Origin of the sequence: Erythrobacter sp. SD-21 (genome assembly GCF_000181515.1) — a bacterium.
Classification (GTDB): Bacteria; Pseudomonadota; Alphaproteobacteria; order Sphingomonadales; family Sphingomonadaceae; genus Qipengyuania.
Map to the genome: position 1 here is coordinate 55,862 of NZ_ABCG01000008.1, position 92,391 is coordinate 148,252.

94 protein-coding genes (1 of these 94 running past the window's edge) are annotated in these 92,391 nt (G+C 62.1%); 36 read left to right on the top strand and 58 right to left on the bottom strand.

Annotated elements, in window-relative coordinates:
- From ED21_RS12460 to ED21_RS12470, 4 genes are all read right to left on the bottom strand, one after another.
- A protein-coding gene (locus ED21_RS12460) for a cytochrome c oxidase assembly protein (RefSeq protein ID WP_233995755.1) crosses the window boundary here: on the bottom strand, positions 1-627 show its 5' portion. The gene continues 129 nt to the left of window position 1, outside the view; the window shows 627 of its 756 coding nt (coding positions 1-627); its start codon is at positions 625-627; its stop codon lies beyond the left edge, outside the window.
- A 285-nt stretch (positions 628-912) separates the two neighbouring features.
- Positions 913-996 (bottom strand): DUF3008 family protein, encoded by an 84-nt coding sequence (locus ED21_RS16010; protein WP_369766014.1) that lies wholly within the window; start codon positions 994-996, stop codon positions 913-915.
- Positions 989-1,099: a DUF3008 family protein gene (locus ED21_RS16015; protein ID WP_369765983.1), complete on the bottom strand. Its 111-nt coding sequence runs from the start codon at positions 1,097-1,099 to the stop codon at positions 989-991. The genes ED21_RS16010 and ED21_RS16015 overlap by 8 nt, the downstream gene beginning before the upstream one ends.
- A gap of 17 nt (positions 1,100-1,116) precedes the next feature.
- The gene (locus tag ED21_RS12470) at positions 1,117-1,986 is read right to left on the bottom strand and encodes an SDR family oxidoreductase (protein ID WP_006834275.1); all 870 of its coding nucleotides are present in this window, start codon (positions 1,984-1,986) and stop codon (positions 1,117-1,119) included.
- A 228-nt stretch (positions 1,987-2,214) separates the two neighbouring features.
- On the opposite strand from ED21_RS12470, the gene ED21_RS12475 reads away from it, so the two are divergent.
- Complete coding sequence (locus ED21_RS12475) at positions 2,215-2,475, top strand: hypothetical protein (protein ID WP_006834276.1); 261 nt, start codon at positions 2,215-2,217, stop codon at positions 2,473-2,475.
- A 217-nt stretch (positions 2,476-2,692) separates the two neighbouring features.
- Here ED21_RS12475 and ED21_RS12480 read toward each other — a convergent pair whose 3' ends face one another.
- Positions 2,693-3,478 carry an N-formylglutamate amidohydrolase gene (locus tag ED21_RS12480; protein ID WP_198005860.1) on the bottom strand — a complete coding sequence of 262 codons (786 nt, stop codon included), beginning with the start codon at positions 3,476-3,478 and terminating at the stop codon, positions 2,693-2,695.
- Between the two features lie 34 nt (positions 3,479-3,512).
- Here ED21_RS12480 and ED21_RS12485 point away from each other — a divergent pair, with 34 nt between their 5' ends.
- The 4 genes from ED21_RS12485 (at position 3,513) to ED21_RS12500 (ending at position 8,884) form a co-directional block, all read left to right on the top strand.
- Positions 3,513-4,430 (top strand): transglutaminase family protein, encoded by a 918-nt coding sequence (locus ED21_RS12485; RefSeq protein ID WP_006834279.1) that lies wholly within the window; start codon positions 3,513-3,515, stop codon positions 4,428-4,430.
- On the top strand, positions 4,424-5,296 hold the full coding sequence (locus tag ED21_RS12490) for a transglutaminase family protein (protein ID WP_006834280.1): 873 nt from the start codon (positions 4,424-4,426) through the stop codon (positions 5,294-5,296). Before ED21_RS12485 ends, ED21_RS12490 begins: the two co-directional genes overlap by 7 nt.
- A gap of 267 nt (positions 5,297-5,563) precedes the next feature.
- Complete coding sequence (locus ED21_RS12495; protein ID WP_050784775.1) at positions 5,564-6,691, top strand: glycosyltransferase family 4 protein; 1,128 nt, start codon at positions 5,564-5,566, stop codon at positions 6,689-6,691.
- Between the two features lie 6 nt (positions 6,692-6,697).
- Positions 6,698-8,884, top strand: coding sequence for an amylo-alpha-1,6-glucosidase (locus ED21_RS12500; protein ID WP_156787468.1), 2,187 nt, complete (start codon positions 6,698-6,700; stop codon positions 8,882-8,884).
- A 113-nt stretch (positions 8,885-8,997) separates the two neighbouring features.
- On the opposite strand, the gene ED21_RS12505 is transcribed toward ED21_RS12500, so the two are convergent.
- The 11 genes from ED21_RS12505 to ED21_RS14850 all read right to left on the bottom strand — a co-directional run bounded on the left by ED21_RS12505 (position 8,998) and on the right by ED21_RS14850 (position 19,863).
- Positions 8,998-9,573: a class I SAM-dependent methyltransferase gene (locus tag ED21_RS12505; RefSeq protein ID WP_006834283.1), complete on the bottom strand. Its 576-nt coding sequence runs from the start codon at positions 9,571-9,573 to the stop codon at positions 8,998-9,000.
- The gene (locus ED21_RS15230; RefSeq protein ID WP_083800458.1) at positions 9,566-10,288 is read right to left on the bottom strand and encodes a PIG-L deacetylase family protein; all 723 of its coding nucleotides are present in this window, start codon (positions 10,286-10,288) and stop codon (positions 9,566-9,568) included. The genes ED21_RS12505 and ED21_RS15230 overlap by 8 nt, the downstream gene beginning before the upstream one ends.
- Complete coding sequence (locus ED21_RS12510) at positions 10,285-11,391, bottom strand: acyl-CoA dehydrogenase family protein (protein WP_006834284.1); 1,107 nt, start codon at positions 11,389-11,391, stop codon at positions 10,285-10,287. Before ED21_RS12510 ends, ED21_RS15230 begins: the two co-directional genes overlap by 4 nt.
- Positions 11,384-12,439, bottom strand: a complete 1,056-nt coding sequence (locus ED21_RS12515) for a glycosyltransferase family 2 protein (protein WP_006834285.1) — start codon at positions 12,437-12,439, stop codon at positions 11,384-11,386. The genes ED21_RS12510 and ED21_RS12515 overlap by 8 nt, the downstream gene beginning before the upstream one ends.
- Positions 12,440-12,467: 28 nt before the next feature.
- Positions 12,468-12,968 carry a ferritin-like domain-containing protein gene (locus ED21_RS12520; RefSeq protein WP_034922688.1) on the bottom strand — a complete coding sequence of 167 codons (501 nt, stop codon included), beginning with the start codon at positions 12,966-12,968 and terminating at the stop codon, positions 12,468-12,470.
- A 139-nt stretch (positions 12,969-13,107) separates the two neighbouring features.
- Entirely contained in the window at positions 13,108-14,358 is a 1,251-nt protein-coding gene (locus ED21_RS12525; RefSeq protein WP_006834287.1) for a DUF389 domain-containing protein, read from the bottom strand.
- A complete protein-coding gene (locus ED21_RS12530; protein ID WP_006834288.1) occupies positions 14,359-15,153 on the bottom strand; it encodes an SDR family oxidoreductase in 795 nt (264 codons plus the stop codon). It abuts the gene before it with no gap.
- A complete protein-coding gene (locus ED21_RS12535) occupies positions 15,150-16,343 on the bottom strand; it encodes a zinc-dependent alcohol dehydrogenase (protein ID WP_006834289.1) in 1,194 nt (397 codons plus the stop codon). Before ED21_RS12535 ends, ED21_RS12530 begins: the two co-directional genes overlap by 4 nt.
- The gene (locus ED21_RS12540) at positions 16,340-16,990 is read right to left on the bottom strand and encodes an SRPBCC family protein (RefSeq protein ID WP_006834290.1); all 651 of its coding nucleotides are present in this window, start codon (positions 16,988-16,990) and stop codon (positions 16,340-16,342) included. The genes ED21_RS12535 and ED21_RS12540 overlap by 4 nt, the downstream gene beginning before the upstream one ends.
- 21 nt (positions 16,991-17,011) lie before the next feature.
- Positions 17,012-19,105, bottom strand: a complete 2,094-nt coding sequence (locus ED21_RS12545) for a catalase (RefSeq protein ID WP_006834291.1) — start codon at positions 19,103-19,105, stop codon at positions 17,012-17,014.
- Positions 19,106-19,605: 500 nt separating this feature from the next.
- Complete coding sequence (locus ED21_RS14850; protein ID WP_006834292.1) at positions 19,606-19,863, bottom strand: hypothetical protein; 258 nt, start codon at positions 19,861-19,863, stop codon at positions 19,606-19,608.
- Between the two features lie 50 nt (positions 19,864-19,913).
- Between ED21_RS14850 and ED21_RS15505 the strand changes: the two genes are divergently transcribed.
- Entirely contained in the window at positions 19,914-20,084 is a 171-nt protein-coding gene (locus ED21_RS15505) for a hypothetical protein (protein ID WP_006834293.1), read from the top strand.
- Between the two features lie 220 nt (positions 20,085-20,304).
- Here ED21_RS15505 and ED21_RS12555 read toward each other — a convergent pair whose 3' ends face one another.
- Positions 20,305-20,619 carry a response regulator gene (locus ED21_RS12555; protein ID WP_083800459.1) on the bottom strand — a complete coding sequence of 105 codons (315 nt, stop codon included), beginning with the start codon at positions 20,617-20,619 and terminating at the stop codon, positions 20,305-20,307.
- Positions 20,620-21,402: 783 nt separating this feature from the next.
- On the opposite strand from ED21_RS12555, the gene ED21_RS12560 reads away from it, so the two are divergent.
- Complete coding sequence (locus ED21_RS12560) at positions 21,403-22,821, top strand: amidohydrolase family protein (RefSeq protein ID WP_034922655.1); 1,419 nt, start codon at positions 21,403-21,405, stop codon at positions 22,819-22,821.
- A gap of 352 nt (positions 22,822-23,173) precedes the next feature.
- Here the strand turns inward: ED21_RS12560 and ED21_RS12565 are convergent, their stop codons facing one another.
- Complete coding sequence (locus tag ED21_RS12565; RefSeq protein ID WP_006834297.1) at positions 23,174-23,911, bottom strand: sulfite exporter TauE/SafE family protein; 738 nt, start codon at positions 23,909-23,911, stop codon at positions 23,174-23,176.
- Between the two features lie 60 nt (positions 23,912-23,971).
- Between ED21_RS12565 and ED21_RS14855 the strand changes: the two genes are divergently transcribed.
- Positions 23,972-24,586 (top strand): N-acetyltransferase, encoded by a 615-nt coding sequence (locus ED21_RS14855; RefSeq protein WP_006834298.1) that lies wholly within the window; start codon positions 23,972-23,974, stop codon positions 24,584-24,586.
- 28 nt (positions 24,587-24,614) lie between these two features.
- Here ED21_RS14855 and secA read toward each other — a convergent pair whose 3' ends face one another.
- Both secA and ED21_RS12580 read right to left on the bottom strand, forming a co-directional pair.
- Positions 24,615-27,413 carry a preprotein translocase subunit SecA gene (gene secA, locus ED21_RS12575; protein WP_006834299.1) on the bottom strand — a complete coding sequence of 933 codons (2,799 nt, stop codon included), beginning with the start codon at positions 27,411-27,413 and terminating at the stop codon, positions 24,615-24,617.
- Positions 27,414-27,509: 96 nt separating this feature from the next.
- A complete protein-coding gene (locus ED21_RS12580; RefSeq protein WP_006834300.1) occupies positions 27,510-27,785 on the bottom strand; it encodes a hypothetical protein in 276 nt (91 codons plus the stop codon).
- A gap of 110 nt (positions 27,786-27,895) precedes the next feature.
- Between ED21_RS12580 and argJ the strand changes: the two genes are divergently transcribed.
- The 4 genes from argJ to ED21_RS12600 all read left to right on the top strand — a co-directional run bounded on the left by argJ (position 27,896) and on the right by ED21_RS12600 (position 33,779).
- Positions 27,896-29,122, top strand: coding sequence for a bifunctional glutamate N-acetyltransferase/amino-acid acetyltransferase ArgJ (argJ, locus tag ED21_RS12585; RefSeq protein WP_006834301.1), 1,227 nt, complete (start codon positions 27,896-27,898; stop codon positions 29,120-29,122).
- 53 nt (positions 29,123-29,175) lie between these two features.
- Positions 29,176-29,940 (top strand): inositol monophosphatase family protein, encoded by a 765-nt coding sequence (locus ED21_RS12590; protein WP_050784779.1) that lies wholly within the window; start codon positions 29,176-29,178, stop codon positions 29,938-29,940.
- Positions 29,941-30,042: 102 nt separating this feature from the next.
- Positions 30,043-32,244, top strand: coding sequence for an RNA degradosome polyphosphate kinase (locus ED21_RS12595; RefSeq protein WP_006834303.1), 2,202 nt, complete (start codon positions 30,043-30,045; stop codon positions 32,242-32,244).
- Positions 32,241-33,779 (top strand): Ppx/GppA family phosphatase, encoded by a 1,539-nt coding sequence (locus ED21_RS12600; RefSeq protein ID WP_050784776.1) that lies wholly within the window; start codon positions 32,241-32,243, stop codon positions 33,777-33,779. The genes ED21_RS12595 and ED21_RS12600 overlap by 4 nt, the downstream gene beginning before the upstream one ends.
- A 3-nt stretch (positions 33,780-33,782) precedes the next feature.
- Here ED21_RS12600 and ED21_RS12605 read toward each other — a convergent pair whose 3' ends face one another.
- The 3 genes from ED21_RS12605 to ED21_RS12615 form a co-directional block, all read right to left on the bottom strand.
- Positions 33,783-34,202, bottom strand: coding sequence for a DUF805 domain-containing protein (locus tag ED21_RS12605; RefSeq protein WP_006834305.1), 420 nt, complete (start codon positions 34,200-34,202; stop codon positions 33,783-33,785).
- Positions 34,203-34,219: 17 nt separating this feature from the next.
- The gene (gene apaG / locus ED21_RS12610; RefSeq protein ID WP_034922691.1) at positions 34,220-34,618 is read right to left on the bottom strand and encodes a Co2+/Mg2+ efflux protein ApaG; all 399 of its coding nucleotides are present in this window, start codon (positions 34,616-34,618) and stop codon (positions 34,220-34,222) included.
- Positions 34,619-34,885: 267 nt separating this feature from the next.
- The gene (locus ED21_RS12615; RefSeq protein ID WP_006834308.1) at positions 34,886-35,497 is read right to left on the bottom strand and encodes a 2-hydroxychromene-2-carboxylate isomerase; all 612 of its coding nucleotides are present in this window, start codon (positions 35,495-35,497) and stop codon (positions 34,886-34,888) included.
- Positions 35,498-35,558: 61 nt separating this feature from the next.
- Between ED21_RS12615 and ED21_RS12620 the strand changes: the two genes are divergently transcribed.
- Positions 35,559-36,050 (top strand): MgtC/SapB family protein, encoded by a 492-nt coding sequence (locus ED21_RS12620; protein WP_006834309.1) that lies wholly within the window; start codon positions 35,559-35,561, stop codon positions 36,048-36,050.
- Here ED21_RS12620 and ED21_RS12625 read toward each other — a convergent pair.
- Positions 36,047-37,252 (bottom strand): PLP-dependent aspartate aminotransferase family protein, encoded by a 1,206-nt coding sequence (locus ED21_RS12625; protein ID WP_006834310.1) that lies wholly within the window; start codon positions 37,250-37,252, stop codon positions 36,047-36,049. The two genes, ED21_RS12620 and ED21_RS12625, sit on opposite strands and share 4 nt — an antisense overlap.
- 83 nt (positions 37,253-37,335) lie before the next feature.
- On the opposite strand from ED21_RS12625, the gene ED21_RS12630 reads away from it, so the two are divergent.
- On the top strand, positions 37,336-38,607 hold the full coding sequence (locus ED21_RS12630) for a phospholipid carrier-dependent glycosyltransferase (RefSeq protein WP_006834311.1): 1,272 nt from the start codon (positions 37,336-37,338) through the stop codon (positions 38,605-38,607).
- Between the two features lie 4 nt (positions 38,608-38,611).
- Here ED21_RS12630 and ED21_RS12635 read toward each other — a convergent pair whose 3' ends face one another.
- From ED21_RS12635 to ED21_RS12680, 10 genes are all read right to left on the bottom strand, one after another.
- Positions 38,612-39,703: a glycosyltransferase family 2 protein gene (locus tag ED21_RS12635; RefSeq protein WP_006834312.1), complete on the bottom strand. Its 1,092-nt coding sequence runs from the start codon at positions 39,701-39,703 to the stop codon at positions 38,612-38,614.
- 31 nt (positions 39,704-39,734) lie between these two features.
- Positions 39,735-40,802, bottom strand: a complete 1,068-nt coding sequence (gene leuB / locus ED21_RS12640; RefSeq protein ID WP_006834313.1) for a 3-isopropylmalate dehydrogenase — start codon at positions 40,800-40,802, stop codon at positions 39,735-39,737.
- A 1-nt stretch (position 40,803) separates the two neighbouring features.
- Positions 40,804-41,400, bottom strand: a complete 597-nt coding sequence (locus ED21_RS12645; RefSeq protein WP_006834314.1) for a DNA repair protein RecO — start codon at positions 41,398-41,400, stop codon at positions 40,804-40,806.
- Positions 41,401-41,432: 32 nt separating this feature from the next.
- Positions 41,433-41,678 (bottom strand): accessory factor UbiK family protein, encoded by a 246-nt coding sequence (locus ED21_RS12650; protein ID WP_006834315.1) that lies wholly within the window; start codon positions 41,676-41,678, stop codon positions 41,433-41,435.
- A 31-nt stretch (positions 41,679-41,709) separates the two neighbouring features.
- Entirely contained in the window at positions 41,710-42,264 is a 555-nt protein-coding gene (locus ED21_RS12655) for a TspO/MBR family protein (RefSeq protein ID WP_006834316.1), read from the bottom strand.
- 74 nt (positions 42,265-42,338) lie between these two features.
- Positions 42,339-43,064, bottom strand: coding sequence for an SDR family NAD(P)-dependent oxidoreductase (locus ED21_RS12660; RefSeq protein ID WP_006834317.1), 726 nt, complete (start codon positions 43,062-43,064; stop codon positions 42,339-42,341).
- Positions 43,061-44,080 (bottom strand): NAD-dependent epimerase/dehydratase family protein, encoded by a 1,020-nt coding sequence (locus ED21_RS12665; RefSeq protein ID WP_006834318.1) that lies wholly within the window; start codon positions 44,078-44,080, stop codon positions 43,061-43,063. The genes ED21_RS12660 and ED21_RS12665 overlap by 4 nt, the downstream gene beginning before the upstream one ends.
- Before the next feature lie 51 nt (positions 44,081-44,131).
- Positions 44,132-44,992 (bottom strand): hypothetical protein, encoded by an 861-nt coding sequence (locus ED21_RS12670; RefSeq protein WP_006834319.1) that lies wholly within the window; start codon positions 44,990-44,992, stop codon positions 44,132-44,134.
- 41 nt (positions 44,993-45,033) lie between these two features.
- Complete coding sequence (gene gorA / locus ED21_RS12675) at positions 45,034-46,386, bottom strand: glutathione-disulfide reductase (protein WP_006834320.1); 1,353 nt, start codon at positions 46,384-46,386, stop codon at positions 45,034-45,036.
- Positions 46,387-46,454: 68 nt separating this feature from the next.
- Entirely contained in the window at positions 46,455-47,822 is a 1,368-nt protein-coding gene (locus ED21_RS12680; RefSeq protein ID WP_006834321.1) for a DEAD/DEAH box helicase, read from the bottom strand.
- 85 nt (positions 47,823-47,907) lie between these two features.
- Here ED21_RS12680 and ED21_RS15510 point away from each other — a divergent pair, with 85 nt between their 5' ends.
- Together ED21_RS15510 and ED21_RS12685 are read left to right on the top strand one after the other, a co-directional pair.
- Complete coding sequence (locus ED21_RS15510; protein WP_156787470.1) at positions 47,908-48,162, top strand: hypothetical protein; 255 nt, start codon at positions 47,908-47,910, stop codon at positions 48,160-48,162.
- A 210-nt stretch (positions 48,163-48,372) separates the two neighbouring features.
- Positions 48,373-49,026 (top strand): Crp/Fnr family transcriptional regulator, encoded by a 654-nt coding sequence (locus tag ED21_RS12685; RefSeq protein ID WP_198005861.1) that lies wholly within the window; start codon positions 48,373-48,375, stop codon positions 49,024-49,026.
- A gap of 31 nt (positions 49,027-49,057) precedes the next feature.
- On the opposite strand, the gene ED21_RS12690 is transcribed toward ED21_RS12685, so the two are convergent.
- The gene (locus ED21_RS12690; RefSeq protein ID WP_006834323.1) at positions 49,058-49,318 is read right to left on the bottom strand and encodes a hypothetical protein; all 261 of its coding nucleotides are present in this window, start codon (positions 49,316-49,318) and stop codon (positions 49,058-49,060) included.
- Positions 49,319-49,480: 162 nt separating this feature from the next.
- On the bottom strand, positions 49,481-51,058 hold the full coding sequence (gene pgi, locus ED21_RS12695) for a glucose-6-phosphate isomerase (protein WP_006834324.1): 1,578 nt from the start codon (positions 51,056-51,058) through the stop codon (positions 49,481-49,483).
- A 53-nt stretch (positions 51,059-51,111) separates the two neighbouring features.
- On the opposite strand from pgi, the gene lepB reads away from it, so the two are divergent.
- Genes lepB through era form a run of 3 tightly spaced genes read left to right on the top strand, consistent with a single transcriptional unit; the run spans position 51,112 to position 53,560 of the window.
- Positions 51,112-51,963 (top strand): signal peptidase I, encoded by an 852-nt coding sequence (lepB, locus tag ED21_RS12700; protein WP_006834325.1) that lies wholly within the window; start codon positions 51,112-51,114, stop codon positions 51,961-51,963.
- Complete coding sequence (gene rnc, locus ED21_RS12705; protein WP_006834326.1) at positions 51,960-52,631, top strand: ribonuclease III; 672 nt, start codon at positions 51,960-51,962, stop codon at positions 52,629-52,631. The genes lepB and rnc overlap by 4 nt, the downstream gene beginning before the upstream one ends.
- Entirely contained in the window at positions 52,628-53,560 is a 933-nt protein-coding gene (era, locus tag ED21_RS12710; RefSeq protein WP_006834327.1) for a GTPase Era, read from the top strand. The genes rnc and era overlap by 4 nt, the downstream gene beginning before the upstream one ends.
- A 455-nt stretch (positions 53,561-54,015) precedes the next feature.
- Here the strand turns inward: era and ED21_RS12720 are convergent, their stop codons facing one another.
- The 5 genes from ED21_RS12720 to plsY form a co-directional block, all read right to left on the bottom strand.
- Complete coding sequence (locus ED21_RS12720) at positions 54,016-54,198, bottom strand: hypothetical protein (protein WP_006834329.1); 183 nt, start codon at positions 54,196-54,198, stop codon at positions 54,016-54,018.
- On the bottom strand, positions 54,198-56,759 hold the full coding sequence (gene topA, locus ED21_RS12725; RefSeq protein WP_006834330.1) for a type I DNA topoisomerase: 2,562 nt from the start codon (positions 56,757-56,759) through the stop codon (positions 54,198-54,200). The genes ED21_RS12720 and topA overlap by 1 nt, the downstream gene beginning before the upstream one ends.
- 223 nt (positions 56,760-56,982) lie before the next feature.
- Positions 56,983-58,563, bottom strand: coding sequence for a VWA domain-containing protein (locus ED21_RS15925; RefSeq protein WP_006834331.1), 1,581 nt, complete (start codon positions 58,561-58,563; stop codon positions 56,983-56,985).
- Between the two features lie 103 nt (positions 58,564-58,666).
- On the bottom strand, positions 58,667-59,785 hold the full coding sequence (gene dprA / locus ED21_RS12735) for a DNA-processing protein DprA (protein ID WP_006834332.1): 1,119 nt from the start codon (positions 59,783-59,785) through the stop codon (positions 58,667-58,669).
- Positions 59,782-60,387 (bottom strand): glycerol-3-phosphate 1-O-acyltransferase PlsY, encoded by a 606-nt coding sequence (gene plsY / locus ED21_RS12740; RefSeq protein WP_006834333.1) that lies wholly within the window; start codon positions 60,385-60,387, stop codon positions 59,782-59,784. The genes dprA and plsY overlap by 4 nt, the downstream gene beginning before the upstream one ends.
- A gap of 117 nt (positions 60,388-60,504) precedes the next feature.
- Here plsY and murI point away from each other — a divergent pair, with 117 nt between their 5' ends.
- The 6 genes from murI to ED21_RS12770 all read left to right on the top strand — a co-directional run bounded on the left by murI (position 60,505) and on the right by ED21_RS12770 (position 65,335).
- On the top strand, positions 60,505-61,299 hold the full coding sequence (gene murI / locus ED21_RS12745) for a glutamate racemase (RefSeq protein ID WP_006834334.1): 795 nt from the start codon (positions 60,505-60,507) through the stop codon (positions 61,297-61,299).
- Positions 61,300-61,504: 205 nt separating this feature from the next.
- Positions 61,505-62,725, top strand: coding sequence for a 5-aminolevulinate synthase (gene hemA, locus ED21_RS12750; protein ID WP_006834335.1), 1,221 nt, complete (start codon positions 61,505-61,507; stop codon positions 62,723-62,725).
- A 4-nt stretch (positions 62,726-62,729) separates the two neighbouring features.
- Positions 62,730-63,008, top strand: coding sequence for a YdeI/OmpD-associated family protein (locus tag ED21_RS12755; protein WP_083800460.1), 279 nt, complete (start codon positions 62,730-62,732; stop codon positions 63,006-63,008).
- Between the two features lie 78 nt (positions 63,009-63,086).
- Positions 63,087-63,779 (top strand): nitroreductase, encoded by a 693-nt coding sequence (locus ED21_RS12760; RefSeq protein ID WP_006834337.1) that lies wholly within the window; start codon positions 63,087-63,089, stop codon positions 63,777-63,779.
- 241 nt (positions 63,780-64,020) lie between these two features.
- Positions 64,021-64,374 (top strand): hypothetical protein, encoded by a 354-nt coding sequence (locus ED21_RS12765; protein ID WP_006834338.1) that lies wholly within the window; start codon positions 64,021-64,023, stop codon positions 64,372-64,374.
- Positions 64,375-64,561: 187 nt separating this feature from the next.
- Positions 64,562-65,335, top strand: a complete 774-nt coding sequence (locus tag ED21_RS12770) for a hypothetical protein (RefSeq protein WP_006834339.1) — start codon at positions 64,562-64,564, stop codon at positions 65,333-65,335.
- A gap of 4 nt (positions 65,336-65,339) precedes the next feature.
- Here ED21_RS12770 and ED21_RS12775 read toward each other — a convergent pair whose 3' ends face one another.
- The 5 genes from ED21_RS12775 to ED21_RS12795 form a co-directional block, all read right to left on the bottom strand.
- Positions 65,340-66,542, bottom strand: a complete 1,203-nt coding sequence (locus ED21_RS12775) for a type III PLP-dependent enzyme (protein ID WP_006834340.1) — start codon at positions 66,540-66,542, stop codon at positions 65,340-65,342.
- 188 nt (positions 66,543-66,730) lie between these two features.
- Entirely contained in the window at positions 66,731-67,909 is a 1,179-nt protein-coding gene (locus ED21_RS12780) for a carboxynorspermidine decarboxylase (RefSeq protein ID WP_006834341.1), read from the bottom strand.
- A 46-nt stretch (positions 67,910-67,955) separates the two neighbouring features.
- A complete protein-coding gene (locus tag ED21_RS12785; protein WP_006834342.1) occupies positions 67,956-68,951 on the bottom strand; it encodes a peptidyl-alpha-hydroxyglycine alpha-amidating lyase family protein in 996 nt (331 codons plus the stop codon).
- Positions 68,939-69,358 (bottom strand): hypothetical protein, encoded by a 420-nt coding sequence (locus ED21_RS12790; RefSeq protein ID WP_006834343.1) that lies wholly within the window; start codon positions 69,356-69,358, stop codon positions 68,939-68,941. Before ED21_RS12790 ends, ED21_RS12785 begins: the two co-directional genes overlap by 13 nt.
- A complete protein-coding gene (locus ED21_RS12795) occupies positions 69,358-70,569 on the bottom strand; it encodes a saccharopine dehydrogenase family protein (protein ID WP_006834344.1) in 1,212 nt (403 codons plus the stop codon). Before ED21_RS12795 ends, ED21_RS12790 begins: the two co-directional genes overlap by 1 nt.
- A gap of 65 nt (positions 70,570-70,634) precedes the next feature.
- Here ED21_RS12795 and ED21_RS12800 point away from each other — a divergent pair, with 65 nt between their 5' ends.
- From ED21_RS12800 to ED21_RS12810, 3 genes are read left to right on the top strand one after another with little or no spacing between them, the layout of a single operon-like run.
- Positions 70,635-71,594, top strand: coding sequence for a threonine/serine dehydratase (locus tag ED21_RS12800; RefSeq protein WP_006834345.1), 960 nt, complete (start codon positions 70,635-70,637; stop codon positions 71,592-71,594).
- Between the two features lie 51 nt (positions 71,595-71,645).
- Positions 71,646-72,104 (top strand): MAPEG family protein, encoded by a 459-nt coding sequence (locus tag ED21_RS12805; RefSeq protein ID WP_006834346.1) that lies wholly within the window; start codon positions 71,646-71,648, stop codon positions 72,102-72,104.
- 15 nt (positions 72,105-72,119) lie between these two features.
- A complete protein-coding gene (locus tag ED21_RS12810) occupies positions 72,120-72,563 on the top strand; it encodes an MAPEG family protein (RefSeq protein ID WP_006834347.1) in 444 nt (147 codons plus the stop codon).
- A 41-nt stretch (positions 72,564-72,604) separates the two neighbouring features.
- Here ED21_RS12810 and trxB read toward each other — a convergent pair whose 3' ends face one another.
- A complete protein-coding gene (trxB, locus tag ED21_RS12815) occupies positions 72,605-73,588 on the bottom strand; it encodes a thioredoxin-disulfide reductase (protein WP_006834348.1) in 984 nt (327 codons plus the stop codon).
- A gap of 66 nt (positions 73,589-73,654) precedes the next feature.
- Positions 73,655-74,434 carry a tyrosine-protein phosphatase gene (locus tag ED21_RS12820; protein ID WP_006834349.1) on the bottom strand — a complete coding sequence of 260 codons (780 nt, stop codon included), beginning with the start codon at positions 74,432-74,434 and terminating at the stop codon, positions 73,655-73,657.
- A 122-nt stretch (positions 74,435-74,556) separates the two neighbouring features.
- Here ED21_RS12820 and ED21_RS12825 point away from each other — a divergent pair, with 122 nt between their 5' ends.
- Positions 74,557-75,015, top strand: a complete 459-nt coding sequence (locus ED21_RS12825; RefSeq protein ID WP_006834350.1) for a response regulator — start codon at positions 74,557-74,559, stop codon at positions 75,013-75,015.
- On the opposite strand, the gene ED21_RS12830 is transcribed toward ED21_RS12825, so the two are convergent.
- The 9 genes from ED21_RS12830 to ED21_RS12870 form a co-directional block, all read right to left on the bottom strand.
- Positions 75,016-76,416, bottom strand: coding sequence for a trehalose-6-phosphate synthase (locus tag ED21_RS12830; protein WP_006834351.1), 1,401 nt, complete (start codon positions 76,414-76,416; stop codon positions 75,016-75,018).
- Positions 76,413-78,200: a glycoside hydrolase family 15 protein gene (locus tag ED21_RS12835; RefSeq protein ID WP_006834352.1), complete on the bottom strand. Its 1,788-nt coding sequence runs from the start codon at positions 78,198-78,200 to the stop codon at positions 76,413-76,415. The genes ED21_RS12830 and ED21_RS12835 overlap by 4 nt, the downstream gene beginning before the upstream one ends.
- Complete coding sequence (gene otsB, locus ED21_RS12840; RefSeq protein ID WP_006834353.1) at positions 78,197-78,940, bottom strand: trehalose-phosphatase; 744 nt, start codon at positions 78,938-78,940, stop codon at positions 78,197-78,199. Before otsB ends, ED21_RS12835 begins: the two co-directional genes overlap by 4 nt.
- 41 nt (positions 78,941-78,981) lie before the next feature.
- Positions 78,982-79,725 (bottom strand): TIGR02281 family clan AA aspartic protease, encoded by a 744-nt coding sequence (locus tag ED21_RS12845; protein ID WP_233995757.1) that lies wholly within the window; start codon positions 79,723-79,725, stop codon positions 78,982-78,984.
- Positions 79,691-80,689: an L-histidine N(alpha)-methyltransferase gene (gene egtD / locus ED21_RS12850; RefSeq protein WP_006834355.1), complete on the bottom strand. Its 999-nt coding sequence runs from the start codon at positions 80,687-80,689 to the stop codon at positions 79,691-79,693. The genes ED21_RS12845 and egtD overlap by 35 nt, the downstream gene beginning before the upstream one ends.
- Positions 80,686-81,936, bottom strand: a complete 1,251-nt coding sequence (egtB, locus tag ED21_RS12855; protein WP_006834356.1) for an ergothioneine biosynthesis protein EgtB — start codon at positions 81,934-81,936, stop codon at positions 80,686-80,688. Before egtB ends, egtD begins: the two co-directional genes overlap by 4 nt.
- 121 nt (positions 81,937-82,057) lie before the next feature.
- Positions 82,058-83,161: a GGDEF domain-containing protein gene (locus ED21_RS14865; protein WP_156787471.1), complete on the bottom strand. Its 1,104-nt coding sequence runs from the start codon at positions 83,159-83,161 to the stop codon at positions 82,058-82,060.
- Between the two features lie 77 nt (positions 83,162-83,238).
- A complete protein-coding gene (locus ED21_RS12865) occupies positions 83,239-84,612 on the bottom strand; it encodes a class II 3-deoxy-7-phosphoheptulonate synthase (protein ID WP_034922703.1) in 1,374 nt (457 codons plus the stop codon).
- 111 nt (positions 84,613-84,723) lie between these two features.
- On the bottom strand, positions 84,724-87,657 hold the full coding sequence (locus tag ED21_RS12870; protein ID WP_006834359.1) for a pitrilysin family protein: 2,934 nt from the start codon (positions 87,655-87,657) through the stop codon (positions 84,724-84,726).
- 125 nt (positions 87,658-87,782) lie between these two features.
- Here ED21_RS12870 and ED21_RS12875 point away from each other — a divergent pair, with 125 nt between their 5' ends.
- From ED21_RS12875 to ED21_RS12905, 7 genes are all read left to right on the top strand, one after another.
- Entirely contained in the window at positions 87,783-88,364 is a 582-nt protein-coding gene (locus ED21_RS12875) for a NifU family protein (protein ID WP_006834360.1), read from the top strand.
- Positions 88,365-88,392: 28 nt separating this feature from the next.
- Positions 88,393-89,001, top strand: coding sequence for a malonic semialdehyde reductase (locus tag ED21_RS12880; protein WP_006834361.1), 609 nt, complete (start codon positions 88,393-88,395; stop codon positions 88,999-89,001).
- 36 nt (positions 89,002-89,037) lie between these two features.
- The gene (gene tsaB / locus ED21_RS12885) at positions 89,038-89,655 is read left to right on the top strand and encodes a tRNA (adenosine(37)-N6)-threonylcarbamoyltransferase complex dimerization subunit type 1 TsaB (protein ID WP_006834362.1); all 618 of its coding nucleotides are present in this window, start codon (positions 89,038-89,040) and stop codon (positions 89,653-89,655) included.
- On the top strand, positions 89,652-90,107 hold the full coding sequence (gene rimI / locus ED21_RS12890) for a ribosomal protein S18-alanine N-acetyltransferase (protein ID WP_006834363.1): 456 nt from the start codon (positions 89,652-89,654) through the stop codon (positions 90,105-90,107). Before tsaB ends, rimI begins: the two co-directional genes overlap by 4 nt.
- 117 nt (positions 90,108-90,224) lie before the next feature.
- Positions 90,225-90,665 carry a MucR family transcriptional regulator gene (locus ED21_RS12895; protein ID WP_006834364.1) on the top strand — a complete coding sequence of 147 codons (441 nt, stop codon included), beginning with the start codon at positions 90,225-90,227 and terminating at the stop codon, positions 90,663-90,665.
- A 93-nt stretch (positions 90,666-90,758) separates the two neighbouring features.
- Positions 90,759-91,181: a Fur family transcriptional regulator gene (locus tag ED21_RS12900; RefSeq protein WP_006834365.1), complete on the top strand. Its 423-nt coding sequence runs from the start codon at positions 90,759-90,761 to the stop codon at positions 91,179-91,181.
- Positions 91,153-92,052 (top strand): 1-acyl-sn-glycerol-3-phosphate acyltransferase, encoded by a 900-nt coding sequence (locus tag ED21_RS12905; RefSeq protein WP_006834366.1) that lies wholly within the window; start codon positions 91,153-91,155, stop codon positions 92,050-92,052. Before ED21_RS12900 ends, ED21_RS12905 begins: the two co-directional genes overlap by 29 nt.
- Here the strand turns inward: ED21_RS12905 and ED21_RS12910 are convergent.
- Positions 92,049-92,391: LysR substrate-binding domain-containing protein (locus tag ED21_RS12910; RefSeq protein ID WP_006834367.1), on the bottom strand; the 343-nt coding region annotated here is incomplete at its 5' end. The genes ED21_RS12905 and ED21_RS12910 overlap by 4 nt on opposite strands.

Genomic DNA, 92,391 nt, shown 5'->3' on the forward strand with positions numbered 1-92,391 from the left:
CAAGCGGGTCGTTAGCCAATGTGGCGCATAATATGCACGGTTCGCGAAGGTAAGCAGCGCGCCGAGTGCCCCCATTGTGACCATCGTCGCCAGCAATCCTGTCGCGGCCGCTGGTGCTGGCGATCGAATGACTTTGACCCACCATGCTGCTGCCGTGGCGACGATGGTGATTTGCATTAGCCAGAAAACCGCGTCGCTGCTCATGGCAAACCCGTAAAGTGCGGGTGCATGCCAACCCCAGAATGTGATGGCATGGACCGCAGTCCAGATGGTCAACGTTCCAGGCAAGCTCTTATCCTCGAGCCGAAAGGACGCAATGAGCAGTGGGGCGAACACCGCTGCGAGTATGACGTCGTGAACGATGCGGACTGTGAACAAAGCGGAGCCGAACGCGCAGAATGGGCTGATGTAGAGAAAGCAAAAGAGGGCCAAGAGTGCATATGTCGGCTTGGCTCTCAAATTTACCCGTTTCCAATGTGCGACCCCGGTCACGACAAGAAGACAGGCGATCAGTTCGGGTGCGAAATTCCAATGGGTCAACCAGCCCTCGGGATCTGGAGCCTCTCCACAGTAGGGCAGCCAATCGTGCAGCAGTCGTCTCCCGTGAACGTGTGGTTCGGTCAGCAATTAAATGCTCAGAAACTCGTGTGGTGTCCTGCAAACTTCTGAACCAGCAGGGAGCAATCGCAAGCTAACCGATGTCATAAACTGTCCAGCTCCCCGAGCTGCGGAAGCAATCAGAGTTTCTTAAAGTTGAATTTTCCATTCAGGAAAAACAGCAAGGGGCCGTACACAGTTGAGGCTATCAGGCGAGAGATCAGATTATTCGTTCATCGACGGCCTGACGACTAAGCTTAGAATACGTTCCCCGACATCACCATATGTTGTGAGCACCGAGAGGAGCGTTGGCATCTAGCCCCCTTTATGCTCGGGCTTCCCCTTGTGCTTGGTGCTCGCTAAGTCCTCCAACTCGCTTTCGCTCATCGAGTCATACATTTCCCTCGACGCGCCCGGAAGATCGCTTTTTTTTGGTCATTTCCCGTTTTGCACTCAACGCTGCTCCCGCAGCCGCTTGCTGCGCTTTTGACTTGGCTGGCATTGTATTCTCCTTGGCTCTCAACTCCCGACAATAACTCCCCCGTTGGGGTGCAAAACCTGCCCGGACATATAGCTTGCGTCTTCACAAGCCAGGAACAGGAAGGCCGGAGCAACTTCATTGGGCTGGCCAGGACGGCCCATCGGTGTGTTCTTTCCGAAATTATCCATGTCATCGAGTGGCTGTCCACCATATGGGTTGAGCGGTGTCCAGATCGGACCAGGGGCCACCGCATTCACTCGGATTCCATCACCAATTAGATTTTCTGACAAGGACCGGGTGAAAGCGGTGATCGCGCCTTTTGTGGCTGAGTAATCGAGTAGATTGTCCGACCCTTTATACATCGTGACGCTCGTGCAGTTGATTACGGCCCCACCCTTGCCGAGGTGCGGCCTTGCGGCCTGTACTAAGTAGAACATCGAAAAGATGTTTGTTTGAAAGGTACGTCGAAGCTGATCGTCGGTAATTTCTTCAACGCGTTCATCGGGATGCTGTTCACCGGCGTTGTTCACCAAAATATCGAGGCTACCAAACGCATCGATGGTACGGGCAACGACTTCATCGGCAAATCCGTGAAATCCCAAGTCCCCTTGAAGACAGATTGCTTTCTGGCCTTCCTCCTCAACGATCTCTTTGGTCTTTTCGGCGTCTTTGCTTTCCTCGTCGGCAAGGTAGACAATAGCGACGTTGGCCCCCTCCCGCGCGAAAAGAGCAGCGACCGCTCGACCGATACCGCTATCGGCGCCTGTGACGATGGCGACTTTGCCTTTAAGCCGTTCGGATCCTCGGTATCGGGGCCGCCAATCCGGCTTTTCATTCATATCCGCTTCCGAGCCAGGCATACGGGGTTCCTCGGCGATTTCGGGCTGGAAAGTGGCCGGGTCATTCATTTCATGGAGCCTCTTTATCTGCGATTTTTGCTTTGCTCGACATCAAACCCTTAAAACCCCAACAGTATGTAGGAGTTTCTGGACTGGTTTGAACTGTGCAGCCATTGGGGTGAAGCGTTGTCTGTAGCCTCGTGCGCTCATGGTCTATCGCGTATGGACGAAAGGCGTGAATCTCTGACACGAACTGACGGTTCAGATGTGCGCCAAGCCGGTGAAAAGAGACGCAATATGCAGGGAGGCCTTGACGATCTGGCTGCATGGGCGCGCGAAGCCGCCACCAAGGCTGTCGCTGCAAAGGACGACAAGCCAACAAGTCATGACGAGTTGCACAGGGCTATGATGGCTTGTCGAGCTGTTGCTGTGAAATATATCGCGCATCCGTCGGTGGGCGACTACGTTCGTGCAGATCCCGTCAGGTACGAAGGAGAGACCCGCGAGGCTGTCGAGAAGATAGCCTCTTTAACCGATCAGCTAAATAATCTGGAGTAGTGATGGTCGGGAGTGCCGGAGGCCTGACGGGAGGGGGTCGCAATAAGCCTCCGGCTAACAGCTCTGCGAAAGCATCCCTATTAAAACATGCAAGATGAAAACCTGTTCCGGATTCTCGATTATCCGCGGTCGAACCTCTAGCTGGCTGTCTCTCCACACCACACTGCAAGCCTATTGCGTCTCTCACTTGCCGCAAATTTTGTCGGACCATGGCTTGTTATTGGGAGCTATACGGCTCCCCTTGTATCGCAGCTTTAAGGGTATCCCCAAGCAGATCTGCCATTTCATCGATTCCGGCTGAGTTGGAGATACGATCCTGCCTCACCTCTATTTCAATGTAAGGAAGCTTTAGTGGATAAGCATGGCGAGGGACGGTGTAATCGGTTTCATCCATATCGTACGGCTCGTTATCGCCAATGCAATGAGATTGCTTGGCCCATAAAAGCGAGAGGACGCTCAGGGCGAAACCGTCCTCATGGCCGTCATGCAGGATACCTATATCCCACGGGCGCTGCTGTCCTGCCATTGATGGTGTGAAGCTATGGAGGGAAACGAATGTCGTTGGCCGACCACCCGCCTGACGCTCTGAAATTGCCGCACCGATGGCTGCGTGATAAGGCTCAAATATTTCCTCGCGGCGTGCCAGTAATGCGTGTTGATCCAATTGCATATTGCCGGGCACCGTCGTTTCGTCGCTGATTTTGGCCGCCCACTCCGGATCTTCAGGGCTACGATTGCAATCGCAAACCAGCCGGGAGAAATGCTGCCAAAGGAATGGCGCGTCCAGGCGATTGCCCAGTGCCAGCCCAAGCTCCTTGACTCCCAGATCAAGGGCGATGTGCCGTGATCGATCCTTCGTAGACAATCCAAGTCGATCAAGTCGAGCTGGAATGGCACTGCCAGCATGGTCGCCGACGAGCAGGAAAGTGCTTTCGGTGACAGGCACAGAGTTGGCGCGGACCGGATTGCCATCCGAAGCGTTGAGAAGGTTGCCGTAACTCATTGATGCTGAAAGGCCTCCCGCCAAACTCCGTTCCATGCCGACAGTTTCCATCAACCATCTGACACGTTACCGCTACCGCCGCGATGTGTCCTTCGGCGAACATCGCATACTGGTGCGTCCCCGTGAAAGTTACGACCAACGCGTTCTACGGGCGGAACTTGCTATCGACCCCGAACCAACGTCGCTGCGCTGGTTACAGGACGTATTTGGCAATGCTGTAGCCATAGCGCAATTCGACACTAGGGCGGACGAACTGGAAATCAGGTCAACCGCAGAAGTCGAACACCTTCCTAACGGTCCAGACGACATCGCGATCGAGAAATATGCCCAAACGTACCCGTTTACTTATTCGGCCGAGGACATGCCGGATCTCCTGCGTTCGATCGAGCGCCTGTATCCCGATGGGGACCGTGAAATCGACACGTGGGCGCGCGGATTTCTCACGAACGAGAGGACCGACACGCTCAGCCTTCTGCGCTGTATCACGGAAACGATCTATACCGAGTTCGATTACGAGCCACGCTTCGACAAGGGCGTGCAATCGCCGCTAGCGACTTTGTCTCTGCGTAAAGGCACTTGCCGCGATCACGCAGTTCTTATGATGGAAGCCGTAAGGGCTCTGGGATTCGCCGCCCGCTTCGTCTCGGGTTACCTCTATAATCCCCAAAACGAAAACAGGCGGATCGGCGGCCATGCAACGCACGCATGGCTAAGAGTATTCCTACCCGGATCGGGTTGGATAGAATTCGATCCGACCAATGGCATCATCGGAAATCGCGGTCTGATACGTGTCGCAGTTGCGCGCGAGCCTACGCAGGCCGTGCCACTGTCGGGAACGTGGGTCGGACAGAAAGGAAGTCATATCGATATGGATGTTGATGTGCGGATCAAGCAAGTCGATCTGGAAACTAGTCATCCCCGCGCGCCGCATGGAGACAATTCCGAATGTTGATCCGTGCCGGTTACAACCTTCATTTCCAAGCTGAAGCTTCGGTGCCGATGCTCGCTTTGTTGCATGTCAGGCCCGAACGGCAAAAGGATCTCAGAACACCTGAGATATTGGATATCGACCGCAACGTGCAGGTGCAAACGCATATCGACCAGTTCGGCAATGTCTGTAGTCGCTTCACTCTTCCGCCTGGAACGACCAAATTAAGCGCTGATTTCGTGATCGAGGACAGTGGGAAACCGGATCCTGTTTCGCCCGGGGCGAGGCAGGTGCCCATTGAAGAGCTGCCTCACGAAGTTTTACAGTTTCTGTTCAGTTCGCGCTATTGCGAAGTTGACAAATTGGCTGACGAGGCTTGGGAAATAGCCAAGCAGACAGAGCCGGGTTGGGAACGAGCTCAGGCATTGGTGCAAGCGGCGCATGACCGGATTGAATTCGACTACATGAAAGCCAGTACCGAGCACACCGCGAGGTCGGCTTTCGATCAACGCTTTGGAGTGTGTAGGGACTTCGCTCACTTAGCTATTACGCTTTGTAGAGCCGCCAACATTCCGGCTCGTTATTGTACCGGGTATTTGGGTGATATCGGAATAGAACCTGTCGATTATCCAATGGATTTTAGTGCGTGGTTCGAGGCTTATCTGGGTGATCGTTGGTATACTTTTGACGCGCGACACAATCGGCCCAGAATTGCTCGTATCGTGATGGCGCGGGGGCGGGACGCAACCGACACTGCGCTCACAACTCAATTCGGCCCGGCGACGCTGACCGAGTTCCATGTGCATACCGATGAAGTTGCCGATATTGATCTCAGTCGAACGCCAAAAGAAACGGCTCTTCCCCAATTAGCTTCGCCGGTATGTGATTGAAGGTGACTTGGAAGTGCGGGTGCTTTGCTCGCTCCAGCCGTGTCCGGTCTTGAAGTCTTCAAATCGAAAGCGGGCTGTCGCTTGTCGGCCTCATAGACGTCCAACGGCTTTCACCAAGCGCTGTCGGTCTCCAAAGCGCCCTCACTTAAGACGTAGAGAGCTCCGTGCTCCCCGCCTGAAAGCGGCCATCTCCGGAGATAAACTCAGGTCATCGGGCACCGAGCGACAGTCGATACGTTTGAGGGGTGAACCTATCGAAAGTCTCATATGCGGATTGCACAAATTGCCCCCTTGGCAGAGAGCTGCCCGCCCAAACTTTATGGCGGAACGGAACGAGTCGTCCATTTTCTTACCGAAGAACTGGTCGGACAGGGTCATGATGTTACCCTATTCGCTGCGGGTGACTCGCAAACGGCAGCCGATCTGGTGCCTTGCGCACCGAAAGCTTTACGATTGATCGACGGGGCTCAGAACCTGGTGCCGCATCATCTAAGCATGGTCGAGCGGGTCAGGCGCAAACTGGACGAATTCGACATTATCCATTTGCACATCGATCTGTTTCACTATCCGTCGATCCAGACGTGGAACACCCCGACAGTCACGACGCTTCATGGCCGCCTCGATCTGCCTGAGTTGTTCGATTGCTATCAGACCTTCTCGCATGTGCCGTTAGTGTCTATCTCCGATAATCAGCGCCTGCCACTGCCGCCGGTAAACTGGATCGATACCGTGTATCACGGCCTGCCAGCCCAGTTGCTTCCCTATAGCGCCGAAGGCGGCGACTATCTCGTGTTCCTCGGCCGAATATCGCCCGAAAAACGGCCCGATCGCGCTATCGAACTCGCAGTGCGTAGCGGCAAGCCACTGAAGATCGCAGCAAAGATCGATGCTGTCGACCAGGAATACTGGGACACACACATCCGACCATTGGTGGAGGCGCATGACACGATCGAGTATATCGGTGAGGTCGATGAGGCTGAAAAGGCGACGCTTCTGGCCGGGGCGGGCGCTCTACTGTTCCCGATCGATTGGCCCGAACCCTTTGGCCTTGTGATGATCGAGGCGATGTCCTGCGGCACTCCGATCGTCGCTTGGAAGAACGGCTCAGTGCCGGAAGTCATGGACGACATGGTAAGTGGCCGGATCGTCGACAGCATGGACGAAGCAGTTGCCGCTGTAAAAGAAGTTATCGCGATGGACCGAGCGGCAGTCCGGGCGCGCTTCGAGGAGCGTTTTACCGCCGAGCGGATGGCGAAGGACTATGTGAGCATCTACGAAAGGCTAATCACCGAACATCGTACAAAAGGATCGGGCTTTATGCTCAGCGAGGAGGGCGACACTAATTCACCTGCCCGTGCGACCGGCGCCGACCCCGTTATTTTAACAAGAGGTTAGCCCCCCATGGACGAACTATCCATTCAACCGAACCCTATGGCGACGGAGAAGAACGGACAGCATCAGGTCCAATCGGCGAGTTCAATTCAAGATCAAAACTTGCGTGCAGTAAAGCACGGCGACGCTTTCGCACTATTTAACAAGCTTGGCGATATCATCGGAACGGAAAATGCGCCCGAAGGAATCTATTACCGCGATATGCGGCATTTATCGTTCTGGCGTATGACGATATGCGGTATGCATCCAATGATGCTCGGTTCGGCAATCGATGATCGTGTCGATGCCCTGATTGTCGATATGACCAATACCGGGCTGACCAATCGGCAAGGACGGCGTATCGAAGCCGACATCCTGCATATCGGGCGGATCAAGTTCCTTTACCAAGGTAACGCCTTCGAGCGGCTTGTCGTGCGCAATTTCGACGATACGCCGCATCATTTCACGATCGAGCTAACGATCGGTGCGGATTTCCGCGACATGTTCGAGGTGCGCGGGGCAAAGCGCGACAGGCGCGGCGTTCAACATCCACCTCTTTGCAATAGCGATGGGGTGCAATACAGCTATATCGGCCTCGACGATATTCTCCGCAAGACTTCGATATCGTTCGAACCCGCACCCGACATCGTTGAACCGCACCGCATTCGCTTCAATGTCGATCTTTCCCCGGGAGAGCGTAAGGTATTCTACACCCGGATCGCGTTTGGCGATGAAGATGCTGTGGAACCAGCCCGCTCCTATCTTGAAGCCTATCGCGCTCTGAGAAAAGGACGGCGCGAAGCACTCGAATGCCGTCCGAAAATCGGGTCGTCCAACACTATGTTCGATGCCATGATCGCCCGCAGTATCGCGGATGTGACCACGCTGACAACACAGACGCCGCAAGGTCCGGCAGCATATGCCGGTATCCCTTGGTACTGCACATTGTTCGGGCGCGATTCTCTTATCACCGCTTTGCAAAGCCTGTGGTATGATCCTTCGCTTGCTCACGGTACGCTTCTACGGCTGGCAGAATTGCAGGCCCGGACTGACGATCCTGTTGCCGATGCCGAACCGGGCAAGATCCTACACGAAACTCGTCTGAACGAAATGGCGAACACCGGCGAGGTACCGTTTCGCCATTATTACGGCAGCGTGGATTCAACACCCCTGTTCGTATTTCTCGCCGGCGAGTATTTCCGCCGAACCGGAGATCTGCAAACGATCGAACGGCTATGGCCGCATCTCGTAGCGGCGACCGACTGGATCGATAGCTCTGGAGACCGCGACGATGACGGTTTCTTCGAATACGGCCGTCGTAACGAAGACGGACTCCGAAATCAGGGCTGGAAGGACAGCCACGACGCCATTTCGCACGCGGATGGGCGACTGGCCGAGGGGCCGATAGCGTTGGTCGAAATGCAGGCCTATGTGTATGGAGCTTGGCGCGCGATGGGCGAACTGTCCGTCGCTCTCGGCAAAGCGGACGAGGTGAAAGATTGGCGCGCAAAGGCGGCCGATCTCAAACGCCGCTTCTCCGATCGGTTTTTCGATACCGAGCTCGGCTGCTATATTCTCGCGCTCGATGGCGAGAAGAAAGCTTGCCGTGTCGTCTCTTCGAATGCGGGCCACGCGCTTCTGACAGGAATTGCTTCGAGACCACATGCCGAGTGGGTCGCGAAACGTCTTCTCGAACCTGATAGCTTTTCCGGATGGGGTATACGAACGCTGGCGCGGGGCGAGAAGCGGTACAATCCAATGAGCTATCATAACGGCTCGATTTGGCCGCATGACAACGCTTTGATTGTCGCAGGATTTGCTCGGTATGGCCTCCAGCGCGCGGCCAACCAAGTATTCACCGGACTGTTCGAGGCATCCTTTTATTTCGACCAGCAGCGCCTGCCCGAGTTGTTTTGCGGCTTCGAACGCAAGACCGGGCGAGGCCCCACCATGTATCCCGTGGCATGCGCGCCGCAGGCATGGTCGAGCGCGGCTCCCCTCTATCTCATACAGGCCGCGCTGGGTCTCAGCATTAAGGCCCCGCGCGATATCAATTTCGCCACGCCGCAATTGCCCGTTTTTCTGTCCAATGTGTCACTCGATGGGCTTGTCTGCGGCGAGGAGTCGGTCGATCTCGACATTGAGAGAACGGGTCGCGCGAACAGTGTCTTCGTTCACCGGAACGGCGAAAAAGTGCGAGTCTCAATCAAACTTTGAACGCGTCGCAAACATTCGAGAACGCAAGTGCTCACGCTAATGGATTTGTAGATTTAGGCACACACAAGTGCGATAGGATAAGTTCTTTTCCTCTGCGTCTTACTCACCAGTATCTACAGTAGCTCGAATTTCTCGATCCGGAAATTCGGTGCTTGCATGGCACCGATGCAGTTCCAATGCCCCGCTTCCGTGAAAAGTTCGACAACCTCGTGTCCATCTAAGGGTAAATCGGTCGGGCCTGTCCAGTTAACCAGAAGGCAAACGCCATTGCCCGTCATCGATTGACGTGCTCGCGCCGAGGCGTCTCGTATTTCCTGTTCGCTTAAGAAATAGAGCACTTCTGAAAAAACGACGAGATTGAAAAGGCCGGCGGGCCATTCGTTGGGAATTTCACCCTGTCGTAATTCAATGTTCGAGATATCTCGCAACCGCTTTTGCGCAATCGAGAGCGCACAATCCGACACATCAATACCGATGATCCGATCGCAAACCTTTGCAAGTTCCTTTGTCAACACGCCGGTCGCACAACCGATCTCCAAAGCAATGCGGAATCGGCGACAACCGAGCGCGGCGATTGTCTGCGCTCGCTTGCTTCGCTCATAGGAACTCGTCTCGAAGTCCCAAGGATCGGGGTCGGCGGCAAAAAGGGTGTCAAAACGCTCCCTTCGCGGGGTTGCGCGGTCAACCACGGATAAATAGTTCGGGGTGAGTGGCGAAATGGGTGACTAAGGATGCAGGCATTGTGAATCCGTTCGGGTCGTCGATCACTTGTGGATCGGTCTGCGAACGGTAGGCAGCGATTGCTTTGCACTTTAGATCTACCAGACCGGGGGCATGAAAGGTTTGCAGGCCAGTTGGAATGGCACGTTTTCCGAACCGTCCCCATACTGCGAACGACCAAAACGGTACCGATAACCTTCTTGCCACCTCAAGGCCGAGCGCTGCTGCCGTTTCATGATCACAATGGGGATCGCCTCGCCAGGTCGACCATACTACGCTCGCGCTCTGCGCCAGGGAGAACGGAAGGACCCGGAGTAGTTGGCTACGATGGTAACGGCTTTTCCCGTCGGGCAGATGCAGACGCAGTACGTTGACCTCGCCCATAGGTGCGAGAAAACTCAATGCGCGTACGAACTCATTCGAACGAAGGTCAGCCAGTTTCTTTGGGCCGAGTTTGCTAGCATTGGGATGCGATCCTTCTCCATCGGTCAGCAATACGATCGCTATCCGGCGGTTTCTCAGCGCGGCTGCCGCCAATGCCAGTCCGCATCCGAACGTTTCGTCGTCCGGATGGGGCGCGATGATCAGGACCGTTCCATCGGGGGCAAGGGTGTCGATCTCGACTCTGTTCGCCGTTTCTGCAGCGGTAAGGAGGGAGCCGACGGGGTATTGTGGAACGCTCATATCATCTCGACCAATTTACCAGAGAGGAAAAGAGCGCGGCCGGCTTTTTCTCGTTTGGCATCTGGTGCAGCTTGGCAGAGAAAGAGGGACAGATCGCGCTTCATCCTTTCGAAAGGTTCGCCTTCTTGGTGCGCAGCCATTCCAACAGATCGGTCAACAGTTTCCATTGTCTCGCGGCAGGTGGCCTCGGTCACTTCGCGAGCGAGCAAGGCCAAGGTGGCCTTGTCCGGCCCGGCATCGGAACCTTCGATTTCACGCGCGCATCGCACCAGCCACAGCCGGCATGTTTCCAGAGCCGTGGCGCAGGCAACCACGCGCCGTCTCTGGTCAAGATCGTCGGTTCGTCCACGAGCAGTCAGGTGCGCCAGCAGTTTCAGGTAAAGTGCTTCGGCTCCGCCGAGGTGCGCGGCGCAATAGCGCCAGATACCGCCTTCGAAATGCGGTTCGCGAAGATAATCGCCCTTTTGTCCGATATGGCTGTCGGCAGAAAGAACGAGGCCGCGGAAATCGTAACGGCCCGACCGGGTGGCGCGCATTCCGGCCATGGTCCAGCCCGTCGCATCGGACCGCTTGGTAGAGCTGGTGGGCGCGAGAAGCATGTAGGGGCCGCCATCACCGTCCGACACGATTACGATCGCCCGATCGACCAGCCCGAGCCCGGATGCGAAGCGCTTCGCCCCGGACAGGCGAATTTCCTCGCCTACGCAAACCATCGTCAGGGGATTGCCGGGGTCGTCCGCGCCCCATACACCGAACAGAGCCCCGCGGCGAATTTCCCCGAACGTCGCAGCGCGCTGCCTTTCGTCGCCATAAAGCGCGATCAGTTTCACCGCGTTCATATGGCCTTCGAACAGCCGTACGACCGACAGGTTCGCGCGCCCTAGGAATCGCAGAGCGTCGAGAGCAGCGAGACTGCCGCTCGGTTCGGTCCCCCAACCTCGCCCGCCATCGGCAGTGGGAAGACAGGCGGACAGCCAGCCTTCCTTTCGCAAGGTTTCGATATCGGGTGCCAGATCGCCCTCCGGGCTGTCGACGCGCGAGGCTCGTTCGGCGATCGGAATGAGTAGCTCGCCAAAATTAGATGTCTCGAGCAAGTCAGTCATGCGCGAAAGCCAATTCGCGTTCGAAGCTGTGGGCTTTTTCGAGCTCGATAAGGACTCTCGAATAGGGAAGGGGCGCGGGAGCGCTCGCTGCGCGTAGGCTCGCCAAGATTTCGCGGTAATCTCGATGCGGAAACCGGTTCGCCGCGAAAGCCCATTCGCGAAGTAGCGCATACGGGATCAGGGCCGGGTCGCATAACGGATCGTCCTCGGCCGCACGCGATTTCAGACAGGCGCCACAACCTCCTTGCGCTCGACCCAGAAGCCGTGCGGATGTTCGTGTTTCGCAATCGTTCATCATTGCCACTTTCAGTCCTGCCGCGAGTACCGCTTCGCACATAGCGGAATCTTCTCCGATTGGGGGCGTCGGTAATCCGCCGATCCTGCAGTAAGCATCGGATCGGATGGCGAGGCTTGCCCCCGATGCGCGATAGGCGAAGCAATCCGCCGACTTACCGGTCCACGTCCGCCAAAGCTGGTTGCTGGCTTCGAAATAGGCCCGTTCTGCTTCCCCCACTGCAGCGACATGCGTTGGCAAGAGCGCGAGTTCCTGCGCATCAAGGAGAACATCCTCGCATATGAGATCGTATCCTGACGCGATGTGGAACCAGCGCGATTCGATCCAATTCGGCCCGACATAGCTGTCGGCGTCGGTAGTCAACAGCACTCCATCCGGCGCGTACCGCCACGCAATGTCGAGAGCCAAGCGCCTGGCGTGCGGCGCATCACGAATTTCGGGAGCGAAGGAGATTTCGACGATGGCGAACGCCACCAATGCTTTTTGTAACCTCCGACGGATGATCGCAGCCGAAGCGTCCGTGGTATCGTTGACGACGAAAACCAATCCACCACGCATGGGGGAAGATACCATTGCGGTTAGCAAGGCATCCAACGCGCGCGGCAGCAACGCCGCCTCATCTTTCACTGGAACCGCGACGACATAGTCGAGCGGGCCTTCGAAACCTTCGCTGCACCGCAAAGCGGAAGTCCGACCGGCGAATATCGGACCGGCCAGCACTTCCGCGATGTGCGCGGCGAGAGAACCGCTCATTTCAGTTCCATCCCGGGTGTAAGCGCGCTTAGCCTTTTTTCGCTTCGAGGTTGATGCTGCGCTCCGCTAGATCGGTCATGTTCTCGTCCGCATCGTAGATTTCGGACGTGATCGTATCGAGCTTGGTAGCGTGGTCCTTATTGCCGAGCGCTTCGGCGAACGCCTTCGCCGTTCCGAAGCCTGCAATGCCGTAGTGACACATGCGCTGATATTGCGCGACGATCAGCACATCGCGAACGTCCGCGTCTTCGATATCGGCTTCCAGGGCATGCTTGCGGGCTTCTTTGACCAGACCCTCCATGCCCTTGCAGTGCTCCTTTTCGCTTTCACCGCACTCTTTGAGAAGGGACTTGAGCGTCTTCGTATGCTTCTCGATCCCATCCGCTGCCCTACTTAAACGGTCAGTCAGACTTCGATCCTGAGCTGCATCAGCCAGATCGCGAACGACTTTCGTCATCTGATCGTTGGCCGACCACAGATCGGCGAGTTCTTCGGTATAACAGTCGGAAAGATTGGCAGGTGCTGACATCAGAAACTCCATTTCGAGAGGGGCAGATCGTTTCGTCGGGTGACAGTAGAGATACCGATCCAATCTCTCCTCGTTCCGGAAACCATACTTTATCCTCGCGAAAATTGTTGTGTTTGTCCTTGGGTATTGGGCCCAGAGCCTAATCTTTCGCCGTCAGATCCACCAATGCGGTGACGGGAAATTCGCTTTCAACGCGTTTCTCGATCCGGTCCGCGACGGCGGACACTTCTTGCTTGTCGAGGGAGGCCTGCACCTGAACCGAGACCCAGACCGGATTATCTCCCTGCTCGCGCGAGCGGGTGAAGTGAGAATTGACCGTCACGAGCCGGATTTCCGGAGACCGGTCGAGCTCGTTCACCACCAGAGCCGACACCCGCTGCGAAATCGAGGATTGCTGGAATTGCGGGACATTCGAAAACTGCAGAACCAGCAGCACTGCTAGCGCCACCATGCTGCTCGCAACCGAGGCGATCGAAATCCACCCCTTGCCCCGTGGATAGCGCGCGCCTTTCGTTCGCATGCCGTAGATCCGAAAAACCGCACAACCCGCCAGATTTATTCCAACGATCTGGATACCGAGCGCCCACAGGCTGGACACGACAATGTCCATCTGACCGATCGCAAGTCCCATGCCGACAAGTCCGGCGGGCGGTGCCAGTGCGGCCGCTACCAACATGCCGGTGGCAGCCCCACTCACCAGACTGCTGCGTTCTGACTGTACCAGATTGAGAGCGCCCGCCACGCCTGCTGCTAGGGGAAGCAGCAGGGATACGGTCGACCGCATACTGGTTTCGATCATGAGTTCTGTCGCGATTTGCTGATTGAATGCCATACTGAGCAGGAAGGCAGTCGTAATGCTGGCCGCGAGCGCTGCGACATAGCGCAGGAGCGAGCGTCCCAAGAGGTTCGCGTCTCCGCGCGCGGTCGCGATCGCGAGCGTCATCGCCGGCCCCGCGAAGGGGGCGATCAGCATCGCGGCAACGAGAAGGAAAACGCTTTCGGTGAACAGCCCGATCCAGACGATCACGCCGCCGACGACCGCGTATGCGAGGAAGCCCGGCCACGATCCAATGCTCTGCAAGGCGCCGAGAAAGACTTCGAGCGGGCTGCGTGGCTGGATATCCAACATCTGGCTTTCGGGTTCCGAAGTTGGGGGACGCAGCGAAATTATGCCTTGAGGGGCGAATAGCGCGCGCAGATCCTGATTGTCCTCGACCTCGGCAAGAAAGTCTTCGATCCGCCCGTTCGGAGCTTCCAAGATCAGCACCCGCCGCACCTCTTCTTGCTCGCGAGCCTCGAATTGGGCGAACAGGGTCAGTCCATGCGTTTGGGCAGCTGCGACCGTGGCTGCAGCTTCATCAGACGAGACGGTTAAAGCAAGCTGTCGCATTCAGGGTTTGGCCGCCATCCGATGCAACTGGGCCAGAAGCTCGTCAGGCAGAACACCAGCAAAAGCATGCTGCACCTTGTTTAGCAACCCGCTCACTTCTTGCGTTTCGCCCTTCAACAGGGCGTCGTAACCATCCTTCGCCACTTTCGCCGGATCGGCCTTCGCGTCGGATCGGCCAACGTAGGTCTCTTGCATGTCCGCACGTTCGAAGAACTGTGTGTCGGTGAGCCCGGGGAGCAGGCAGGAGACGACTACGTTGCTGTCATTCAACTCATTGCTAAGTCCGACGCAGAAATCGTCAACGAAGGCTTTGGTCGAATTGTAGACGAGATTGAACGGTCCGGGGATGTCGTCCACAATGGAGCCGGTGACCAGAATACGGCCAGAATTGGCAGCGCGCATTTTTCCGCCAATCTTGTGGATCAGCGAGACGGTGCCGGTGATGTTGGTATCGATCGTACGCTTGATCGCCATCCAATCCTGGTTGAAAAACGCGTCGCCTTCGCCTTGGCCTGCATTGGCCATCAGGACATCGACCTGACGGCCAGCGATCTTGTCGATAACCTCGTCGATCCCAGTTTGCGTCGCGAGATCGCTTTCGAGAGTCTCGATATTCCCCGTCCCGGAGGAAATGTCGCGCAAGGCGGAAGCGCCTTCGTCCAGCCCTTGATCAGCGACGAGCAGCAGATCGCAATCGTCCCGCGCGGCCAGTATCGCGAGCTCGAAACCAATACCACTGGATGCGCCGGTAATCACGCAAAAGCCCGATAGCTTATCGATGGGGTTCTTGCTCATGCCGTCTGCCCCTGCTCCATGCCGGGCTTGAGGATGACCTTCGTCCAACTGTCCTGCTTCTCACGGAAGCATTTGTAGCCGCGCGCTGCATCCTCCAGCGGCAAGCGATGGGAAATCAGGAAGGTCGTATCGAGCGTACCGTCCTCGATCTTTTCAAGCAGATCCTTGGTGTAGCGCTGGACATGCGTCTGTCCGCTCCGAACCTGCAGGCCTTTCTCCATCAGCGCGCCAAGCGGGAATTTATCGGTCATTCCCCCATAGACACCGGGGATCGACACTCGCCCACCAGGCCGCACCGCCAAGATCGCCTGCTTCAGGGCACTCGCCCGGTCGGCTCCGATGCCGATCTTCTGCTTGGCAATGTCAATCATGTTGTCGATTGCGAAACCGTGCGATTCCATGCCGACGGCATCGATGACCGCGTCGCAGCCGATCCCACCCGACATCTCCATCAGGGCGTCACGCACGTCCGTCTTGCGGAAATCGATGACTTCCGCTCCCAGCTTCTTCGCCAGTTCGAGTCGGTGGGGGTAGTGATCGATCGCGATCACCTTGCTCGCGCCCATTACGATCGCAGATTGGATCGCGAAAAGTCCAACCGGCCCACAACCCCAGACAGCCACTGTATCGTCGGGCTGGATTTCGGCGTTTTCCGCACCCATCCACCCGGTCGGAAGGATGTCGGAAAGGAACAGGACCTTCTCGTCCTCCAGATGATCGGGAATCACAATCGGCCCGACATCGGAGAAGGGCACGCGGACATATTCCGCCTGCCCGCCCGAATAGCCGCCTGTCAGGTGCGAATAGCCGAACAGCGCCGACATCGGATGGCCGTACAGCGTGGCGGACATATCTTGCTTTTCCACCGGGTTCGAATTTTCGCAGGCGGAATACTGCTTGATCTGGCAGTGGAAACAACCGCCGCAGCTGATCGTGAACGGTACGACGACGCGCTGCCCCTTTTTCAACGTACTTTCGGCCCCTGTTTCGACGACCTCGCCCATGAATTCATGGCCGAGAACATCGCCTGGCACCACGCCGGGGATCACTCCATCGTAGAGATGCAAGTCGCTGCCGCAGATCGCGGTAGAGGTTATCTTGAGGATCGCGTCGCGCGGGTTGATGATTTCGGGATCGTCGACAGTATCGACGCGAACATCGTGGGTTCCGTGCCAGGTAAGCGCTCTCATCGTCCGGTCTCCTGCTGCTTGGCTCGGCGGGTAGCGTCTTCGGTGTGAGCCGAGGTGGCAATTTCGCCCGTTTCCATCAGCATCTTGAATCGCTTGAGGTCGTGACGCGCCTGCACTTCGGGTTCGCGCTGAAACAGTTTCGCAATCGCGCGTCCCAGTTCGCCCGCAGGGGGATTGTAGAACATCACGAGAGACACCCGGGTACCGCGATCGCCAGGCGCATCGGTGAAAGTGACCTCACCGTTTGTCTCGATGTCGGAGCCTTCCAACGATCGCCACGCGATAGTCTCGTTGGCGACGTCCTGAACAACTTCGGTCCGCACCTCGACCGTTTGACCGGCCGGAGCTTTGATCGTCCAGATATGCGCGTCGCCGTCTTTCCTGATCGTCTGTAGATTCTCCATAAAGCGTGCGAGATTGCCGAAGTCCTTCCAGTACTCGTAGAGTTCGGCACGAGGCTTGCGGATGGTAACGGTCCGGCCAACAATCGGATTGTCGGTTCCAGGTCGCTTGCGCGTATAGAGCGGTGCGTTGTCGTCACCGTCCTTATGGCGCTGGGCGAGAAAGCTTGCGAAGGCTGCACCTCCGGCGGCCAGGGCAATCCCTGCTACCGCTCCGGCCAGCCCGGGTGTCTTACGATCTGCCATGATCTTTTGATCCTTTCGTCGTTAGTCCTGCTTTACGCTTTCGCGATCCCAGAAACGCAGCTTCCCGCATTTCTCGATAAAGTCGCTCGCTGCATCTTTGCCGGAGGAGACATCAACGAAACCGTCATCCATCCAGTTCCAGACGCCTGCAGTCTCGAAGAGTGGTTTGACGGCGGGGACGTAGGCGACGAACTTCGCGTGGGCGAAGGCGTCGTTGACGAAGTCGACGCTGGGTTTGTCGGTGTTGTAGCGCTTGGCCGAAGCTTCGCTCATAATTACTGCGACTGCGTCGTACACGACAGAGGGACCGCCATCGATCTTCTCGTCGGCTTCCATCATGGTGCCGTCGGACAGCTTGGCGCCAGCGACATGAGGTGCGACGATCTCGACCATTCCGCCTGCGTTCTGCGCGTTATCCTTCAGCGCCTTGACCACATCCGCATCAGCGCCCTCGGCGATATAGATGCCGAGCTTGCGTCCCTTGAAGCTGCCGGGGCCGTTCTTGACGATCGACAGCGCCGGGCTTTCGGCAAGGTCGGTGATCGGTTCGCGCGCCGCCGGGACTTTTCCGGGCAGTTCGGGAAGGCCGATCCCGTCGGCGACCTCTTGCGCGAGGGCTTCGTCGATATGGCGCAGATGGCCGATCATCCGTTTGCGAATGCTCATGCGGCCCACCTTCGACAGTTCGAAAGTCAGCGCGTTGGCCATGTGTGTCTGCTCGACAGGAGTCTGCGAGACATAGAATTGGCGTGCCTGGCTGTAGTGATCGGCAAAGGTTTCGCTGCGCACGCGCAATTTGGGACCTTCGACCGGAGCTTCGTAGCTCTGGAACCCCCTCATCGGACAAGCTCGGGGGCCGCGATCTTCCTCGGCACCGTCACCGTCGCCCCAGCTGTTGGGCTCGTAATTCACGCGGCCCTTGGGGTTGGTCATAGCCATGTGGCCATCCTGCTGAAAGTGACGCACCGGGCACTTGGGCGCATTGATCGGCAGATGCGTGAAATTGGGGCCGCCCAACCGCTTCAGTTGCGTGTCGAGATAGCTGAAATTGCGCCCTTGCAGCAGCGGATCGTCCGAATGGTCGATACCGGGCACGAGGTTCTGCGTGCAGAAGGCGACCTGTTCGGTCTCGGCGAAGAAATTGTCGACATTTGCGTCAAGCGTAAGTGTGCCGATGATTTCAACCGGCACCTGCTCTTCGGGAATGATCTTTGTCGCGTCGAGCACGTCAAATTCGAACTGATCGGCGAATTCCTCGTAGAATACCTGGATGCCTAAGTCCCACTGCGGGAAGTCGCCTGCGTCGATCGCATCCCACATATCGCGGCGATGGAAGTCGGGGTCCATCCCGTTGACCTTGAGCGCCTCGTTCCAGATCACCGACTGGAGACCCAGCTTCGGTTTCCAGTGGAACTTGACGAAATGGCTCCGACCCTTCTCGTTCACCAGCCGGAAGGTGTGGACGCCGAAGCCTTCCATGAACCGGAAGGAACGAGGGATCGTGCGGTCCGACATGATCCACATGACCATGTTCATCGCCTCCGGGCTCAAGCTAATGAAATCCCAGAAATTGTCATGCGCGGTCTGCGCCTGCGGGAACCCGCGGTCGGGCGCGGGCTTGGCGGCGTGGATCAGGTCGGGGAATTTGATTGCGTCCTGGATGAAGAAGACCGGGATGTTGTTGCCGACGAGGTCCCAGTTGCCCTCCTGGGTGTAAAACTTGGTCGCGAACCCGCGCACGTCGCGCGCTAGATCGGGAGAACCTTTGTTGCCTGCCACGGTCGAGAAGCGCGTGAAGGTAGGCACTTTGACGCCTTCTTCATTGAAGATGCGCGCGCGAGAATATTGCGGAATGGCTTTTTTCAGCTCGAAATGGCCGTGCACACCATAACCCCGGGCATGAACCACGCGTTCGGGAATACGCTCGTGATCGAAGTGGAAGATCTTTTCACGCGCAATCTGGTCTTCGAGCAGCTGCGGTCCCCGCGGACCGGCAGTAAGCCAGTTCTGATCGTCCGCAATCGGATGACCCTGCGCAGTGGTCATCACGTCTTCATCGCTTCTCGGCCTTTGATGATTGGCTCCGCCTTTGGAGAGCTCGAATTCTTTAGGCATGACTGGTTTCCTTTCGATCCTGTCATTCGAAGCTCTGGTAGAGGTCGATGTTCCCTGATCGAACAAAGGTTAGTCGAAAGGCGCAAAGGGGACGGGGCGTCTTGAAGCAGCAAAAGAAATGAACTTCATCGGCTCGGGGAAATGATCAGCCAAAGGTGGTCCGGTTCTTCAATATCGGAGGGCTCCGGCTGCACACATACGACCGGTATAGGGCAAGGTGGCCGCTATTCGCGCTATAATGAAAGTCCGCTTTCGGGTTCGCCAATGAAGAGGGTATTTGACCGATTAGAGGGCGCAAAGCGGACTAAAGCTAGATCGTCCTTTCGTACCAGACAGAAGCGACGCCGTCCTCATCGCACGCCCATAGGCATTCGCAATGCTGGTAACACTTCACTCCCCTCTTCGGTGCTATCGCAGGCAGGCGAAACAGCTCGTCTGGTAGAGCATCCCGCTGCGAAGGAGATGCTGCGCAGAAGTGTTCACTTGGGCATCTCATCCTATCATCCTTTGCAACTCCACCAGTCCGGCCAAGCGACTTTGCGCGGAGCTCGTGTCGCGATCCACACTTCCTTTTGTTCCGCGATCGAGAGTTGCCGGTCCCCGAGCCGATCAAGCGCGTTTTCGACGATCCATGGATTGAGTTCCCACCTCACCCGGTCCTCGTCGGTCGGATATTTCTTAATGGCAATTCCGAGCGGTTCGAGAATGGAGTCCACGCGGAGTCCGACCATCTTAAAGATGATGATGACCTCGAGCATTTCGTGATCCTCGCCGCGGGTCGATCGCGCCTTCTCGATTGCTTCGAGAGATGATCGCGCAGCCGCGCTGTCTCCAGCGAGCCCTTCTGCGTAAGTTGAAGAAGAAAGGCTTCGGCCGCAGTGACGCGCCGCTTGCGGCTATCCTCTTTGATGGTCACAATCTGGCCGAGCACCGTATCGTGCAGGATCTGGCGGTGGCGAGAGGCGTTCTTGCCGCATGAGGGTCAAGGTCAGTCTTTGTTCGAAGTTCACCAACAGATCCTCGGCCGAGTTGCTTTTGAGGCCTTGGCGCACCATGCTTCTTTCTAGCTTTCGTTGACCGGTGATGACGCTCTGAAATCCCTCGACCTGTCCAGCTAGGACTTGGGATGGTGAAGTCGAAAGACTGCAACTGCGGCGGTTCATCAGCCTGTCTCCTGACGACAAGATCGTCGTGGGCTCTCAATTCATGGCTGCGTTCACAGCTCCTAGCAAATCTTTTCCCGCCACCGGTTTCGCAAACATCACGCTCTTGGATATGTTCTGTTTCTTCCAGTCGGAATTGCTATCGCCAGAAACAAAGATGATAGGCAGTTCACCAATCAATTCGCGTGAACGCCTAGCAATATCCCAGCCATCAGGGCCCCTCCCGAGATTTATGTCGGTCAAAAGCACATCTATCCGAACCTCGCTGTCTGCCATTATCTCGTATGCCTCCAGCGCATCCACCGCTTCCAACGCGTGAAAGTCTGCTTCCTCAAAAAATGTCGACGAGATCCATGCGAATTAACGCCTCGTCTTCGACGATAAGAATCGTGAATTGGTCGGTCACCCGCGGTCCTCCTCGGGATTCTACATCATTTGATAAAAGCCAGGGGGTGGGGGACGTTCCGGTGAAATGCGGGCTTGTCCCGTAGTGTGACATTCTGGCACTTGCGTGAGAATTTAGAATTCACCTGCGCTCATGATAGCCTCCGCTCATGAGACGGGGCGAATCAGAACTTGAGATGGTGCAGCGACATGTGTCGCTTGGCCAAAGGCTGATCAGAAGACAGCGTGAGCTAGTCTGCGAAAATAAAAATGTCAGCCTATCGGGTTGGCCCGCGATACTCTTGATCAGTTAAAAACAACCCAGCGAATGCACGAAAGGCATCTTCAGCAGCTTGAGAGAGAATGAGGCCATGCCGTTGGCATGCGACCCTCAACGCTTTTCTCGGGACCAGTGTTCTTCACCAGCTCACAATTCATGTCCGCGTGCCACCCATCTTACGACGCTTTCACCGAGCTAGTGATGTGCCAGAAGCGGGCTGGCAGCTAACGACCCGAAAGCAGACGTCCGCATAAACCGCTGCGAAGCGCGCGCTTTGAAAACCATGTTGCTACGGTTGCAAGTGGATCAGAGACTTGAACCCGCGGCACGCGGTGTATGATTGCAAATGAAAGGGCAGATGGACGCGTCCCATCGAAAGCGGCGGAAACGCTCGCGTCAAACCTGACTTCCTAGCCCTATTTGCCACGCACCGCGATTTGCTGCAATGTTTGGCAAACAAGGGGGTAGCCGTGAGTATACTCAAGTTTGCCGCATTGGCCTTCGCATCGATAATCGCCGCTCCTTCGGTCGTGGAAGCCCAAATCAGGATCACGAACGTCTCGGTTCTCGATGTCGAGAACGGAGAATTTTTACCTAACCGCACAGTTATGATTGTGGACGGCATGATCGCGGCTGTCGCGCCATCCGATGAGGAACCGCCAGGTGCGGACGCACAGCTTATTGATGGGACCGGCAAATTTCTGATACCGGGTCTCATCGATATGCATGTGCATACCGACCGTTCGGCACTGCCGCTGTTTTTGGAACACGGCGTCACTACAGTCCGCGATATGGGCACCCATTTTGCGCCGTTGGAGGCCGGATCTGGCGGTCAGTTGCAATTGCGTTCCGACGTGGCCCGCGGTATCGTCGCAGGCCCCGAATTGTTCCTCTCATTGCGCATTCTCGATGGAATTGAGCGCGACCGCTGGCTAATGCATTTTGCCCATGCCGACACCCCCGAAGAAGGAGCAGCACTGGTCGATCAGGTCGCCGATGCGGGCGGAGATTTCATTAAAATCTACACTGACCTCGACCCCGATGTGTTTCACGCGATTGCCACGAGAGCGCGCGCGAGAAATTTGCCGATGGTCGGTCATGTGCCCGGACGTGTAGGCTATGCACAAGCGGCAGAAATGGACTTGGCCACCGCCGAGCACCTGCGCGGGTTCTTCATCGATGCATCCAGCGAGGAAGACCGCTGGCGCGACATGTACGAATTGGCGGCACTAAGCGGAGACGCTTCACAAACCTACGCCTTGGCCAACGGTCGCCTGTTGGAGATTGCGGCAACCTACGACCACGAAAAGGCAGCGGCATTATTCAGTCTGCTCCGGGACAACGAGGTTGGCATCGTTCCAACTCTCGTGGTGCTGGACGATCCCCGCTGGCGATATCCCTCCGCTCAACCGGACCCGGCCCTGGTGGCGCGGTTGAGCGAGATTTATAGTAATATCGTCACGCCATCCGACGACCCGAGAGGGCCTTTTGCGACCGTGACCGACGGGCTCGCGGCTCATCTCCGCCAGCGCCAATTGGTTGGCGATATGCACCGCGCGGGCGTCGCGATCCTAGTCGGGACTGATGCATCAAATCCGTTCGTCCTGCCCGGTATCTCGCTGCACGAGGAGCTGGCACAGCTGGTGCGTGCCGGTTTGACAAATGCGGAAGTGTTGCGGGCGGCGACTATTACCAATGCGCGGTATCTGGACGCTGATAACCGCATCGGCTCGATCGCAGTCGGCAAGGAAGCTGACCTCGTGTTGCTGCGCAACAACCCGTTAGTCGACATTGCAGCCACAAGAGACATCGATGCCGTATTGTTCGATGGTGAGGTCGTCCAATTCGAGAGTGATGGTGCGCAAGGCGGTCAGAGCGCTCCGCAGTAGCATGGCGCTCGCCGACAGTTCGAATAATTTGGTAGCGGAGGAGGGACTCGAACCCCTCTCCCGCAAGTTAAGTTTCCTCTATTCAACACAATCTGCTTCTGAAGCTCTTGTCCGCTTTCCACCCCATAATCGGACATCCACGGTGCTCAATACCGGAGCAAAGCTGTCGGTCCGCTTTCAGGCATACACAGGGAGCGCTTGAGCGTCCCGAATGAGGGAGCAAAGCGTACCTATGAGGTTAGACATCACCCTTGGGATGCCGCAGATTCTCGTCACGCGATTTGGACCGGTTAGACAAATTTTTCCGCAGATTTCCGCCATTGTGTCGCCCCAACTCGGGGAGCCATTTTCCTTACATCGCCAGCAGCAAACGGGCGCCCACCCACGCGGTGAGCAGCGCCGTGCCCCAGCGTATCCAGCGCTGCGGGAGGAATTTGAGGGCGAGGAGGCTGCCGATTTGTCCCCCGATGGCCACGGCCACGATAAGCGGCAGACCGAGATCGAACGCCGCGAGGAACCGGCCCTCCCCTCCCTTGAAGATTTGCCCGGCGAGGCCGAAGAGCGAGTTCACGAGAATGAACAGGCTCGCGGTGGCAGCGATTGCGCGCGCGTGGTTCCACCGGGTGAGATGCAGAAGCGGCGCGAGGAATATCCCCCCTCCGATTCCAACCAGGCCGGCGAGATAGCCCAGCGGGGCGGCGGCTAGCGGAACCAGTCCGGCGCCCTTGCCGCGTGCCTCGTCGGTGCTTTTCACCGGGAGCAGCATGGTGGCAGCGGTCAGCAGCAGGCTTGCTCCCAATATGGTCAAGAATGTGCCTTCGCCGATGGGCGTTAGGCCTCCGAGAAGCGCAGCAGGCGCCGCGATGGCGGTCAGTTGCAAAGCTCGGCGCCACGGCGTGACGCCCGCTCGAGCAAAGCGCGCGGTGCTTCCCGCCACGACAACGATGTTGCAGCTCAAGGCAATCAGAGGGAGAATCCGATAATCGACGCCCGAGAGCGCCAGCAAGGCGTTGTAGGTCGAGCCTCCGCCGAAGCCGACGCTGGCGTAGAGAAGCGCCGCAAGCAGGAAAGCGATGGCGAGTGCGACCATCCGGCCTGCCTAGACCGGGGTGCTTGGCCGGGCTAGTGCCTGTGTCGGGGGAGACGAGAGATGCAGGCAGCAGACATAGACTTGGGCAGCGAGCTGGTGCGCGCTGGTCCGGCTCAGGCCCGCAAACTCGGCGATATCACCGCCGATGCCTTTCGCGACGATCCCTTCAACCGCTGGCTGTTCGGCAATTTCGCCGGCGTAGAGCATCTCTTCCGCCTCCAGGCCCGACGCATCTATGCTCCGCGCGGCTTCTGCTATACTTCTGGCGACGAGGGCGCCTGCATGTGGATGTTGCCGGGCGGGAACGGGAGCTTCAGTCTGGCCGACTATCTGGCTTTCGCCCTCCCCACCCTGTCCAAGAGCGGCCCCGGTGCCGTTGTGCGCGGCGTGCAGACCGGCCGGGCCATGGATGAAGTCCACCCGGACTTCGCACACGCCTACCTGTTCAGCGTTGGAGTGAAGCCGCGCGCGCAGGGTAAGGGGCTGGGCCGCCGGCTTATACAGCCTGTGCTCGATGCTTGCGATCGGAGAGGCGTGCGCGCCTATCTGGAAAATTCGAACCCGGTCAACACCGGCTTCTACACCTCACTCGGCTTTGCACCGTGCGGCGAAATCCGACCGACCGAGGATGCACCGCCGCTTTTGCCGATGGTGCGCGAGCCGCGCAGCGCCTGAACGCCGCGCGGACCCATTCTCACAAAGCCTACACGCGGGCGCCGATGGCGCCGTGGCAATGCTTATATTTGTTGCCCGAACCGCAGGGACACGGCTCGTTGCGGCTGATGTTCTTACCCGCATAAGGGTTCTCCTGCGCAGAACCGCCGGAACCGGCCGCAGCACGAGCGCTGCCCGCCAGCGCGCCGAACAGCGCGGCGCGGCTTTCCGACCCGTCGCCATCGTTCGAATTGTCGAGCCCGGTCAGCGGATCGATGTGCCCCGTCAGGAAGTCGGGCAATTCGGGAAGGTCGATCTGCGGCAGCGGCGCGGGTTCCGCGAGCTGGATCGTCAGCAGCTTGGAGGATATGTCCTCGCGCAGCTTGTCGAGCATGCTTTCGAACAGCGCGAAGGCTTCCTGCTTGTATTCGTTGAGCGGCTGCTTCTGCGCATGGGCGCGCAGGCCCACGACCTGGCGCAGCGCGTCGAGCGTGGCGAGGTGATCCTTCCACTGGTGGTCGAGCTCCTGCAGCAGCAGGCTCTTCTCGATCCGGCGCCAGATGGCGGGATCGGCCTTGGCGATCTTCTCGTCCATCCGACGGTCGGCTTCCTCGCGGATGCGCTCTTCCGCCAGTTCGGGCTCGATCGCTTCTTCTTCCAGCCACTCTTCCATCGGGAAGGACATGCCGAAGACATCCTCGACCTTGGTCTTGAGGCCTTCCATGTCCCACTGTTCGGGATAGGAGCCCGGCGGGCAGTGCTCGCCGACCATGGCGTTGATCGCATCGTGCCGCATGTCGACCACGACATCGTCGACCGCTTCGCTATCCATGATCTCGGCCCGCTGCTCGTAGATGACCTTGCGCTGGTCATTCATCACGTCGTCGTACTGAACGACCTGCTTGCGGATTTCGTAGTTGCGCGCCTCGACCTTCTTCTGCGCGGTCTCGATAGCCTTGGAGAGCCACTTGGACCCGATCGCCTCGCCGTCTTCGAGGTTCGAGTTCATCATGCGGGCGAACAGCGTGTCCGGCCCGAAGATGCGCAGGAGATCGTCTTCGAGGCAGAGGTAGAAGCGCGACAGACCCGGGTCGCCCTGGCGGCCCGAACGGCCGCGCAGCTGGTTGTCGATACGGCGGCTTTCGTGGCGCTCGGTGGCAAGCACGAACAGGCCGCCCGCTTCGAGCACGCGCTGTTTCTCCGCGGCGACCTCTTCCTTGATCTTCGCAATCGCGGCATCGCGTTCGGGCCCTTCGGGCATTTCCGAAAGCTCGTCCTCGGTGCGGAACTCGACGTTACCGCCGAGCTGGATGTCGGTGCCGCGACCGGCCATGTTGGTGGCGATGGTGACCGCCCCGATGCGGCCCGCCTGCGCCACGATATGCGCCTCGCGCTCATGCTGGCGGGCGTTGAGGATTTCGTGCTTCACGCCTTCCTTGTCGAGGAAGTCGGACAGGAGCTCGCTCTTCTCGATCGAGACCGTACCCACGAGGACCGGCTGGCCGATCTCGTGCTTTTCCTTGATCGCCTTGGCGATGGCTTTGAACTTGTCCTGCGTGTTCTTGTAGAACTCGTCTTCCTCGTCGATGCGCTGGACGGGGACGTTGGTCGGGATCTCGACCACGTTCATCTTGTAGATGTCCCAGAATTCCGCCGCTTCGGTAGCCGCCGTGCCGGTCATGCCCGACAGCTTGGGATACATGCGGAAATAGTTCTGGAAGGTGATTGAGGCTAGCGTCTGGTTCTCCGGCTCGATATTCACGCCTTCCTTCGCCTCTACCGCCTGGTGCAGGCCGTTCGACCAGCGGCGACCGTCCATCATGCGGCCGGTGAACTCGTCGATGATGACGACCTTGCCCTCTTCACCCATGGTACCGTCGGGCTGCATCTTCTTTTCGAACTTCACGATGTAATCGGTGTCGCGCTTGAACATGATGTTCGCTTTCAGCGCCTGGTCGAGGTGGTGAACCACCTGCGTGTTCTCGACATCGTAGAGATTGTCGGTCTCGAGGAGGCCGGCGTCCTTGAGCATCTGCTCGATCGCGTCCGTGCCTTCTTCGGTCCAGGTGATGTTCTTGGTCTTCTCGTCGGCCTCGTACCACTCGGACTCGATCTTTTTCACGATCTCGTCGACGGTGACATAAAGCTCCGACTTGTCCTCGGTTGGGCCAGAGATGATCAGCGGGGTGCGCGCTTCGTCGATCAGGATCGAATCCACTTCGTCGACGATGGCGAAGTTGAAGGGGCGCTGCACCATCTGGCTGCGCTCGTGCTTCATGTTGTCGCGCAGGTAATCGAACCCGAACTCGTTGTTCGTACCGTAGGTTATGTCGGCGCCATAGGCATCGCGGCGCTGCTGTTCGCCGAGGTTCGGCACGATCACGCCGATGGTCAGGCCGAGGAAGTTGTGGAGCTGGCCCATCCATTCCGCGTCGCGGCTGGCGAGGTAATCGTTGACGGTGACGACATGGACGCCCTTGCCCTCGATCGCGTTGAGATAGGTGGCCAGCGTTGCCACCAGCGTCTTGCCCTCACCCGTGCGCATCTCGGCAATCTCGCCGCGGTGAAGCACGATGCCGCCGATCATCTGCACATCGAAGTGGCGCATGCCGAGGACACGGACCGAGGCCTCGCGCACGGTGGCGAAGGCTTCGGGCAGGATATCGTCCAGCGTCTTTCCGTCCGCGAGCTGGGCGCGGAACTTGTCGGTCTGCGCACGCAGTTCCTCGTCGCTCAGCGCCTGCAGCTGCGGCTCGAGCGAGTTGATCTGGTCGACGATCTTGCGAATGGAATTGACGTAACGGTCGTTGGACGAGCCGAAGATGGCCTTGCCGATGGATTTAAGCATGATGGGGCGGGAGCCTCGATTTGAACGGGAATTATACGGGAAATGCCCGCGCACACCGATAGTGCCGGGCATGGGGATACGGGAGCTGGCTACAAGCTATTCGTAAGCGCGGTCGACGCCGAACATCACCGAGGGAATATAGACGGTGACGGGTTCCTGCGGCTTGCAGGGCGTGACTCGTTCGCCGCGCAGCTCCTGCTTGCGCTGCTTTTCGGTGCAGGCGTTCTGCGTTTCGCGGCTTTCGGTATCGCGGCTGTCGGTCGGGCGTTCGACGCCCACGCCCACGGCGCTGTTCACCGCTGCCTGCACAGGCGTACCCATCGCGGCGAGGCCGGTTAGCAGGGCAATAAGGGCGAGCAGTTGGCGAACCATGGTCGGGAACGCAGATAGCGCACAATTCTGATCGATTAAAGACCAGGCGCGATTTTTTGCGCATGCGAGCGCGCTTGCCTGCCCCCTTGCAGCCGTATAGCGCGCTTTGCATGGACCTTGCCCAGTCGCCTCTTGCACGCCCCTTCCCCGACCTCCCCGCCATCGACGGGGTCATCCTGCGCGTGGCACGGGCGCGTTACAAGAACTGGGACAGGGCCGACCTGACCTTCGCCGAGTTTGCTCCTGCGACCAGTGTCGCCGGGGTGTTCACCAAGTCCGCCTGCGCCTCGAGCGAGGTCGAAATGGGGCGTGAGCAGGTCCGGCTCGGTTCCGCGCGCGCGCTCGTCGTCAATGCGGGCAATTCGAACGCCTTTACCGGCGTGCGCGGACGCGAGGCGGTGGAACAGATCATGGCGCAGGTCGCCGAGGCGCTCGATTGCGAGCCGAGTTCGGTGTTCGTCTCTTCGACCGGCGTCATCGGCGTGCCGCTGCCCAAGGACAAGGCGCGCGCGGGCGTTGCTGCCGTGCTCGAAGCCGAACCTTGTGGGTGGGAGGAAGCCGCGAGCGCCATTGGCACAACCGACACCTTCACCAAAGGCGCGAAGTCTTCGGCCTTGCTAGGCGAGACGCGCGTCGAACTGGCCGGGATTATCAAGGGCAGCGGCATGATCGCACCTGACTTGGCGACCATGCTCGGCTATATCTTCACCGACGCCGCCATCGGAGCGGCGTTCTTCCAAGAGATGCTCTCCAAGGCCAACGCAGCGACCTTTTCCTGCATCACGGTGGACGGCGACACCTCCACTAGCGACACGGTGCTGGCCTTCGCCACGGGCGCTGCGGGCAACACTCCGCTCGCCTCGTGGGACGATGCGGGTGCCGACGCCTTCTATGCCGCCCTCCTCGATATCTGCCGCGAGCTGGCGCAGCTCGTCGTGCGCGATGGCGAAGGCGCGCAGAAGTTCATCGAGATTGCGATAGCAGGAGCCAAGGATGATGAGAGCGCCCGCCGCGTCGGTCTTGCCATCGCCAATTCGCCGCTGGTCAAGACTGCGATTGCCGGCGGAGACGCCAATTGGGGCCGAGTGGTCATGGCCGTGGGCAAGGCCGGCGAACCGGCGGATCGCGACCGGCTCTCGATCGGCTTCGGCGGGACTTGGGCCGCAAAGGACGGTCAGCCGCTGGCAAACTATGACGAGGCTCCCGTGGCCAGGCATCTGGAAGGCGAGGACATCCGCATGGACGTCGATCTCGGCATCGGCGAAGGCCGCGCGACTGTGTGGACCTGCGATCTCACGCATGGCTACATCTCGATCAACGCGGACTACCGCTCTTGACACTTCGACAGGCTCAGGGCGAGCGGGTCTTGGATGGCGAGATCCTCGCCCTGATGCAGCGCGCGACCGAGGAGGCCATCCTCCCGCGCTTTCGCAACCTTTCCGAAGGCGAAGTTGAAGACAAGGGCGGCAACGACCCCGTCACCATCGCCGACAAGGAATCCGAGGTTCTGCTGCGCGAGGGCCTGAGCCGGCTCGACGGCAGCCTCGGTTTTGTGGGCGAAGAGACCGCGCATGCCGATCCCTCGATCCTCGAGCGCCTCGACGCTCCCTGCTGGATCGTCGATCCTGTCGACGGGACGCGCAACTTCGCGAGCGGCAAGCCGCCCTTCGGCATCATCATCGCGCGCGCCGAGGGCGGGCTCACCCAGTCGGGCTGGCTCTACGATTGCCTCACCGGGCGCTTTTGCGCCGCGCATCGAGGCAAGGGCGCCTTCGTCGACGGGTCCCGCATCGAAGCGCGCGCCACGGGCCGCACCCCGCCCATTGCCGCGATCTCGCTCATCTTCATGGAAGAAGAGCGCCGCCAGGCCACCCGCCGCCATATCTCGCCCAATTACGAACTGGTCGACATTCCCTTCTGCGCCGCCGAGCAATATCCGCGCCTCGGCCTTGGCGAGAACGATGTCTCGATCTTTGAACGCACGCTGGCGTGGGACCATGCGGCGGGCGCGCTGTGGCTCGAAGAAGCGGGCGGCAAGGTTGCCCGGCCCGACGGCTCGCCCTACCGGGTAAACGAATGGGACCGGAAGGGCTTGCTCGGTGCCTCGACCCCCGAATTATGGGAGGAACTGGCGCAGCGTTACGCGCAAATGTGACGCTTGTCTGACGCAGTCTCTGGATCGGTGGCGCGTCGAAACGCTTTTCAAGTACGAGCCCCCGGCCTACCCTCCCCGACCATACGATACGAAAGGTGCCCCGTGACGCTTGGCGATACCCCCGCGCCCGCCCTCGAAACCGCTGCCAGGGAGCCGGACGGTGACAACGCACCGGTCGCGCCCGAGGCAGCCGAGGATCGCTACGTCAATCGCGAGCTGAGCTGGCTGAGCTTCAACCGCCGCGTCCTCGCCGAGAGCGAGAACACCGATTACCCGCTGCTCGAACGCCTGCGCTTTCTGTCGATTTCAGGCAGCAATCTCGACGAGTTCACCACCGTGCGCATCGCCGGGCTCGAAGGGCAGGTGCAGCGCGGGATCGAGACCACCGGAATCGACGGGCTAAGCCCGCGCCAGCAGCTCGACGCAATCCGCGGACAGGTTCTGGAGCTGGAGGACCGCCAGCAGGAAAGCCTCGAGGTGCTGCGGGGGCTTCTGGCCGAGGTAGGCATCATGCTGATGGTCCCGGACGAATTGTCCAAGGGCCAGCAGAAGTGGCTCGCCGAATATTTCGAACACGATATCGTCCCGCTGATTACCCCGCAGGCGATCGACCCCTCGCACCCCTTCCCCTTTGTTGCGAGCGGTGGAATGGGCGTCTTGTTCCGCCTCAAGCGCGGCAAGCGAAAGGGCGAGCTGGTCGAAATGGTCCTCATCCCCAGCGGTGTCCCGCGTTTCGTGCGCGTGCCGCAGGACAAGGGGCAGGAACAGGCGATTTATGTGGCCATCGAGCAATTGGTCACGCGCTTTGCCGACCAGATGTTCCCCGGCTTCAAGATCCTTGGCGACGGCATTTTCCGGGTCCTGCGCGACAGCGATATCGAGGTGGAAGACGAGGCAGAGGACCTCGTGCGCTACTTCCGCACCGCGATACAGCGTCGCCGGCGCGGCCGAGCGGTCCTGCTCGAACTCGACGACGAGTGCGACGAGGCCGCGGAAACGCTGCTACGCGAACAATTCGATGTCGATGCCGCGATGATCGTCAAGACTGGCGGCATGCTCGGCCTTTCCGATCTCGACGCGATCTGCAACGAGCCGCGGCCCGACCTCAAGTTCCCGCCTTTCTCCCCGCGCTATCCCGAACGCGTGCTGGCCCACGACGGGGATGTCTTCACCGCGATCCGCGAGAAGGACATGGTCATCCACCACCCGTACGAAAGTTTCGAGGTCGTGGTCGATTTTCTGCACCAGGCCGCGGTCGACCTGGCGGTGGTCTCGATCAAGCAGACGCTCTACCGCGCCGGCGACCAGTCGCCCGTTATTGCCGCGCTGGTCGAAGCGGCGCAGAACGGCAAGGCGGTAACGGCGGTCGTGGAATTAAAGGCGCGCTTCGACGAGGAACGCAACATCCGCTGGGCCAACGAGCTGGAACGCGCAGGGGTACAGGTGATCTACGGTTTCACCGAATGGAAGACCCACGCTAAGGTCAGCCTCGTGGTACGGCGAGAGGAGGATGGCTACGCCACCTATTGCCACTTCGGGACGGGGAACTACCACCCGATCAACGCCAAGATCTACACCGACCTCAGCTACTTCACCGCCGATCAGACGCTGGGACGCGATGCAGCGAAAATGTTCAATTTCATCACCGGCTATATTGAGCCGGACGACCTGGAAGAGATCGCCATCTCGCCCATCGGCATGCGCGAGAAGCTCTATGAGCTGATCGATACCGAAATCGTCAATGCCAAGGCCGGCAAACCTTCGGGCATCTGGGTGAAGATGAACTCGATTACCAACAAGGCGATCATCGACAAGCTCTACGAAGCCAGCCAGGCGGGTGTGGAAGTGCGGATGGTGGTGCGCGGTATCTGCTCCTTGCGTGCGGGCATCCCGGGCATGTCGGAGAACATCAGCGTCAAGTCGATCATCGGCCGCTTCCTCGAACACGCCCGCATGTGGGCCTTTGCCAATGGCAAGGCGATGCCCAGCCGTCAGGCGAAAGTATACCTCACCAGCGCCGACGCGATGAGCCGCAATCTCGATCGGCGGGTGGAGGTCATGGTGCCGATCACGAACAAGACCGTGCACGACCAGCTCCTGAAACAGGTCATGCTCGCCAATATTCTCGACACCGAACGCAGCTGGCGCCTCGACGCCGACGGGCAGTATCGCCGCATGGGCAAGGGCGAGGACGGCTTCAACTGCCACCAGTATTTCATGTCCAATCCCTCGCTGTCGGGTCGCGGCTCTGCGCTGGAGAAACACGACGTGCCGCATCTCACCCTGCCGGGCGCAAAGGCATGAGCCGGGGCCGTACCCGCATGCCGCAATGGCAGCGCCGCCTGATCCACCCTCCCCGCGCGGTGATCGACATCGGCTCGAACACCGTTCGTCTCGTCATCTACGAAGGAACCGGACGCGCACCGGAGACCGCTTGGAACGAGAAGGTGGCAGCAAGGCTGGGCCGCGACATTTCCGATACCGGCCGGATCCCCGAGGAAGCGGCCAGCGAAGCCCTGACCGCTCTGGCGCGCTACCGGATCATCGTCGAGGACCGGAAGATCGAGGACGTGCAGACCGTAGCCACAGCCGCCGCGCGCGACGCGACCAACGGCGCTCAATTCCTCGCGAAGGTCGCCGATCTCGGCCTGAATCCGCGCCTGCTTAGCGGCGAGGAAGAGGCCTGCGCCTCGGCCTTCGGGGCCATCGGGGCCTTCCCGGGAGCGCAGGGGATCGTAGCCGATTTGGGCGGCGGCAGCCTGGAACTGGTGTCGATCGGCGAAGGCGATTGCCGCGATGCGGTGAGCCTGCCTTTCGGAACGCTGCGCCTGCCAGCTTTCCGCGCCGCCGAAAGCGATCTTGCCGACACCGTGCGCGAGCATCTTTCCGATGTCGGCTGGATGCGCAGCCACACCGGCCCCCTCTACATGATCGGCGGCACCTGGCGTGCGCTTGCCTATTTCGCGATGAAGGAGGCCGATTACCCGCTGAGCGATCCTCACGGCTACATCCTCTCGGTCGAGGACGCGCGGCGGCTGGCAAGCGATTTAATCGAGGCCTTGCCGGACAAGCTGCAGAACATTTCCGGCATCAGCGAAATGCGCGCCTCCTACCTGCCCGATGCGGCGGCGCTGCTGCTGCCACTGCTCGACGAGCTGGAACCCGACCACCTCGTCTTTTCGAGCTGGGGTATCCGGGAGGGCCTGCTCTATTCGCGACTGACCGACCTTCAACGCTCGCTTGACCCTCTTCTCTCGGGCGTCCACGCCTTTGCCGAGCCGCGCGATGCGCCGGTCATCGATGCGACGCGCGTGGCGGGATGGACGGTCGACCTTGCCAACGGCAACGGCAAGCGCAACGAGCGTCTGCGGCTGGCAGCGGCGCAACTGGCCTCGGCGCTGCAGCGGGTCGAGCCGAATCTACGCATCCATCATGCGCAGGAGTGGTCGCTCGACAAGCGCTGGATCGATTGCAGTCCGCGGGATCGCGGCATGATCTGCGCCGCGCTGTTCGGCAGTCTGGGGAAGACCGAACTTCCCTCCAAACTTAGCGATCTGGCGAGCGAGGATGACCTGCGCGAAGGCATCACCTGGGGGCTGGGGTTCCGGCTTGCGCGACGACTTGGGGCGGGTTCGCGCCTAGCGCTCGCCAACAGCCGGTTGCGGCTGAAGCCAAAGGCGCTTGTGCTCTATCTCGACGAAAGCCGTGCCCCTCTGGCCACAAGCCTGCTGACGCGGGATTTCGAGATTCTTGCCGACTGGCTGGACCGCGAGGCGAAGATAAAAATCGGCGATTACCGGTTCGAAAGCGAGCTGGAAGAAACGACTGAGGTCGACTGACTCTCAATCTTCGGAAAAACGCCTCTCTGGCCGTTTCCAGCTGACACCGGCGGGCGGTGGTGCGCCCCATCGGTTGTCCCCGCTTTGGCCCGGCACGAGCCCCAACCACACCAGCAGGACGAGGAAGGCCAGATTGAGCAGGCCCAGCGACGTCAGCGCCTCGTCGTAACCAAACCTTGCGAGCACCGTAAAGGTGAGGAGCGCGTGGAGAAGGACGCCCGCCAGAGCGTATTTGGCCGAATAGCCCACATCATGCAGGCGCGTTCCCGCAAGGATCGCCAGGACGACTTCGATAGCCCCGGTCCCGCCTTGCTCGCCGACGATCCCGAAGGTCACCAAGATGCCCACTATGGCGACAATTCCGAGGAGGTTTGCCCAATAAGTTGCGCGGTTGATGCGGTATCCGACGATGCGGTCGAGCATGCGCGGGGTCCGGGCATTCAGCCCGCAGTCGCGGGTGCGGCAAGCGGGAAGAAGGGAATACGCACTTCGAAGGGCGTCCCATCCTCGCGATGGAAGGTGTAGAAACCTTCCATCGACCCGTGCGGCGTGTCGAGCGGACAACCCGACACGTAATCGTGACTATCGCCCGGCCGCAGCACCGGTTGTTCGCCCACGACACCGTCCCCATCGACATGCGCGACCAATCCCGCCCCGTCGGTGATGCGCCAGTGGCGGGTCATCAGCTGGACGCGTTCGTGCGAGGCGTTCTCGATACGGATGTGATAGACCCAGAACCATTTGTCCGCCTCGGGCTGGGATTGCTCGGGCAGGAAGTTCACCGCGACCCGCACGGTGATGCCATCGGTCATGGCGCTATGCTGGAAAAGCTCCTTGATCACGCCCTCAACCTAATGGCTGTGCCCGGTCGTGCAAGAGCCCATACGCCTTATCCCACCGTCTTAAGATCGGTTAACCGCACATGATGAAGAATTCATAAGCAACATGCGCCACTTTCTGTTCACGGAAAGGGGTAGCGCCATGCTGTTCGCATTCATCAACCGGCTTATGGCCGACCAGGACGGGGAAGGACGCATCGAACTGATGCTCGCCGCGCAGGTCGTGCTCGCCGTCATCGTCCTCTGATACAAAGGACCTAGCAGCCCTCAGGGCTTGCCACCGCCCAGATAGCTTTCGAGCTGTTCGAGGCGTTCCTTGCCGAACCACATTTCATCGTCGACGAAGAAGGTCGGGATACCAAACGCGCCGCGTTCGACCGCGTCGGTGGTGTTGTCGGCCAGTTTCTGTTTCACCGCATCATCCTGGGTCCGCGCAAGAAGGTTTTCCGCATCGAAACCCGCCTCGGCGAGTTCGCGGCCTACGGCTTCTGCATCGCTGCAATCGATATTGCGCTCCCAAACCGCAGGCAGCAGGGCCTCGACCAGCGCCTGGCGTTGCGCTTCATCCTCGGCGGCAACGAGCACGCGCTGAAGCAGTATGGAATTGAACGGCAGGTCGGGATGCATCGAGAACCGGTCCATCCCGTGCCGATCGAGGAAGCGTCGGAATTCCAGCGCCGCATAAGGCACCTTCCCCTTCACATCCGCATCCCGCATCATCGGCGGGGCGTTCCCCGTAAGCTTGTGCATCCCGCCGAGAAACACGGGCGTGACCGACAGTTCCGAACCCGTCCGCGCCACGATGTCCTTGAGCGGATACCACGCGAGATAGCCATTCGGTGCGGCGAGATCGAAGATGTATTCGACGGTTTTGGACATCAAAATTCTCCCTTCCCACCTGATGGTGGAAACCTCGCGCCCAAGCAACGTTGGCTAGGCTATGACCGAACAATTCCACCCCAGCGCCATGAGCTGGCTCGATGTCGCACTACGCCTGGGTTTTGCCACGGTGCTGCCGCTCATCATCGGGCTCGAACGTTTTTTCCATAAGAAGCCGATCGATTTCCGGCCCTTCGTGATCATTTCGGTGGCGGCGTGCGGGTTGCTGATCGGATCGGTGGAGCTCCTGGAATCACAAGCCGACGAGCAGGCGCGGATCGATCCGACACGCGTTATCGAGGGAGTTATCACCGGCATCGGCTTCATCGGAGCGGGCGCAATGTTCCGTCAGGGCAATTATGTGCAAGGCGCAGGATCTGCTGCTTCGATTTGGTGTGCAGGAGCCATCGGGCTTGTCAGCGGCATGGGCGAACTTTGGCTGGCGACAATCATGTCGGCGCTGGTCCTGATCCTTCTGATCGCGAGCCGACCCTTCACCGAAAAATGGGACCCGGGATCGCAGGCCGACGGAAATGCCGAGCAAGCCGACTAAAGCCCCGCCGCCTTCAGGGCGCGGTCGAGGTCTTCCTTCACATCCTCGACATCCTCAAGCCCGACGTTGATGCGCAGCAAGCCCTCGGTCACGCCCATCGCCTCGCGGTCCTCGCCGGTCATGCCGGCATGCGTGGTGCTCGCCGGATGGCACATGAGGCTGCGCGCATCGCCGATATTGTTCGAAATATCGACCAGCTGTAGCGCGTCGAGAATGGCGAAGGCGCGCTCGCGGCTCTCGACGTCGAGCGCGAAGATCGGGCCGGTGGCAGTCATCTGCTCCAGCGCCAGCGCGTGGCGCGGGTGGCTCGGCAGGCCGGGATGGAGGATGCGGGGCACGCGCGGTTCGATGAATTTGCCCAGTTCGACCGCATTCTCGCTCTGCTTCATCGCCCGCAGGCTCAGGGTTTCGAGGCCTTTCAGGACCACCCAAGCGTTGAAGGGTGCGATATTGGGGCCGGTGTTGCGCTGGAAGGGCAGCAGGACCTCGTCCATCCATTCCTGCGAAGCGCAGACGGCGCCGGCCAGCACCCTGCCCTGCCCGTCCATCAGCTTGGTCGCCGAATAGGCCACGACATCGGCGCCGAAATCCATCGGACGCTGCAGCGCGCTGGTGGCAAAGGCGTTGTCGACCACGGTGGTGATGCCGTGCGCCCTGGCCACCTCGCACACATGCTTGAGATCGACCACGTCGAGCGTGGGGTTGGCCGGGGTCTCGAAAAAGAAGACCTTGGTGTTGGGACGGATCGCCGCCTCCCACGCGTCGTTGTCGGCGCTGTCGACGACGGTCGTCTTGATCCCGAAGCGCGGGAGGAGATGGTCGAGCAGCCAGCGACACGACCCGAAGGCCGCCCTCGCCCCGATCACATGATCGCCGGCCGAGACCTGACACAGGAGCGCGGTGGTCATCGCCGCCATTCCGCTGGCCTGCGCGCGGCAGGCCTCCGCGCCCTCAATCAACGCAATGCGCTCTTCCAGCATGGCGACGGTGGGGTTCTGAAGGCGCGAGTAGGTCATGCCCTGCGCCTCGCCCGCGAAGCGATCGGCCACCGTCTGCGCGTCGTCGTAGGTGTAGCCCGAGGTCAGGAATAGCGCCTCGCTCGTCTCGCCATGCTCGCTGCGCCACGTGCCGCCGCGCACCGCCTGCGTTGCGGGGCGCCATTGCGAGGTTATCGAGCGGTCGGTTCCGGTAGTCTTCTTCATGGCGGGCGGGATAGCATGACGCGGTGGAGCGACAAGTAAAGGCTGTTGTCAGGTGAAAAACGCGCGCTTAATCGCTGAGCACGATGAGCCGCGCGCCCGAGCAACCTGTCGATCCGATCCACTGGTGCGCCGCTTTGGCGTTCGCCTTCTGGGTGGTGGTGCTGTGGAACCTCGCGATCCCGACCACGCCCTATTTCGACGAGGTCCATTACGTCCCGGCCGCCCGCGACCTGCTCGTGCTGGGCGAATTTTCCAACCGCGAGCATCCGCTGTTCGGCAAAGAGATGATCGCACTGAGCATCGCGGTCTTCGGCGACAATCCTTGGGGCTGGCGCTTCATGTCTTCGCTCGCGGGGGCGCTGGCGCTGTTCGCCACCATGCGCGCCGTCTGGTTCGCAACGCTCAGCCGCTACGCCACGCTGGCGAGCGGCGTGCTGGTCGCGACCGGCTTCCACCTGTTCGTCCACGCGCGCATTGCCATGCTCGACATCTTCATGATCGCCGCGCTCGCGGTCGCCTTCTGGCAACTGGCTGCCGCGATGCGCGAACCAGAAACGGGTCGCAGGCGGCTGTTCTTCGCAGGTATCACGCTCGGTCTTGCCATGGCAGCCAAGTGGAACGCGCTCATCATAGCGGCGCTGCCGGGTCTTGGGTTCCTTGCGCTGCGCTGGTTTGCGGGACGACGCCGCCTTTTGCTCAGCCGCCGCGGGATGCCGGTGCCGGGAATTACGCTGATCGAAGCCTTCGTCTGGCTCGGCCTGCTGCCGCTCGCGGTCTACTGGTTGACCTTTGCGCCCGGCTACTTCTTCGCCGTGAACCCGATTACCGAGGGGATCGTGGCGCAACACAGGGTGATGCTCGACCTCCAGACCCAGGTCCTGCCGCCGCACAACTACCAATCGACCTGGCCGGAATGGATCGCGAATTGGCGCGCGCTCTGGTATCTTTACGAGCCTGCCGACGGGGCGCAGCGAGGCGTCATGCTCATCGGCAACCCGCTGACCATGCTGCTCGGCCTCCCCGCCCTCCTGTGGTGCGCGTGGCGGGGAGTTTCGGCGCGTCGACCGGCGCATGGCGCACTGGCGCTGCTCTATGCGGTATCGCTCGGCTTCTGGATCTTCGCCGCCAAGCCGGTGCAGTTCTACCACCACTATTTCCTGCCCGGCACCGTGCTGCTGGTCGCGCTGGCGCTGGCCTTGGACGATTTGCGGAGTGCGGGTTGGAGGCGAACCGCGTGGATCGTGCCGGCAGTAAGCCTCGTGGTTTTCGTGTATTTCTACCCCATCCTCGCCGCAGAACCGCTTTCGGGACCGATGAGCTTCAAGGCTTGGGCCTGGCTCCCCTCGTGGAAATGACCGCTCAGTAGCGGCCCCAGACGAAGCGGCTCGACAGGGCGTAGTTCCAGACCGAGCCGATGGCGATCCCGATCAGCGCGGCGAGCAGCGAATGGAGGCCGCGCGCATAGAGCAGGCTCGCCATTGCCACATTCGCAAGCGCGCCGACCGAGCAGGCGACGACGAAACTGGCCCACCCGCGCAGGAGCTTGCTCGTCGTTTTGAGCCGCCGGTCGCGATAGGTGAGAAAGTTGTTGAGCCAGAAGTTGAAAGTCATCGCGCCCAGTGTGGCGATGGCCTGGCTCCAGGCGAATTGCGCCCCTGCCGCCCACAGGCAGAGGTAGAGGATGGCAAGGTGCACGCCGACGCCCAGTGCACCGACCGTGCCGAACAGGGCGAACCGCGTGGGGATGATCCGCCCGAAGCTCTTGTCATAAAGCCCGGCGAGGAAATCGACCGCGATCGCCCGGTCGAGCTTGCTTTCGCCCGACCGCCGCGCGGCGAACTGCATGGGCACTTCGCACACGCGCAGCGGCGTGTCTGCGGTCGCGAGAAGGTCGAGCAATATCTTGAAGCCGATCCCCGAAAGGCGCGGCACCAATGCCAGCGCCGTTTGCGTGCGCAGCAGGAAATACCCGCTCATCGGATCGGTCAGGTCGACGCCGGTGAGCTTGCGGGCGAGGCGGTTGGCGACACCCGACAGCTTTTCGCGCCCCGGGTTGGCCCAGTCCTTCGTGCTCGCGCCATCGATAAAGCGGCTGGCGACGGCGACGTCCGCCTCGCCCGAACGGACCGCCTCCAACATCTCCACGAGCAAGGCCGGATCGTGCTGATGGTCGGCATCCATCACCGCCACGAAGGGCGCAGCCGTGGCGCAGAAGCCCTCGATGGCCGCGCTTGCGAGGCCACGCCGCCCGATGCGGTGGATGACGCGCACCCGCCCATCCTCTCGCGCAAGCCGGCGAGCCTCATCGGCCGTGCCGTCGGCCGAATTGTCATCGACGACGAGCACTTCCCAGCCCTCCGTCCCCAACGCCTGCTCGATCCGCTCGACCAGCGGGGCCAAGTTCTCGCGCTCGTTGAGCGTGGGCAGGATGATCGCAAGCTCGAGCGTCATGCGCGCGGCGTGGCGCGCTTTCGCTTCGAATTCAAGACTCTGCGGCGAGAGCGTTCAGCACGGCGTCGCCGATCTGGCTGGTCGAAGCCGTCCCGCCGAGGTCCGCCCCGCGCACATCGCCCGCCACGACCTTGGCTACTGCTCTCTCGATCCGGCCCGCTTCCCCCTCGCGCCCCAGCGAATGGCGCAGCAGCATGGCGAGGCTGAGGATGGCCGCAATCGGGTTCGCCTTGCCCTGCCCCGCGATGTCGGGCGCGCTGCCGTGGATCGGTTCGTAGAGGCCGAAAGTGCCGTACTCGGTCTGCCGCTCGCCCATGCTGGCGCTGGCCATGAGGCCGATCGAGCCCACGCAGGCGCTCGCCTGGTCGGAGAGGATGTCGCCAAACAGATTGCCAGTAAGGATCACATCGAACTGGCCGGGGCTGCGGACTATCTGCATGGCCGCGTTGTCCACATACATGTGATCGAGCGTGACATCGGGATAGTCCTTCGCCACCTCCACCACGGTTTCGCGCCAGATGCGGCTGCTTTCGAGGACATTGGCCTTGTCCACGCTGGTTAACCTTCCTCGGCGTTTTTGCGCAGCACGGAAACCGGTGTGGGCGATGCGGCGCACCTCGGCTTCGTTATAGGACATCGCGTCCCATCCCTCGCGCCCGCCGTCGCTCGCGCGTTCGCCCTTGTCGCCGAAATAGACGTCGCCGTTGAGTTCGCGCACCACCAGCAGGTCGATCCCGCGCGCAATCTCGGGTTTGAGCGAGGACATGTCCTCCAACCCCGGATAGCCCGCCGCAGGGCGCAGGTTCGCGAAGAGACCGAGCTCGCTGCGCAGGCCGAGGATCGCCTGTTCGGGGCGATGTTCGCGCGGCAGATCGTCGCATTCGGGATTGCCCACCGCGCCGAACAGCACGGCATCGGCAGCGCAGGCCATCTCGATCGTTTCCGTCGGCAGCGGATGGCCATGGCGCTTGTAGGCGATTCCGCCCACATCGCCTTCCCACAGAGTGAGCTGCGGGAAAAAGAGCGCATCGAGCACCCGTACAGCCTCGGCAATGACTTCGGGTCCGATTCCGTCGCCGGGGAATATCGCGAGTTTCATGTCAGGCCATCCGTTCGAGCCGGTGCATCAGGAGTACCCGTGCGGCTAGAACGTCGGCGCGGGTGTCGGCAAGCAGGTAGCGCGCGATCGGGGCCTCATTCGCGCGCAGAATTTCCAGAGCTTGCTCAAGTCCCTCTATCACAGGCTTCGTTCCCCCATAGCCGAGCTCGCGCAAGAGAAGCACTTCGTAGGTCGCCAAAGCGCCCGCCCAACCCCGCGCCGAGGGGGCGTTGCAGATCGCCTCGAGCAGGGCCGCAAGCGCGCTGTAAAGGCTGGGATAGGGGTTGCGCTCCGGCAAGGCGCTGGCGGTCAGCGCGCAGGTCCATGCGATGGCGGCAGCAGGCAAAGGTTCGGTCAGCCAAGGCCCGCGGCTCTGCGCCAGTTCGAGGCGCGCGAAGGGCAGCTGGCTGTCGGACTTGGCGCGGATTTCGGCTTCGACGAGATTGCCGGGGATCACGACCGGGCGCAGCTGTCGCCCGCGCCCACCCGCGACATAGGCCGCCACAACGCCGCTCTCCTCGGTCAGGAGGCGTGCAATGACGGCCGTTTCGCCATGCGGTCGGGCGGCAAGCAGGATGGCAGGGGCGCGCAAATGCATCGCGCCGCCTTACCTGCCCGCAGGGGCTGGTGTCACTTGTGCTTGGCTTCCAGCGCCGTCACTCGGGCGGCGAGGCCTTCGGTCTGTTCGCGCGCCTTGGCGGCCATCTGCTTGACCGCGTCAAATTCCTCGCGGGTCACGAAATCCATGCCGCCGAAAGCTTCCTTGGCCCGTTCGCGCGCAGTCTCGCGCGCTTCGCGGGTCATGCCGGCCAGCGTTCCGGCCGCCGAATTGGCGAGTTTGACGAAGTCGGCGATCATGGGGCTCTGGCTCTGCATGGCCGCTATCTAGGCGTGCGCGTGCAGGGTTTCAATTGCCGATCCGCACGCGCTCGATCCGCTCCCCCTGCGCGCCGCCGTCGGCATCGGGGTTGAGGCGCAGGAACTCGTAATTGAGCAGCGCCGCAAAGCAGATCCACACGAGATATGGGAGCAGGAGCACGGCCGCGAGGCGGCGCACCTTCCAGAACAGCGCGATCACCGCCAGCAGCGTCACGATCATCAACCCGATCACCACCAGCGCCCCCGTGATCTGCTGCAGTCCGAAGAAGACCGGCGACCAGGCGAGGTTGAGCACGAAATGCACGGCAAAGACCCACAGTGCCGCCGTCCTCCCCCGCGCGCCCCAAGCCGCAGCGACCAGCGCGACCGCGAAGCCGATCATGATGTAAAGGATCGTCCAGACAATGCCGAACCACTTGGGCTCGGGGAAAATGTCGGGCTTGGCGAGCATCCGGAACCACTCGGTATCGGCCGAACCGATCCGGCCCGACAGGAAGCCGAGCAGCACGCAGAGCGGCACAAGAAACAGTGCCCAGCGGATCAAACTAGCGCGAAGCTGCCCGCGTGAAGCCAGCATGTTCATGTGTGAAGGTCCCTCGATGCGCCCCGAATCGTTAGCCGTCTTGTGGCGCGGCATTGCATTGGTTGCAATCGCGCTCAGAAGCGCAGGAGGATCTTCTGCACGAGTTTCGGCGAGACGGAGTGCAGGCGCTTCAGCGTCTTCACGAGGCCGATGTGCGCCTCCTCGCGGCGTTTCTCCATCGCTTCCACGATCGCCGCGGCGCAATCGGGCGCGGACATCTTCTTCGCCTCCCGCCCCCTCGTCATCTCGGTATCGACCATCGGCGGCAGCGCTTCGAGCATATGGATGCCCCTTTCGCGCAACTGCTCGCGAGCGGCGATGGAATAGGACCTGAGGCCTGCCTTGGTCGCGCAATAGAGCGGAGCCGAGGTGCTCGGCGTGATGGCGAGGCCCGAGGTGACGTTGACGATCATCGGATCGCGCCCGGCTTTCAGGTTCTCGTGCAAGCGGGCCGAGAGCAGGATCGGCGCGGTGAGGTTGGCGTGAATGTTAGCCTCGATATCGGCCGAGCTGATCTTTCCCGTGCGGTAATCATGCTCCAGCCCCATCCCGGCGTTATTGACGAGGATGTCGAGCGGAGCGTCGCTCCAGGCAGCGGCAACGGCATCGACGCCCGCCGCGTTGGCGAAATCGCCCTCGATCGTGCGGAAGCCTTCCGCTTCCATCGCCGCCAGCTTGTGCGCGGCGCGCCCGGTCACCGTCACCTCGGCTCCGCGATCCCGCAGCTGGAACGCCAATTCGCGCCCGATGCCGTCGCTCCCGCCGGTGACGAGGATGTGCTTGCCGGTAAAAGCCGTCATGCCTTCACGATGCCTTTTTCGACGAGGCTCTTTACCGTGTCTTCCAGCGTCTGTTCGGCGGGGATGTAGGTGAATCCGAGCTTTTCCTCGGTATGGCGACCGGAGACATCGCGCACATTGCCGAGTTCGCCCTTGACCTGGCGCATTTCGGGCATAAAGAGCGCGAGGAATTTCGCCAGCCAGTCGGGCATGCGGCGCGTGGGAACCTTGCCTGCATGCTGCGGCACGCGGGCGCGTATCGTGTCGGCCATCTCGCGGATCCATAGGAATTTCTGCGAGGTCGGGAAGCGTTCGCCGCGCACGGTTTCCGCAGGCGCCTCCAACGCGCGGATGTGCGCCTCCCCCACGTCGCGCACGTCGGTGATGCAGATGCCCATGTTGGGAATGAGCGGGATCGAGCCGTCGATAATCTTCTTCACCATCTCGACGCTGGTGGACATGTCTTCGTCATAGACCGGGCCGAAGACAGCGACCGGATTGATGGAGCAGAACACCATGTCGGGCGCGTACTGCGCCACCCAGTCGCGCGCGGCGCGCTCGGCCACGGTCTTGGACTGGATATAGGGCGGCGGGTTCGCGGTGAGATCGGTCCAGTCGGTGTAGTCGAAGTGGTCCTTGTCCGGATGGCCATAGGCGATGGCGGCGGCCGAGCTGGTTTGCACGAAGCGCTTCACGCCCGCCTTGTGCGCGAATTCGAGCGCACGCAGCGTGCCGTCGCGCGCAGGGATTATGAGATCGTCGGCGTTTTTCGGCACGTCGAGCGGGAATGGCGAGGCGACGTGCGCCACCGCGTCGCAGCCTGCATTGGCCTCTGCCCAGCCATCGTCGGAGAGGAGGTCGGCGGAGAAGACCTTGAGCTTGTCGCCAGCCTCCGGCCAGCGTGTGCGCAGCTTCGGTTCGCTCTTCGCGGCATCGCGCACCGTGGTGTGGACCGTGTATCCCTTTGCCAGCAGCCGGTCGATGACCTCGCCGCCGATATAGCCCGTGCCACCGGTTACAAGAACAGTGCCTGCCATGTCTCAGCCTCCCTTTCGGAGGAGCCTAGGCGAAGGGTCTGTGCGCTGCAATTAACCTTGCGGGGGCGGAGGTGGCGGTGCCGGATCGCGCAAATGCGGATGCTGGGTCAGGAAGCGCTCCTGCGATTCCGGCGAACCGACCACGAGAATCTCGCCTGGTCCGCATTTGTCCATGATTTCGCGCTCCAGTTCGGGCGCGATATAGGCCGATGGCGGGCCGCCCCAGTTCATCTGCTCACCGATGCGGGCAAGCGTGCGCCCCGAAACGCGGTCGCGCAGGATGTAGAAGCCCTCGCCATCGACATCGAGCCCGATTTCCTCGTGGAAGAACGCCAGCTTTTCCGGTTTCCCGTCACCGAGATCGCCGTGGAAACAGCCATCGCGCAGTTCGACCCTGCCCCACAACAGCGCCTCGTTCTGCGCACCCGTGCGCGCGGTCGATGCGGGCCACACGCGAATACCCGGACTGGCCGCATCCGAGACGCGGGGAAGGACGAGTTCGGGCACGAAGGTCCAGGCGATATGGGTCGGGACGCTCCAGCCGTTGCGCTGCGCCCAGTTCTCGAATTCGCTCGCGGTCAGGCCGGTGTCGATGGATTTGACCGGACCATCAGGCCCTTTCCCCGCAAGGCCGTAGCCGTTCAGCGCGTTTCGTGCGTCCAGCCGGGCAATCCAGCGTTCGCCTATCGCCTTTGCATCGGCGGGCAGCGGCGAGCTGGCCTCGCGGCGGACCCAGCTGCCTGTGCCAAGCGCCGGTTCGGCCAGAAGCGCCTTGTAATCAGGCGTCGGTGCGTTTGTTTGCGTGGCATAGGTCGCCGCATCCTCCGGAGCAGTCTGCGCCGCCTCGGGGCTATCGTCGGCAGGAGCGCAGGCCGCACAGGCCAGCAGCGCTAGGCTCATCATCCTGATCATGCTGGCATTTTCCGCGCTCCGGTCTGTCCAGAGGCTGAACGTCAGCGCATCAGGACCAGTTCCTCAGCCATGGTCGGGTGGATCGCGGTGGTCGCGTCGAAATCTGCCTTCGTCAGCCCTGCCTTCACGGCGATGGCGGCGGCCTGCATCATTTCGGGTGCTTCCGGCGCAATCAGGTGAATGCCGACGATCTTCCCGCTGTCTCCATCGCAGACCATCTTCATCAGGCTGCGCTCGTTACGACCGGCAAGGACATTCTTCATCGGGCGGAAATCGGAAAGATAGACCTTCACGCTGCCGAGCTGGTTCTTGGCCTCGCCCTCCGTCATGCCGACGGCGGCGATTGGCGGGTGGCTGAACACCGCGCTCGGGATACAGGAATGGTCCACCGCAACCGGATCGCAGCCGCCGAACACCATGTCGGCAAAGGCCTGGCCCTCGCGGATGGCAACGGGGGTAAGCTGCACGCGGTCGGTGACATCGCCCACGGCGTAGATATGGTCGACGCTGGTCTTGCTGAAGCGGTCGACCTTTATTTCGCCGCCCTCGCCCAGTTCCACGCCCGCCTTGTCGAGGCCCAGGCCTTCGGTATTGGGAATGCGGCCCACGGCGAACATCACGAGGTCGGCTTTTTCCTCGTCGCTATCGCTCATCTTTACGAAATAGCCGCCCTCGTCGCACGGCTTGATGTATTCGAACGTCGTGTTGAAGCGGAACTTGATCCCCTTCATCGTGCTGATCTGCAGCAGGCGGTCGCGCACGGCCTCGTCATAGCTGCGCAGCAGGCGATCGCCGCGATTGACGATGTGCACATCGCAGCCGAACTCGTTGAAGATGCCGGCGAATTCGTTGGCGATATAGCCTCCGCCCGCGATAATGATCTTCTTCGGCAGCTCGTCGAGATGGAAGGCCTCGTTCGAGCTGATCGCGTGCTCGGCGCCCTGGCATTCGGGCATGCGCGGGCGCGCGCCGGTTGCAATGAGGATGTACTTGGCCGTGACCTTACGCCCGCTGGCCAGCGTTATCTCGTGCGGGCCGGTGATCTCGGCGCGCTCCTTAAAGATCGTGACCTCGTGGTTGTTCAGCGTGTCGGTATAGGCGCCTTCCAGCCGATCGACATCGGCCAGCACGTTGTCGCGCAGCTTGGCCCAGTCGAACTTCTTCTCGCCAATCTCCCAGCCGAAGCGCTGACAGTCCTCGAGATCCTCGGCGAAATGCGCGCCGTAGACGAGCATCTTCTTGGGCACGCAACCGCGAATGACGCAGGTCCCGCCGACGCGGTGTTCCTCGGCGATCGCAACCTTCGCGCCATGCGCAGCCGAGACGCGCGATGCACGCACCCCGCCGGACCCGGCGCCGATGGTGAAAAGGTCGTAATCGTAGGTCTCGGCCATAGGGCGCTCCTGTCTGAGTGAGCGCGCGATATGGCGAGTGGCGGCTGCAAGGGCAACCGCCGCTTCACTCAGCCCTGGCTACTACGACGGTTTCGGCTGCGATTGCGATTGCCGCCGGGCCGACCACCCGGCCTTCCGCCCTGCCCGGCGCCGGCAGGCTTGCCCTTGCGCGCAGGATGCTTCTGTTTGGGCTTAGGTTTTGCCGCACCGCCGGTCGGACGCACCTTGGGGCGCGCAAGCTTGGGCTTCTGTTCGCGCTTGGTCGGGCCGACACCTTCGACCACGGCGCGGAAATTGTCGGGCAGCGGCAGGCGCTCGAATTCCGCGTCGGTCTTCTTGCGGATGTCCTTGAGGTAATCGCGCTCGTCCTCGGCGCAGAAGGCGATGGCCACGCCGTCACGGCCTGCGCGTGCGGTACGACCGATGCGGTGGACATATTGCTCCGGCACGTTGGGCAGTTCGTAGTTGAGCACGTGGCTGACGCCCGGAATGTCGATACCGCGCGCGGCGACATCGGTGGCAACGAGGATCGGCGTCTTGGCGCGCTTGAACTCGTCCAGCGCTCGCTCGCGCTGCGGCTGGCTCTTGTTGCCATGGATGGCGTTGGCGGGGATGCCGCTCTGTCCGAGCTTCTTCACGATCCGGTCGCAGCCATGCTTGGTGCGGGCGAAGATGAGCACGCGCTCGAACTTGCCGGGGACCTGGTGGCGTTCGGACAGGATCATCTCGAGCAACGTCTGCTTCTCGTCCTGCTGGACCATGAAGAGATACTGGTCGATGCGCTCTGCCGTGGTGCTTTCCGGGGTCACACTGACCTTGACCGGGTTGCGGCAATATTTGCCGACCAGTTCCTGAATCTGCTTGGGCATGGTGGCGCTGAAGAACAGCGTCTGGCGGTCATCGGGCACCAGCTCGCTGATCTTGCGCAGAGCATGGATGAAGCCGAGGTCGAGCATCTGATCGGCCTCGTCGAGGATCAGGATTTCGACCTTGTCGAGAGTAAAGGCCTTCTGGTCGATCAGGTCGAGCAGGCGGCCGGGCGTGGCGACGAGAATGTCGGTACCGCGATGCAGCTTGTTCCGATCCTTGTTAACGCTCGTGCCGCCAACAATGCTGTGCACCTTTAGCCCGGCAAGTGCGCCGTAGTCTTTCGCGCTATCGGCAATCTGGCCTGCCAGTTCGCGTGTCGGTGCAAGGATAAGCATACGGCAGGACTTGAACGGCGACTGCTTGTCTGCGTCGCGCAGCCGATCGATGCTGGGCAGCATGAAGGCGGCGGTCTTGCCGGTGCCGGTCTGGGCAATGCCCATAAGGTCGCGGCCTTCGAGCACGGGCGGAATGGCCTGCGCCTGGATCGGCGTCGGCGTGGTATAGCCCTTAATGTCGAGGGCCTGGAGCACGGGCTGCGACAGCCCGAGGTCGGTAAATTGTGTCATGAATAAACTCGCAAAACATGCGGCGCGCTGACGGATTCCGGGCGGAATCGTCGCACGTCGCGGGGGTTGGAACCACCCGCGTGAAATGGGAAGTCTGAAAAAACTGGACCGAGGCGCGGCCGGGGCGATGGATGTCTCTCACATCGCCGCTTCACGCTGGCTTGCGCGCTTCGATGGGCGCCATGTGGATGCTGCAATGCAAAAAGTCAATACACGGTTGTGCAGCGCACAAGCCGAGCGCTTGCCCGAATTGTCATTCGCAGCAGGCGAGAGAGTAACCGCTTGGAATTACTTGGCGATGCAGCGTCAGAAAAACTCGCTAATCAATGTTAAAATCTAACCCGCAATAGTATACTATGATGCTATCGTCGGTCACAATCTCTGGGCACCGGCGGCTGAGAGACAAGCTTGCGCTCCCCCGGTCATGGAGGAGTGGGCGATTTTCCGAAATACATCCGAAGGGCGCGAAGCGCTGCAATTCTACCTGCGTAAGGTGGACAGGCGCGGGGCTCTGTCGGAGGAAGCGCGCGAGGCGTTCCTGTCGCTCGACGTGAAACTGCAGGATTACGAAATGTACCGCCAGATCGTCAGCGAAGGCGAATTGACCAACCATTGCGCATTGATCGTTTCCGGCTGCGCGAGCCGTTTCAAAACGCTGGCCAATGGCGAACGGCAGATCAATTCGTTCCACTTCCGCGGCGACATGGTCGATCTGCAATCGGCGCTGATGCTGAAATCCGATCACAGCATACGCACGCACAGCCCGTGCCGGGTGGCCCGGATCGAGTGCCGCGCGGTTTTGCAACTGGCGCAGCAATTTCCCGAATGGGCGCGTGTCCTCTGGTTCGACACGCTGGTCGACGCGGCGATCTTCCGCGAATGGACGCTCAATGTCGGGCGCAGGTCGGCAGTCAGCCGGGTGGCGCATCTGCTGCTGGAAATCGCGCACCGGCTGCAGGATATCGGCGAGAGCGACGGGTATGAATTCCAGATGCCGGTAACGCAAACCGATCTCGCCGACGCCGCCGGGCTGAGCGCGGTGCACACCAACCGCTCGCTGCAGACGCTGCGCCAGCGCGGGCTGGTTCGCAGCTTCGGCCGCACGATGATCGTCCTGGACATGCCCGCGATGTGCGCGGAAGCGGGGTTCGACAGAAACTATCTCTACCCCGCCGGGCCTCGCGGTCTGCCCGCTGCGGTCTGACCGGCGCAATTGTCTGCCCCGCCGGGCCGCTCTACGGTACCTGTGCGCCTTGGAGCTCCATCGCCGGAGATACTGCCCCGACGACAACCCAGATCCGGCTGTCAGGCGAATAGCGAAGGCTGGCAAAGCTATTTCCGTCGCGCGTGATCCGGCAGAGACCGTTCAGCCGTTGCCGTTCGATGTAGTAGAACAGCGGCGCGGCATCGTCGCCATAACAATGCCGAACATCCGCCGAGCCCTTACCGTCTGGCTCGTAGATCAATTCGAAATGATGCTTGCCAAGGTAATTCACGATCCACCTCGCGACTTGAATGTCGAGGTTAAGATGAAGTGAACCGATTCGGCCTTCACATTGGTTAAAGCGCCGGAAATATTGCGGATTTTCTAGACACCCTCCCCAGTTCAGTCTCGCCACATGAAGCGATGCAGTGCTGGCAGCCAAATTTCCGCGGCGTCAAAGTCCGGCTTGCTCGAGAAGCCTCCGCGTGCTGGCGTCGAAATCGGCCTCGCCGTTTTCGATTGCCTTCGCCATCTGCTTGCCCAGCTCGACGCCGAACTGGTCGAAGGGGTTGATCCCCATCAGCACGGCGCCCGCAAAGGTGCGGTGTTCGTGGAAGGCGATCAGAGCGCCTAGCGTGGCGGCATCGAGATCGTCGCACAGGATCGTAGCCGAGGGACGGTCGCCCGGATAATTGCGCGCCGGGTCCTCGCCCTTCTTGCCCGCCATCAGCGCCGCTCCTTGCGCGAAGCAGTTCATCAGCAGGATGCGGTGATGCGCCGGATCCAGTGCGTCGCCCGGGGCGATGCTGGCGATGAAATCGACCGGGATCAAATGCGTGCCCTGATGGAGCAGCTGGAACACCGCGTGCTGCGCGTCGGTGCCCACCCCGCCCCAGGTGATCGGCGCGGTGGGGCCGTCGACCGGCTGCATATCGGCGGTCACGCGCTTGCCGTTGCTCTCCATCTCTAGCTGCTGGAGATAGTCAGGGAACAGCCCCAACCGCTCGTCATAGGCAAAAACGGCGCGCGTCTGGCAGCCGCGCACGCGGGTGTAATAGAGGTCGGCGAAGGCTGCGCGTAGGACGAGGTTGTCCTCCAGCGGCGTGTCGCGGAAATGCGCGTCGACTTCGGCCGCCCCGGCCAGCATTTCGCGAAATTCGTCCATGCCCACCGCCATGGCGATTGGGAACCCGATGCTCGACCAGACGGAATAGCGCCCGCCGACGCTTTCCTGAAACGGGAGGACGCGCGTCTCGTCGACGCCCCATTCCACCGCGGCTTCGGGGTTGGCGGTCAGGGCCACCACGCGGCCGCCCGGATCGGACACGCCGTTCTCGCCCAGCCATTTCAGCGCGCTGGCGGCGTTGGTCATGGTCTCGATGGTGGTGAAGGTCTTGCTGGCCACCGCGATCAGCGTCTTGGCCGGATCGCACTTCGCAAAGGCCGTCTCCAGCGCCACGCCGTCGATGTTGGAGACGACATGGACATCGCAGCGGGCGAATTCGCGGGCAAGCGCGTCGACGCCCAGAGCCGGGCCGAGCGCGCTGCCGCCGATACCGATGTGGATGAGGTGCTCGATCTCGCCAAGCGCGCCCTCGTGGATCGCCTCGACCAGCATGCCCATGCGGTCGATCAGCGCGGCGGCTTCTTCCACCTTCGCCTCGTCGCCCACACCACGCAGGGTAGCGTGGTCGGCGGCGCGGCCTTCGGTCGGGTTGACGATCTCCCCTCCGAAGAGCTTGGCGCGCATTCCGGCGAAATCCATCGCCTCGGCCAGCTCGGCGAACTTGCCCAGCACGGCCCAGTCGAGATGGGTTTTCGACCAGTCGAACAGTATTCCGCCAGGCGCCATGGGATCGCCCTTGGCCTCGCCCGCCAGTTCGATCCGGCCCGAAAGCATTGCCACGCGGTCCTTGCCGCCCGGCTCGTCCGCCCCCTCACCTCCGTCACGGCTTGCGCTGAACAGTTCGAGCAGCGTGGGCTTTGGCAGCGCGGCCAGTTCGCTCCAGATATCGGCGGCAGATTTGGTCATGGCGGGCAAAAATCCTTTGAAGGGCGGTTGCCTCGCGACTAGGGCTTTCGGCGATGAATGAGAACCCCCGCCTTGTGCAACCGGATGCCGACGCCGATCCGGACGCCGTGACCGCAGTCGACACGAGTGCCGAAGAGCAGGAAAGCTGGGGCGATTTCGCCAAGTTCGTGCTCAAGCTGGTGCTGGTCGTCGTGATCTTTCGCAGCTTCATCTTCTCGCCCTTCACGATCCCGAGCGAGAGCATGCTTCCGGGACTCAGGAACGGCGATTACCTCGTCGCGGCGAAGTGGCCCTATGGCTATTCGCGCCTGTCGCTACCCTTCGAAGCGCCGCTGATCCCGGGCCGCATCTTCGCCGACATGCCCGAGCGCGGCGACGTGGTGATCTTCAAGCACCCGGTCGACGGCACCGATTACGTCAAGCGCGCCATCGGCCTGCCGGGCGACACCGTGACCTTGCGTGGCGGCACCATCTTTCTCAATGGCGAACCGCTTAAACAGCGCCGCGGCGAGTATGTCGACATCCCGATGAGCGTGAATACCGGCTGCCGCGCCGACGGCGGCATCGTCGTGGGCGAGAGCACCTGTCGCTACCGCCAGATCACCGAAACGATGCCCTCGGGGAAAAGCTACGCGACGATCGACTTCGGACCGCGGCCGAAAGACGATTTCGGCCCCATCGTAGTGCCGCAGGGCAAGATCTTCGTCATGGGCGACAACCGCGACAACTCGCTCGACAGCCGCTTCCCTCCGGTCGCGGGCGGCGGCGTCGGGCTGGTCGATACCGATTTTCTCGTCGCGCGCGCGAGCATGGTGCTGTGGTCGACCGACGGCAGTGCCGAATGGCTGCTGCCCTGGACGTGGTTCACGGCTGCGCGATGGGACCGGATCGGAAGCGACATATGAGCGCGCTCGAACCCGACACTCGCGAGTGGCTCGAAAAAACGGGTTTCACCGTCAACAATGAGGCGCTTTGGCAGGCCGCGCTGACCCATGGCAGCATGGGCGAGAAGGACGACTACGAACGGCTCGAATTTCTCGGCGACCGGGTGCTCGGCCTGTCTATCGCCCACTGGCTTTACGAACAGAGCGACGCGCCTGAAGGCAAGCTTGCCCAGCGTCTCAACGCCATCGTAAGCCGCGAGATGTGCGCCATCGTGGCGCGCGGGATCGAGTTGTCGGAGCATATGCGCATATCCAAGCAGGCGCGCGCCGATGGCGGCAAGGACAGCGACAATATCCTCGGCGACGTGATGGAAGCGCTTCTGGGCGCGCAGTTCCTCGACAATGGCTTCAAGAAGTCGCGTGAGCTGGTGCACGTGCTCTGGCGCCCCGCGCTGGAAAGTGGAGCGGGCGAAAGCAAGCACCCCAAGAGCGCGCTGCAGGAATGGGCCGCTGGCAACCGCCGCAAACCGCCCGAATACGAGGTGGTGGAGCGGTCAGGACCGGATCACGCGGCCCAGTTCACCGTCAAGGTCAGCGTACACAAGGTCGGGGAGGCTACCGCCACCGCCGGCAGCAAGGGCGAGGCCGAAAGGGCCGCCGCCAAGAAATTCATGGAGAAGTTCGGATGACCCTTCGACAGGCTCAGGACGGGTCGGAAACGCGGTGCGGCCTCGTTGCCGTCATCGGCGCTCCCAATGCGGGCAAATCGACGCTGGTAAACCAGCTCGTCGGCCAGAAGGTCGCGATCACCAGCGCCAAGGCGCAAACGACGCGCGCGCGGATGCTCGGCATTGCGCTGCACAAGAGTGAAGAGGCGGATACGCAGATGGTCCTCATCGATACGCCGGGTATCTTCTCGCCCAAGCGCAAGCTCGATCGCGCCATGGTGAGCGCAGCATGGGACGGGACGGAAAGCGCCGATGCCGTGCTGCTGATGGTCGACCCGATCAAGCAGCGCCGCCACGAACTGGAACCGCTGGTCGAGGCGCTTGCGAAGCGCCCCGAACGCAAGATCCTCGTGCTCAACAAGGTCGACGCGGCGAAGAAGGAACCGCTGCTCGCGCTGGCGCAGGAGCTGGCCGAAAAGGTCGAATTCGCCGAAGTTTATTTCGTCTCCGCGCTGACCAGCGACGGCGTACCCGAACTCAAGGAATCGCTCGCGGCGATGATGCCCGAAGGCCCGTGGATGTATCCCGAGGATCAGGTCTCCGACGCCAGCGAACGCCTGCTCGCCACCGAAATCACCCGTGAACAGCTCTACAAGCAGCTGCACGAAGAACTGCCCTACGACAGCGCGGTACGGCCCGAAAAATACATCCAGCGCCCCGATGGCAGCGTGGAAATCCACCAGCAAATCGTCGTCATGCGCGACAACCAGCGCGCAATCGTCCTCGGCAAGGGTGGCAGCCGGATCAAGGAAATCGGCACCGCCGCGCGCGAGGAACTGAGCGAACTGCTGGGCCAGAAGGTCCACCTCTTCCTCCACGTCAAGACCGACGAACGGTGGAGCGAGGACAAGGAAATGTTCGAGGAAATGGGGCTCGAGTGGAAGGGGTAATTGGCCCCGACTTTCAACCCGAGTCAGAAACGCTTGAATTCCGGGATCGGTGAATTCGCGAACTGGATCTTGAGACCGTCCGAAGTGGTTAAATTCTCCGGCGTCAAAAGCTTCGTATACTTCGCTCCAATCCTGAGGCGTCTCGATGTGCGTTTCGTTGGGTTGAAGCTGGAGCATGAGTTCCAGCATCTCGCCCTCGACAACGTTGGCGATCCAATCCGCAGTTTCGTGATCGAGCGCTCCTGACCGGTAGCGCCGCGCAAGAACAACCGCGACGGCATTGAAAGTCGCAATCGCGAAATCCTTGGATCGACGCAAGGGCTCTACCCGGCAAACGTCGACGCCCCCGTACGCTTCCAAGTCTTGCTGGACGCCACTCAGGTAAGCCTGCGCCGCATTTTTGACGTCGTCCGCGGAAGCGCTCATCGATCCTCTTTGGAACTTCGTTTCGAACGTTACCGCTTCTTCGCGATCTTGATCTTGTTCTGCTTGGCGAAGCTCTTGGTCGATTCCTCGCTTCGGCCCAGCGCCTTTGCGATCTGCTTGAGGCCCTGGCCCTTGCCGGCGAGGGTGCGGAGTTGGCCCGCCTCCTCGCCCGTCCAGGGTTGCTGGTGCCGCTCGAAGCGCTCCTTGCCCATCAGCCGGCCTTCTTCTTGGCCACGGGCTTCTTCTTCGCCGCTGCCTTCTTGGCAGGAGCTTTCTTCTTGGCAGGAGCCTTGCGCTTCTTCTTCGCCGGGCCCTTTGCCGCGCGGGCATCGATCAGTTCGATCGCCTGCGCCTCGGTCACGTCCTCGGGCTTCATTTCCTTAGGGATCGTGGCGTTGGTGGTGCCGTCAGTGACATAGGGGCCGTAGCGGCCCGGCATGACCTTGATCTCGCCGCCGCTGGTCGGGTGCTCGCCCAGCGTCTTGATCGGTTCGGCCTTACCCCGTCCACCGCCCTTGCGGTTGGCAGCTTCGGCGAGGAGCGAGACCGCTGCATTCATGCCCGTCTCGAAGACATCGCGGGTGCTGGTCAGCTTGGCATATTTGCCGTCGTGGCGCAGGTACGGGCCGTAGCGGCCGATATTGGCCTCGATTTCCTTGCCCGTTTCCGGATGCGCACCGACGATGCGCGGCAGGCTGAGTAGCTTCAGCGCCCACTCGAGATCAAAATCGTCGAGGTCCTTGGGGATGCTCGCGCGTTTCGCGTCCTTGCCCTCGCCCAGCTGGATGTACGGACCGAAACGACCTGTCTTGCGCTCGACCGGGAGGCCCGTCTCCGGGTCCTTACCCATAACGCCATCATCCGCGCCGTCATCCCCGTCGCTGCCGGGCTTGGCGAATTGGCGAGTGAACTTGCACTCTGGATAATTGGCGCAGGCGACGAAGGCACCGTAGCGGCCGCCGCGCAGCGCGAGGCGTCCGCCTTCGCGCCCTTCCGTCTCGCACAGCGGGCAATGGCGCGGATCCTTGCCATCGGCGCGTTCGGGGAAGAGATAATCGGAGAGGAAATCGTCGAGTACCTCGGTGACTTCCGAGGGCTTCTTCTCCATGATCTCTTCGGTCTTGGGTTTGAAGTCCTTCCAGAACTCGGCGAGCAGCTTCTTCCACTCTTCGCGTCCGTCCGAAACCGTGTCGAGTTCATCCTCCATCCCGGCGGTGAAATCGAAGGACACGTAGCGCTCGAAAAACCGCTCAAGAAACGCCGTGAGGAGACGCCCCGATTCCTCTGCAAAGAAACGGTTTTTCTCCATCCGGACATAGTTGCGATCGCGCAAGGTCTGGAGCGTCGAAGCATAGGTCGAGGGGCGACCGATGCCGAGTTCCTCAAGACGCTTCACAAGGCTCGCCTCGCTGAAACGCGGCGGCGGCTGGGTGAAATGCTGGTTCGCTTCGACCGCCTTCTTGAGCGGACTGTCGCCCTTGCTGACGTTTGGCAGCACGCCATCCTCGTCATTCTCCGAAGGCTCGTCGCGGCCTTCCTGGTAGACGGCGAAATAGCCGGGGAATTTGACCACCTGGCCGGTGGCGCGCAGCTCGTGCTTGCCCGTGCCATCGCGCAGCGTGATGGTCGTGCGTTCCAGATTGGCGGATGCCATCTGGCTTGCCATCGCGCGCTTGAAGATCAGGTCGTAGAGCTTGGCCTCGTCACCCGAACCGGCGCGGTCCTTGCGGAAATCGGTCGGGCGAATTGCCTCGTGGGCTTCCTGCGCGTTCTTGGCCTTGGTGGAATAGAAGCGCGGCTTGTCGGGCAGGTAATAGGCGTCGTAGCGGTCGGCAATAGCCTTGCGGCAGGCGTCGATCGCGCTGCCGTCCATCTGCACGCCATCGGTACGCATATAGGTAATGTGCCCCGCCTCGTAGAGCGACTGGGCAAGACGCATCGTATGGCTGGCGGAAAAGCCCAGCTTGCGCGCGGCTTCCTGCTGCAGCGTCGAGGTGGTGAATGGCGGTGCGGGGCTCCGCTTCAAGGGCTTGGTCTCGATATCCTCGACCGTGAAGCGCGCATCCTCGACCGCCTTCTTGGCAGCCGTGGCGCTGCCTTTGTCGCCCAAGGTGAGCTTCTGCAACTTCTTGCCGTCGAACTTCACCAGCCGCGCGTCGAACTGCGTCCCGTCCTGCTCCAGCTTGGCGAGGACCGACCAGTACTCGTCCGCCTTGAAATGTTCGATCTCGATCTCGCGGTCGACGATCAATCGCAGCGCGACCGACTGCACGCGGCCCGCACTCTTCGCACCCGGCAGGCGGCGCCAGAGCACCGGTGAAAGCGTGAAGCCATAGAGATAATCGAGCGCGCGGCGGGCGAGATAGGCATCGATCAGATCCTGATCGAGCGCACGCGGAGCCTTCATCGCATCGGTAACGGCCTGCTTGGTGATTGCGTTGAAGGTGACGCGGTCGACCTTCTCGGGCAGCGCCTTGCGCTTTCGCAGCAATTCACGAACGTGCCAGCTGATCGCTTCCCCTTCGCGGTCAGGGTCGGTCGCGAGAACGAGGCGGTCGGCCTTCTTGGCGTTGTCGCTGATTTCCTTGAAGCGGCTCTGCTTGTCGCGATAGAGCTCCCAGTCCATCGCGAAGTCCTCGTCCGGGCGCACGCTGCCATCTTTGGGCGGCAGGTCGCGGACATGGCCGTAGGAGGCGAGGACCTTGAAGTCCTTGCCGAGGTATTTTTCGATGGTTTTCGCCTTTGCCGGCGATTCTACGATGACCAGTTGCATGAGGTGGAAAAACGTCCCTTACGTGTGCGTATGCGTATACGCGCGAAAATGGGGACCGCTCCCGAGACCCGTCAAGCGACAAAAAACCCGGAGCGGCCCGAGGGCGCGCTCCGGGATAAAGGAAAAGGACTTGCTCGAAACCGATCAAGCCCTTCGGGTCGCAGAGCCTGCCTAACCGGCCCTACCCCGGAGGACCCCACCCAATTGGGTGGGTCTCGAAAGTTTATCCCGCTTTGTCCCGAGTTGAGCTTTGCGCGAAATCGGGCGGGAGGATGCATCGGCCTGCATCGTACTCGCCGACCGCGCGGATCACCTCGTTTTTCTCCGGCTCGATCCGGCGGCCCGAGATCTGGCTGTCGATCACGCGGCGCAGCAGCTGGTCGAGGCGGGTGACGAGATAGCAGTCGAGCGCCGGCTTGGCGTGGGGGTTGCCGATGCCGCTATCGTCGGTGAGGAAAGTGTAGCGCGACTGGGTGGCGGCGGCCATGGCGCGCATGACGTATTCGGCCACATCCGCCACGCCCGAAGCGCCGACCGGCACGACATGCACGCGTTCGGCGCGCAAGTGTTCAGCGGCGAGCCAGGTTCGCGGGATGTCCTCGTCATGCGGCGGCGCGTCGCCCACCAGCAGCAGCGACTTCACCGCATCCTTGCGCCATTCGAGCTGGGCGGCGCGGACCAGCGCGTCCTGCATCGCTTCCTCGTAATCGCCTCCACCGCCGGCGTGTTGGGCCGCAAGACGGGTTTGGGCGCGGGCGACATCGCTGTCGAAGTCGAAAGTCTGGGTAACGAAATCGTCGCCCTCGTCGCGATAGAAGCTGAAGGCGACGCGGATATCGATGTCCCGGTGGCGCGCCTCGAGCTGGTCGATGATCGAGCGCAGTTCTTCCTTGAGGAACCGCAGTTCGTCGCCCATCGAGCCGGTGACGTCGACCACGAGCGCAAGGTCGAGCTTGCGCACGGCCTCAGCGGCACGATCGGAGCGGATGGTGACGCTCTGCGCGCCTTCACCTGCAGACAGGCGCACCATGCGCCATTCGCTGCGACCGGCGCGGACCCATACGGTTTCGCTCAGCCGGTCCAACGCTGGGAAGAACACCGCGCTGCCATCGGCGACCGAATTGAGGGTGATCGAATTGCCATCCTCGCAGCGCAGTTCGATGGGCATGAAGGGAACCGCCTGCCCGCGCGCGTCCTTCGCCTCCACCCGCAAGATGCGCGAGGTGTCGAGCACGGGCAGCGATGCGATGCGCTGGCCCAGGTCGGACTTGCGGACATAGGCGGCATAAAGCTCGGGATTGAGGAGGTCGTCGTGCTCACCTGCGGTCAGCAGGCCGCTCTGCGGACGCGGCTGCGGCGGGCGCGGAGGATAGGGCGGCGGCGGATAGCCGGGCATGGTGCTGCTCGCCGGCGGAGGCGGTGCCGCAGTGGGCGGCGGAGCGCGCTCGGCATCGACGGTCGCACCGGGGCTCGCGCTTTCCATGGACTCGCGCTTCATGCGCGGACCGGTCACGACAATGCGGTCGCCCTCATCCGCGGCCGCGGCGGCGGGTGGTGGCGGAGGGGGCGGCGCTGCTTCCATGGCCACAGGCGGCGGTGCGAGATGGCGGGGGCGCTGTTGCTGGTCGATCACGGTTTCCTCGCCGAGGTCGGGCAAAGGCGCAGGCGTACGGCAATAGCCGAGGTCGCGCGAAGGCGGCGGGACGGTGGCGCGGAGATCCGGCTGTTCGCCATGCGCTTGCAAGACGGCAGGGCCTGGAACCAGCAGAGAAAGGGCACAGGCCCCGGCAATCATCTTCTTCATCACGACTCTCCCCGATCGAACGCGAAATGATACTGTATCACATTTGATCAGGGATGGAAGATGAACGGTTCCTGACGTGCGACCGGAGATTAAGAGCCAAATGTCAGGAAGAGAGGCTCACCCGCCCTGCCGCATGGCGTTCCAGCCGTCCGGCAATCTCGAGTTCAAGCAGCGCCAATTGCACCGCAGCAGCGCCCTTACCGGACTGGCGCACCAGCTCGTCCACCGCGATGGGCGCGGTCGTAAGAAGGCTGGCGATGTCGGCGGGTTCGGCCTCCGCGAATTCGGCCGGTTCGAAGTCAAAATGCGACACCGGCTCGCGGAAGGTCGAGCGCGGGCTTCCATCGAAACCGGTGAGCAGTTCGGCCACGTCTTCGGGCGATTGCACCAGCACGGCGCCTTCGCGGATGAGGTGGTTGCAGCCGTGGCTGCGCGCCTCCAGCGGGCTGCCGGGGATCGCCATGACCTCCCTCCCCACCTCGCCTGCCAGCCGGGCGGTGATGAGGCTGCCGGACTTGATCGCAGCCTCGACCACCAGCGTGCCTGCGGCGAGCCCGGCGATGATGCGGTTGCGGCTGGGAAAGTGGCTGCCGCGCGGCTCCGTGCCAGGAGTCTGTTCGGCGATGAGCAAGCCTTCTCGCGCGATCCGTTCCTGCAATTCACTGTGCTGCGGCGGGTAGGCGATGTCGATCCCGCTGGCGATGACGCCGACGGTCTGCGGGAGTGCGCCCTCATGCGCCGCACCGTCGATCCCGCGCGCCAGCCCCGAGACCACCGTGAAACGGGCCTCGGCTAGCCCTTTCCCGAAATCGCGCGCCAGCTTGACCGCGGCCGCGCTGGCGTTGCGCGCACCCACCATGGCGACACAGGGCCTGGCGGCCAGCGACAGGTCGCCGCGCCAGGTCAGGATCGGCGGCGCGCTGTCGATTTCGCCGAGGAGGCGCGGATAGTCAAGCTGGTCGTGGAACAGGTATTTTGCGCCGGAAGCGCGCACAGCATCGACCTCGCGCTCGATCCTGTCGCGAGGCGCGGCGCGGTATTGCCGCCCGCCCTTCTTGCCGAGTTCCGGCAGGGCCTCCAGCGCCTCACCCGCGGTACCGAAGCGCGCCAGCAGCATGGCGTAGCTGACCGGGCCGATATTGGGCGAACGCAGCAGGCGGATGCGGGCGAACGCCTCGTCCTGAGTCAGCGTGGCCGGCGCGGGATGGACCGCCTCGTTCACCCCTTGGAGCCGACCTTCGGTTCGGTCCCGGCGGCGAGGCGCTTGATGTTTTCCCGATGCAGGAAGATCACCAGCGCGGCAATCAGCACCAGCACCTTCACCCAGGTCGGCCAGCCGAACAGGAAGGCTGCCACAGCGGTCGCGACGACGGCGCTCATCCCTGCGAGCGAACTGATCCGCGTGATCGCGAGCATGCCCAGCCACACCAAAGCGTAGACCACGCCCAGCGGCCAGGCTAGGCCGAAGCTGACCCCGGCATTGGTCGCCACGCCCTTGCCGCCCCTGAAGCCCAGCCAGACCGGGAAACAATGGCCGATCACGGCGAAAAGCGCGGTCCAGCCTGCGTCTTCCCAGAACAAGTGCTTGGCGATCAGGACCGGTATCAGCCCCTTGGCGAGATCGAGCAGGAGCGTTGCCGCGGCCAGCCCCTTGCTGCCGGTGCGCAGCACGTTGGTCGCCCCGATATTGCCGCTGCCCTGTTGGCGAATGTCGCCCTTGCCCGCCAGTTTCGCGAGGATCAGGCCGAAGGGGATCGAGCCGAAGGCATAGCCGAGCAGCGCGGCCCACAGGACGCTGATCGAAAAGTCTGTACCGAAATCCATCCCGTAAGTCCCCGGCATTGCCGCAAGACTTGTGAAAGCCCTGCCTTTTTGTCTAGCGAGGCATCTAGAGCGATTTGCTCCGCTGCGGCAAGCGGCGAGCTGCCAAAAGGGACCGATTTGAACTCTTCCTCCCCGATCCTGCTGTTCGATTCCGGCGTGGGCGGGCTGACCGTGCTGGCCGAGTTGCGCCAGCTCATGCCCAAGGCCCCCGTGATCTACGCCGCCGACATGGCCGGACTGCCCTATGGCACGAAGACCGAGGCCGAAGTCGCCGCGCGTGTCGCCGGCCTGCTTGGGCGGATGGCCGAACGCTACAATCCGCGCCTGATCTGCATTGCCTGCAACACGGCGAGCACGATCGCGCTGGGCATGGTGCGCGAAGTGCTGGAAACGCCCATCGTCGGCACGGTCCCGGCGATCAAGCCCGCCGCTGCGCTCACGAAAACGGGCACGATCGGCTTGCTCGGCACGCAGGCGACCGTGCGCCAGGGCTATGTCGACGATCTCGAGCGCGAGTTCGCCTCGGACAAGACGCTGCTGCGTTACGGGGCGAACGATCTGGTCGCGCTGGGCGAACACAAGTTGCGCGGCGAGTCCGTCAGCGTCGACGAAGTTGCCAAAGCGGCGCGCGGCCTCGTGCTGCAGGTGGGCGGCGAGGATCTCGACACCGTCGTGCTTGCCTGCACGCACTTCCCCCTGCTCGAACCCGAACTGCGCGAGGCTTTCGGCAAGCACGTCACCTTCGTCCACGGAGCGCAGGGTATTGCCCGCCGAATTGCGCACCTGCTGGAGGGCGAGCGTTTCTCCTTTTGGAGCAAGAGTTTTGCCGTCACGACTGGCGAACTCGACGATTTCCGCCGCCTGGCGGGCGCGTTCGAGCGGCACGGTATTACCCGCCTCAAGCGCTTCTGAACCGTTTACCGGGGCTTGCGCACGGCGGGACGCAGCTTGCCAATTTCGAAATTGAGCAGCCCACCAGACTGGCGTATGGCGCGCAGCGCACCATATATCGAGGGTTATAGAACCAATGGCCAATGGCGGCCCACGGCAGTTTCCGATAGCGATTCAGGCATAGGGGATTGCCGCTGGGGATTGAGCGGCTATAGGCGAGGGCATCATGAACTACGGACAGGTTTTCGACGAAGCGATCGGTCGTCTTCACAAAGAGGGCCGCTACCGTGTGTTCATCGACATCATGCGGAACAAGGGGGCCTACCCCAACGCGCGCTGCTTCCACGGTCATAACGGCCCCAAGCCGATCACCGTGTGGTGCTCCAACGACTATCTCGCCATGGGCCAGCATCCCAAGGTCATCGAAGCGATGGAAAACGCGCTGCACGATGTCGGCGCGGGTTCGGGCGGCACGCGCAATATCGGCGGGAACACGCACCTCCATGTCGAGCTGGAACGCGAGCTGGCGGATCTGCACGGCAAGGAAGGCGCGCTGCTGTTCACCAGCGGTTATGTCTCGAACGACGCGACGCTGTCGACGCTGGCAAAGCTGCTTCCGGGCTGCGTGATCTTCTCCGACGAATTGAACCACGCCAGCATGATCGCCGGCATCCGCAATTCGGGCTGCGAGAAGCGCGTCTTCCGCCACAACGATCTCGAGCATCTGGAACAGCTGCTCGCGGCCGAAGATTTCGACACGCCGAAGGTCATCGCTTTTGAAAGCGTCTATTCGATGGACGGGGACGTCGCCCCGATCCATGCGATCTGCGACCTCGCCGAAAAGTACAACGCGCTGACCTATATCGACGAAGTCCACGCGGTCGGCATGTATGGAGAACACGGCGGCGGCATCTCCGAACGCGACGAGGCTGCGCACCGCATCGACATCATCGAGGGCACGCTGGGCAAGGCGTTCGGCGTGATGGGCGGCTATATCGCAGCCGATACGCGCGTGATCGACTGCATCCGCAGCTACGCCCCGGGTTTCATCTTCACCACTTCGCTCAGCCCCGTGCTGGTCGCCGGCGTGCTCGCCGCGGTGAAGCACCTGAAGTCTTCGAACGAGGAGCGCGACGCGCAGCAGGCCGCTGCTGCCCTGCTCAAGGAAAAGATGCGCAAGGCGGGCCTGCCGGTCATGCCTTCGGTCACGCATATCGTGCCGCTGATGATTGGCGACCCGGTGCGCGCCAAGCAGATCAGCGACATCCTGCTCGCCGAATACGGCGTCTACGTCCAGCCGATCAACTTCCCCACCGTTCCCCGCGGTACGGAGCGCCTGCGCTTCACGCCGGGTCCTGCGCATACCGCAGAGATGATGGACGAACTGGTCACCGCGCTGGTCGAGATCTGGGATCGGATGGAGCTGGAACTGCGCAAGGCAGCCTAGGCCAGTGGCGAAAGCGGCCGATCCAGACTTTCGCCACACGACACCGCCCGAAATCAAGGCCATGCTCGACGGCGATGCTACGCTATCTGAAAAGTGGCAAGCGCTGACCCCGTTGGCGCGCAACGAATGGATCTGCTGGACGATTTCCGCCAAGCAGGACGCGACCCGCACCAAGCGCCGCGCCCGGCTCCATCAGGAAGTTCTCGAAGGCAAGAAGCGACCCTGCTGCTGGCCCGGCTGCCCCCACCGCCGCGAATCCGCCCGCAAGTGGGTCGATGCGTGACCTTGCCGCGCCGTAGGGGATTTTGCCGTATCCCCGCGCTGCGCTAGTCACCCTCAGGAGAGACCCGAGGGAGTAAGCATGAGCGGTAATCCGGAGCAGACCTACAGGGACGTGGTGATGGGACGCCGCTCGATCAGAGGCTATCTCGACAAGCCTGTCCCGCGCGCGCTGATCGAGGAAGTGCTGGAGATGGCGATGCGCTCGCCCACCTCAATGAACACCCAGCCCTGGCACTTCCACGTCATCACCGGCGAACCGCTTGATGCCATCCGCAGGGGCAACACCGAGCGCATCCTCGCCGGCGAGCCCGACAGTCGCGAATTTCGCCGCGGCGAACCCTTTGCCGGCGTCCACCGTGATCGCCAGGTCGGTGTCGCCAAGCAATTGTTCGGCGCCATGGGCATCGCGCGCGACGACAAGGAAGCGCGCCAGGACTGGGTCCTGCGCGGCTTCCGCCAGTTCGATGCGCCCGTCTGCGTTATTGTCACGTACGACAAGGAATTGTCCGGCAGCGATGACACGCCGTTCGATTGCGGCGCAGTGACCACGGCCCTCGTCAACGCCGCATGGTCGCGCGGACTCGGCTGCGTCATCAATTCGCAAGGGATCATGCAAAGCCCCGTGGTGCGCGAACACGCCGGCATTCCCGATAACCAGGTCATCATGAAGGCCGTCGCCATGGGATGGCCCGACGAGACATTTCCCGCCAATGCGGTGGTAAGCACGCGCAAGAGCGTGGAGGAAGCGGCGCGTTTCGTCGGCTTCGACTGAGCCTTCATCTTCGATTCGCTAGCGACTGGCTGAACGCGGAATTCGCCACCGCGCGCTGAATTCCCTTCCTACTTCCGGGAAGATTCTTTTCCGGTAGCGGCTCTGTGCGAACGGCTCGGCAGCGAGTGGTTCGCTCCCTGCGATGGATGCCTTTTGCATTAATCTGGAATTCACTCCCGGAGGTCGACCGACCGTCTATCGAGGTCGGAAAGCCCCCTTCCGGCCCAGAGTGGAGACACCCATGAAGAAGAATATCCTCCTTGTCGCGAGCGGCTCTTTCCTCGCCCTGCATGCCGTATCTGCCGCTGCGCAGGACGCACCTCCCGTCGAAGCCGAAACGACTGCGCCTGCACCCGATGACGCCGATGCAGCGGTCACGACGTCGCCAGCAATGGACGAGGTTGCCAGCGAAATCGACGCCATGCAGGCGGAAGACAGCTCAACGGACGGTGCCGTCGTGGTCGCCGAACCCGATACCGCCGAGGCCTCGACCGATGCCTCGCTCGATCACGGCGACATGGATCATTCGGCGCAAGGCGAAGAAGAGCCGGCCGCCGACGCCGCCGAAATCGATCCGGAAGAAGGCGACAACTGACATCAGCTTTTTGACAAGGGCGCCTGCCCCTCTCCCCCAAACCCCAAGCAGGCGCCAAGGCCGGTTTCCTCTCCGGCTTGCGGCCCGCGCCCTGTGCGCGGGCCGCAATTCTTTGGCCAATGGCGATTGCCGCGGCGGGACGGGAAAGAAGATCGCGGAGGATGGTTCGCTATGCAGGAGGACTACTATGACCGGCACACTGACGAAGATTGGCGAGGATTTCTGGCGGGTGGAAGGCGACTTCCGCATCGGAGGTTTGCTGAACCTCGGAACGCAGGCGTCCCTCGTCCGGCTTGGCGACGGCAACTTCGTCTTCCTCGACAGCTATACCTTGCCCGACAGCGTAAAGGCCGAGGTTGATCGGCTGACCGAAGGTACTAGCAAGCTGGCCGCGATCCTGAACCTGCACCCGTTCCACACGCTCCATTGCGAATGGATGCACCGAGCCTATCCCGAGGCGGCGCTCTACGGAACCGCCCGCCACCTTCGGCAGCTACCCGATCTGCCGTGGCAGGACGCGCGATGCGAAAGCGGCGTATTGGCCGAACGCTTCGGGGCGGATTTCGACTTTGCAATTCCCGAAGGCGTCCCGCTGGTGTGCGAGGATGAGAGCGTGCATTTCTCCTCCATCCTCGCGCTTCATCGCAAGAGCGGGACGATCCATATCGACGACACGCTGGTCTATCTCGACAAGGGTTTTCCCTTCAGCCTGCTACCACTGAACCGCCGCGTCGATTTCCACCCGACGCTGGCCAAGGCGCTGGAGCCGCGCGCAGGCGCAGCAGACGAGTTTCGCGAATGGGCGATTGGGCTGGGTGTCGAATGGGCTGACGCCAAGCGGATAGCCGCGGCGCACAATTCGGTGCGCGAACTGGGAGCAGAGGAGTTTCCGGATCAGATCGGAGCGGCGCTCGGAAGGGTCAAATCCGTACTCGACGCGCATAAGGCCGAGCACGGATAAGAGGTCAGCGAAGGTTCACCACATTGTCCGCTTCGGGGCGAACGCGGCTGCCGTCGTACAGGCTCGCCATTGGTTCGTCGGTGACGATAATGCGTTCGGCGGCGCCAAAGCCGTTGAAGTCGGTCTTCATCGCCGCGCCGTATGCGCCGAGCATGCCGATCTCGATGTAATCGCCAGCCTGGATGTCCTCGGGCAGGCCGAAGGGACCGGGCATGTAATCGGCGTCGTCGCAGGTCGGGCCGTAGAAGGCGAAGTCCATCTCCGGCTTGATGAGGTCGTCCTCCAACGCGCGGACCGGGAATTTCCATTCCACATGCGCGGCATCGAACAGCGCGCCATAAGCGCCGTCGTTGATGTAGAGTTCCTCGCCGCGACGCTTTTCCACCTTCACCACGAGGCTCGAGTATTCGGCGCACAGCGCGCGGCCGGGTTCGCACCACAGCTCGGCGTTATAGGCGATCGGCAGCGCGTAGAAATGCTGGTGGATGATCTTGAAGTAATCTTCCAGCGGCGGCGGCTCCATGCCCGGGTAAACGCTGGGGAAACCCCCACCTACGTCGATCATGTCGATGACCACCGAAGCCTCCGCAATCGCGGCACGCGTGCGATCGAGAGCCTGCACATAGGCAAACGGGCTCATGGCCTGGCTGCCGACATGGAAGCACACGCCCAGCCAGTCGGCATACTGGCGGGTTTCCTGTAGCAGCGCGGGCGCTTCGGTAAGGTCGCAACCGAACTTGGAGGCAAGGCTCAGCGCCGCGTGTTCGGACGAGACGCGCAGACGGACGCAAAGGCGCAGGTCGGTGGCGGCTTCGCCATCCTCGCCGCGGGTAGCCTCGACGATCTTCAGCAGTTCTTCGGACGAGTCGAGGCTGAAAGTCTTCACGCCGTGCTGGAAATAGGCTTCGCGGATCGCGCCGGGTGATTTGACAGGGTGCATGAAGCACAGCGTCGCATCGGGCAGGACCGAACGGACCATGCGCACCTCTGCAATCGACGCGACGTCGTAATGCGTCACGCCGTTATCCCACAGGATCTGCACGAGATCGGGCGAAGGATTGGCCTTCACCGCGTAGAGCGATTTGCCCGGAAATTTCTCGACGAAGAAACGCGCTGCGCGCGCAGCGGCGTGCGGGCGGTTGAGGATAACAGGTTCGTCGGGCGCGAGCGCGCGAACTACGGACCGGGCGTCAGGAAAATGCTGCAACTCAAGGGACCCCCTAAACAGTCCTTGCGGACCATGAAACGACAAGCTGCCTTGCGGTTAGGAAGTCCCCTTGGGGCAGCAGGAGCGGCGCATATAAATCGTCGATCATGAAACGCAAGTGAATATCGATGCGCTTGTCCGCAAGTTTCAGCGGGGCGCGTCGGGCGTCTCGCAAGGTGGGCTGAGGCTTAGCTCAACCGGTCGCGGAAGGTGTCGTAACCGAACTCTTTCACCAGCTCGAGCTGGTCGGTTTCGCTGTCCCACATATAGATGCTGGGCAGTTGGACGCCGTTGAAGGTGTTGGTCTTCACCATCGAATAATGCGCCTGGTCGAGGAAGGCGAAACGCTTGCCGACCTCTGCCCCGCCCGGAATGCGATAGTCGCCGATGACGTCGCCCGCGAGGCAGGAGGGGCCGCCGATGCGCACTTCGGGCGTTTCGTGGTCGCTCGCTTCGCCGAGCATGGCGGGGCGGTAGGGCGCCTCGATCACGTCGGGCATATGGCAGGTCGCAGAAACGTCGGCGATGGCGACGGGCAGGCCGTTATAGCCGGTGTCGAGGATGGTGCCGACGAGAATGCCAGCATCGAGCGCGACGGCCTCGCCCGGTTCGAGGTATATCTCCGCGCCTGTGTCGTCCTTCGCGTCCTTGAGGAACTCGATCAGCTCCTCACGCTGGTAATCGGCGCGCGTGATGTGGTGGCCACCGCCCATGTTGATCCACTTCAGTTGCCCGAACCACGGCTCGATCGCGTCGAACACGCGGTCCCAGGTCTGGATGAGCGGCTCGAGGTCCTGTTCGCACAGATTGTGGAAATGGATGCCCTCGACACCTTCCATGATTTCGGGCGTCAGCTGGTCGAGCGGGAAGCCGAGACGGCTGCCGGGGCTCGAAGGATCGTAACGCGGCACCTCGCCGGTCGGCACCTGCGGATTGATGCGCAGGCCGACTTCGAAATCCTGACCCGACGCACGCGCGTTGTCGAGAATGAGCGCAGCGCGGCTCATCTGGCCGGGCGAATTGAAGATGACGTGGTCGGACAGGCGGCAGACCTCGTCCAGTTCCTCCGGCTTGTAGGCCGCGCAATAGGTGCTGATCTCGCCGTCGTAGAATTCGCTTGCCAGCCGCGCTTCCCAAAGGCCCGAAGTGCACACACCGTCGAGATATTCGCCTATAATCGGCGCAGCGCTCCACATGGAGAAGGCCTTGAGCGCGGAGAGCACCTTGATCTCCGCCTCGTCGCGGATGTCTGCCAGAATCTGGCAATTGGCGCGCAGCTTGGCCGCATCCACCACGAAGGCGGGGCTGTCGACACGGTTCAAATCGAATTGGGCAAAGGCGCCCGGATCGCCGGCTTTTGTTTCCATGGCAGCGCATCTAGGCGCGCCGGCCTCGATGCGAAAGGGGAAGATGTCAGTCGGCGTCCGCCTCCTCCACCCCGGCGCGGGAGAGGTCGAACTTGATCACCCGGTTCGCCTTGTTGTCGACCATATAAGCGCTGCCGTCGGGGCCGATGGCGACATCGTGGCCGAGGCTGGTACCAGTGTGCGGTTCGACGCCAGCGTCGAAAACGCGCTCGAGCCCGCCGTCGGCTCGGTAGATGCGCCCGATCGCCGTGTTGCGCCCTGCGCGGTCGCGTCCCTCGATCGCCAATACATAGCCGCTGCCGATGGGTTTCACCGCATAGGGATGGCCCGTCCCGTCCTGCCGCCACCGGGCGAGCGGTTCGCCGTCGAGCGAGAGAACCTGAACCCGCGCGTTTTCGCGGTCGGCGACGTAGATCCGCTCGCTATCGGCGGCGATGGCGTGGGGCAGGTTGAACTCGCCAGCGTCCTCGCCCTCCTTACCCCACTGCTCGAGGAAATTGCCCGCGCGGTCGAACACCATGATGCGACGGTTGAGATAGCCATCGGCCACCAGCACGCGGTCGCCGACAAAGGTTACGTCGGCGGGACGCCCGAAATGGCTTTCGTCCTGCCCGGTCTCGCCGCGCGTGCCCAGCACCAGTTCCTCGGCGCCCTCATGGGTGAAGCGCAGCACCTGTTCGCGCGCGACGTCGGTGATCCAGACTTTGTTGTCGCCATCGATGGAAAGGCCGTGCGGCATCACCAATTCGCCTGCGCCCCATTTGCTGAGCAGCTTGCCATTGGCGGCGAACATGAAGACGGTGGGTTCGGAGATCGGATCGGAGGGGAACGGCTGCGTCCATTCGCGCCCCGCGCGGTGCAGCACGAAGATATGCCCGTGGCTGTCGACATCGATGGCGGTGGGCTCGCCGAACACCGCGCTCTCGGGGATGTCGGGCCAGCTTTCGTCGATGGTGACCGGCGGAGCTTCCTCGCGCGCAGGCTTGCTGCCGCTGCAGGAGGATAGCGCCAGCGCAGCCGCAGCAAGGATCAGTCGACGCACAGCCCCGCCTCGATGGCGCCGTCCTCGACAATGCCGAAGCAGCCGAACAGGCGATCGTCGCGCTGGCAGATGCCGGTGACGGGCTCTCCGTGAGGTGCGCCAACCTGCCCTTCGGCGATGCAGCGGCCATCGCACTGGTCGCCATCGGTGCAGGCCTTGCCCGCGTCGGCATAGGGCGTGACGCAGAGTTCGGTCTGCGCCATTCCGCGCCTCTCGACCGTGCCGCCCTGCCCCTCGCAGGCGCGGCGGTCCTCGGCGGACATGGCGCCACCGGGGAGAGCAGGCATGCCTTGCGAAACGGTCGTCGTTTCGTCCACCGGTTCGCCCTGCTGGCCCGCTTCCGGCTCGGGCACGACGCACCCGGACAGGGCCAGCGGGGCAAGCAGGAGAAGACCGGTTAGCCGCATCAGAAGTCGACCGGGCCGTCCATTTCCTTCACCTGCCATGGCAGGCCGTGCTCGTTGAGCATGTCCATGAACGGATCGGGGTCCATCTCTTCCATGTTGAACACGCCGTCGCCCGACCACTTGCCGGTGACCATCATGGCCGAACCGATCATAGCGGGCACGCCGGTGGTGTAGGAAACGGCTTGGTTGCCGGTTTCCTCGTAAGCGGCCTCGTGGCTGCAGATGTTGTTGATGTAGAAGGTCTTCTCGCCCGATCCGTCGAGCGCTTCGCCGGTCGCGATCACGCCGATATTGGTGTTGCCCTTGGTCGTTTCGCCTAGGGTTTCGGGCTTGGGCAGCACGGCGGCGAGGAACTGCAGCGGGATGATGTCCTTGCCCTGATAACGGACCGGGTCGATCCGCGTCATGCCTACGTTCTGCAGCACGGTGAGGTGCTTGATGTACTCATCGCCGAAGGTCATCCAGAAGCGCGCGCGTTCGAGTTCCGGATTGAACTTGGCGAGGCTTTCCAGCTCCTCGTGATACATCATGTACATGTTCTTGGGGCCTACGCCCTCGAAGTCGAATTCGACCTTCTTGCCCATTGCCGGGGTCTCGACGAACTCGCCATCTTCCCAGTGACGGGCGGGCGCGGTCACTTCGCGAATGTTGATTTCGGGGTTGAAGTTGGTGGCAAAGGCCTGCCCGTGGTCGCCGCCGTTGCAGTCGAGAATGTCGAGCTGGCGGATGGTCTTCAGCTTGTGTTTCTTCAGCCACATGGTGAAGACGCTGGTCACGCCCGGATCGAAGCCCGAACCCAGCAGCGCCATCAGGCCGGCATCCTTGAAACGGTCGTGATAGGCCCATTGCCAGTGGTATTCGAACTTGGCCTCATCCTTGGGCTCGTAGTTCGCGGTGTCGAGATAGCTTACGCCCGCCTCGAGGCAGGCGTCCATGATCGGCAAGTCCTGATAGGGCAGCGCGAGATTCACTACGAGGCTCGGCTGCACCCTCTTGATGAGGTTGACCATCGCAGGTACTTCTTCAGCGTCGATCTCGTAGGTCGAAATCTCCACGCCGGTGCGCTCCTTAACGCTTTTGGCGATGGCGTCGCACTTGGACTTGGTGCGGCTGGCGAGATGGATATCGGTGAAGATATCCTTGTTCATCGCCATCTTGTGAACGCAGACCGAGCTGACGCCGCCCGCACCGATGACCAAAACTGTCGACATGAAGAAACCTCGTATGTGAATTCGAATCTTGCGCGCCCTCTAGCGAAATGCACTAGGCTAGCCAAATGGTCCGAGACGATATGAGAAAACCCACGCGGCAAGGCGTGCTGGACGCCGCTGCATCGGTGGGCACGATCCTCCCTGCAACACCGCTGCTGCCGGTCGAGATCGGCGGAGTGTGCCTCCATGTGAAGGCGGAAAGCCTGCAGCCGGTGGGCGCGTTCAAGATCCGCGGCGGCTGGTGGCGGCTGTCCAACCTGTCGGACAAGGAAAAGGCGCACGGCGTGGTCGCGGTATCGTCGGGCAACCATGCGCAAGGCGTCGCCTGGGCCGCGCGGCGGCTGGGGATCGACGCGGCCATCGTGATGCCGCGCAACGCGCCCAAGGTAAAACTGGAAGCGACCCGCGCGCTGGGCGCCGAAATCGTCCTCTACGACCGCCCCGGCGAAGACCGCGACGAAGTGGCATCGCGCGAGGTGGCGGCGCGCGGCGCGACGCTGGTGCACGCCTTTGGCGATCCGTGGGTGATCGAGGGACAGGGCAGTGCCGGTATCGAGATCGAACGTCAGCTCGGCCGCGCACCCTCGCGGCTGGTGGTGTGCTGCGGTGGCGGCGGCCTTGCCGCAGGACTCGCCCTCGCCTGCCCCGACAGCGCGATCCATGTGGTCGAGCCGCAGGGGTGGGACATGGTCGGACAGGCGCTGGCCTTGGGCGAAATCGTGCGCGTGGGCGACAATCCGCCCTCCACCATTTGCGACGCGCTCCAGCCCGATGCGACCAAGCCGATCAATCTCGCCGTCCTGCAGGACCGTGCCGAGCCGGGTGTGACAGTGACCGACCAAGAGGTTCGCGCAGCCCAGCGTTTCGCCTTCGCGCGTCTCAACCTCGTCGTCGAACCGGGCGGTGCGGCGGCGCTGGCGGCGGCGCTGGCGGGCAAGGTGCCGCTCGACGAGGACGCGGTGATCATGGTCACCGGCGGCAACACCGATGCGGATAGCTTTGCCGAGACTCTGCGCGCGAATTGACACCAGCCTGCGCGCAATTATCGTCGCAGCGCAGAAAAAGAGGGGAATTCCATGCAGGCTCAATTGCTCGCACCGGCCGCCGTGCTCGTGCTCTGGTCGCTTATCATGCTTTACTGGATGGCGTTCACGCGCCTGCCCGCGCTCAAAAAACTGGGCGGCGGTGGCGGCCTGCGCGACGCCAAGCCCGGCGGGCGCGGACAGGATCTCGAAGGCGTGATCCCCGACCAGGTGCAGTGGAAAGCGCACAACTACGCGCATTTGATGGAGCAGCCGACCATTTTCTACGCCGCCGTCCTGATCCTTGCGGTCATGGGGCCGGGATCGTGGGATGTGCTACTCGCCTGGATCTATGTGGGCCTGCGCATCATCCATTCGGTCTATCAGGCGACGGTAAACGTCGTGAAGGTCCGCTTCCTGTTTTTCCTGTTGTCGAGCATCGCGCTTACCATCCTTGCCATTCGTGCGGTGATGGCGACGCTGTTCAACGACCCGACGCTTGTCGCAGCCTGAGCGGAGACCGAGATCATGAACACAATAGCCGAATCCGCCATCCTCCAGCCGGTCGTCGTCCTGCTTGCCTGGACCATGGTCATGTGGGTCTGGATGTACGCAACCCGCATTCCTGCCATGAGCAAGGCCGGTATCCAGCCGGACGACGCGCGCCGCACCAAGGGGCTCGACGACGCCTTGCCTGCCGAAATCCAGTGGAAGGCCCACAATTATAACCATTTGCATGAGCAGCCGACCGTGTTCTACGCGGTTTGCCTGGTCTTGGCGATGGTCGGCTGGGGCGAAGGGATGAACGCGCTACTGGCGTGGATTTACGTCGGCCTCAGGATCAACCACTCGATCGTGCAGGTCACGGCGAACAAGGTGATGGTGCGCTTCGTGCTGTTCGCCCTGTCGAGCCTGGTGCTGATCGCGCTGATCTTCCACGCCGCGATCTGGGCGTTCGATATTCACTTTTAAGGACAACGGGACTCGTCAGAAGCGAGCCCCGTTCCCGATCGTTACTCCGCAGCCTCTGCCGCGTGGGCGTGGCCGTCAGCGTCGACTTCAAGGTTCGCAAGGAAGCGCTCCGCATCGAGCGCGGCCATGCAGCCCATCCCCGCAGCGGTGACCGCCTGGCGGTAGACGTGATCGGTCACATCGCCAGCGGCGAAGACGCCGGGAATGTCGGTCTTGGGCGAACCCGCCTCGGTTAGGAGGTAACCCCCCTCGTCCATCGGCAGCTTGCCCTTGAACAGCTCGGTGGCCGGCGCGTGGCCGATGGCGACGAAGGCCCCGTCGGTTTCCAGCGTGCTGTCCTCGCTCGTCACCGTATCGCGCAGGTTGAGGCGGTGCAGCGCGCCGTTGTCGCCGGCCTCGAAGCTTTCGACCGTCTTGTTCCAGATCACCGTGATCTTGGGGTGGTTGAGCAGGCGTTCCTGAAGAATCTTCTCGGCGCGCAGCTCGTCGCGGCGATGGATAAGCGTCACATCGTCGGAATGGTTGGTGAGGTAGAGCGCTTCCTCAACCGCGGTGTTACCACCGCCGATCACCGCGACCTTTTTGCCGCGATAGAAGAAGCCGTCACAGGTGGCGCAGGCCGACACGCCCTTGCCGCCTAGTTCCATTTCGCCCGGCACGCCCAGCCACTTGGCCTGCGCGCCGGTGCAGATCACCAGCACGTCGGCGATGTATTCGTCGCCGCTGTCGCCGATGGCCTTGAAGGGCGAGCCATTTGCAACGTCCACGTCCACGATGGTGTCCCACATCATGCGCGTGCCGACGTGCTCCGCTTGCTTCTGCATCTGCTCCATCAGCCAAGGGCCCTGAATCACATCGGCGAAGCCGGGATAGTTCTCGACATCGGTGGTGATGGTCAGCTGGCCGCCGGGCTGAAGGCCCTGCACGACGATAGGCTCCATCATCGCGCGCGCGCCGTAAATGGCGGCGGAATAGCCAGCGGGGCCGGAGCCGATGATGAGCATCTTGGTGCGATGGGTAGCCATGGTCAAAGTCTCTTGGAGGGTATTGATGGGAAGGAAGTGGCTATATGGGGACTGGGTTCGCCAGAGTCACGTCAGGTAACGCGCGCGCAGCCGGTCCTTCAACAGCTCGTCCACACCTAAGGCATTCGCGATGTAGGAATCGAGCGACCCATGCTCGTCCGCGACCTCCTTCCAGAAAGTGTGGAGATAGGCCTCGTCCACTTCCAGCAAGGCGCGGATCGCGTCCTCGTCGAGCGTGCGACCGAGGCGCGCCTCAATCCCCGGGACCGATTGCGCGGCGAGCACTTCGAGCGTCGGCGCCTCGTTGGTGCGCAGGAATTCGGCCATCTGGTCCTCGCGGCTCACGCCAAGGATATGCAGCACCAGCATGGCGGCAACGCCCGTACGGTCCTTGCCCGCGAAGCAATGCACGAGGCTGGCGCCCTCCCGCTCGTCCAGCAGGCGGAGGTAGCGGCCGAACATGGTGGCCATCGCCGGGTTGCGCGGCATCCGCGTATAGACGCCCATCATCCGCTGGCGGGCGAATTCGGCCGTGGTCGTTCCTTCGTCCACGTCCATGTGCGGCGGGCTGGAACTGGTCTCGCCCTCGTAGAAGAAAACTTCGCCCTGAAACCCGTCGGGCCTCCGGCAGGGATTGCGTTCGCGCTCCGACAGGCCGCGCAAGTCGATCACCGTGCGGATGTCGAGCGCATGGACTGCCGCGAGATCGGCATCGCTCGCCCCGACATGCTGGCCGGAGCGCCATAGCAGGCCGGTCTTCACCCGGGCCCCGCCTTCCGACTTCCAGCCGCCATAGTCGCGGAAATTGTGAATGCCTTCGGTGTCGAGAAAGGGATCGCGAATCATGGCGCGCAGCGTGGCAGCCCCTTGGCTTAGGGGATAGTGCCTTAGGTCGGCGACACCGCCTTTTTCCGTGTCCGCTCCTAGCAAGCCCGCACCTTTACAGGCACAACAGGGAGCTGGACGACATGGCGCATATCCTCATCGCCGCCGACGACGAAATCATCGCGCAGCTGGCGAGCGAGGTCCTGATGGATGCCGGGCACGCCTGCGGCTGGGTGACCGATGGCGAAAAGGCGGTGGACCTGCTGCGCTGGCGGCGCCCCGACCTGCTCCTGCTCGACCAGGACATGCCCGGCCTTTCCGGTTCGCAAGTGCTGCGTTCGCTCCGCGGTTCGGCGGAGAATTACGACCTGCCGGTCGTCATGTTCACCGGCGTCACGGGGGCCGAGGGCGAGAACACCGCCTATTTCAACGGCGCGCAGGCCTATCTGCGAAAACCCTTCGAAGCCGAGGCGCTGATCCGCACGGTCGAGGAAATCCTGCAGCCCCGCAGCGACAAGCCGCGTCATCGAACGCTGGTCGAGCATCTCGAATATGCGACGGGTCGCTGGCGCGATGCCCCTTCGCGTCGCGCCGTGTCCTGATCAGGCGATCGGGATATTGTCGAGATCGGTCAGGAAGGTTTCGGTCCAGTCCTGCACATCGTCGTCGCGCACTGTGGCGACAAGGTTCTCGTAGCGCTCCTTGCGCTCTTCAAGCGGCATATCGAGCGCCACGCGGATCGCGTGCGCGAGATCGTCCGGGCTGTGCGGATTGACCAGCACCGCATCCTGCAATTGGGCGGCCGCGCCGGCGAAGCGCGAGAGAATGAGCACACCGGGGTCTTCCGGGTCCTGCGCAGCGATATATTCCTTCGCAACGAGGTTCATCCCGTCACGCAGCGGCGTCACCAGACCGATCTTGGCCGCGCGGAAAAATCCGAACAGTTCGGCGTGGCTGTACCCGCGGTTCACGTAGCGGACGGGGACGAGATCGACCTCGCTGCGCGCGCCGTTGATCTGGCCTGCCTTCTGCTCGAGAGTGGCGCGAATGGCCTGGTAGCTATCCACATCCTCGCGGCTCGGCGGGGCAATCTGCGCGAAAACGAGATCGCGAACGCGTTCGGGATGGCGATCGAAGAACCGCGATATGCCGTCGAGGCGTTCGGGAAGTCCTTTCGAATAATCCAGCCGGTCCACGCCGATCATCGCCGTGCGCCGCCGGGTCGAACTCATCAGGCGCTGCTGCGCCTGCCTTGCTTCGCCGGTTTCGCCGAGCTTGCTGAAATGCTCCCAGTCGATGCCGATTGGATAGGCGCGCGCCATGGTGGTGTTGCCGTCGAGCGTGATTTCGCTGGTTTCCTCGTTGACCTCGGCGCCCAGTTCGGAGCGACAATAGTGGAGGAAACTGTCGAGCCATTCCTTCGTCTGAAAGCCGACGAGATCGTAGTGCAGCATCGTGCGCACCAGCCGCTCGTGGTAGGGCAGCGACACGAACAGCCGGGTGGCGGGCCAGGGGATGTGCAGGAAAAAGCCGATCCGGTTCTTGCACCCTTGCGCCCGCAGCCTCTCGCCCAGCGGGATCAGGTGGTAGTCGTGGACCCAGACGACATCGTCCGGCTCGATCAGCGGGGTGACGAGTTCGGCGAAGCGTTCGTTGACGCGTTCGTAGCCCTTGCCGGTCTCACGTTCGTATTTCGCGAGGTCGAGCCGGTAGTGGAACAGCGGCCACAGCGTCGAATTGGCATAGCCGTTGTAATATTCCTCGACGTCGCGTTTGGAGAGATCGATGGTCGCCGTCGTCACACCGTCGCTGGTCTGGGTGGCGATATTGCCGGTGCGGCCGCTTTCGCTTTCCTCGCCCGACCAGCCGAACCAGAGGCCCCTGCGCGACGTGAGCGCCGAGTGCAGCGCGCCCGCCAAACCGCCCTGCGCCCCTGCCGCGCCCCGCGCCTTGGGCACAGCGACGCGGTTGGAAATCACGACGAGACGGGCGTCGGTACTCAACGTACTTCGCTCCAGGACTTGGATAGATGGCCGGCAGAGTTGATGATACCTACCAGCGAATAGGTCTGGGGGAAGTTCCCCCAAAGCTCGCCCGTATCATAGTCGAGATCCTCGCTCAGCAGCCCCGATCGCGTCGTGTGGCTGAGCATGGAGCTAAACAGGTCGCGCGTTTCCTTGCTGCGGCCGGTCAGGTGCAGCGCCTCGATCAGCCAGAAAGTGCAGACGTTGAACGCCGTCTCGGGCGCGCCGAAATCGTCTTCTGCGGCATAGCGAAGCATGTGATCGCCTCGGCGCAGGTCACGTTCGACCGCCTCGAACGTCTTCAGGAAACGCTGGTCGTCGGGTTTGAGAAAACGCAATTCGACCATCTGCAGCAGGCTGGCATCCAGGTAATCGCTTTCGAAGCTGGCCCCGTAATGTTGCCCCTCCTCGCTCCACGCCTCGCTCTCGATCTTGGCGCGGATCGCATCGGCCCGTTCCTGCCAGTAGAGCACGCGGTCACCCTTGGCGAGTTGCGCGGCGACCTTGGCCAGCCGGTCGCAGGCGGCCCAGCACATGACCGCGGAATAGGTATGAACTTCCTGCCTCGTGCGGAATTCCCACAGGCCCGCGTCGGGCTTGTCGTGCTTGTCCCATGCCGCTTCGCCCACCTCTTCCAGATGCACGAAATCCCGCTCGTCGGCCATGCGCAGCAGGCGTGTGTCGAAGAAGGCCTGCGCGGTCGGCATGACGATCTGGCCATAGCAATCGTACTGCACCTGCGTATAGGCGGCGTTGCCCACCCGCACCGGCCCGTTGCCGCGATAGCCGGCAAGATGCTCCGCCTCGAATTCGTGCAGCTCGGCGTCGCCCATCACCGAATAGAGCGGCTGGATCTGCCCTCCGCCCGCACGGTCGATGATGTTGCGCAGATAGGCGAGGTATTTCTCAAGGACGTCGAGCGCGCCCAGCCGGTTCAGCGCCTGCACGGTGTAGTAGCTGTCGCGGATCCAGCAGTAGCGATAGTCCCAGTTGCGCTGGCTGCCGGGTGCCTCAGGGATCGAGGTGGTCAGTGCAGCTACGATCGCGCCGGTTTCCTCGTGCTGGCAGAGCTTGAGCGCGATGGCGGCGCGGATCACCTCTTCCTGCCATTCGAGCGGGATGTGCAGGCCGCGCACCCAATGCTGCCAGTACTTCTTCGTGTTGGCCTCCATCCGCCTCAATTCGCTGCGGATATTGCCCACGAAAGGCTCGTCAGGGCCGAGGAAGAAATGCTGGTCGCTTTCCACCCGGTAGCTGCGGCCTTCGAGGATATAGCCGACGGGCGCATCGGTGGAGAGGCGCATGGCCTGCTCGCCCAGCAGGTAGCGGATGTGGTTGGTGCCGTTGGTGGTCGCGACCTCGGCCTCGCCATAGTTCTTCATCGGCGCCAGCCGCACGCGCAGGCGCGGCGCACCCGCGACGGGGCGCAGGATGCGGATGAAGGCCACGGGTCGGTACATGCGGCCCGACCGTTCGAAACGCGGAGCGAAATCGTGAATTTCGAGCGCGCTGCCGTCCTCGGCTTCGAGCGTGGTGACAAGGATCGGTGTGTTGCGGACATAACGCTGGTGCGAGGAGACCTGTCCTTCGAGCTCGAAACGCCACACGCCCTTGTCACGCTCGCCGCCGTTGAGCAGCGAGCAGAACACCGGATCGCCATCGACCCGTGGCACGCACCCCCACACGAACCCGCCCTCCTCGTCGACCAGTGCGCTGACCTGGCAATTGCCGATGGGGAAGAGTTCGAGGTTCGCTTGCGTCATATATCCAGCCAATGGTGCACTGCGGAAACGGTTTCGAGGTGATAGCGCGCAGCCTTGCTCTCCCGTTCCCCGACGGCAATGCCGAAGCCCGCGAATTCGATTGCAGCGCGCATTCCGTCTTCGTCGGTTACGTCGTCGCCCACGAACACGGGAGTGCTTCCGGCAAAGGGTCCGATGGCCATGAAGGCCTGGAGCGCCGCGCCCTTGTTGGCGCCCGGCCGGACCAGTTCGGCCACACCCTTCCCGCTCGTGACCTCCAGCCCGAACTGCTCGGCAACCTGGCGTGCGAAGGCGAGTGTGACCTCCCCCTTTTCCGGCATTCCGCGAAAATGCAGAGCGCCGCCGTGGCTCTTGGTCTCGTAGAACAGCGCATGGTCCTGCGCGAAGGTGCGCAATTCGGCAACCGCCTCATCCGGCAGGCCCGAGGGCGCTGCGCCGAGGCGCGACCCGTCGGCGCAGAAGCGCGAGGCACCGTGCGACCCGGCTCGCGCAATGCTGACGCCGCCGATATGGCTTTCGAGGTCGTCCAGCGAGCGCCCGCTCACCAGCGCCAGCCTTCCCTCCAGTCGGGTTTGCAAGTGGTGTAGTCGCCCGGAAAGATCGTCCGGCACATCGATATCGCCCGGTCGCGGCGCAATGCCCACCAGGGTCCCGTCGAAATCGAGGAACAGCGAATGCGGCCCGCTATCGAGCAGCTGCGCCAGCGAAGGCGGAAATGGGAGCGGAGTGCGGCTTGCCATCGCCCTTGCGCCTTAACGCCTCGGCGGCGCGCGTCAAATTCTCACTCCTGCGCGGCGGCATCCGGCGTCAGGATAAGATCGCCATTCTCGACCCGCCAGCCATCGAGGCGGGAAAGGAAATTCATCCCCAGCACGTTGGTCCGCCCGAGGTTGGGCGCGATGACCGCATCGATCTCCTCCGCCTCGATATTTCCGAAGCGCAGGCTGTCGACGGTGGTCAGCTCGGCGGTCACCGTACCGTTCGCAGTATTCAGCATGACGGGGAGCCCGCCCGTTCGCGGGACCAGCCCCGCAACGCTCGCCGATTTTTCGGAGAAGGCCGTCAGCGTTGCGCCGGTATCGACAAGGAAACGCGTGGGCACGCCGTTCACCTCGGCCACCAGCCAGTAGTGCCCGTCCGATGCCAGCGGGACCAGCGTTTCTTCGCCGACGATGCGCTGATCGGGCATGCCAAGATCCGTCACCACGTCGAGGCGCGGATCGAACCGTGCGATCTGCAGGAATACCGTCACGAGAATGCCGACAAGCGCCAACGTGCTGACCGTGCGCACCAGCCTTCCGCCCGCGATCTTCTTGCGCAGCATCATGGCGCCGACCCAGCCGACAAACAGCGCGGCGATCGTGCCAGCCAGCAATCCGGAGCGCGGGATAGCGCGGATCACTTCGGCTAGGGCATCGAGTACGCTTTGCGGGTCCATCAGGTGGATATAGGTGGCAAGTCCGGTCCCGTCGATGAAACGGACGAAAAAATCACGGAGCGTCCCGCTTCTCGGTAGCCTCGGCAAGGATCAGCGAGAAACGCTCTTCGCTGTCGGTCCAGCGCGTCAGCGGGGTCCAGCCGCCGGCCAGCAGGAGCGTGTTTGCGCTCCGGCGCGTGAACTTGTGGCTGTTTTCCGTGTGGATCGTCTCACCCTCGCGCATGCTGAATTGTTGCTCGGCGACCTCGAAGGCGATGTGGCGCGTGGCTTCCAGATGCATCTCGATACGCGCGAAATCGTCATTCCACGGGGCCTTGTGGCGCAAGGCATCGATAGGGATTGTCCCGCCGAGTTCGCGGTTGATGCGCCGGGCGAGGTTGAGGTTGAACTCCCCCGTAATTCCGCGCGAATCGTCATAAGCCGCTTCCAGCACTTCGCGGTCCTTGACCAGGTCCATGCCGATCAGCAGCAGCGACCGCTCGCCCTTTTCGCCCCGCAGTGTCGCCCGCATCGAACGCAGCAAATCAACGGCGGTGCGCGGGACCATGTTGCCGATGGTCGAACCGGGGAAAAATCCGAGTTTCTTCATGCCGAGGACTTCGCTCGGCAATTCGACCTCGCGCATGAAATCGACTTCCACTGGATACACGGCGACCGCAGGAAATTTTGCCGCGAGGGCGGCAGCGGATTCGCGCAGGAAATCGCCCGAGATATCGAGCGGCACATAGGCGGCCGGTTCGATCGCACGCAGCAAAAGCGGCGTCTTGACGGAGCTGCCCGATCCGAACTCGACCACCGCACGATCGCGCCCGATCAGGCGGGCGAATTCCTCGCCGCGCGCTTCGAGGATTTCGGTCTCGGCGCGGGTCGGATAGTATTCGGGAAGGTCGGTAATGTCCTCGAACAGCTGCGAACCGACATCGTCATAAAGCCAGCGTGCGGGTATGGCCTTCTGCGGCTGGGCGAGCCCCGCAAGGACGTTTTCGCGAAAGGTGCGATCGACCCCGTCCTCGTCGCGATTCACCAAGGCAATTCCCTGTTCCGTCTTCATATGTCTCTTGCCAGTCTCAGGCCGGTGAATTGCCAGCGCTGGTGGGGGTAGAAAAAGTTGCGATAGCTAGCGCGCGAATGGCCGCGCGCCGTGGCGCAGCTCGCGCCCTTCAGAACGAACTGTCCCGACATGAACTTGCCGTTATACTCGCCGACAGCACCCGCTGCCGGTTCGAACCGCGGATAGGGCAGGTAACCCGAGCGGGTGAACTGCCAGCAATCCCCGAACAAACCGTCCGAACCGCGTGGCAAGGGCGGAGCAGCCTCGTCGAGCTGGTTTCCACCGCTTGGATCGTGGGCCGGTGCCTCGCCCTCCTGTCCCCTTGCGATGGCTTCCCACTCGAACTCGGTCGGCAGGCGCAGCCCGGCCCATGTGGCGAAGGCATCGGCTTCGAAATAGGAGATATGCGTGACGGGAGCGTCGGGATCGCGATCCTGCCACCCGCTATGCGTGAAGTGGCGATTGTCCTGCCAGTAGGACGGCGCCAGGATGCCGTTTTGTTGGACCCAGGCCCAGCCGTCCGACAGCCATAGCCGCGCTTCCTGATACCCTCCGTCGGCAATGAACGCGTCCCATTCGCCATTCGTCACGAGGCGCGAGGAGAGCGCGAAAGGTTCGATCAGCACGCGGTGGACCGGCCCTTCGTTGTCGAAGGCGAAGCTATCGTCCTGGTGCCCTATGCGGGCGATGCCGCCGGGATATTCGTGCCAACCCTCGGCCTGCTTCGCGGCCTCGGGCGATGCCTCGTCCCACATGGCGGGCCCCAGCGGATTCTGGAACAGGGCGTGTTTGATATCGGTTAGCAACAATTCCTGGTGCTGCTGCTCGTGCGCGAGGCCCAGCTCGATGAGGCCCCGCAGTTCCGCACGGCGGAGCAGGGGCTGCATCGCCTCGTCGACATGAGCGCGCCACGCGAGGATATCCTTCAGCGTGGGCCGCGAAAGCATGCCGCGCGAGAAGCGGGCGATTCGCTCGCCTTCGGCTTCGTAATAGGAATTGAAGATGAACGGCCAGTCCTCGTCGAAGAGTCGATAGCCAGCCGCATGATCGCGCAGGAGAAAGGTTTCCCAGAACCACGTAACATGCGCGAGATGCCACTTGGCAGGCGACGCATCTTCCATCGACTGGAGGGTTGCATCCGCTTCGGAAAGCGGCCCGACGATCGCTTCGCTAAGGGCGCGAACCCTTGCGTAACTATCCGCAAGATCGCTCGCGGGTACGGACTGGCTGGCGTGAAGCTCGGGCATGACCCTGCTCTCCCCTCGCAGCTGCCAGCAAGCGGCAACCAAGGTCCACATTGAACCAATTGTGTGGCAGTTTAAAGGGTCTGAACGAAATTCTCATGACCTTATCATATGTTAGTCTGTCTTACGCAGCCTGTGCGACACGGTTTCGCCCTTCCCGCTTGGCGTTGTAAAGCGCGGTGTCGGCGCGCGCGAACAGGGTGAGCGCGGCATCGCCGTCCTGAAGTTCGGCATGGCCGGCGCTGATTGTCACCGAAGGGACAGGCGCGCTGTGTGTGCCGGCCTCGATCGCCCAGCGCAGCCGCTCGGCCGCCCTCAACGCCGATTGGACGTCGCATGAAGGCATGATCCAGAGGAACTCCTCGCCGCGGATCCGGCCCACGACATCGCGCTCGCGCGCCTGGCGCGCGGCGATCTTGCCGATCATGCCGAGCACCCGATCGCCCGCGGGATGGCCATGCCTGTCGTTCACATGCTTGAAGTGATCGACGTCGAAGACGATGACCGAAAGACTTTCGCCATCTTGTCTCGCCCGCACAACCGCGCGGTCGAGTTCCGCCATGACAGACCGACGGTTCGCCAACTCGGTCAGTGCGTCGGTTTCGGCCTCCTTCTTGGCTCGTTCGGCCTGCGCAATCGCCTCGTCACGATCGCGTAGCAGCGCGTATTCCTTCGACACGTCGCGAACGACCATGAAGACTTGTTCGCACTGGCCTTCGGGCGAAAAGAAATGCCGCACATTGGCGCGGAGCATCCGGGGCAAGTGATCTTCTGCACCGAGTTCGAATTCGACACAATAGGGCGCGGTATCTTTGGCATGGGCACAGAGGGCCGTCTCCAACTGCCCCATACCCTCCGGCATGATCGCCTGAAGTGTCTCCTCCGTCGGTGGCGTCCCCGGCGCCAATCCGACCAAACTGCACATCTCGGTTGACCAAAGGTGCCGCCGTGGTTCGATTTCGATGCACCAACGGCCATAGCCAGCCAGTCCCTCCGCGGTTTGCAACATGTATACGTTGTTGGCGAATTGCTGCGCTTCGGTGCGGAAATGGCGCGTGGTCCGGCGTGCGCGCCAGCTGTACGCGGCAAGGAAAAGGAGGGTGAGGATGAGCAGGAGAGCCCCGGCGACGGGACCAGGATTGAGATATGCTACCGCCGCCAGCAGCCCTGCGGTCAGCCAGGCTACCAGCGAAGGGATTTTTACCGGTGGCATTCTGACGTGACGCACGGGCCTCTCCTGATCGGAAGGAGCGGATAGGCCGCTGCGCGGTAAGGTAGCGTCGCCTAAGGCCTAGGCGCAATCACCTAGGCAGCGTCGGCCTGTTGCTGCGACTGCTCGGCGTTGAGTGTCTCGGCGATCAGGAAGGCCAGCTCCAGCGATTGCGCAGCGTTGAGGCGCGGGTCGCAATGGGTGTGATAGCGGTCTTTCAGCGCCTCGTCGGTAATCGCCACGGCGCCGCCGACGCATTCGGTCACGTCCTGTCCGGTCATCTCGACATGGATGCCGCCCGGATGGGTGCCCTCGGCGCGGTGGACGGCGAAGAAGCCCTTTACTTCCGACAGGATGCGATCAAAAGGTCGCGTCTTGTAGCCGCTTTCCGACTTCACGACATTGCCGTGCATCGGGTCGCAGCTCCACACCACCGGGTGCCCTTCGGTCTTCAAGGCGCGCACGAGACGCGGCAGGCCTTCTTCGACCTTGTCGTGGCCGAAGCGGCTTATGAGCGTAATGCGGCCCGGCTCGCGCGAAGGATTAAGCGTGTCGAGCAGGTTGAGCATCGTGTCGGTATCGAGGCTCGGCCCGCATTTTATGCCCAGCGGATTGCCGATGCCGCGCGCGAATTCAACATGCGCGCTGCCTTCGAAGCGCGTGCGGTCGCCGATCCACACCATGTGGGCGCTTGTATCGTACCAGTCGCCCGTCAGGCTGTCTCGGCGGGTCAGCGCCTGCTCGTAGGGGAGCAGCAGCGCCTCGTGGCTGGTGTAGAAGCTCGTGCCTTGCAGTTGCGGCAAGGTTTCCGGCGTGACCCCGCAAGCTTCCATGAAATCGAGCGCTTCCCCGATCCTTTCGGCAACGTCGGAAAATTTCTCCGCCCAGGGGCTGCGGCCCATGAAATCGAGCGTCCACTGGTGGACCTGACGCAGATTGGCATAGCCGCCACCAGCAAAGGCGCGCAGCAGGTTGAGCGTGGCCGAAGCCTGGAAATAGGCGCGGACCATGCGTTGCGGATCGTTGGTGCGGGTCGCCGCATCGAATTCGATGCCGTTGACGTTGTCGCCGAAGTAGCTCGGCAGCGTCACGTCGCCCTGCGTTTCGGTGTCGGAGCTGCGCGGCTTGGCGAATTGCCCCGCCATGCGGCCGACTTTCACCACCGGCTTCTTGCTGGCGAAGGTCATGACGACCGCCATCTGCAGCAACACGCGGAAGGTGTCGCGGATGTTGTTGGGGTGGAATTCGGCGAAGCTTTCCGCGCAATCGCCGCCTTGCAGCAGGAAAGCGTTGCCCGCCGCGACTTCGGCGAGGTCGGCTTTCAGCGCACGCGCCTCGCCTGCAAAGACCAGCGGAGGGTGACTGGCAAGCGCACCGGTCGCCCCGTCTAGCGCTTCGGCGCTGTCATAGCGCGGCAGGTGCTTCGCTTCGAAGTTCTGCCAGCTATCGGGTGCCCATTCGCGTGCCATTACCAGGTCCAGTTCCATTCAATACGGGCGGGAATCCAAGCCCAGCCGCCATTCTAGCGCAAGCAGCATAAACTTGGACCCTCCAAAAGAGCGATTGCGGGCGGGCGCTTTTTACCGGCCGCTCTGCGCATTCGCCCGAATGGCGGAGGTCGCCAGCTTTTGGCCTTCGGGGATGACTGCCATGCGCCATCCCGAGGTGCCGGCGAAATACTCGCGTGCGAGCGAGAGCATGGCTTCGGGCGTGGTCTGCGAATAGTCGGTGATCAGGCCGCGCAGCGCACGCATCCGGCGCGGATCCTGTGTCGAGCCTTCCAGTTCGAGCAGGTAGAAGTAATTGCCGCTCGAAATACGCTCGTAATAGTTACGCAGCGGCTCGGTGGCGCGGGCCAGTTCGTCGGCGCTCGGCGGCGTTTCGGTCAGCTCGCGCGCGATCCGGTCGGCCTCGGCGAAGAAGACCGGCACATCACGCGGCTGCAATTGCGCAAAACCGGTAATCGAGCCGCCGCTTTCGACATCGCTCGGCCAGTCGAGGCGCACCGAGGGAGCATAGCTTGCCCCTGCCTTTTCGCGCATGGCGTCGAGCAGGCGGTTGCTGAACACTTCGGTCAGGATGGCAAGCTGGCGCGATTTGCGGATCTCGCCCATGCCGCCGCCCGCCGGCCATGCGATGACCGCCGCGGCCTGGTTCGCTTCGCCCTTGTGATAGCGCACCACGGTTTCGCCGGCGGGCGCGATGTCGAGCGTACGGACGAGGACTTCGGCCGGAATCGGCTTGCGGTCGGGCAAGGCGCCGAAGGTCTTCGCGAGCGTTTGTACCGCTTCCTCACCGTCGAAATCGCCGAAGATCAGCACTTCGACCGGACCCTGGCCAAGGATCGGTTCCCACACTTTGCGGAAGCCTTCGACCGAGGTCGCGGCCAGTTCGTCGGGCGTGGATGTCTCGAAGATCGGGTTCTGGTCGTAGATGTAATATTCAAGATCGCGGTTGAGCACGCCGCCGGGGCTGGCTTCATAGCTCTGGTACGCAAGCCGTCCCGCTGCCTTGGCGCGCGCGACTGGGTTCGGATCCCAGCGCGGCATGCCGAGCTTAGCTGCGAATAGGTAAAGCTGGTCGGCAAGGTCCTGCCGCCGCGTCTGCGCGCCGAAGGTGAAGGTGCCTTCCTCGATCGTAAAGTCGAAGCCCATCTTGCGGCCCGTTGAGATACGGTCGAGCTCTTCCTGCCCGAGCTCACCCAGTCCCGACTGGATCAGCGCGGCCTGCCCGAGGCCGATGTATGGGGCATCCTCAGGCGCGAAGGCCCGAAGGCCCGCCCCGAAACGCACCTTGACCGCCACGCGGCCGGGCTCGTGATCGTTCGCCATCAGCAGGGCGGTCACGCCGTTGGCGAACTCCACCCGCTCGACAGCGCCGATGCCGTGCGGCTCGCGGGCGATAATTTCACCCGGCTCGCCGATGGCGGGCTGGTCTTCGAAACTCACGGTCTGCGCGGCAAGACGTGCGTTGGCGTCGGCATCGACACGTTCGAGCAAGGCGATCTTCAGCGCAGCTTCGTCGGCCTCGTCAGCATCGGGCGTGATGTAGGTAGCGCGGATGACCTCGCCGCCGAACAGCTTGCGCGTTTCCGCCAGCACCGTCTGCGGCGTGGCTTTCGCCTTCATCGAATTGAAGACCATCAAGAAGGTCTCGGGAGCCGCAATCGCCTCGCGGATATCGACCGCGTTGACGAGATCGTCTGCATAATTCGAGCCTGCGAGGACCGAGCGCTGTTCGACCATGTTCGCAAAAGCGACTTCCATCTCGGCCAGCTCGCGGTCCATCTCCTCCTGCGTCGGAGGGTTGGCAACCGCATCCGCGATCACTGCACGCACGTCGGTGAGCGCGGCCTGCCAGTCCTCGGTCAGCGGCGCGAACTGCACCAGAGTTGCGTGGGTCGAGCGGCTGATCTTGTCTTCGCTGACCTGAGCATAGAGATAGCTGCCACCACCACGCGCACGCGCTTCAAGGCGGCGGTTGATGAGCTGCAGCGCCAGTGATTCCCGCAAGCGGCCTTCGTTGTAGACGATCGTGTCGTCGACCTGCCGCCAGGGGCGGAAATAGCCATAGGTAAAGGCGCGCGGGAGCGAGGGTTCGACAATGACCGCGACTTCGCCCACCGGGTTCGCCGGATCGGCGCCGCTGGGCGCCACGGGATCGCCGAAGTCGGGCGCAGATGTCGTGGTCCCGCTCCCCTTCCAGTCGGCGAAATACTTCTCGAGCGTCGCGGCGAAGAGGATTGGATCGAGGTCGCCGACCACCGAAATCACGGTGTTTTCGGGGCGGTACCAGCGGTCGTAGAACGCCTGTACCGATGCGCCGCTCGCGCTCTGGAGGCTGTCCTCGGTGCCGATGGTGATACGCTCCGCCATGCGCTGGCCGGCAAAAAGCGTCTGCAGCGTCCGCTCGCTGACCCGCTCGCCGACGCCGCCACGCTCACGCTTTTCTGCCAGAACAATCGGCACTTCAGCGCGCACGTTGCCGTCGGACAGCACCGGCGCGCGCACCATGCCCGACAGCAGCTTCATGCTCTCGTCGAGCTTTGCCGCATCCACATCGGGAATGTCGAGCTTGTAGACCGTGTGCGTGGGGCTGGTCTCGGCGTTGGTGTCGCTGCCGAACGTCGCGCCGAGGCGCTGCCAGGCGGGAATGGCTTCCGCGGGGCCAAGATATTTGCTCTCGCGGAACAGCAAGTGCTCCAGCAAATGCGCATAGCCCAGCTCGTCGTCATTCTCGTAGAGAGATCCGGCGTCGATGCGCACGCGGATGGAGACCTGCCCCGGCGGCACGCCGTTCTCGCGCACGCCGTAGCGCAGGCCGTTGTCGAGCTCGCCGAACAGCCATTCCTCGTCCCGTGGGACATCGCTGTTCTCGTAGATCCACGGTGTTTCGCTTTCCGCCTGTAGGGACTCCGGCCGCTCCGCTTCCTGCGCAGGGAGGGTCTGCGGAACCAGCAGAAGGAAGGGGAGAACTAACGCGAGACGCCGTGCGGCGCGCAAAGGATCGGTCATGGCGCGGCATATAGGAACGGTGGGTCTGAAGCGCCAGTGAATGGGGACGCGAAGCAAAGGAAAACCGTCAGGGCGCGAGGCAGGAATGGGTTGTAGCCCGGCCCCCTCGCGCCTACATCGCGGCCATGTTCATCGAAACCGAAACCACGCCCAATCCCGCCAGCCTCAAGTTCCTGCCCGGCCGCCCGGTCATGGGCCAGGGAACGCGGGAGTTCGCCAACCCGGAAGCTGCCGAAGCGAGCCCGCTCGCACAAGCTATCTTCGACACTGGCGAGGTCGTGAACGTCTTCTTTGGTGGCGATTTCATCACCGTCACCTCCGCGCCCGGTGTCAGCTGGAGCGATCTGAAGCCGCAGGTCCTCTCGATACTACTCGACCATTTCGTGTCCGAAGCCCCGCTGTTCGTGCCCGGCACCGCGGGCGGCATCGCCGTTCCTGCGGAGGACGAAGCGCTGCTGGTCGAGGAGAATGCAGCCGACGCCGACATCGTCGCGCAGATCAACGAACTGCTCGAAACGCGCGTCCGCCCGGCCGTGGCCGGAGACGGCGGTGACATCCAGTACCGCGGGTTCAAGGACGGCGTGGTTTACCTTCAGCTTCAGGGCGCCTGTTCGGGTTGCCCCTCCTCCACCGCGACGCTGAAGCACGGTATCGAAGGCCTCCTGAAACATTACGTCCCCGAGGTCGTTGAAGTCCGCGCAGCCTGACTTCACTTCTAACGTTCCAAGGACTTCCATGACCAAGCAATTCCACGACAACCACCTGTCGGCCGACGCGCTTGACCAGATCTTTCGCGAAGCGCGCAGTTACAACGGCTGGCACGAAAAGGACGTGAGCGAGAAGCAGATCGAGGCGATCTACGAATTGCTGAAGATGGGTCCGACCTCGGCCAATATGCAGCCGGGTCGCTTTGTCTGGTGCAAGAGCCAGAAATCGCGCGACAAGCTGGCCGAATTCGCGTCAGAGGGTAACAAGGAAAAGATCAAGACCGCGCCGGTCGTGGTCGTGATCGGTTACGATATCGACTTCCACGAAGAGCTGCCGTGGCTTTTCCCGCACACCGACGCCAAGAGCTGGTTCGAAGGCGACGAGGAGGGCCGCAAGGAAGGCGCCGCGCGCAATTCCGCCTTGCAGGGCGCTTACCTGATGATCGCGGCGCGCGCGCTGGGCCTCGATTGCGGCCCTATGTCGGGCGTCGATCTCGACAAGGTGACCGAGCATTTCTTCGCCGACAGCCCCCGTCACCGCGCGGATTGGGTCTGCGCCATCGGCTATGGCGACAAGGAAACGATCTTCGGTCGCTCGCCCCGTCCCGATTTCGACAAGTTCAACCGCATCAACTGACTTGATGCGCGAAGCGGTCTGAGGCAGGGCGCTGCCATGCGCGTGCTTACCATCGAAACCGCTACCGAAGCCTGCTCCGTCGCCCTGTTCGAGGGCAGCGAGCTGGTGGATGCGCATCACGAAGTCTTGGGCCGCGGCCATGCCGAACGGCTGGTCCCGATGGTCGAGAGGCTGCCCGGCAAGGGGCGTGCGGACCAGATCCGCGTCTCGCTTGGTCCGGGCAGCTTTACTGGCGTCCGCATCGGCCTCGCCGTTGCGCGGGCGCTCGGCCTTGCCTGGCAATCCGAGGTGCGCGGTTATCCGACGCTGGCGCTGGTGGCCGCGATCGCGAAGGATTGCCACGCCAGCGGCGACGTCACCGTCTGCATGAATGGCGGCCATGGCCAATGGTTCGTCCAGAACTACGAGGCCGACGGACTCCCGCAAGGAGACGCTGCGTCACTCGTCCCGGACGAGGCAGCGACCGGACATGTGCATCCGCTTATCGCCGGAAATCGGGCGCAGGAATTGGCCGGACTGATCACGTCCTCGCCGCACGATGCGCTGGACACCCTGCCCGATGCGCGACACGTTCTGCACCTTTCCGAAAAGCTGCTGACAGCAGACCTCTCCCCTATTTACGGCCGCGCCCCGGACGCGAAACTACCCGCATGAAGGACGACCTCGACCGGCTGATGGCCGTGATGGAGGCCAGTTTCGATCCGCATTATCGCGAAGCCTGGACCCGCAAGCAGGTCGCGGATTCGCTCACCACGCCCTCGACCTACATGATCCTCATCAATGCCGACGGAGGAATACCGTCGAACGGCGAAGATGCGGCCGGTTTCGTTCTTGCCCGCCAGGCATTGGACGAGATCGAATTGCTGTTGATCGCTGTCCACCCGGACCATCGCGGGATTGGTCTCGGGCGAGCCCTTCTTCGTCATTTCTGCGATAGCGCCCGTCAGCGGGGGGCCGCGCAAGTATTTTTGGAGATGCGGGCTAACAATCCTGCGGAACGATTGTATCGAAAGGAAGGCTTCGAGCAGATCGGACTTCGCCGCGACTATTACCGCACTCTCTTGGGCAGCCCGATAGACGCACTGACCTTCGCAAAACAGCTCTGATCCGAAATTCGGATACAGGCAAGTTGTAAGCACGCGACAAAATGGCGAGAATCTACAATTTATAGTAGACTCTGCTAATAAGCCCAAATAGGCACCCTTAAAAGGTGGAGTTGATCTATGGAAGAATTCGAAACCGATATGACTGAGACGCTGATTACGCTGACCTCGGATATCGTTGCTGCCCATGTTTCCAATAACAGTGTCGCCGTCGACGACGTGCCGACGCTGATTTCCAACGTCTATTCTGCGCTTTCCGGCCTCGGCGGAACGGGTGTGGCCGAAGAATCGCGCCCCGATCCAGCCGTATCAGTCCGCGCTTCGGTCAAGAAAGACCACATCATCTGCCTCGACTGCGGCAAGAAGATGAAAATGCTCAAGCGTCACCTGTCGACCGAACACGACATGACGCCCGACGATTATCGCCAGCGGTGGGAACTACCTTCGGATTACCCGATGGTTGCCCCCGAATACGCCGATACCCGGCGCGATCTCGCCAAGAAGATCGGTCTCGGTCGCAAGCCCGGCCAGAAGCGGGGCCGCAAGAAAAAGGAAGCGTAGAAGCGCTCCTTGGCAAAAGCCCTTTGGTTCGCCTTGAGGTAGACGCCCCGGCCCGATAAGGGTGCGGGGCGTTTATTCATTCAGGAAACCGAATTGCACCAGCATATCGATCTCGAACAGCTCTGCGCCGACAAGGGCCTTCGCATCACCGAGCAACGCCGCGTGATCGCCAAGGTCCTGTCCGAAAGTGACGACCACCCTGATGTGGAGATGGTGCACGAACGCGCGAACAAGATCGACCCGGGCATTTCCATCGCCACGGTCTATCGCACCGTGCGCCTGTTCGAAGAAGCCGGCATTCTCGACCGCCACGATTTCGGCGATGGCCGCGCCCGTTACGAAGCCGCTCCCGAAGCGCATCACGATCACTTGATCGACGTGGAATCAGGCAAGGTCGTGGAATTTGTCGACCCCGAGCTCGAAGCACTGCAAAAACAGATCGCCGAAAAGCTGGGCTACCGCCTCGTCGACCACCGCATGGAGCTCTATGGCGTCCGGCTCGACCGCAAAAGCTGAGCGCCGGCTCGCTCGCTATACCGAAAAGCGCCTCGCCGCCGCACGCGGCGAGAAAGTGCCGCTGACGCTCGCCGGCTGGGTGCGGTTCGTCTTGCGCACGCTGGGCATCCTGCTGCTGCTGCTCATTTTCGTGCCGCTACATTATGCCTACCGCATCTTCGCCTACGGCTCGCCTTTCCCCATGCTGTTCTTGCGTTACACGGCTCGCGTGGTCGGCGCGCGGGTCGAGGTGCGCGGTACGCCGCTGAGACGCGACGTCTTCTTCATCTCCAATCACATTTCCTGGATCGACATCCTCGCCATGGCCGGAGCCAGTGGCACGGCCTTCGTCGCAAAGTGGGAGTTGAGCCAAGTGCCGGTGATCGGCTGGCTGTGCAGTCTCAACCGGACCGTCTTCGTAAAGCGCGAGCACCGCATGGGCGTCGCCGAGCAGATCAACGCGCTGAAGGAAGCGCTGCAGGACAACTGGTCGGTTACGGTGTTTCCCGAGGGCACGGTGACCGACGGGCATTCGCTCCTGCCGTTCAAGTCCTCGATGATCTCGGTCCTCGAACCGCCGCCCCCGGGTGTCATGGTGCAGCCCGCCGTGCTCGACTACGGCGAAAACTCAGAAGAGATTTCCTGGATCGGCGAAGAGAGCGGCCTCCACAACGCCATGCGCATCATGGCGCGCCGCGGCACGTTCCGCCTGCGCATCACCTATCTCGAGCCGTTCAGCCCGGAAGAGCATCGTGGTCGCAAGGCGATCGCCGCCAAAGCGCGCGCGGAAATCGTCGAGCAGCTCGAAGCCAATCTCGGCAGACCGCTGCGCGACTATCAGCACGTGGTGGAAGCCGTGCGCTATAACCCGCCCAAGGTCGGAGAGGGCTAGAGGTCGGCCTTGACCAGCCAGTCGTGGAACAGCCGGACCGGGCGTTCCTCCAGCGCGGTCGGCTTGCATACGAACCAGTAGCTGTAGGGGCTTTCGACCTGCACCCCGTATAGATTGGTGAGGCGACCGTCCCTGGCCCGGCGAAGGTGATCGTCATGCATGATCGCGATGCCGAGCCCTTGGGCGGCGGCCTCCAGCATCAGCTGGCCGGAATCGAAATGGTCGATGGCCGCCGGTTCGAGATCGTGCAGGTTCAGCTCGTCCTTCCATGCACGAAAGCTCTCGGGAAGTTCGTTGTGGATCAGGAAAGTCTGCTTGGCGAGCAGGCCTATGTCAGGC

Coding starts and splice junctions, on each gene's coding strand:
- ED21_RS16010 (WP_369766014.1), bottom strand. CDS start 996: ATGTATGACTCGATGAGCGAAAGCGAGTTGGAGGACTTAGCGAGCACC.
- ED21_RS16015 (WP_369765983.1), bottom strand. CDS start 1,099: ATGCCAGCCAAGTCAAAAGCGCAGCAAGCGGCTGCGGGAGCAGCGTTG.
- ED21_RS12470 (WP_006834275.1), bottom strand. CDS start 1,986: ATGAATGACCCGGCCACTTTCCAGCCCGAAATCGCCGAGGAACCCCGT.
- ED21_RS12475 (WP_006834276.1), top strand. CDS start 2,215: ATGCAGGGAGGCCTTGACGATCTGGCTGCATGGGCGCGCGAAGCCGCC.
- ED21_RS12480 (WP_198005860.1), bottom strand. CDS start 3,478: ATGAGTTACGGCAACCTTCTCAACGCTTCGGATGGCAATCCGGTCCGC.
- ED21_RS12485 (WP_006834279.1), top strand. CDS start 3,513: ATGCCGACAGTTTCCATCAACCATCTGACACGTTACCGCTACCGCCGC.
- ED21_RS12490 (WP_006834280.1), top strand. CDS start 4,424: ATGTTGATCCGTGCCGGTTACAACCTTCATTTCCAAGCTGAAGCTTCG.
- ED21_RS12495 (WP_050784775.1), top strand. CDS start 5,564: ATGCGGATTGCACAAATTGCCCCCTTGGCAGAGAGCTGCCCGCCCAAA.
- ED21_RS12500 (WP_156787468.1), top strand. CDS start 6,698: ATGGACGAACTATCCATTCAACCGAACCCTATGGCGACGGAGAAGAAC.
- ED21_RS15230 (WP_083800458.1), bottom strand. CDS start 10,288: ATGAGCGTTCCACAATACCCCGTCGGCTCCCTCCTTACCGCTGCAGAA.
- ED21_RS12510 (WP_006834284.1), bottom strand. CDS start 11,391: ATGACTGACTTGCTCGAGACATCTAATTTTGGCGAGCTACTCATTCCG.
- ED21_RS12515 (WP_006834285.1), bottom strand. CDS start 12,439: ATGAGCGGTTCTCTCGCCGCGCACATCGCGGAAGTGCTGGCCGGTCCG.
- ED21_RS12520 (WP_034922688.1), bottom strand. CDS start 12,968: ATGTCAGCACCTGCCAATCTTTCCGACTGTTATACCGAAGAACTCGCC.
- ED21_RS12525 (WP_006834287.1), bottom strand. CDS start 14,358: ATGCGACAGCTTGCTTTAACCGTCTCGTCTGATGAAGCTGCAGCCACG.
- ED21_RS12530 (WP_006834288.1), bottom strand. CDS start 15,153: ATGAGCAAGAACCCCATCGATAAGCTATCGGGCTTTTGCGTGATTACC.
- ED21_RS12535 (WP_006834289.1), bottom strand. CDS start 16,343: ATGAGAGCGCTTACCTGGCACGGAACCCACGATGTTCGCGTCGATACT.
- ED21_RS12540 (WP_006834290.1), bottom strand. CDS start 16,990: ATGGCAGATCGTAAGACACCCGGGCTGGCCGGAGCGGTAGCAGGGATT.
- ED21_RS12545 (WP_006834291.1), bottom strand. CDS start 19,105: ATGCCTAAAGAATTCGAGCTCTCCAAAGGCGGAGCCAATCATCAAAGG.
- ED21_RS14850 (WP_006834292.1), bottom strand. CDS start 19,863: ATGCTCGAGGTCATCATCATCTTTAAGATGGTCGGACTCCGCGTGGAC.
- ED21_RS15505 (WP_006834293.1), top strand. CDS start 19,914: ATGATCGCGCAGCCGCGCTGTCTCCAGCGAGCCCTTCTGCGTAAGTTG.
- ED21_RS12565 (WP_006834297.1), bottom strand. CDS start 23,911: ATGGTCGCACTCGCCATCGCTTTCCTGCTTGCGGCGCTTCTCTACGCC.
- ED21_RS14855 (WP_006834298.1), top strand. CDS start 23,972: ATGCAGGCAGCAGACATAGACTTGGGCAGCGAGCTGGTGCGCGCTGGT.
- secA (WP_006834299.1), bottom strand. CDS start 27,413: ATGCTTAAATCCATCGGCAAGGCCATCTTCGGCTCGTCCAACGACCGT.
- ED21_RS12580 (WP_006834300.1), bottom strand. CDS start 27,785: ATGGTTCGCCAACTGCTCGCCCTTATTGCCCTGCTAACCGGCCTCGCC.
- argJ (WP_006834301.1), top strand. CDS start 27,896: ATGGACCTTGCCCAGTCGCCTCTTGCACGCCCCTTCCCCGACCTCCCC.
- ED21_RS12590 (WP_050784779.1), top strand. CDS start 29,176: ATGCAGCGCGCGACCGAGGAGGCCATCCTCCCGCGCTTTCGCAACCTT.
- ED21_RS12600 (WP_050784776.1), top strand. CDS start 32,241: ATGAGCCGGGGCCGTACCCGCATGCCGCAATGGCAGCGCCGCCTGATC.
- ED21_RS12605 (WP_006834305.1), bottom strand. CDS start 34,202: ATGCTCGACCGCATCGTCGGATACCGCATCAACCGCGCAACTTATTGG.
- ED21_RS12615 (WP_006834308.1), bottom strand. CDS start 35,497: ATGTCCAAAACCGTCGAATACATCTTCGATCTCGCCGCACCGAATGGC.
- ED21_RS12620 (WP_006834309.1), top strand. CDS start 35,559: ATGACCGAACAATTCCACCCCAGCGCCATGAGCTGGCTCGATGTCGCA.
- ED21_RS12625 (WP_006834310.1), bottom strand. CDS start 37,252: ATGAAGAAGACTACCGGAACCGACCGCTCGATAACCTCGCAATGGCGC.
- ED21_RS12630 (WP_006834311.1), top strand. CDS start 37,336: ATGAGCCGCGCGCCCGAGCAACCTGTCGATCCGATCCACTGGTGCGCC.
- ED21_RS12635 (WP_006834312.1), bottom strand. CDS start 39,703: ATGACGCTCGAGCTTGCGATCATCCTGCCCACGCTCAACGAGCGCGAG.
- leuB (WP_006834313.1), bottom strand. CDS start 40,802: ATGAAACTCGCGATATTCCCCGGCGACGGAATCGGACCCGAAGTCATT.
- ED21_RS12645 (WP_006834314.1), bottom strand. CDS start 41,400: ATGCATTTGCGCGCCCCTGCCATCCTGCTTGCCGCCCGACCGCATGGC.
- ED21_RS12650 (WP_006834315.1), bottom strand. CDS start 41,678: ATGCAGAGCCAGAGCCCCATGATCGCCGACTTCGTCAAACTCGCCAAT.
- ED21_RS12655 (WP_006834316.1), bottom strand. CDS start 42,264: ATGAACATGCTGGCTTCACGCGGGCAGCTTCGCGCTAGTTTGATCCGC.
- ED21_RS12660 (WP_006834317.1), bottom strand. CDS start 43,064: ATGACGGCTTTTACCGGCAAGCACATCCTCGTCACCGGCGGGAGCGAC.
- ED21_RS12665 (WP_006834318.1), bottom strand. CDS start 44,080: ATGGCAGGCACTGTTCTTGTAACCGGTGGCACGGGCTATATCGGCGGC.
- ED21_RS12670 (WP_006834319.1), bottom strand. CDS start 44,992: ATGATCAGGATGATGAGCCTAGCGCTGCTGGCCTGTGCGGCCTGCGCT.
- gorA (WP_006834320.1), bottom strand. CDS start 46,386: ATGGCCGAGACCTACGATTACGACCTTTTCACCATCGGCGCCGGGTCC.
- ED21_RS12680 (WP_006834321.1), bottom strand. CDS start 47,822: ATGACACAATTTACCGACCTCGGGCTGTCGCAGCCCGTGCTCCAGGCC.
- ED21_RS15510 (WP_156787470.1), top strand. CDS start 47,908: ATGGGAAGTCTGAAAAAACTGGACCGAGGCGCGGCCGGGGCGATGGAT.
- pgi (WP_006834324.1), bottom strand. CDS start 51,058: ATGACCAAATCTGCCGCCGATATCTGGAGCGAACTGGCCGCGCTGCCA.
- lepB (WP_006834325.1), top strand. CDS start 51,112: ATGAATGAGAACCCCCGCCTTGTGCAACCGGATGCCGACGCCGATCCG.
- rnc (WP_006834326.1), top strand. CDS start 51,960: ATGAGCGCGCTCGAACCCGACACTCGCGAGTGGCTCGAAAAAACGGGT.
- era (WP_006834327.1), top strand. CDS start 52,628: ATGACCCTTCGACAGGCTCAGGACGGGTCGGAAACGCGGTGCGGCCTC.
- ED21_RS12720 (WP_006834329.1), bottom strand. CDS start 54,198: ATGGGCAAGGAGCGCTTCGAGCGGCACCAGCAACCCTGGACGGGCGAG.
- topA (WP_006834330.1), bottom strand. CDS start 56,759: ATGCAACTGGTCATCGTAGAATCGCCGGCAAAGGCGAAAACCATCGAA.
- ED21_RS15925 (WP_006834331.1), bottom strand. CDS start 58,563: ATGAAGAAGATGATTGCCGGGGCCTGTGCCCTTTCTCTGCTGGTTCCA.
- plsY (WP_006834333.1), bottom strand. CDS start 60,387: ATGGATTTCGGTACAGACTTTTCGATCAGCGTCCTGTGGGCCGCGCTG.
- hemA (WP_006834335.1), top strand. CDS start 61,505: ATGAACTACGGACAGGTTTTCGACGAAGCGATCGGTCGTCTTCACAAA.
- ED21_RS12760 (WP_006834337.1), top strand. CDS start 63,087: ATGAGCGGTAATCCGGAGCAGACCTACAGGGACGTGGTGATGGGACGC.
- ED21_RS12765 (WP_006834338.1), top strand. CDS start 64,021: ATGAAGAAGAATATCCTCCTTGTCGCGAGCGGCTCTTTCCTCGCCCTG.
- ED21_RS12770 (WP_006834339.1), top strand. CDS start 64,562: ATGACCGGCACACTGACGAAGATTGGCGAGGATTTCTGGCGGGTGGAA.
- ED21_RS12780 (WP_006834341.1), bottom strand. CDS start 67,909: ATGGAAACAAAAGCCGGCGATCCGGGCGCCTTTGCCCAATTCGATTTG.
- ED21_RS12790 (WP_006834343.1), bottom strand. CDS start 69,358: ATGCGGCTAACCGGTCTTCTCCTGCTTGCCCCGCTGGCCCTGTCCGGG.
- ED21_RS12795 (WP_006834344.1), bottom strand. CDS start 70,569: ATGTCGACAGTTTTGGTCATCGGTGCGGGCGGCGTCAGCTCGGTCTGC.
- ED21_RS12800 (WP_006834345.1), top strand. CDS start 70,635: ATGGTCCGAGACGATATGAGAAAACCCACGCGGCAAGGCGTGCTGGAC.
- ED21_RS12805 (WP_006834346.1), top strand. CDS start 71,646: ATGCAGGCTCAATTGCTCGCACCGGCCGCCGTGCTCGTGCTCTGGTCG.
- ED21_RS12810 (WP_006834347.1), top strand. CDS start 72,120: ATGAACACAATAGCCGAATCCGCCATCCTCCAGCCGGTCGTCGTCCTG.
- trxB (WP_006834348.1), bottom strand. CDS start 73,588: ATGGCTACCCATCGCACCAAGATGCTCATCATCGGCTCCGGCCCCGCT.
- ED21_RS12820 (WP_006834349.1), bottom strand. CDS start 74,434: ATGATTCGCGATCCCTTTCTCGACACCGAAGGCATTCACAATTTCCGC.
- ED21_RS12825 (WP_006834350.1), top strand. CDS start 74,557: ATGGCGCATATCCTCATCGCCGCCGACGACGAAATCATCGCGCAGCTG.
- ED21_RS12835 (WP_006834352.1), bottom strand. CDS start 78,200: ATGACGCAAGCGAACCTCGAACTCTTCCCCATCGGCAATTGCCAGGTC.
- otsB (WP_006834353.1), bottom strand. CDS start 78,940: ATGGCAAGCCGCACTCCGCTCCCATTTCCGCCTTCGCTGGCGCAGCTG.
- egtD (WP_006834355.1), bottom strand. CDS start 80,689: ATGAAGACGGAACAGGGAATTGCCTTGGTGAATCGCGACGAGGACGGG.
- egtB (WP_006834356.1), bottom strand. CDS start 81,936: ATGCCCGAGCTTCACGCCAGCCAGTCCGTACCCGCGAGCGATCTTGCG.
- ED21_RS12865 (WP_034922703.1), bottom strand. CDS start 84,612: ATGGCACGCGAATGGGCACCCGATAGCTGGCAGAACTTCGAAGCGAAG.
- ED21_RS12870 (WP_006834359.1), bottom strand. CDS start 87,657: ATGACCGATCCTTTGCGCGCCGCACGGCGTCTCGCGTTAGTTCTCCCC.
- ED21_RS12875 (WP_006834360.1), top strand. CDS start 87,783: ATGTTCATCGAAACCGAAACCACGCCCAATCCCGCCAGCCTCAAGTTC.
- ED21_RS12880 (WP_006834361.1), top strand. CDS start 88,393: ATGACCAAGCAATTCCACGACAACCACCTGTCGGCCGACGCGCTTGAC.
- tsaB (WP_006834362.1), top strand. CDS start 89,038: ATGCGCGTGCTTACCATCGAAACCGCTACCGAAGCCTGCTCCGTCGCC.
- rimI (WP_006834363.1), top strand. CDS start 89,652: ATGAAGGACGACCTCGACCGGCTGATGGCCGTGATGGAGGCCAGTTTC.
- ED21_RS12895 (WP_006834364.1), top strand. CDS start 90,225: ATGGAAGAATTCGAAACCGATATGACTGAGACGCTGATTACGCTGACC.
- ED21_RS12905 (WP_006834366.1), top strand. CDS start 91,153: ATGGCGTCCGGCTCGACCGCAAAAGCTGAGCGCCGGCTCGCTCGCTAT.